This window comes from Pseudomonas sp. Bc-h (genome assembly GCF_002080045.1).
In the GTDB taxonomy this organism is placed as follows: Bacteria; Pseudomonadota; Gammaproteobacteria; order Pseudomonadales; family Pseudomonadaceae; genus Aquipseudomonas.
The window spans coordinates 168,960-279,515 of the sequence record NZ_MUIN01000010.1 but is presented as its reverse complement, the minus strand read 5'-3'; the positions used below and the strand labels follow the sequence as shown (position 1 = coordinate 279,515).

The following is a 110,556-nucleotide window of genomic DNA, read 5'->3' as shown; positions in this document are numbered from 1 at the left end:
GGTCTTGGGCATGACGATGGTCGCCTTGATCCCCAGTTTTTTCGCCGCCAGCGCCAGGCCTTGGGCGTGATTGCCCGCTGAGGCCGTGACCACGCCCCGCGACAGTTCTTCCGCGCTCAGCTGCGCCAGCTTGTTGTACGCGCCGCGAATCTTGAAGGAGAACACCGGTTGCAGGTCTTCGCGCTTGAGCAGGACTTGGTTGCCGAGCCGCTCGGACAGTTGGCGGGCGCCTTGCAGCGGGGTTTCCACGGCAACGTCGTAAACGCGGGAGGTGAGGATTTTCTTGACGTAGTGATTCAGCAGGTCGCCAGTGACCGGCGCGTGAGCGAGCATCTGATTCATCGTGTCGGCCTCGTCGAAAGGGCCGCGATGCCCAGGCGTGGCGAACGAACGATGAGCGAGTGCTGGAGAGAGAAGAGCGGGCGGATGATGAGCATGTCTGACTCCTGGTTCGAGATTGGGGCCCGGGAGACAGAAAGAAAAAACCCGCCTCTAGGGCGGGTTGGGTGCAAACGTCGGCTAACCCGCCATGACTGGAATGGCGGTAATAATTATCTGGCCGAAGAAGTGCTGGGTTACGTTCATGGCCTGAAGACTATTGCGCGCGGGCCGCTGGCGTCAAGAGGTGTGTTGCAGCAATCCCGATTCAACACCGTCCTGTAGCAGTCCTGCCTGCCGGCGGCGGTGTCCTCGAAATCGCTGCCGCCGGCAAGCCGTGCTGCTACAGGAATGGTTCTGTGTGTCGTGCTGCGGATGGGCTGCCCAAGATTTTTCTTGACCGCTTGCGCGATATTTTTTCTTGAGCTAAATATTCTGACAGCTGGCTACGGATCCCTCCCCAGAGCCTCCACAGGGATGTGCCGGTAAATTTTTCGGAATTCACCTCGTCAACTGTTCAAGAACACTTCATGGTTTGTTCATGAGGGCACTTTAGGGTGAAGGCCGTGGTCAGTGAATCAGTCGCTGAAACGACACAAAAAGACTACCGAGACGAAAGAAACCAGCCACGAGGGCATGAGTAATGGACGACTATCAAGAAGAACTACTGGAATATCAGGCGTACGAGCTCGATCCACTGGAACCTGCCGACGACGCCACCGAGCTCTAAGAAAAAGCTGTTTTGCAATTCAGACCGAATGACGTTGGCTGCGGCGGAACTCCCCGGGAGTCTGACCGTTCCAGCGTTTGAAGGCGCGTTGAAAGGCTTCGGCCGACGCGAATCCCAACAGGTAGGCGATCTCCCCGAAGGCCAGTTCCGTATCGCGGATATAGGTCATCGCCAGATCCCGACGAGTGTCATTGAGAACCGCGCGAAAGCGCGTGCCTTCCTCCGCAAGCTTGCGGCGCAGGGTCCAAGTCGGCAGCTTCAGTCGTGCTGCCACTTCCGCAAGATCCGGCTCCCGCCCACCATTGAGCAACGGCCCCAGCAACTGAGTGATGCGTTCACGCAGGCTGCGGGTGCGCGTGAGTTGTTCCAGTTCCCGCTCGCACACTTGCAGCAGATGGCGCCAGGTGCTCGGCACATGATCGGGGTTGCGCAGACCCAGCGTGTGCTGGCTCAGCCGCAATTGATTGATCCCAGCCGCAAAACTTGCGGGATACTCGCTCAGCATGGCGTATTCGGATGCGTATGCAGGTGCATCGAACTCGATTTCGACCCGTTCGGCTGTGACCCTCGTGCCTGCCAGCGTCGATAACTGATGCAGCCAGCCCGCCAGAATCGAATCCACCACAAAACGGTTGTAGTCGTTGTACGGGCTGATCGAGTAAAAGCGCAGCCAGGCGCCTGTCTGGTCTTCCTGAAAGCTCGATTGCCCGCGATAGTTGGAGCCATACAGCGCCTCGAATCGGATCAGTGTTCGCGCCGCTTCGCGCACCGTAGGTGCCTGCGCAGCAGTGACCCCAGCAAGCCCGGCCTGACTCAAGCGACTCGACAGCCCCATGCGCAGGCCCAGATCCGGCGCGCCAGTCAGTTGGATCGCCGCATGGCCCAGCCGCATGTAGCGCGGAATCGACAGGCGTGCCCCAGCCTCGGCCAGGCGTGCGGCGTCCAGTCCGTATTGATCCAGGAGCGGTTGCGGCTCGTACCCAAGGTTGCGAACGGCCTCGGCCAGGCTATGAACGAAGCCTACCGACAGGTCACCCAGGCGTACCCGCGGCGCGCTCACCGGTTACAACCACAGGTTGATCAGGCGCGCCCCATGGCCGGGTTTTGCACCCTTGGGGGTGGCGCTGACGGATTGTTCGGCGATGCTCTGACCGCCACGGCTGGCAAAACTGTGACCGGCACTGCCCTGATCCCAGAACTGCCCGCGCATGAACACGCTGATTCCGGCCTTGGTGCTGCTGATCGGGGCCAGGGTCAGACGGCGCCACGCTTCACCTTCGCTCAAGTGTTGCGAACCCAGCTGCAAGTGGGCGGCCAACGCCTGGTGTTTATCGTCTCGCCACGGTTGTGACCAACTGCCGGTGCCCGCGACGAAAGCGGGGACGGCAATCAAATCGGCGCCGCTCTCGTTCAGCCGGGTGTAGTTGTCCGGGTACCAACTGTCACTGCCGATCAACGTGGCGAGCCGTCCGGCTGGGGTCTCGACGACATTCAGCGCGGCCTTTTTGCCGGCGCGAATATAGCCGCGTTGATACCAGTTGGGAAACAGCTGGCGCTGAGGTTGCCCCATCGGCAAACCATCTGGACCGAATACCACGCTGCTGTTGTACAGCGCGCCGGTGCCGATCAGCAGTTCGCCGTCCTGCACCTTCGGGTTGGGCAATACGATCGAGCCGGCGACCAGCGTCACGCCGAACTCCTTTGCCAGCCCGCCAAAAACGTTCTGATAATCCTGGGCCATGCTGCGTGACTTCATACGCAGGTGCACATCGTCCAGCCAGCTCTCACCGCGTGCGTGGAACAACGCATCGACAAACAGCAGCGGGTTGCTGAACGAGAGCCAGTTCATGGCCTCTTCAATGGTCGTCGCCTGATAGAACTGCGACTTCTCGTTCACGGCCAGCAGCCAGGTGCCGACATGCTCGGGCAGGACGACGATGGTCTTGTCGTTAATCAGACCGCTTTCGCGAGCCTGTTCCAGATACGCCGCCAGCTTGCGGTGCAGACGTTTGACGCTCGAATAATCCGAAGGAAACAGCTCGGGCTGAATGCCCAGCAGATTGCCACGTTCGCTTGGTTGGCCGTCGTTGACCACCAGTTGAATGCGCAAGTCGGTGAGGTAGTGACCGACATGACGCTTGTTCGTCCACAGCGCGTAACTGACGAGAAGGATCGCCAAAACCACAGTGGTGAGGGTGCCAAGAACTTTGCGCATGGGAGACGGATGACTGCCCTGATGAAAAGGTGAAGCGGAATCAAGAGGCGGGCAGGATACGACAAAACAACGGGTCAACGATAATCGGCACAGTGGGCGGGGACGACGCCTGCGGCCGAGCCGGCAGCGCAGGCGTTGCTCATCGGGCGTTACTTCGGCGCTTTGGTGGTGCGCAGATAAGGCAGTTTGACGTCGATGCTGCCGTACTTCTCACGCGCCTGATCATCGTTGAGGCTCAGGGCGACGATCACGTCCTGGCCTTCGGTCCAGTTGGCGGGGGTGGCGAGCGGGACGTTGTAGGTCAATTGCAGGGCATCGAGGGCGCGCAGTACTTCAGCGAAATTGCGGCCAACCGACATTGGGTAGGTCATGGACAGCTTGAGCTTCTTGTCCGGGCCGATGATGAACACCGAACGCACGGTGGCGGTGTCGTTCGCGGTGCGGCCATCCGGCAGATACGCTTCAGCCGGCAGCATGTCGAACGCCTTGGAAACGTCCAGTTTTTCATCGGCAATGATCGGGAACCCGGCCTTGGCGCCTGCAAACGTTTCGATGTCGCCTTTCCACTTCTGGTGGGCTTCGACGCCATCGACCGACACGCCGATCACCTTGGTACCGCGCTTTTCCCATTCAGCCGCGAGTTGCGCGACGGCGCCGAATTCGGTGGTGCACACCGGGGTGAAATCCTTCGGGTGAGAAAACAGAATCGCCCAGCCTTGCCCGATCCAGTCATGGAATGAGATAGCGCCCTGATCGGTTTCTGCCTTGAAATCTGGGACGAGGTCGTTGATGCGCAATGCCATGAGAATGTCCTCTTGTTGGATAAGTGATAGGCCTGCGACAGACTAGCTGGAATCAGGGATGTCAGTCATATACCCAATGTGAATAGATCAATGCCTGCCAACTTTGGCACATGAACCGAGGGCGTTCATGCACCCCCAGACTTTGTGTCGCGTCGGACGTGTGTGAGCACCCGGATCATTAATCTGTCACTTTCGGTCATTGAGCGTGACCGAATGGCTGTTTAATGTCTGCGTCATGCACAGGGCTATAGTTCAAGTCCCTGAATAATTCGACGAGCGCCAGAGAGTGCTCGCGCCTTCGTGATGATGTCTGATGGAGTTTCGTATGGCCGCCGCTCACTACCCGCATTTGCTGGCCCCGCTGGATCTGGGATTCACAACGCTGCGCAACCGCACGCTGATGGGCTCGATGCACACGGGCCTCGAAGAGAAGCCGGGTGGCTTCGAACGGATGGCGGCGTACTTTGCTGAGCGCGCCCATGGCGGCGTCGGCCTGATGGTCACCGGGGGTATCGCGCCTAACGTTGAAGGCGGTGTTTATTCCGGCGCGGCCAAACTGACCACCGCCGAAGAAGCCGACAATCATCGCATCGTCACCAAGGCGGTTCATGAAGCGGGCGGCAAGATCTGCATGCAGATTCTTCACGCCGGGCGTTACGCCTACAGCCCCAAGCAGGTGGCACCGAGCGCGATTCAGGCGCCGATCAACCCGTTCAAGCCCAAGGAGCTGGACGAGGAGGGCATCGAGAAGCAGATTCAGGATTTCGTCACGTGCGCGACCCTGGCCCAGACCGCCGAATACGACGGCGTTGAAGTCATGGGTTCGGAAGGGTATTTCATTAACCAGTTCCTCGTCGCCCACACCAATCACCGCACCGATCGTTGGGGCGGCAGCTACGAGAATCGCATGCGTCTGCCGGTGGAAATCGTGCGCCGTGTGCGTGAGGCGGTAGGCGCAAATTTCATCATCATTTATCGCTTGTCGATGCTCGACCTGATCGAGGGCGGCAGCACCTGGGAAGAAGTGGTGCAACTGGCCAAGGCCATCGAGCAGGCCGGCGCGACGCTGATCAACACCGGGATTGGTTGGCACGAGGCGCGCATCCCGACCATCGCCACCAAGGTTCCTCGTGCAGCGTTCGCCAAGGTCACGGCGAAGATGCGCGGCTCGGTGTCGATCCCGCTGATCACCACCAACCGTATCAACACCCCGGAAGTGGCCGAGCAGGTTCTGGCCGAAGGCGATGCGGACATGGTGTCCATGGCGCGTCCGTTCCTGGCCGACGCCGATTTCGTCAACAAGGCCGCAGCCGGTCGTGGCGATGAAATCAACACCTGCATCGGCTGCAACCAGGCCTGCCTGGATCACACCTTCGGCGGCAAGCTCACCAGTTGCCTGGTCAACCCGCGCGCCTGCCATGAAACCGAACTCAATTACCTGCCGGTCAAGCAGATCAAGAAAATCGCCGTGATCGGTGCCGGGCCTGCGGGGTTGGCAGCGGCCACGGTCGCTGCAGAGCGCGGGCATGAGGTCACGCTGTTCGATTCGGCGAGCGAAATTGGTGGGCAGTTCAACATCGCCAAGCGCATTCCGGGCAAGGAAGAGTTCTTCGAGACGCTGCGTTATTTCGGTCGCAAATTGCAGACCACCGGCGTCGATGTGCGTTTGAACACCCGTGTCTCGGTCGACGATCTGCTAGGCAAGGGTTATGACGAAGTGATTCTGGCGACCGGCATCGCGCCACGGACGCCAGCGATCCCGGGCGTCGACAATGCCAAGGTACTGAGCTATCTGGACGTGATCCTTGCGCGCAAACCGGTTGGCAAGTCGGTGGCTGTGATTGGCGCGGGCGGCATCGGTTTTGACGTCTCCGAATTCCTCGTGCATCAGGGCGTTTCTACCAGCCTGGACCGCGATGCGTTCTGGGAAGAGTGGGGCATCGATGGTGCGTTGTCGGCCCGCGGCGGTGTCGCGGGGATCAAGCCGCATCCACATGCACCGGCGCGTCAGGTGTTCCTGCTGCAGCGCAAGACCTCCAAGGTCGGTGACGGCCTGGGCAAGACCACCGGCTGGATTCACCGCACGGGGCTGAAAAACAAACAGGTGCAGATGCTCAACAGCGTTGAGTACCTGAAGATTGACGACGCTGGTTTGCATATTCGTATCGGCGCCGAAGGCGAAGAGAAACTGCTGCCCGTGGACAACGTGGTGATCTGCGCAGGCCAGGATCCGCTGCGAGAGCTGTACGACGGGTTGCAGGCGGCAGGGCAGAGCGTGCATCTGATCGGCGGCGCCGACGTTGCGGCCGAACTCGATGCCAAGCGCGCAATCAATCAGGGTTCGCGGTTGGCGGCGCAGTTGTAAGCGGTGTAATGGCCTGGCCGGGATAGGGCAGGCAATGAAATCCAATGTGGGAGGGAGCTTGCTCGCGAAGGTGCCGGATCAGTCACCCTGCAAGCGTCTGGAAGGATGCTTTCGCGAGCAAGCTCTCTCCCACAGATTCCACGTCGACCAGCCGGGCAGGGTAAACTTCCTCTTCTTTGTTTCTCGTACGACGCCATGCTGCTTCAAGCCCCACTGCAACCCCTCAATCTCGACTGGCTCCGTCAGTCCCGCATCGACGTCGCCATCCTGCGTCTGGACCTGATCGACCCGCTCATCAGCGGCAACAAATGGTTCAAGCTCAATCACCATCTAAGGGCTGCCGAACAGGCCGGGGCTCAAGGCGTGATCAGTCTTGGCGGTGCGCATTCCAATCACCTGCATGCCCTTGCCGCAGCGGGCAAGCGATTTGGTTTTTCAACCGTCGGGTTGTTGCGCGGGCATCCTGTCGAAACCCCTACGGTGCTGGATCTGCAAGCTTTCGGGATGGAACTGCACTGGCTGGGTTACGCCGGCTATCGCGCTCGGCATGAGCCAGACTTCTGGTTGTCCTGGCGTGAGTGTTATCCACAGCTGTACCCGATTCCCGAGGGTGGAGGTGGGCGGGATGGGGCGTTGGGTTGTGCAGAAATCGTGACGCAGGCGCGCAGTCAGCTCGGCAACCTCGGATGGGACGATTACGACGGTTGGTGGCTGGCGTGCGGCACCGGGACCACGTTGGCGGGCCTGGTACTGGCGGAGTCGGGAGGGCGCACCGTGCATGGCGCGATGGCCGTGCCGGGGGATCACGGGGTTGCGGAGAACGTTCAGGCCATTCTTGGCCCTGAGCAGTCCCGGCGCTACAGGTTGATCGAAGCCAGTCGCGCAGGGTTCGCCAAAACCGATCCTCAGTTGCTCGAATTCATCGCCGATTGTGAACGTCAGAGTGGTGTCCCGTTTGAGCCGCTCTACACCGGCAAGGCGTTGCTGGCGCTGCGGCAGGCCGTCGAAGCGAGGCATGTCGCGGAAGGTTCGCGATTGATCTTCGTGCACACCGGTGGGCTGCAGGGCAAGCGCGCCATGACGTCATGATGCCCCCCTTGGCACGAATCCTGCGCAACAGACACCTCGACAGGTCGGTCCTGAGTATGTCGACGACACTTCTGGAGTAAGGCGGCTCAGGCGCTGTACCGATAATCGGATCTTTCATACGCGCCGAGGTTTGCATGACCACTCCAGCCATTGAGCAGGTCGATCCTGCCACTTTGAGAAAAGTCATCGTTGCGGCCGGTATCGGCAATTTTGTCGAATGGTTCGACTTCGCGGTCTACGGCTTTCTCGCCACCACTATTGCCCAGCAATTCTTCCCTAGTGGCGATGCCAGTGCGGCGTTGTTGAAAACCTTCGCGGTGTTCGCGGTGGCCTTCGCGTTTCGTCCTCTGGGCGGGCTGTTCTTCGGCATGCTTGGCGACAAGATCGGCCGCAAGCGCACCCTGGCGTTCACCATTTTGTTGATGGCCGGGGCCACTACCATCATCGGTCTGTTGCCGACCTATGCGGCCATTGGCGTGACGGCGCCGATCCTGCTGACCATCATCCGATGCGCCCAAGGCTTTTCGGCCGGGGGCGAATACGCTGGCGCCTGCGCCTATTTGATGGAGCATGCGCCGCGGGGTAAGCGGGCCTGGTACGGCAGTTTCGTACCGGTGTCGACATTCGCCGCGTTCGCAGCTGCCGCGATCTTCGCCTATGCGCTGGAGGCTTCGTTGTCCACCGAGGCCATGAGCAGCTGGGGGTGGCGCCTGCCGTTTCTGGTCGCCGCGCCCTTGGGGCTGGTCGGTTTGTACCTGCGCTGGAAAATGGATGAAACCCCGGCGTTTCAGGCGGTCGCCGAGGAACATGCAGTGGCCCATTCGCCGCTCAAGGAAACCCTGCGTAACCACGGTGCGGCGATCTGCGCACTGGGCGCGTTCATTTCGCTGACCGCGCTGTCGTTCTACATGTTCACCACTTACTTCGCGACCTACTTGCAGGTGGCGGGCGGCTTGAGCCGTGCGACAGCGTTGCTGGTGTCGTTGCTCGCCCTGCTGTTCGCGGCGGTAATGTGCCCGGTGGCGGGGGCGTTTTCCGACAAGGTTGGGCGTCGGGCGACAGTTGTCACCGCCTGTGTCCTGCTGGCGGTAATGGTGTATCCGTCGTTCCTGATGGCAAGTTCCGGCTCGTTCGCAGGTTCGATGGTCGGTGTGTTGTTGCTCGCGACGGGCGCAGTCCTGTGCAATGTGGTCACTGCGGCCTTGTTGTCGGAAACCTTTCCTACGCGCACGCGTTACACCGCTTCAGCGATCACCTACAACATGGCCTACACCATTTTTGGCGGAACTGCGCCGTTGATGGCAACTTGGCTGATTGGCCTCACCGGCAGCAATCTGGCCCCGGCGTTTTACCTGATCGTGATTGCAGCGCTGGGGCTGATCGGCGGACTGGCGTTGCCGGAGACGTCCAAGGTGTCGCTGCATGACGTGGATGGGTCGCTGGGCCGACGCCCGGCGCTGCAACCAGCTGCTTGATACAACGTGGCGGGGTGCCATTGCAACAAAACATGGCACCACCGCCCCAAAAAATGGCACATTGGCGGCCCCTTGTGCCGCTGACATCTTTTGTAAACATCTAGCGGGCGGCACATCAATCGTTCGATGGATGAACCCGATGGCCGTCTCCAGCCCCTCGACCGCGACTACCGCGATCCCTCAATCCAGCCCGCTGGTCATGCGCATCATTGGTGCAGTGGCGCTGGCGCATCTGCTCAATGACCTGATCCAGTCAATCCTGCCGTCGATCTATCCGATGCTTAAAGCCACGTATGGCTTGAGCTTCACCCAGGTCGGTCTGATCACGCTGACCTTTCAGGTGACGGCATCGCTGCTGCAACCCTGGGTGGGTTACTACACCGACCGGCATCCGAATCCGCTGGTGCTGCCGGTGGGATCGCTGTGCATTCTGGCGGGGGTATTGATGCTTGCCACGGTAGGCAGTTTCCCGCTGATTCTGCTGGCGGCGGGCCTGATCGGTGTAGGTTCGTCGACCTTTCACCCTGAAGCCTCGCGCATTGCCCGTCTGGCCTCCGGCGGGCGTTTCGGGCTGGCACAGTCGAGCTTTCAGGTCGGCGGCAATAGCGGCTCGGCGATCGGGCCTTTGCTGGCGGCAGCGATCATCATCCCGTTCGGGCAGGGACATATCGCCTATTTCGGTCTCATCGCACTGTTCTCGGTCGGCCTGCTCTACGCCATCAGCCGCTGGTACAAGACCCACCTGACACTGTTCAAACTCAAGGCTGGTCAGGCGGCGACCCACGGCCTGTCGAAAGGGCGAGTGACCAGCGCGCTGGTGGTGCTGGCTCTGCTGGTGTTCTCCAAATATTTCTACATGGCCAGTTTCACCAGCTACTTCACCTTCTTCCTGATCGACAAGTTCCAGCTGACGGTCGCCAGTTCGCAGTTGCACCTGTTCATGTTCCTGGCCGCAGTGGCAGCGGGGACCTTCTTCGGTGGTCCGATTGGCGACAGGATCGGTCGTAAGGCGGTGATCTGGTTCTCGATCCTCGGCGTTGCGCCGTTCACCATCGCATTGCCATACGCCGACCTGTTCTGGACCAGCGTGCTCAGCGTGATCATCGGTTTCATTCTGGCATCGGCGTTTTCGGCCATCGTGGTCTACGCCCAGGAACTGGTGCCAGGCAACGTCGGCATGATCGCAGGCATCTTCTTCGGCCTGATGTTCGGCTTCGGCGGCATCGGCGCGGCATTGTTGGGGCACCTCGCGGATCTTCACGGCATTGTGTATGTCTACACGCTGTGCTCATTCCTGCCGTTGCTTGGCATCCTCGCCATCCTGCTCCCGAGAACCAAACGCTGATGCTGACTGCCGCTCTGATCTTTCTGGTCACCATCACGCTGGTCATCTGGCAACCGAAAGGTCTGGGCGTTGGCTGGAGCGCAACCTTCGGCGCCGTGCTGGCGTTGCTGTTCGGCGTGGTGCATCTGACCGACATCCCGCAGGTGTGGCACATCATCTGGAACGCCACCGGCACTTTCATCGCGCTGATCATCATCAGCCTGTTGCTGGATGAAGCCGGCTTCTTCAATTGGGCCGCGCTGCATGTGGCGCGCTGGGGCAAGGGCCGGGGGCGCTGGCTGTTCGCGTTCATCGTGCTGCTCGGGGCGCTGGTCTCGGCGCTGTTCGCCAACGATGGTGCGGCGTTGATCCTCACGCCTATCGTGATGTCGATGCTGCTGGCGCTGCGCTTCTCCCCGGCAACCACACTGGCGTTCGTCATGGCCGCAGGCTTCATCGCCGACACCGCGAGCCTGCCGCTGGTGGTGTCGAATCTGGTCAACATTGTGTCGGCCGACTACTTCGGCATCGGTTTCAACCGCTACGCCTCGGTGATGGTGCCGGTCAATCTGGTCAGCGTGGCAGCGACGCTCGCGGTGTTGATGCTGTTCTTCCGCCGCGACATCCCCAAGACCTTCGACGCCACGCAACTGGCCGAGCCAGCGTCGGCCATTCATGACCGCGCCACGTTCATCGCCGGCTGGTGGGTGTTGGTGATCTTGCTCGTGGGCTGTTTTGCGCTGGAGCCGCTGGGGATTCCCATCAGTGCGATCTCCGCGGTATGCGCGGCGATCCTGCTGGGTATCGCCGCCAAAGGCCACCGGATATCGACGCGCAAGGTGATGAAAGAGGCGCCGTGGCAGATCGTGATTTTCTCGCTGGGGATGTACCTGGTGGTTTACGGCCTGCGCAACGAGGGCCTGACAACGTATCTGGCGGGATGGCTCGACCGTTTTGCCGAGCACGGCCTGTGGGGTGCGGCGATGGGGACGGGCGTGCTCACCGCGTTGCTGTCTTCGGTGATGAACAACCTGCCGACCGTGCTGATCGGGTTGCTGTCCATCGACGCCAGTCAGGCACACGGCCCGCTTCAAGAGGCGATGATTTACGCCAACGTCATCGGCAGCGATCTGGGGCCGAAAATCACCCCTATCGGCAGCCTGGCGACGTTGCTCTGGCTGCATGTGCTGGCGCGCAAGGGCGTGAGTATCGGCTGGGGTTATTACTTCCGGGTGGGCATCGTGCTGACCCTGCCGGTGCTATTGATCACGCTGGCGGCGCTGGTGCTGCGGCTGAGTGTGTAACCCCGCCGGCAAGCCGGGCTGCTACAAAGACAAGGGTGTGCCGGAGGGCTTGGGATCTGTCATCACGTCGGTGTCGGGCGAGACCGGCCACGCATCCGAGACCAGAAACAGCCGCTGCGCTTCTTCCCAATGCCCTTCGGGTGTTTCGCTGAGGCGAACCAGTAGCTGTGCCTGGGCCATTGGGTCGAGCTCGCTCAGCCAGTCCTCGAACTGCTCGACACTCCAGGCCTCGTCACAGCGTGCCGGGGCGAGCCAGGCGTGACGCGGCAGTGATTGCCAGCGCGCCTGCGGATGCTGCGCGGCGAACGCGGGCCAATCCTTTTGATGCAGCCACTGCCCGCGCAGATGTCCATGATGAGCGCCCTGCGGCGGGGTTGATGCGCCAGGCCAGGGATAGAACAGGTAACCGCCCAGCCATAGCTCGGCACTCAACGTTTCGATGCCGAGTGCGGCCAATGCCTGACGGCTTTCCTCCCGCGCGGAAATAGGCAATTGGTGCTGGCTGAGATGAGCGAGTTTCAAGCCGAGCCGATCATGGCTGCCAGGCCCCAGCCAGTTTGCAGGGTCCTGACCATCTGCGTCCTGAGGCCCGAGATAGAGCTTCATCGCCAGTTCGACGTGATGAATTCCGTCGCTGTCTCGCAGCAGCATATCGAGTTCGCCCAATGTGCGGCCTTCAGCGCGGATCGGCAGGTTGGCGGCGATCATCTCCACTCCCGGCGCGTGCTGAATCGCAAATTGCCACAGACGTTCGTAATACAGGCCCAAACGGCGTATCGAGCTTCTCGACAGCCAGTCGGCGAGGGCGCTGCTGTCTTGATCCAGGCCGCGCAGGAAACCCTCGAACGCTTCGGGATGCTGCACCCAGTCGCTGCCGCTCAACGGATGACGCTGCGGCCAGTCGGTAACCGCCAGCATCGGCGGCGACAAGACAACCCACGCCAGATCGCGCACCTGTGGCGTGCGCAGGTCGTGGAGCAGAGCGGATAAGGTGGGAAATGGAGTCATCAAGGGAGAATAGCGAGAGATCGAAGCGCCGGCACTGATACGCGCGTTCTCTCAGGGATATGTACGTAACCCTGAGGGAGGGAGCTTGTTCGCGAGGACGTCGTATCAGTCGGCATCGAGGTGACTGGAGTCCCGCATTCGTGAGCAAGCTCCCTCCCACAGGGTCAGGGGCAAGTCGCTAATTCATGCTCAACCGCCATGAGATATCAGTGCAGTATCACTTGCCGGTTTGCCGCTACCCACCCCTTCGCCCATAATCGCGTTCTTTACATGCATGAACCCTGCGGGAGCCCCATGGAGCAATTTCGTAATATCGGCATCATTGGTCGCCTTGGCAGTTCCCAAGTGCTGGAGACCGTCCGCCGACTCAAGAAATTCCTGGTGTCGCGGCACCTGCATGTGATCCTCGAAGACGCTATCGCCGAGGTGCTTCCGGGCCACGGCATGCAGACCTCCTCGCGCAAGATGCTCGGCGAAGTCTGCGACATGGTCATCGTCGTCGGCGGTGATGGCAGCCTGCTCGGTGCAGCCCGTGCGCTGGCCAAGCACAATGTGCCGGTGCTCGGTATCAACCGTGGCAGCCTGGGCTTTCTGACCGACATTCGCCCGGACGAGCTGGAAGTAAAGGTTGCCGAGGTGCTGGACGGCCACTATCTGGTGGAAAACCGCTTCCTGCTGCAGGCCGAAGTCCGCCGTCACGGCGAAGCCATCGGCCAGGGCGATGCACTCAATGACGTGGTGCTGCACCCCGGCAAATCCACGCGCATGATCGAATTCGAAATCTACATCGATGGCCAGTTCGTCTGCAGCCAGAAGGCCGATGGCCTGATTGTCGCCACACCTACAGGTTCCACGGCCTACGCGCTGTCGGCGGGCGGCCCGATCATGCACCCGAAACTGGACGCCATCGTCATCGTGCCGATGTACCCGCATACGCTGTCTGGTCGGCCAATTGTCGTCGACGGCAACAGTGAGCTGAAAATCGTTGTCTCAAAGGACATGACGATTTATCCACAGGTCTCCTGCGATGGACAGAACCACTTCACCTGCGCCCCGGGTGACACCGTGACCGTGAAGAAGAAACCGCAGAAACTGCGTCTGATTCACCCGCTCGATCACAACTATTACGAAGTCTGCCGGACCAAACTCGGTTGGGGCAGTCGGCTTGGCGGCGGGAGCGACTGATGCTCGATCCCGCGCGTAGCTACGATCTGATCGGTGACGTGCATGGATGTGCCCAGACCCTTGAGCACTTACTCGACACCCTTGGTTATCGCTTTCAGGCGGGCGTCTGGCGCCACCCTGAACGCATCGCCCTGTTCTTGGGCGACATCATCGACCGCGGCCCGCGCATTCGCGAGGCGCTGCACATCGTTCACGACATGGTCGTGGCCGGTCAGGCGTTCTGCATCATGGGCAACCATGAATTCAACGCCCTGGGCTGGAGCACCCCTGCGCCGCCGGACAGTGGCAAGCAGTTCGTGCGCGAACATACGCCTCGTCATGCCCGATTGCTCGGCGAAACGCTGGCGCAGTTCGAACAGCATCCCGGCGACTGGAAAGACTTCCTCAACTGGTTTTACGAGCTGCCGTTGTTCATCGACGCCGAACGTTTCCGGCTGGTTCACGCCTGTTGGGATGCCAGCCTGATCGAGCCGCTGCGCAGCGCTCACGGCGATGGCCGCATCGACCAGCATTTCGTCCAGGCCTCGGCCGTACCGGGCAGTTTCGCCAGCGCGGTGTTCGACCGTCTGTTGCGCGGCACCGACATGCGCTTGCCCCACGGCATGACCCTGACCGGTGGCGACGGCCTTACACGGGAATCCTTTCGCACCAAATTCTGGGAAGACGACCCACAGACCTACGGCGATGTGGTGTTCCAGCCGGACGCGCTGCCGGAGCCGGTGGCCAAGCGGCCGCTGTCCGACAGTGAAAAAGGCGCCTTGCTGCGCTATGGCGTCGATGAGCCGTTGTTGTTCGTCGGCCATTACTGGCGCAGCGGGATTCCAGCGGCGATTCGTCCGAACCTGGCCTGCCTGGATTACAGCGCGGTGCTCTACGGCAAGCTGGTGGCCTATCGACTGGATCAGGAAACGCAGATCGATCCGGGCAAGTTCGTCTGGGTCGATGTCACCCGGCCGGAGGTCGCCAAATGAATCCGGTTGCCGTATTACGTTTGCCGCTGAACACCGATCTGAGCGGCTTCGTCGAGTTGCTGCGCCGCCTCAACGTGCCCCATCGGGTCAGCGAAGAGGCAGGCGAGCAAGTGCTTTGGGTGCCGAATGCGCCGCAACTGGCCGACGACATTCGTCAGTTGTATCAGCAATACCCGCAGGGCGATCCCACCGCTCAGTTGCCGCCCGGCCGTGAAGTCGTGGCGCTGACCCGGCCGAGTCCGTTGGTGCAGGTGCGCAGCAGTCCGGTGACCAGCATCATTTTGCTGCTATGTCTGATCGTCTCGGGCGTGACTCTGCTTGGCGATAACTACGATGCCTTGAGCTGGCTGACCTTCAATGATTTTCGCGTCAGTGGCGATTACGTCATGTTCACCCCCGTCGAGGTCTCGCTGGCGGCGGGGCAGTGGTGGCGTGTCGTCTCGCCGATGTTCATCCACTTCGGCGTGCTGCACCTGGTGATGAACGCCCTGTGGTTCTGGGAGCTTGGCCGGCGCATCGAAATGCGTCAGGGCAGCTGGCAGCTGCTGGGTCTGACCCTAGCCTTCGCTGCGTTCTCCAATTACGGCCAGTATTTCTGGAGCGGCCCGAGCCTGTTCGGTGGGCTGTCCGGTGTGCTGTATGCCTTGCTCGGTCACTGCTGGATCTTTCAAATGCTGGCGCCCAACCCCATCTATCGCCTGCCGCGTGGCGTGCTGGTGATGATGCTGGTCTGGCTGGCGGTGTGCATGTCCGGCGTGATCGGCCTGCTGGGCTTCGGCGAAATCGCCAACGGGGCGCATGTCGGCGGACTGATCATCGGTTGTGCAACAGGTCTTGTGGGCGGTGCATTAGCTCGCCGTAAACATTAAAATTGCCCGCTTAATTCTGGGAGAGCCCCATGTCCTCATTTGTTGAAATGATCGAAAACATCACCCCGGACATCTACGAGAGCCTGAAACTGGCCGTGGAAATCGGCAAGTGGTCCGACGGCCGCAAGCTGACTCAGGAACAACGCGAGCTGTCGCTGCAGGCGCTGATCGCCTGGGAAGTGCGCAACGTGCCAGAAGAACAACGCATCGGTTACATGGGCCCGCAGGAGTGCGCGTCCAAGTCGGCACCGGTGCCAAACATTCTGTTCAAGTCGGATGCCATCCATTGATCGAGATTGGTCGCGGCTCCGTCAACAAGATGTCCGCGCGGCTCGATGCCACGCGGGTTGAATATGCTTTTCGTTTGGGTGACGCGGAAATTCCGGTCAACCCGCTGATCGGCAAGACCGTACGCCTTGAGTACCTGGGCGCCATCCATTGCAGCCACTGCGGCCGCCGGACCAAGACCAGCTTCAGCCAGGGCTATTGCTACCCTTGCATGCAGAAGCTGGCCCAGTGCGACGTGTGCATCATGAGCCCGGAAAAATGCCACCACGAACACGGCACTTGCCGTGATCCGTCGTGGGGCGAGCAGTTCTGCATGACCGACCACATCGTCTATCTGGCGAACTCGTCGGGCGTGAAAGTCGGCATCACCCGCGCCACTCAGTTGCCTACCCGCTGGCTGGATCAGGGTGCGAGCCAGGCGCTGCCCATCGTGCGCGTCGCTACGCGTCAGCAGTCGGGCTTCGTCGAAGATCTGTTCCGCAGCCAGGTCGCCGACCGCACCAACTGGCGCGCACTGCTAAAGGGCGATGCGCCAGCGGTTGACCTGGCGGCCATTCGTCAGCAATTGTTCGAGTCCTGCGCCGAAGGTCTGGCCGGACTGCAAGAGCGCTTCGGTCTGCAAGCGATCCAGCTGCTGAGCGACGTTGCACCCATCGAGATTCAGTACCCGGTCGAGGCGTATCCGACCAAGATCGTCAGCTTCAATCTGGACAAGGACCCGATCGCCGAAGGCACCTTGTTGGGTATCAAGGGTCAGTATCTGATCTTCGATACCGGCGTGATCAACATCCGCAAATACACGGCCTATCAGCTCGCCGTGCACCAGTAGCCGTGTATTGGCAGCTATGTATTAGCAAACGAATAAGGACAGAATCATGCGCACCGAACAGCCGAAAATGATTTACCTGAAGGATTATCAGGCGCCTGAGTACCTCATTGACGAGACGCACCTGACATTCGAATTGTTCGACGACCACTCGCTGGTCCACGCGCAACTGGTCATGCGCCGCAACCCGGCCCGTGGTGCCGGCTTGCCGCCGCTGGTGCTCGACGGGCAATTGCTTGAGCTGTTGTCGGTCAAGCTGGCCGATGTCGACCTGACCGCCAGTGATTACGAGCTGACCCCGGACAGCCTCACCGTCCAGCCAAAATCCGAAACCTTCACCCTGGACACCAGCGTGAAGATCCACCCGGAAACCAACACCGCGCTGGAAGGCCTGTACAAGTCCAGCGGCATGTTCTGCACCCAGTGCGAGGCCGAGGGCTTTCGCAAGATCACCTATTACCTCGACCGCCCGGACGTGATGAGCACGTTCACCACCACGGTGATCGCCAGCAAGCAGGACTTCCCGATCCTGCTGTCCAACGGCAATCCGATTGAAGCGGGTCCTTCTGAAAACGGTCGCCACTGGATCACCTGGGAAGACCCGTTCAAGAAGCCTGCCTACCTGTTCGCGCTGGTGGCCGGTGACCTCTGGTGCATCGAAGACACCTTCGTCACCATGACCGAGCGCAAGGTGACGCTGCGCATTTACGTCGAGCAGGAAAACATCGACAAATGCCAGCACGCCATGGACAGCCTGAAGAAATCCATGCGCTGGGACGAAGAGGTCTATGGCCGTGAATACGATCTGGACATCTTCATGATCGTGGCCGTGAACGACTTCAACATGGGCGCCATGGAGAACAAGGGCCTCAACATCTTCAACTCCAGCGCCGTGCTGGCCCGCGCCGAAACCGCGACCGACGCCGCGCACCAGCGTGTCGAAGCCATCGTTGCCCACGAGTACTTCCACAACTGGTCGGGCAACCGCGTGACCTGCCGCGACTGGTTCCAGCTGTCGCTCAAGGAAGGCTTCACGGTTTTCCGCGACTCCGGCTTCTCGGCCGACATGAACTCGGCGACCGTCAAGCGCATCCAGGATGTCGCCTACCTGCGTACCCATCAGTTCGCTGAAGATGCAGGCCCCATGGCCCATGCCGTGCGCCCGGACAGCTTCATCGAGATCTCCAACTTCTACACCCTGACCGTGTACGAAAAGGGCTCGGAAGTGGTCGGCATGATCCACACCTTGCTGGGCGCCGACGGTTTCCGCAAAGGCAGTGACTTGTATTTCGAACGCCATGACGGCCAGGCCGTGACCTGCGACGACTTCGTCAAGGCCATGGAAGATGCCAACGGTGTTGATCTGACTCAGTTCAAGCGCTGGTACTCCCAAGCCGGTACGCCACGTCTGGCAGTCAGCGAGTCCTACGACGCTGGGGCTAAAACCTACACCCTGACTTTCCGTCAGAGCGCGCCGACCACGCCGGGGCAGCCGGGCGAAGAGAAAAAGCCTTTCGTGATTCCGGTTTCGCTGGGCCTGCTGGACAAGCAAGGCAAGGAAATTCCTCTGCGCCTGCAAGGCGAATCCGCAGCATCCGGCGCCTCTCGCGTGATTTCGGTCACCGAAGCCGAGCACAGCTTCACCTTCGTCGATGTCGCCGAACAGCCGCTGCCATCGCTGCTGCGTGGCTTCTCCGCGCCAGTGAAACTGAGCTTCCCGTACAACCGCGATCAGCTGATGTTCCTGATGCAGCACGATACCGACGGCTTCAACCGTTGGGACGCCGGCCAGCAACTGTCGGTTCAGGTATTGCAGGAGCTGATCGCTCAGCATCAGAAGGGCGAGAAGCTGGTCATGGATCAGCGTCTGATTACCGCGCTGGGCACTGTGCTGGCGGATGAAAGCCTGGACCAGGCGATGGTCGCGGAAATGCTGTCGCTGCCGGGCGAGGCGTACCTCACCGAAATTAGCGAAGTGGCAGACGTCGACGCCATCCACGCGGCCCGTGAGTTTGCCCGTCAGCAACTGGCCAACAGCCTGAGCGATGCGCTGTGGAAGCGTTATCAGACCAACCGCGAGCTGTCGAAACAGACCGCTTACGTGGCGGAGTCTGAGCACTTCGCCCGTCGCGCGCTGCAGAACATTGCGCTGTCTTACCTGATGCTGACCCAGAAGCCGGACGTGCTGGCCGCTGCCATCGAGCAGTTCGATGCGGCCGACAACATGACCGAGCGCCTGACCGCGCTTGCGGTGTTGGTCAACTCGCCTTTCGAGGACGAGAAAGCCAAGGCGCTCGAGGTGTTCGCCGAGAACTTCAAGGACAACGCGCTGGTCATGGATCAATGGTTCAGCGTACAGGCTGGCAGCACCTTGCCTGGCGGTCTTGAGCGTGTGAAGGCGCTGATGCAGCATCCAGCATTCACCATGAAGAACCCGAACAAGGTTCGCGCGCTGATCGGTGCATTCGCCGGGCAGAACCTGATCAACTTCCATGCGGCCGATGGTTCAGGCTATCGCTTCCTGGCCGATCTGGTCATTGAACTGAACGGCTTCAACCCGCAGATCGCCTCGCGCCAACTGGCGCCGCTGACCCGCTGGCGCAAATACGACGACAAGCGTCAGGCGCTGATGAAAGGCGAACTGGAGCGCATCCGCGCCTCCGGCCAGCTGTCGCCGGATGTGTTTGAGGTGGTGAGCAAAAGCTTGGCATAAATCAGCCAGGCGGTTGAATGAAGGGCTGTCCGTGAGAGCGGATGGCCCTTTTTTTGTCCCTTCAGGGTTAGCCATTGCTACAAGGTTGCGGCGTGTCTGGATGCTGATTTGACCTGGCAATCGGACAAACAGATTTCTGCTGCCTGTTCCCTATATCGATTGTCAATCGTGGCGTCACTGCTCTTTGTAGGACGTGTCCACAGTCGATCTTCTGGTTTTCACGCGTATCAATGGGAGTGGTCTGGCAGAAACATCCTTCATCAAGCTTCATCCTTTCGCCGCTTGCCGAGGTATTCAAATGCCCGGCGCATCCTCGAATGAACGATGTGGAGTGGTCGATGAAGGGACGGAAAACGCTGGTGATGCTTGGGCTCTTTGCTTTCGGGCAGGAAGCGGTCGCGCGTGCACAGACGACAGATGAACAGCGGTTCCAGCTGGGAAGTGTGGGGGTGAGCCTGGGTGTCGGGTTGTTGAACGGCCAGTCGCAGGAAAAAGTCTACGACGTCGACGAAGGTGGCAGGAAGATCAGCCAATTGAACTGGGACATCAAGCAGGTGCCCACGCTGCACCTGGGTCTGAGCTACCAGCCACTGGACTGGCTGTCGCTGGACGCAAGCGGTTGGACGCAGGTCGCGAAGGGCGACGGGCACATGAAAGACTACGACTGGTTTGACGACGATGCAGACTGGACGCACCGATCCGATCATCCGGATACGCGAATCAAGCAGGCGTGGCAGGCGGATTTTGCAGCGACGGCATGGGCCCTGAAGCGCGATGAGCTGGCGCTGGGCGTCGTGCTGGGTTACCAGCGCAGCCAGTTCGAATGGGAGGCCCGGGGCGGTAGCTACCTTTACTCTTCAGACGACGGCTATCGGGACATCTCCGGGACCATCCCTGATGGTTTGAAAGGCATCACCTACCGCCAAACCTACGAAACACCCTATGTTGGACTGGTGGGCATCTACAACTATCGCAACTGGACGCTGGAAAGCCGCTTCAAGTACAGCCAATGGGTCAAGGCCAGAGACTACGACCAGCACCATCTACGTGACCTGACATTTACCGGCAATAACGGCAATCGAGGACGGATGCAAAGTCTGGCGCTGGGGCTGTCGTACCGTTTCCATCCGCAGTTCTCGGTCAAGGCGGGGGTCGATTATCAAATGTATGGCGAGTCCAGCGGCAGCACGCGGGTCAAGGATCTGGAGAGTGGCGAGCGCACCCACTACAGCGGCAAATCCGGTGGGCAATCGAGCAGAACGGTGTTGTCCAGCCTGGCGCTGAATTACCGTTTCTGATCGCATTTCTCCGGGCCAAAAAAAAACCACCGCGAAGGTGGTTTTTTGCAGATCCCATACCCATCAATCACCGCGATAAACACAACCGCTGGTGCAGGTCTCGTGGATGCGAATGGCCGACAGTTCAGGCAGCAGCGGTTTGAGCTCATTCCAGATCCACTTGACCAAGACTTCGCTGGTCGGGTTTTCCAGGCCAGGGATGTCGTTCAGGTAATTGTGGTCCAGACGCTCGTAAAGCGGCTTGAAGATGGTCTTGATCTCGGAGAAATCGCGAATCCAGCCGGTATGCGGATCCGGCTCGCCTTGCAGATAGATCGCCACCCGGAAAGAGTGGCCATGCAGACGGCCGCACTTGTGGCCTTCCGGAACGTGAGGAAGACGATGAGCGGATTCGAACGTAAATTCCTTGAAGATTTCCACGGTATTGAGAGCCTTGAAAGGTGGCGATCGCCTGGGCGAAAAAATGCAGGCAGCGAGTTTACCAGCAATGGTTTGCCCAAGCACAGCCAGAACCTGACTCGATGGTTAAGCCAAAGGTATCAGTCGCTCGGCCAGGCGGCCCGTATCTACCAGCTCGATGAACTCATCGCCAAGCCGCCGGCTGTTTTCCATCGCCTTGCGCCAGTAGGTTTGACGCTCTTTGTCTTTGCCCACGAAACGCTTGAAATCGCTGCGGTCCGGCAGCTTGCCGAACGGCAGCGTCGACAGGTATTCCCGCGACGGCGCGAGCAGCAAAACGTCCTGCAGCCGGCCAGGCTCGCCGCGCCGCCAGGGCAGAGTCTTGTCGAACCAGCCGGGGATGATTTTGTCGGTGAAATGCGGGTAAAGCACGATATCGCTGCCGCTGTAGGGCAGGTCCAGGTGGTAATCCAGCAAGCCGCCGTCGCGGAAGGTACCCGGCCCGACGCCTGGAATGTCCATCACGCCCTGCATCACCATCGGGATCGAACCGGACGCCAGCAAGGCCTGGCGCAGATTGGAGGTGTCGAGGTGCAGGCAGCGGGACGGAAAGTCCGTGAGAGCCGAAAGAGGCGGGGCCAGCCGGGCGTCGTGCATGATCAGCCGTTCGAAATGCCGCGACAGCCGGGCACGCCCGATCAGGTTGTTGGCAATCACCGATCCAAGGCCCAGACCCAAGCCGCCACGATGATCCAGCGCAAGCAGGCCATGGCTTTTGACGATCAAGATATTCAGTCGGTAATGCGGGTTGTTCAACACGCTCGCATCGCGGCCCTGAAGCAGGTCGTCAAGCATCTTCACGCAACTGCGGCTGACTTCGGCCATGGTCACGCCCTTGGCGAAGCTCTGCTCGTTGTACAGCTTGCCGAGCAGTTCAAGGCCCTCTACCGGATTGGGCAGGCAGGCACTGGCGAAGCGCCAGGAGCCGATGGACGCACCGATCAACGAGCGTTCACGTTCGGCGCGGGGCAGCCATTCGCCGAACAGCGCCAAGTCCAACCCCTGAATGCCCAATGCCTTGGGACCACCCGCCGCGCCGGGGATGATGCCAACGTCAGCCGGCGCCAGGCCTCGCTCGCGAATCCGCGTCATGGCTCGGACGCCAGCCTTGATCGTCAGGACCGGGGAGTTGATGTGAATGGCACTCATGGCGACTCCTGAGGTGAACAGCGGCGAATTATATCCGCTGTAGAGCGTTCAGGAGGTGTGCGAAATTTCCTACATGGTGGCATCTAGCCAGAAAAATTCAGCTTCAATTAAGTTCGGCTGTTTATTGTGAGCTCCGTAAACATGATCACTACAACGGAGACTTACCATGAACACTTTCACTGCTTTTTTCGCCGCTTCTGCCCTGGCAGTCACCGCAGGTTACGTACAGGCCAAAGATCTGGGCCCGGACGAGGCACTCAAACTGCGCGATGCGGGTACTATTCAGTCTTTCGAAAAATTGAACGCGGCGGCGCTGGCCAAACACCCGAATGCGACCATCACCGACACCGAGCTGGAACAGGAATATGGCAAATACGTTTATCAAGTCGAACTGCGCGATGCCAAGGGCGTCGAGTGGGACGTCGAGCTCGACGCAGTCAGCGGCCAGGTACTCAAAGACCACCAGGACACCTGATGACCGCCAGTAAACGTCCCCATCAATGTTTCGTTTACTGTTTACTTGCGACTTGCGCCGTCATGGCATGCACTGTGTGTACGGCGCGGGACTTGAATCAGGACGAGGTCCTTGAATTGCGGCAGCAGGGCGTGATCCTGCCGCTGGAACAATTCATAGGACTGGCATTGGGACGTTATCCCGGCTCAAAGCTCCTGGAAGCGGAGCTCGAGGAAAAACACGACGTGCTGGTCTACGAAATCGAACTGTTGACTGCCGACCAAGTGGTCCGTGAGTTGAAGTTCGATGCCCGCGACAGCCGTCTGTTGCAAGACAAGGAAGATGATTGATGCGTCTGTTACTGGTTGAAGACAACGTGCCCTTGGCGGATGAGCTGATCAGCACGCTGGGCCGTCAGGGGTATGCCGTCGACTGGCTGGCCGATGGGCGCGACGCGATCCACCAGGGCGCCAGCGAACCCTACGATCTGATTGTGCTGGACCTCGGTCTGCCGGGTGTCCCGGGCCTTGAAGTGCTCAATAAATGGCGCGCAGACGGGCTGTCGGCACCTGTGCTGATTCTCACTGCCCGTGGCTCATGGGCCGAGCGCATCGAAGGCCTGAAAGCCGGCGCCGACGATTACCTGACCAAACCCTTTCACCCAGAAGAATTGCAACTGCGCATTCAGGCGCTGTTGCGTCGTGCCCGAGGGCTGGCCAATCAGCCGAAGCTTGAGGCGGCGGGGCTGCATCTGGATGAAGGGCGCCAATGCGTCAGTCGTGACGGCGAAGACATTCAGCTGACGGCGGCCGAGTTTCGTCTGTTGCGCTACTTCATGCTGCATCCCGAACAAATCCTCTCCAAAAGCCATCTGGCGGAACATCTCTACGACGGCGAAAACGAACGCGATTCCAATGTGATCGAGGTTCACGTCAATCACCTGCGCCGCAAACTGGGTCGCGCTGTGGTCGAAACCCGGCGAGGGCAGGGCTACCGATTCGGCGGGACTGGCGGGTGAGGTCGATTCAACGTCGTTTGAGCCTAGGGCTGATCAGCGTCCTGCTGATTATCGGGCTGGTGCTGGCGCAGATCAGTCTCTGGCTGTTCGAGGTGGGCCTGCAGCGTTACCTCGAATCCGGGCTGCGCAATGACAGCGAACTGCTGCTGGTGGCCATCGTCCGCGGGCCCAATGGTCTGCAACTGGATGAGCAACGATTGTCTCCCGGTTATCAACGTCCCTATTCCGGTCATTACTTTCGTATCGACTTCGATGGCGGCCACTGGCGCTCCCGCTCGTTGTGGGATCTGGAGTTGCCTCAGCCGGAGAGCGCCGGTCTGCACGCAGACCTGGAACTGGCAAAGAGCAAGCAGTCGCTGTTGCTGCTGCACAACGAATACCGCAAGTTCGGCCAGAAGATTTCCATCACCGTCGCCCAGGACTACACCCCGGTGCAGGCCAGTTTCGTGCTGGTTCAGCGCATTGGCCTGGCGTTAGGGCTGGCGGGGCTGATTCTGATTCTGATCCTGCAGCGCGTCACAGTGCGCCGAGCGTTGCGCCCGCTGGACCGTGCCCGGGAGCAGATCTTCCAGTTGCAACAAGGTCAGCGTTCTCAGCTGGATGGCGAAGTGCCGCTGGAACTTGAACCACTGGTGGCGCAGATCAACCATCTGCTGGCCCATACCGAAGACAGCCTAAAGCGCTCGCGCAATGCGTTGGGCAATCTGGGGCATGCCCTGAAAACGCCGCTGGCCGTGCTGATGAGTCTGGCCGAAGGGCAGAAGCTGGAGCAGCATCCACAAGTGCGGGCGCTGTTACGTGGCCAACTGCATCAGATCCAGCAGCGGCTTGAGCGTGAACTCAACCGCGCGCGGCTTTCAGGTGATGCCTTGCCCGGCGCACGTTTCGATTGCGACAGCGAACTGCCTGGGCTGTTTTCCACCTTGCGCATGATTCACGGCGAGCATCTGGAGCTGAACAATCGCGTCCCCCCAGGGCGGGTGCTGCCTTGGGATCGGGAGGACATCCTCGAACTGCTCGGCAACCTGCTGGACAACGCCTGTAAATGGGCCGACAGCAGCGTCAGTCTGGGCATCAGCCTGGAGTCGACCGGTTATTGCCTGCTGGTCGATGACGACGGTCCGGGGATTCCCGACGACCAGCGCGAAGAGGTGCTTGGCCGTGGCAATCGTCTGGATGAGCAAGTGAACGGGCACGGCCTTGGGCTTGGCATCGTCAAGGATATCGTCGAGTCTTGGGGCGGGAGAATTCGGTTGCTGGACAGCGCCATGGGCGGGCTGCAGGTGCGGATCGATCTACCCGAACGAACAGGGCATTCAAGCGCAGACTGATTGCATCGTGATCTCAACTTTTGCTGTGCAGTGCCGTTAACCCTTTGGGAGCCCAACGGCGTAACGCACACAATAATAAAGGGTCACGATATCTATGCGCCTGAATCTGAAAGCCAGAGTTCTGTCTCTTGCGGTGCTTCCGGTCCTGCTGTTCGCGCTGATCATCAGCGTCAGCACAGTGTTCATGCTGCGCGAGCAAGCCCGGCGTGAAGTGGAAGAAACCCGTCAACACCTGCTCGCGGAGGCCAAAGCGACGCTGCAAAGCTACGTCGCCGTGGCCATGGGCACCATCAAGCCGCTCTATGACGCCTCGGCGCCGGGCGACATGGAAGCCCGCGCGCAAGTCATCAAGATGCTCTCCCAAGTCAACTACGCCAAGGACGGATACTTTTTCGGCTACGACTCTCAGGCTGTGCGGCTGTTCAAGGGCAACAGCCCGGACGGCGTCGGCAAGAGTTTCAAGGACGCGCGCGACCCCAATGGCGTCTACGTCAACGCAGGTTTGGTCGACGTCGCCAAAGCGGGCACTCATTACCTCGAATACTCTTCGCCGCTCCCGGGCTCCAGCGAGTTGGTGCCGAAACTTGGGTACTCCGAATACCTGGCGAAGTGGGACATGGCCGTCGGCTCTTCGGTAAACCTCGACAACATCGATGCGAAAGTCGCCGAGGTCGAGAAGAACGTCGCCGAGCGCATGCAGAAGATGCTGATCAGCATCATCGGCATCGCCGTCCTGGTGCTGGTGATCATTACCGTGGTGGGTGTCTGGATGGCCGGCGGCATTCTGCGTCCACTGCGCCTGATGAAAGCCAACCTCGATGACATCGCCGCAGGGGAGGGTGATCTGACCCGACGTCTGGCCGTCACCTCTCAGGACGAACTCGGCGAACTGGCGGGATCCTTCAACCGCTTCGTCGACAAGATTCACGGCCTGGTGCGGCAGATCGCCGAAATGACCTCGCAACTGACCGGGCTGGTCGGTGAAGTGACCCATCAAGCGCAGCGTTCCGAGCAGGCGATGGAGCGCCAACGCCATGAGACCGATCAGGTCGCCACGGCGATCAACCAGATGTCGGCCGCTGCCCAGGAAGTCGCCAAGAGCGCTCAGGGCGCGTCGGTCGCCGCGCAACAGACCGACGAAGAAGGTCAAGCCGCCAAGCGCGTGGTCGATGGCAGCATCCAGCAAATTCACGCACTGGTGAACGACATCCGTCACAGCGGTACTTCGCTGGACAGCTTGCAGAATGATGTGACGTCGATTGTTGGTGTACTGGGCGTGATCCGCTCCATTGCCGAGCAGACCAACCTGCTGGCGCTCAACGCTGCAATCGAGGCGGCGCGTGCCGGTGAAGCGGGACGTGGTTTTGCCGTGGTTGCCGATGAGGTGCGCGCGCTGGCCAGCCGCACTCAGCAGAGCACCCAGGAAATCCAGGGCATGATCGACCGCCTGCAACAAGGCACCCAAGGCGCGGTCGCGGCGATGCGGCGCTCCAGTGAAGCGGGCGATGGCACCTCAGCGCGGGCCAACGAAGCCGGCGCCTCGCTGGACACCATTGGGCAGTTGATCGGCACCATCAATTCGATGAACGCGCAGATCGCCAGCGCTGCGGAAGAACAGACCGCTGTCGCCGAAGAGATCAATCGCAGCGTGCATCAGATCGCCGTGGCCGTGGAAAGCGTTGCCGACGAGACACGTCACAGCGCCAATACCTCACGCAATCTCACCGAACTCAATCAGCGTCTGGGCCAACTGGTCGGCCAGTTCCGTATCTGACTCCCTTCGCGCGGTCGGGTTTTGTGGCCCGCCGCGCTTTTTTCTCCTCGTTCACTGCATGTCTCGCCCGCGTTACAGGCGGCACTCCTGAAGCGATTGGCGGACTAATAGTCAGGCCGTGCGTTCAGCGGGGCTCAATGACATGGAAGGAACATGAACGAAACCTCGCTGCAAAACAAAACCCTGATGCTGCTGTTGGTGTTGGTGACCATCGCCTTCATCTGGATTCTGCTGCCGTTCTACGGCGCTGTGTTCTGGGCGGTGATCCTGGGCATCATCTTCGCGCCACTGCAGCGACGTCTGCTGGCGAAGTTTGGCTGGCAGCGCAATCTGACCTCGCTCTGCACCCTGATGGTGTGTCTGCTGATCGCGATTCTGCCGGTGATCGTCATCAGCATGCTCATGGTTCAGGAAGGCGCGATGCTCTACAAGAATGTCGAAAGCGGCCAGATCGACATCCCCAAGTACCTGGCTGAATTCAAAGCCTTGCTTCCAGGCTCGATGCAGCACTGGCTCGACCGCCTGGGTATGGGCGACTTCAAGGGGCTGCAGGACAAGATTTCCAAGGCTGCGATGCAGGGCAGTCAGTATCTGGCGAGTCAGGCGTTCAGTTTCGGCCAGGGCACGTTCGACTTCGTGGTGAGCTTTTTCATCATGCTGTATCTGCTGTTTTTCTTCCTGCGTGATGGTCAGGACCTGACGCGCAGGATTCGTATCGCGATTCCCTTGGCCGAGCCTCAGAAGCGTCGTCTGCAACTGAAATTCACTCGCGTGGTGCGTGCGACGGTGAAGGGCAACATCGTGGTGGCGCTGACGCAGGGTGCGCTGGGTGGTTTGATTTTCTGGGTGCTCGACATTCCGAGTTCGCTTCTGTGGGCTGTGCTGATGGCGTTTCTTTCGTTGCTGCCGGCGGTGGGGGCGGGGATCGTCTGGGCGCCGGTGGCATTGTACTTTTTAGCCAGCGGGATGATCTGGCAGGGCGTGGTGCTGGGGTTGTTCGGGGTGTTCGTGATCGGACTGGTGGATAACGTCCTGCGACCGATTCTGGTGGGCAAGGATACGAGGATGCCGGACTACCTGATTCTGATTTCAACGCTGGGCGGGATGGCGGTGTTCGGGCTGAACGGGTTTGTGATCGGGCCGATGATTGCGGCGTTGTTCATGTCGACGTGGGGGTTGTTTACCAGTGCGAAGAAGACGGTGAGATTGCCGGGGTGAATCCGCTTCGCGGGTTATGTGGGTTGGCGCTTGGATCGCGCTCGGATCCATTATTTGTGGTGGCGCCTGTTTTTGGTTCTGGCTAACGCCAGACCGGTTTCGCCTTCGGCGAGTTACTTGAAAAGACACCAAGTAACCAAGGGTCTTGGCTCCTGGTTTGGCCTCGACTTCGTCGAGGTGCCCTCACTTCGGCGACGCTCCGTGGGCCCGCCGCCATCCGCCATCCATGGCGGGGGGCGGCTCTCGCGGCATCCATGCCGCTCGGCCCACTCCACGCCGCCGCCATCCGCCATCCATGGCGGGGGGCGGCTCTCGCGGCATCCATGCCGCTCGGCCCACTCCACGCCACCTGCGTTCAGCCTGCACCCAAGTCGCGATCTGTGTCGTCTGGGATATCGCGCACTTAGAAGCAAAATAAAAAGCGAACGCAGCTCTGGGGTTCCGCACGAACCCTGTGGGAGACGCCGGAGGCCACGACGGCAGCGAAGCGGTGGGTCAGTGATGAAGTTGTCTACTGACCTACCCCTATCGTCCGACCGCGGCCCGGGCTGTCGACGGCAGCGAAGCGGTGGGTCAGTGATGAAGTTGTCTACTGACCTACCCCTATCGTCCGACCGCGGCCCGGGCTGTCGCACAGCTTCCACAGGGTTCCGTACAGATGGAAATCTGGATACGCCACGTAATAGCGGCGCGGCTGATAGGGCTCTGGCTAACGCCAGACCTGTTTCGCCTTCGGCGAGTTACTTGAAAGCACCCCAAGTAACCAAGGGTGCTTGCTCCTGGTTGGGTTCCTCCTTCGTCGGAATACCCTCACTCCGGCGACGCTCCGTGGGCCCGCCGCCATCCGCCATCCATGGCGTGGGGCGGCTCTCGCGGCATCCATGCCGCTCGGCCCACTCCACGACGCCTGCGTTCAGCCTGCACCCAAGTCGCGATCTGTGTCGTCTGGGATATCGCGCACTTAGAAGCAAAATCAAAAGCGAACGCAGCTCTGGGGTTCCGCGCGAACCCTGTGGGAGACGCCGGAGGCCACGACGGCAGCGAAGCGGTGGGTCAGTGATGAAGTTGTCTACTGACCTACCCCTATCGTCCAACCGCGGCCCGGGCTGTCAAAGCTCCAGCGTCTCACACAGGGTTTCGTGTGCAGCTGGAAATCTGGATACGCCACCTGATAGCGGCGCGGCAAATACGGCTCTGGCTAACGCCAGACCTGTTTCGCCTTCGGCGAGTTACTTGAAAGGACACCAAGTAACCAAGTGTCCCGGCTCCTGGTTGGGCCCTCGTTCCTCGGGCTCCCTCACTCCGGCGCCGCTCCGTGGGCCCGCCGCCATCCGCCATCCATGGCGGGGGGCGGCTCTCGCGGCATCCATGCCGCTCGGCCCACTCCACGTCACCTGCGTTCGGCCTGCACCCAAGTCGCGATTTGTGTCGTCTGAACTATCGCGTACGAAGATCAGGATCAGGATCAGGATCAACGGCATCATCATTGATCGTTCCCACGCTCCGCGTGGAATGCCGTCCCGGACGCTCTGCGTCCAAATGACGCGCAGCGTCATGCGCTGCGTTACCACGCGGAGCGTGGGAACGATCGTGCCGAGATAGTGAGATCGACACCAATTGCGACTTTGGCAGGCCGAGCGTAGGCATTGCGTAGGGGGCAGCGCGACATGGATGTCGTGCTAGCCGCCGTTCGGCCATGGATGGCCGGTCGGCGGCGTGCCCCCGGAGCAATGCCGGAGTCGAGGGAACCCGACGAAGTCGGGCCGGACAGGGAGCGCAGGACACTTGGTTACTTGGGGGTGGTGCGGCATTCCGATTTTCAAGTAACCCGCCGAAGGCGAAACAGGTCTGGCGTTAGCCAGAACCCATCAGCGGCACCAGACAATAAAAAACCCTGCTAAAGAGCAGGGTTTTTCACATCTCACCCGACCATCACAACCCGGCGTGTTGCACCAGAGTCAGCAACGGCTGTGGATAAACACCCAGGAAGAACGCCAGCAGCGTGATGCCCAACAGCATTACACCACCCGCACGCTGCGCCCAGTTGAACGGCGCATCGTGACGCTGGATCTTCGAGTCCTGCAGATACAGCGTGACCATCACCCGCAGGTAATAGAACACACCAATCGCACTACCCACCACCAGCGAACCGGTCAGCCACCACAAGTGAGCCTCGACGCCAGTAGCGATGATGTAGAACTTGCCGATGAAGCCGGTGGTGAGCGGAATACCGGCCAGCGACAGCATCATCACCGTCAGTACGGCGGTCAGGTACGGACGGCGCCAGAACAGACCACGGTATTCGAACATCGCATCGGCGTCGCGACCGCTGTAAGGCGACGACATCAGCGTGATCACGCCGAACGCACCGAGGCTGGTCAGGACGTACGTCACCAGGTAAACGTTGATCGCCTCGACCGCCATGCCTTTGCTGGCAACCATCGCGATCATGATGTAACCGAAGTGCGCGATGGACGAGTAACCCAGCAGACGCTTGAGGTTGTTCTGAGTCAGGGCCAGCAGGTTACCGATCAGGATCGACGCCACGGCGATGACCGACATCACGTCGCTCAGCACGCCGCTGGTGGCAGCCGGGGAGATCTGGAACAGACGAACCAGCACACCGAACACCGCGACCTTACTTGCAGTCGCCAGGAACGCGGCTACCGGGGCAGGGGCGCCTTCGTACACGTCCGGGGTCCAGAGGTGAAACGGAACCAGCGACAGCTTGAAGCCCAGACCGACCAGCATCATGCCAAGGCCCAGGCTTGCGATCGGGCTTGGCAGGCCGGTGGCCGCGATGGCCTTGCCGATTTCGCCGAAGCCCAGGCTGCCGGACTCGGCGTACAGCAGGGCCATACCGAACAGCAGGAACGCAGAACCCGCTGCCGACAGCACCATGTACTTGATGCCGCCTTCCAGCGAACGCTTGTTGAAGAAAGCGTAGGCCACCAGACCGTAGACCGGCACCGACAGCAGCTCCAGACCGATGAACAGGCTCGCCAGATGTTGCGCGGCGACCAGCACCATGCCACCGGCAGCGGAGAGCAGGATCAGCAGGTAAAGCTCTTCGCGGTTACCTGGATAGCCAGCCTTGCCTTCACCCAGATAGGCATGGGCCAGGGTGACGCACGCCAGAGTCGAGACCAGGATGATGCCGATGTACAGAAGGGCGAAAGTGTCGATCTGCAGAAGGGGCGTGACCACCAGCGGCGCGACCTTGAGGGCCGGGTAGATCGACAGCAGAGCCAGGTTGAGTCCCGCCACGGTCAGCAGGAACGATTGCGAGTGATTGCGACGCCATGCGATGCCCAGCATCACCACCACGATGGTGATACTGGTGATCAGCAGCGGCGCCAGCGCAATAAAGTGTTGAATCGTCAGGTCCATAGCGCTCTTACCGGGCCGAAGCGAGTTGAGTGAAGGCGGTGCCGAGCCATTGCTGCACGCCATGCATGGTCGCCGAGGAAGTGTCCAGCACCGGCTGCGGGTAGATACCCAGCAGGACCAGCAACACGGCCAGGCCCAGCACCATGATCAATTCCCGTCCATCCATGCCTTTGAGAATCTCTTCGGTCTTTGCAGGGCCGAAGTAGGCGCGGTGAATCATGATCAGCGAGTACACGGAACCGAACACCAGGCCGGAAGTGGCGATGGCGGTGATCCATGGTGCGCTGACGAAGCTGCCGATCAGAATCAGGAACTCGCCGACGAAGTTGCCGGTGCCTGGCAGGCCCAGCGAAGCGGCTGCGAAGAACAGGCTGATGGCCGGCAGGTAAGCGATCTTGTTCCACAGGCCGCCCATCTCACGCATGTCACGGGTGTGCAGGCGCTCGTACAGCTGACCGCTGAGAATAAACAGCGCAGCAGCGGACAGACCGTGAGCCAGCATCTGAACCACAACGCCTTGCAGAGCCTGTTGGCTGCCGGAGTAGATACCGATCAGCACGAAGCCCATGTGCGAGACGCTGGAGAACGCGATCAGGCGCTTGATGTCGGTCTGGGCGAAAGCCAGGAAGGCACCGTAGAAGATACCGATCAGGCCGAGGATCATCGCAATCGGCGCGAACTCCGCCGAAGCGTTCGGGAACAGCGGCAGGGCAAAGCGCAGCAGACCATAAGCAGCGGTCTTGAGCAGGATACCCGCCAGGTCCACGGAACCTGCGGTTGGCGCCTGGGCGTGAGCGTCAGGCAACCAGGAGTGCAGCGGCACGATCGGCAGCTTCACCGCGAAGGCGATGAAGAAGCCCAGCATCAGGATGTACTCGGTGCTGTGGGACAGCTTGGTCTTCAACAGGTCGGCGTAGCTGAAGGTGATGACGCCGGTCTGATTGAAGTGCACCAGCACCAGACCGAGGATCGCCACCAGCATGATCAGGCCGCTGGCCTGAGTGAAGATGAAGAACTTGGTCGCGGCGTAGATACGGGTCTTCTTGCCATCTGCCGAGCTGTGACCCCAGAGCGCGATGAGGAAGTACATCGGCACCAGCATCATTTCCCAGAAGAAGAAGAACATGAACAGGTCGATGGCGAGGAACACGCCGACGACACCGCCCAGGATCCACATCAGGTTCAGGTGGAAGAAGCCAACGTTACGCTGGATCTCTTTCCACGAGCAGAGTACCGAGAGGATACCCAGCAGGCCGGTCAGCAGGATCATCAGCAGCGACAGACCATCGAGCGCCAGATGCACGCTGATGCCGAAGCGCTGAATCCACTGGGCCTTGAATTCGACAGCCCAGGTCGGATCGACACCGGGAGCCGGCGCGTAGGTATACGTACCGGTGCTCCACAGATACAGACCAAGGCCTGTCAGCAGGGACATAGTAATCAGCGCAATCCAGCGCGGCAGGGTAGGGCCGAAGCGCTCACCTTGCCAGCACAGCAGGCCGCCGATAAAGGGGATCAGGATTAGCCAAGGCAGAATCATGACGGGCTCAATTCCTTTCGCAAAGTCGCAAGGTTCATGTCAGATCGACTCATCAGACCAGCACAATCGCGCCAAGCACCAGTACGGCACCTGCGGCGATAGAAGCGGCATACCAGCGCAGCTGACCGGTTTCGGTGCGGCTCATCAAGCCGTTGCCGGCTTTGACCAGACGCGGGATCAGACCAATCGTGTGGTCGAGCGGGTCGCCACGCAGAATGCGGCTGATAGCCAGGTAAGGTTTGACGAACAGCACGTCGTAAACCCAGTCGAAGCCCCATGCCGCGAACCACCAGGCGGACAGGAAACGACCCGGGCCGCTGTTGGCAATGGCAGTGACCAGACGACGCTTGCCGAGGAACAACAGCGCTGCCAGCAGGATACCGGCCAGGGCGATGGCGCCCGAGGCGATTTCCAGACTGTGCTTGGCTTCGCCACCGGCATGCCCCGCGCTTTGCGGCAGAACGCCCGCCAATGGCGGATGAATCCAGGCGCCAATGAAAGTCGACAGCACGATCAGCACGCTCAGCGGCAACCAGTGGGAAATCCCGTGGCCGGCGTGAGCTTCGGTCTTCGCTTCGCCGTGGAAGGCGATGAAGATCAGGCGGAAGGTGTACAGCGAAGTCATGAAGGCACCGACCAGACCTGCGTACAGCAGATACTGATGGCCGCTGGCGAAGGCTTCCCAGAGGATTTCATCCTTGGAGTAGAAGCCCGCGGTGACCAGAGGCAGTGCCGCCAGGGCCGCGCCGCCGACGATGAAGCTGGTGTAGGCCAATGGCAGTTTCTTCCACAGACCGCCCATCTTGAAGATGTTCTGCTCGTGGTGGCAGGCAACGATCACCGCACCGGAGGCAAGGAACAACAGGGCTTTGAAGAACGCGTGGGTCATCAGGTGGAAGATCGCGCCTTCCCATGCACCCACACCCAGCGCCAGGAACATGTAGCCGATCTGGCTCATGGTCGAGTAGGCGAGGATACGTTTGATGTCGGTCTGAACCAGCGCCGCGAAACCTGCCAGCACCAGGGTCACACCGCCGACGATGCCGACCAGGTGCAGGATGTCCGGCGCCAGGGCGAACAGGCCGTGAGTACGGGCGATCAGGTAGACACCGGCGGTGACCATGGTTGCCGCGTGGATCAGAGCAGAAACCGGGGTAGGGCCAGCCATCGCATCCGCCAGCCAGGTTTGCAGCGGCAGTTGCGCGGATTTACCGACAGCGCCGCCCAGCAGCATCAGGGTTGCCAGCACGATCCAGAAATCGCCGACCTTGAAGTGCTGCGGAGCACGAACCAGCAATTCCTGAATGTTCAGCGTGCCCAGTTGCTGGAACAGGATGAACAGGCCGATGGCCATGAACACGTCGCCGATGCGGGTCACGATGAAGGCTTTCAGTGCAGCGTTGCCGTTGTTGCGGTTGCTGTAATAGAAACCGATCAACAGATACGAGCACAGGCCCACGCCTTCCCAACCGAAGTAGATGAACAGCAGGTTGTCGCCCAGGATCAGGAACAACATGCTGGCAATGAACAGGTTGGTGTAGGCGAAGAAGCGCGAGTAGCCGTCTTCACCGCGCATGTACCAGGACGCGAACAGGTGGATCAGGAAGCCCACGCCGACTACCACGCCCAGCATGGTGATGGACAGGCCATCGACATACAGCGCGAAGTTCGGGTCGAAGCCGTCAACCGACATCCAGCGCCACAGCACCATGGTCAGATGCCCGCCTTCTGGCGGCGAGACGTTGAACTGGAAGATCACATAGGCGGCAACGATGGCCGACAGGCCAATGGAGCCGACGCCGATCAGGGCCGACAGGTTTTCCGACCATTTGCCGCGTGAAAACGACAGCAGCAGGAAACCGATCAGGGGGAATACGAAAGTCAGAAAGAGTAGGTTCATCCGCGCATCTCGCTGGCAGCGTCGATATCGAGAGTGTGGAAGCGGCGATACAGTTGCAGCAGGATCGCAAGACCGATACTGGCCTCGGCTGCGGCAAGGCTGATCACCAGGATGAACATGATCTGGCCGTCAGGCTGCGCCCAGCGGCTACCCGCCACGACGAAAGCCAGAGCGGCAGAGTTCATCATCACTTCCAGGCTCATCAACACGAACAGAATGTTGCGGCGTACCAACAGGCCCGCCAGGCCGAGGCAGAACAGGACACCGGCGACTGCCAGGCCATGTTCGAGAGGAATTTGTGCATGCATGGTGTTACTCCTTCGCCTCGTTGCGGCCGACATGGAACGCCACGACCGCTGCAGCGAGCAGCAGCATCGAGGCGAGTTCGACAACCAGCAGGTACGGACCGAACAGGCTGATGCCCACGGCCTTGGCGTCAACGGTCGTGTGGCCGATGCCAGCGCCGGTGGAGTTGGCGAACAGCACGTACAGCAGTTCAGCCAGCAGCAGGCCGCCCAGCAGGATCGGGCCGAGCCAGATGCCAGGCTTGAGCCAGGCACGTTCCTGCTGAACCGAGGCCGGGCCCAGGTTCAGCATCATCACCACGAACACGAACAGCACCATGATGGCGCCAGCGTAGGCGATCACTTCCAGAGCACCGGCGAACGGCGCGCCGAGGCTGAAGAAAGTCATGGCCACGGCGATCAGCGAAATGATCAGGTAGAGCAGGGCGTGCACCGGGTTCGTGTTGGTAATCACCCGCAGGGTGGCTACAACAGCGATGCCGGATGCGAAATAGAAAGCGAATTCCATCTTTCTTCCTTAAGGCAGCAAGCTCTTGACGTTGATTGGCTCGGCTTCGTTCTGTGCAGAGCCTTTCGGCTTGCCAGCGATCGCCATACCCGCAACGCGATAGAAGTTGTAGTCAGGGTTCTTGCCGGGACCGGAGATCAGCAGATCTTCCTTCTCGTACACCAGATCCTGACGTTTGAACTCGGCCATTTCGAAATCCGGCGTGAGCTGGATCGCGGTGGTCGGGCAGGCTTCTTCACAGAGACCGCAGAAGATGCAACGCGAGAAGTTGATACGGAAGAAGTCCGGGTACCAGCGACCGTCTTCGGTCTCGGCCTTCTGCAGCGAAATGCAGCCGACCGGGCAGGCCACGGCGCACAGGTTGCAGGCAACGCAACGCTCTTCGCCGTCGGGGTCGCGAGTCAGGACAATACGGCCGCGATAACGCGGCGGCAGGTAAACCGCTTCTTCCGGATATTGCAGGGTGTCGCGCTTACGGAAGCCATGGCCGAAGACCATGATCAGGCTGCGTAGCTGGGTACCCGTACCCTTAACGATGTCGCCGATATATTTGAACATGGGTCAAATCCTCACTGAGCCGCCAAGACGACCGCAGCGGTCACTAGCAAATTGATCAGGGTCAGTGGCAGGCAGAACTTCCAGCTGAAATCCATCACCTGGTCATAACGCGGACGCGGGATAGAGGCGCGAAGCAGGATGAACAGCATGATGAAGAACGCGGTTTTCAGGACGAACCACATGAACGACAGTTGCGGCAGGATGTTGAACGGACCGTGCCAGCCACCGAAGAACAGGGTTACCAACAGCGCCGAGATCAGGATGATGCCGATGTATTCACCGACGAAGAACATGCCCCACTTCATGCCGGCATATTCAATGTGGTAACCGTCAGCCAGTTCCTGTTCCGCTTCCGGCTGGTCGAACGGGTGACGGTGAGTCACGGCGACGCCAGCGATGAAGAAGGTACAGAAACCGAAGAACTGCGGAATGATGAACCACAGGTGGTCGGCCTGGTATTGAACGATGTCGCCCATGTTGAACGAGCCGGCCTGTACCACGATGCCCATCAGCGACAGGCCCAGGAACACTTCGTACGACACGGTCTGGGCCGATGCGCGCAAGCTGCCCAGCAGGGCGTACTTATTGTTCGACGACCAGCCGGCGAACAGCACCGCGTAGACCGACAGACCGGCCATGGCGAAGAAGAACAGCAGGCCGATGTTCAGGTCCGCGACGACCCAGGTCTGAGTGACCGGGATGATCGAGAACGAGATCAGCAATGCGCTCATGGCCACGACCGGCGCCAGGGTGAAGATCATCTTGTCGACGAAAGGAGGATTCCAGTCTTCCTTGAAGAACATCTTCAGCATGTCGGCTGCGATCTGGAACATACCGAACGGACCGACGCGGTTCGGACCGTAACGGTCCTGCCACCAGCCCAGCAGACGACGTTCGACGAAGCTGAGCAACGCGCCGCAGACCACCACGGCGAGCAGCACCACGATGGCCTTGACGACTGCGATGATCGAATCGATCACTTCAGGGGTAAACCATGTGCTCATTGTGCTGCCTCCTGCAGACCGTCAACGGTTTTCCCGGCCAACGCCGGAGGAATGCCGGCCAGACCCGATGGCAGTGCCACCAGACCCGCGCCCAGTTCCTCGTTGATGCGCAGTGGCAGACGCAGGGTCTGGCCGGCAACGTTGAGGCTGAGCATGGCACCGTCGTTGACGCCCAAGCGGTCCGCTTCGGACTTGGCCAGCGAGACGTAAGCGGCTGGAATGCGTTCCTGAACCGGCGCGGCTTTGGACGAGTTCTCGTCGCTGCCGAACAGGTGGTAGAACGGCACGACCTGCCAGGTCCCTTGAGCTGGGGAGAAGGCGCGCGGCACGCTGGCGAACCAGCTCAGTTTGTCGCCGCTGCTTTCGATCAGGCGTACACCCGGGTCGCCAGCACGCAGGTGACCGCCGACTTCGTCCTGGAACTTGTTCCACGCTTGCGGGGAGTTCCAGCCCGGAGACCAGGCGAATGGCACTTGCGAGCGAGGTTCTGCGGAGCCCGAATAACCTTCCATCGAGAATGAGAACGCGGTGTCCTTGTCCTGCGAAGTACGCGGCTCATGGACGCTGATGTTGGCGCGCATGGCGGTACGACCGCTGTAACGCAGCGGTTCGCGAGCCAGCTTCAGGCCTTTGATGCGGAATGCAGCGGAAGGCGCAGCGCCAACGATGCCAGCCAGTTGCGCGTTGCTCGCGGCACAGGCCTCGGTGACGTGGTCCAGTTGGGTCCAGTCCACCGGCTTGTTCAGTAGGGTAGCGCGCAGGGCGTGCAGCCAGCGCCAGCCTTCGTGGATCTGAATGCTGGCGTCCAGGTAGGTCGGATCGTAGACCTGGAAGAAGCGCTGTGCGCGGCCTTCCTGGCTGACCAGGGTACCGTCGCCTTCGGCAAAGCTGGCGGCTGGCAGGACGAGATCGGCACGGTCGGTGGTCGCGGTTTTCTGATGGTCGGCAACGATCACCACTTTCGCGGCTTTCAGTGCGGCGTCGACAGTCGCGGCATCAACGCGGGTGAACAGATCGTTTTCCAGCACGACGATAGCGTCGGCCTTGCCCGAGATCACGGCCTGCAGCGCTGCGTCTACCGATTCGCCACCGAACAGGGTCACACCCATGCTGTTGGCTTCCGGCACGATCAGGCTCAGGGAGCCGTTCTTCTCGCGCAGTTTCAAAGCCTTGGCGATGTTTGCAGCGGCTTCGATCAGCGCGTTGGAACCGAGCGAAGCACCGGAAACGATCAACGGACGCTTGGCTTCCAGCAGAGCAGCGGCGATGCGCTGAGCCAGTTCCAGAGCTTCGTCGTCCAGGCCGGTGACGGCAGGAGCGCTTGGGTCGATGGCGTGAGCCACGGCGAAACCGATGCGCGCCAGATCGTCGGGAGCGGCGTGTACACACTCTTCGGCGATGTCGTCCAGACGGGTTTCAGCCAGGCTTGCGATGAACAGCGGGTTCATCTCGTGCTGACCGATGTTCTTCACTGCAGCGTCGAGCCATGGCTGGACTTTCATCGCAGCGGCCATGTTTTCGGCCTTGTTCTTCACCGTCTGACGCAGGCCCAGGGCCATACGCGCGGCGGTCTGAGTCACGTCTTCGCCGAGGATGAACACGGCGTCGTGCTCTTCGACTTCACGCAGGGTCGGAATTGGCAGCGGGCTGTCTTTCAGAACTTGAGCGATCAGACGCAGACGCTCCAGCTCACCGGCTTCGATACCCGAGTAGAAGTGCTCGGCACCCACCAGTTCGCGCAGGGCGAAGTTGCTTTCAAGGCTGGCGCGAGGCGAACCGATACCGACGATGTGGCGACCGCGCAGCATCTCGGCGGCTGTATCCAGCGCAGCGTCCAGGCTCAGCTTGGCATTGCCGTTGGCCAGCAGCGGCTGACGTGGACGGTCGGTGCGGTTGACGTAGCCATAACCGAAACGGCCACGGTCGCACAGGAAGTACTGGTTGACCGAACCGTTGTAGCGGTTCTCGATACGGCGGATTTCGCCATAACGCTCGCCCGGGCTGATGTTGCAGCCGCTGGAGCAGCCGTGGCAAATGCTCGGCGAGAACTGCATGTCCCATTTGCGGTTGTAGCGCTCGGAGTGAGTCTTGTCGGTGAACACACCGGTCGGGCAGACCTCGGTGAGGTTGCCGGAGAACTCGCTTTCCAGCGTACCGTCTTCAACGCGACCGAAGTACACGTTGTCGTGGGCGCCGAATACGCCCAGGTCGGTGCCGCCGGCGTAGTCTTTATAGAAGCGCACGCAGCGATAGCAGGCGATGCAGCGGTTCATCTCGTGCGCGATGAACGGCCCCAGCTCCTGGTTCTGGTGGGTGCGTTTGGTGAAGCGATACCGGCGCTCGTTGTGGCCGGTCATCACGGTCATGTCCTGCAGATGGCAGTGACCACCTTCCTCACAGACCGGACAGTCGTGCGGGTGGTTGGTCATCAGCCATTCGACGACGCTGGCGCGGAACGCCTTGGACTCGTCGTCGTCGATGGAAATCCAGGTGTTGTCAGTGGCCGGAGTCATGCAGGACATGACGATACGACCACGGGTGTCGTTCTCGTCGGTGTACTGCTTGACCGCGCATTGGCGACAGGCGCCAACACTGCCAAGTGCTGGATGCCAGCAGAAATAAGGGATGTCGAGCCCCAGCGACAGACACGCCTGTAACAGGTTGTCTGCGCCATCGACTTCGAGCGCTTTGCCGTCTACGTGGATAGTAGCCATGGTTCAAAGTTCTTCGTTGGCCCGGTGTCAGCGGGCGTGGCTAATGGAATCTCGGTGCTGCCACGGTTCAAACAGCCAGTGAGGCGCAACCGGGGCAAAGGTCGACAGGCCTTGTGGGCTTATCGACCGGTCAGTCTTTTTATGCGCCGACTATCGTTGGCGCTTTGCCTGGGACAAGGCCTGCTGTCGCATGTGCTGCCGGTGCGATGCCTGCCTCGAATTCCGAGCGGAAGTACTTGATCGCGCTGCCCAGAGGTTCCACGGCGCCCGGTGCGTGAGCGCAGAAGGTCTTGCCTGGGCCGAGGAAGTTGACCAACCCCAGCAGCGTCTCGATATCCCCCGGTTGGCCCTGGCCTTTCTCGATGGCGCGCAGGATCTTGACGCTCCATGGCAGGCCATCGCGGCAAGGAGTGCAGAAACCGCACGATTCCTGGGAGAAGAACTCTTCCAGGTTGCGCATCATCGACACCATGTTGACCTTGTCGTCCACCGCCATCGCCAGGCCCGTACCCATCCGGGTGCCGACCTTGGCCACGCCGCCGGCATAGAACTGGCAGTCGAGGTGCTCGGGCAACAGGAAACCGGTGCCGGCGCCGCCTGGCTGCCAGCACTTGAGCTTGTAACCGTCGCGCATCCCGCCAGCGTAGTCTTCGAACAACTCACGAGCGGGCAGGCCGAACGGCAGCTCCCACAGCCCTGGGTTCTTCACCTTGCCGGAGAAGCCCATCAGCTTGGTGCCGTGGTCTTCGCTGCCTTCACGGGCGAGCGACTTGTACCAGTCGTTGCCGTTGTTGACGATTGCAGGGACGTTGCACAGGGTTTCGACGTTGTTCACGCAAGTCGGCTTGCCCCACACGCCAACGGCGGCAGGGAAGGGCGGCTTGGAGCGTGGGTTGGCGCGGCGGCCTTCGAGGGAGTTGATCAGTGCGGTTTCTTCACCGCAGATGTAACGCCCGGCGCCGGTGTGGACGAACAGTTCGAAATCGAAACCGGTGCCCAGGATGTTCTTGCCCAACAGGCCTGCGGCCTTGGCTTCGGCCACGGCGCGGTTCAGGTGCTTGGCGGCGGTGACGTACTCGCCACGCAGGAAGATGTAGCCGCGGTAGGCTTTCAATGCGCGAGCACTGATCAGCATGCCTTCCACCAGCAGATGGGGCAGCTGCTCCATCAGCATGCGGTCTTTCCAGGTATTCGGCTCCATCTCGTCCGCGTTGCACAGCAGGTAGCGGATGTTCAGGGATTCGTCTTTGGGCATCAGGCCCCACTTCACACCAGTGGGGAAGCCTGCGCCGCCACGACCCTTGAGACCGGAGTCCTTGACCGACTGCACGATTTCGTCAGGCGATTGCTGGGCGAAGGCCTTGCGGGCAGCGGCATAGCCGTCTTTGGCAACGTATTCGTCGAACCACACCGGCTCGCCGTCATCGCGCAGACGCCAGGTCAGCGGATGGGTTTCCGGGGTACGGGTGATCAGGTTGGCCGGGCCGAAGGATGTGATGGTCATACGTAACCCTCCAGCAACTGGGCAACGCCAGCAGGCTGCAGATTGCCGAAAGTATCGTCGTCGATCATGACCGCCGGTGCCTTGTCGCAGTTGCCCAGGCAGCAGGCCGGCAGCAGCGTGAAGCGGCCGTCGGCAGTGGTCTGACCCAGGCCGATGCCGAGCTTGCTCTGAATCTCGCCGACGATGTCTTCGTGACCGGCGATGAAGCAGACCATGCTGTTGCAGACACGGATGATGTGACGGCCGACCGGCTGGCGGAAGATCTGGCTGTAGAACGTGGCCACGCCTTCAACGTCGCTGGCGGGGATGCCCAGGACTTCGCTGATCGCGTAGATGGCGCCGTCCGGCACCCAGCCGCGCTCCTTCTGAACGATTTTCAGGGCTTCGATGGACGCCGCGCGCGGGTCCTCGTAGTGATGCATTTCGTGCTCGATGGCCGAGCGCTCGGATTCGCTCAAGGCGAAACGGTCTGTCTGGATAAGCGTGCTGTTCATGCTTAGCGGTCCACGTCGGCCATAACGAAGTCGATACTACCCAGGTACGCGATCAAGTCCGCGACCATGCTGCCTTTGATCACCGAAGGGATCTGCTGCAGGTGTGGATAGCTTGGGGTGCGAATCCGGGTACGGTAGCTCATGGTGCCGCCGTCGCTCGTCAGGTAATAACTGTTGATGCCCTTGGTCGCTTCGATCATCTGGAAGGATTCGTTGGCCGGCATGACCGGGCCCCACGAAACTTGCAGGAAGTGCGTGATCAAGGTTTCGATGTGCTGCAGCGTGCGCTCTTTGGGCGGCGGCGTGGTCAGCGGGTGATCCGCCTTGTACGGGCCTTCCGGCATGTTGCGCATGCACTGGTCGATGATCTTGATGCTCTGGCGCATCTCTTCGACGCGGACCATGCAGCGATCATAGGCATCGCCATTGACGGCCAGCGGCACTTCGAATTCGAAGTTCTCGTAACCGGAGTAAGGACGTGCCTTGCGCAGGTCGAAGTCGCAACCGGTGGAACGCAGGCCTGCACCGGTGACGCCCCATTCCAGGGCTTCTTTGGTGTTGTAGGCGGCGACGCCGATGGTACGACCCTTGAGGATGCTGTTCTGCAGGGCGGCCTTGGTGTATTCGTCCAGGCGCTTTGGCAGCCATTCGACGAAGTCCTTGACCAGTTTTTCCCAGCCGCGCGGCAGGTCGTGTGCAACCCCACCGATGCGGTACCAGGCCGGGTGCAGGCGGAAACCGGTGATGGCTTCGATCACCGTGTAGGCTTTCTGCCGGTCGGTGAAAGTGAAGAACACCGGGGTCATTGCGCCCACGTCCTGAATGTAGGTACCCAGGAACAGCAGGTGGCTGGTGATGCGGAAGAACTCGGCCATCATGATGCGGATGACGTCGACCTTCTCGGGCACCTTGATACCGGCCAGCTTCTCGACCGAGAGCACGTACGGCAGGTTGTTCATCACCCCGCCTAGGTAGTCGATACGGTCGGTGTACGGAATGAAGCTGTGCCAGGACTGACGTTCGGCCATCTTCTCGGCGCCACGGTGGTGGTAACCGATGTCCGGGACGCAGTCGACGATCTCCTCACCGTCCAGCTGCAGCACGATACGGAACGCACCGTGAGCCGAAGGGTGGTTCGGCCCCAGGTTGAGGAACATGTAGTCCTCGTTGGTGCCGGAACGCTTCATGCCCCAGTCTTCCGGACGGAAGCGCGCGGCTTCTTCTTCCAGTTGCTGTTTGGCCAGCGTCAGGCTGTACGGGTCGAATTCAGTGGCGCGGGCAGGGTAGTCCTTGCGCAGCGGGTGACCTTCCCAGGTCGGCGGCATCATGATACGCGAGAGGTGCGGGTGGCCCGGGAAGTCGATCCCGAACATGTCCCACACTTCACGCTCGTACCAGTTGGCGTTCGGCCAGATGCTGGTGATGGTCGGTACGCTGAGGTCGCCCTCGGACAAGGCGACCTTGATCATCACGTCACTATTACGCTCTACCGACAGCAGGTGGTAGAACACGGTGAAATCTGCGTCCGGCAAGCCACGGCGCTTGGTACGCAGGCGCTCGTCCACACCGTGCAGGTCGTACAGCATCGAGTACGGCTTGGGCACGTTGCGCAGGAACGTCAGGATCTCGAACAGTTTTGCACGGGCGACCCACAGCACTGGCATGCCAGTGACGGTGGATTGGGCGGTGAAGGCCTCTGCGCCAAAACGGTTGTGTAGTTCAACGACGACGTCTTGGTCGTCAGCCTTGTAGGGCGGGATGTACAGAGCGGTGTCTGCAGTCATAGGTCTCGATCGCTATCGGTCAACGTACAGAATGAATCCAGGCTCAGGCTTCTTTTTGTAAAAGAAAACTGGATCAGACTTCGTCGGGGCTGCGCAGATTGGTCACTGCGATTCGCTGTTCGCGGCGCTGTTCCTTCTGCGACGGCATCTCGGCGCGATAAACGCCTTGGTCGCCGACGACCCAGGAAAGAGGGCGACGCTCCTGGCCAATGGATTCCTGCAACAGCATCAGGCCTTGCAAGAATGCCTCTGGGCGGGGCGGGCAGCCGGGCACGTAAACATCCACAGGCAGGAACTTGTCCACGCCCTGAACCACAGAGTAGATGTCGTACATGCCACCGGAGTTGGCGCACGAACCCATGGAAATGACCCATTTAGGCTCGAGCATTTGCTCATACAGACGCTGGATGATGGGCGCCATCTTGATGAAGCAGGTACCGGCGATAACCATGAAATCCGCCTGACGCGGCGATGCCCGGATAACCTCGGCGCCAAAGCGCGCGATATCGTGGGGCGCCGTGAAGGCGGTGGTCATTTCCACGTAGCAGCACGACAGACCGAAGTTGTACGGCCAAAGGGAGTTCTTGCGACCCCAATTGACAGCACCGCTCAGTACGTCCTCGAGCTTGCCCATGAAGATGTTTTTGTGGACTTGATCCTCTAACGGATCGGAGACGGTTTCCCGTTCGCCGATGGGGTACTGCTCGTTAGGAGCATCAGGGTCGATCCTGGTGAGATTGTATTGCATTGCCAAAGCCTCATTGTTTTAGCTTCGCCTGCCGAGTACGACGACCTACGGGAGCCCAATCGAGCGCCCCTACACGCCATAGGTAGACAAGACCTGCCAACAGAATTGCTATGAAAACGAGAGCTTCGGCGAAGCCGGTCCAGCCGCTTTCGCGGACGGACACAGACCAGGCGTACAGAAAGAGGGCTTCAATATCGAAAATCACGAACAGCATCGCGACCAGATAGAATTTTGCCGAGAGCCGCAGGCGGGCGCCGCCTGTAGGCAGCATGCCGGATTCGAACGGTTCGTTTTTGCTGCGGCCCCAGGCTTTGGAACCGAGCAGGCTGGAGAGACCGAGCATGAAGGCGCAGAGGCCGATGACGCCCAAAAGGAAAATGGCGAAGCCCCAGTTGTGGGCAATCAGACCTGTCGATTCGGGCATGCTGGCAGTCCTTAACAGAGAGCAAAGGTCTCTGAGCTTGAAAAGAAGTAGAAGCAGTGACGATATGTCGCAGTGCGATCAATTCCGGGATTTTATGTGCAAAAGAAGGGCAAGTAAATTTTCTACATCAAATTTATTCACAGGATTAATGAGCCAAGTCACGGTTTCGGTGCGCGGGGCCGCGCCGCACGGGCATTACGGCCGTTTTCGTTAATTATGTTTCGTGCGTTCGGTAATGAAAGTGATGCGGGTTAAATGATAATTAATATCATTTGAAAGAGGGTTTTGCTCATGTCACGGGAAAGTGACGAAGTTGGCATTACAGCGGGCGTCAAATGAAGAGTAATTAGGCAGCAGGATTAATTAACTTTCGTGGGTCGATTCGAGACGTCTATCGGCGAATAGTTGACTGAATATGTAGGTTATTAAATGCGCGATGACAAAGGCCGCCCGAAGGCGGCCTTGTCTGGAGCTGAAATCACAGGACTCAGTGAAATTGCTCTTCTTCGGTGGAGCCGGTCAGGGCGGTGACCGAGGACTTGCCACCCTGAATCACGGTGGTCATGTCGTCGAAGTAGCCGGTGCCGACTTCCTGTTGGTGCGCCACGAATGTGTAGCCCTTGGCCGCGTCGGCGAACTCCTGCTCTTGCAGCTTCACGTAGGCGGTCATGTCGTTGCGGGCGTAGTCGTGCGCCAGGTTGAACATGCTGTGCCACATGTTGTGGATACCCGCCAGGGTGATGAACTGGTGCTTGTAGCCCATTGCCGACAGCTCGCGCTGGAATTTGGCGATGGTTGCGTCGTCCAGGTTCTTTTTCCAGTTGAACGATGGCGAGCAGTTGTACGACAGCAGCTGGTCCGGGTATTCCTTCTTGATCGCTTCAGCGAAGCGACGCGCTTCGTCCAGATCCGGCTTGGCGGTTTCGCACCAGATCAGGTCGGCGTATGGCGCATAGGCCAGGCCGCGAGCGATGGCCTGGTCCAGACCGGCGCGCACTTTATAGAAACCTTCCGGAGTACGAGTGCCTGTTACGAACGGCTGATCGTATGGATCGCAATCCGAGGTCAGAAGGTCTGCCGCGTTGGCGTCCGTACGGGCCAGAATAATGGTCGGTACGCCAGCGACGTCAGCCGCCAGACGCGCAGCCACCAGCTTCTGAACGGCTTCCTGGGTCGGCACCAGAACCTTGCCGCCCATGTGACCGCATTTTTTCACCGAGGCCAGTTGGTCTTCGAAGTGCACGCCGGCAGCGCCTGCCTCGATCATGCTCTTCATCAGTTCATAGGCGTTCAGTACGCCGCCGAAGCCTGCTTCAGCGTCAGCCACGATCGGTGCGAAGTAGTCGATGTAGCCTTCGTCGCCCGGATTTTTGCCGGCTTTCCACTGGATCTGGTCAGCGCGACGGAACGAGTTGTTGATGCGCTTGACCACGGTTGGAACCGAATCCACCGGGTACAGCGACTGGTCTGGGTACATCGACTCGGCGGAGTTGTTGTCCGCGGCGACTTGCCAGCCAGACAGGTAGATTGCCTGGATGCCGGCCTTGACCTGTTGAACGGCCTGGCCGCCGGTCAGGGCACCCATGCAATTGACGAAATCCTTGTCGGGACGGAAGGACGGCTTGGCGCCCTGAGTGACCAGATTCCACAGCTTTTCAGCGCCCAGTTTGGCAAACGTGTGTTCAGGCTGGATCGAGCCACGCAGGCGGACGACGTCAGCAGCGGAGTAGGTGCGGGTCACGCCTTTCCAGCGTGGATTCTCGGCCCAGTCTTTCTCGATGGCTGCAATTTGTTGTTCGCGTGTCAGTGCCATGGGGTAAACCTCGTCGCATTGTCTTGTGGGTCTTGAGGTGAAAGCTCTTGTCCAGCCGGTGCCTGGGGTTTCTCAAGGGCGCACTTATGGCTGCTCACTGAATCGGAAAGCATTGCGTTCAAACCTGGGTATTTTTCGCGGTCACGATGGTGATGCGATGACGCTGCCTTTTGGGCGGAAAAGACGCGAATATGCTCAATCTGGTTGAGTTCGAGCACGATTCTGAGGCTTTTTGCAAAAAACCTCCAATCAGTGGGAGCGAGGCCATCATGCCTCGACATTTTTGCCTCGTCAAACATTTTGTAGTGCTTATTTTGCTGTACTACATTTTTTGTCTAATACGACCCGTCAGTCAGTTTCGGGCTCGAAGGTACTGATACCGCAAAGCCGCTACAGGACTGGGCGGTCACGGACAGGGAGGGGCTATGTAGTGGAAAATCTGGCACTACATCATTTGTTTGGCCAGCGGGTGTGGGGACGTCTGCGGCAGCATGGCTTGCCGATGGTGGCGATCTTGATGCGTCACCGCCGTCAAGCCGGATTGCTACACAGTGGGGCGTTGATGTGGGTTCAATCGAGGCTGTCGACTTTTACGCGCAAGGTCATGTCATCACGACCTTGAGTGGAATAACGTCGCGCGATGCCTTGTTCGTCGGCACGAGACTGATCGCTGACGCTTGCCAGGGTGATCCACTCGCCGAGACGGCCACTGACTTGGGTGTCCGTGCTTTGCACCTTGATCGCGTCGGCGCGTTGATGGCTCATGCGGTCGTTGTTGGTGCTGATGCTCAGGTGGACGATGTCGCCGGTAACACTGGCTGTCACGTAGAAGCCGCGGGTCACGTTGCGGTATTGAGTGTTGGTCTGCGCATAGCCGTAGGAATCGGTCTGTACGTCGGTGATGGGCACGCTCTGGCCCACTTGAATCAGCGCCGGAGTGCCCTCGTTGGCCTGAACCTGCTGGACGCCGCCGTCGCGGCTGGCGGTGCCGTAGTTGATGATGCGTGTCTGGCCGTTGGCGCTGACGTTGCCATTTTGCGAGCGCACGGTGCCGTTCACGGAATAGCCCTGATCGCTTTGAATGCTGTTGTCGCTGGTGTCCACGCTGATCAACAGGCGCTTGGGGGCCGTGTCGAGCTGGGCCAGAAAGTCGCGCAATTCGTCGATCTTGCCTGGCTCTGCATTGACGATCAGTTTGTTGCCGTAGGCGTTGACGCTGCCTTCGTTGCCCAGGAATGACTTCACGGCAGGTATTACGTCGTCGCTGGTGCGGTAGTTGAGGGGAATGACTTCGGTGGCGGCAACGGCCGTAAAGCTGCAAGCCAACAGCACTGAAGCGAGCAGGGTACGTAACGACATCGGTGTGATCTCCGCGGGAGGGGGCATCAAGGCGTCAAGGTTTATAAGGTAACAGCTCGCCAGTTTGTCGGCCTGGACAGGCCCAAATTGAATCGCATACAGCAGAACGCCCCGGTGTTCTCGTTTCAGCATAGTCGCTGAGGCAAGACCACCGGGGCGTTCGCTATGCGCGTTGATGGCGGTTCAGCGCGAGTTGCGCACCATGTCGACGTGGGGCAGGCCGGCTTCGAGGAACTCTTCGCTGACCACGGTGAAATCAAAACGCTCATAGAACGCGGTGGCGTACACCTGAGCGCTGAGTTTCTGTTCCTTCAAATCACGGTTTTCCGCCTCGGTGATCACCGCCTTGAGCAGTGCATCACCGACGTTGAGCCCGCGCCAATCCTTGAGTACCGACAGGCGACCGATTTCACCGTCCGGCAGCAAGCGCGCGGTGCCGATCGGATAGTCACCTTCCAGTGCCAGGAAGTGCAGGGCACCTGCGTCTTCAGCGTCCCATTCCAGTTCGGGCGGTACCGATTGCTCGGCGATGAACACGGCTTCGCGAATGCGCCGGATGTCGGCGTTATCTTTCTGCCAGTCGGCTACCCGTACACGGATCTTATTCATCAGCAAACCCCAGACTTCCTTGTTTGACCAGCTCACAGAGCAGGTCGCGACCATCTTCATCTGCCAGCCATTGGCCCAGATTATCCATATGCAGTGCATCGGCCGCACAGACCAGTTTCAACAGTTCGCGCAGACGACCGGGCAGCAAGCGGCTTTGACCGCTGGCGAACAGCAGCAGGTCTTCGTCCACTTCTGACCAGGCCAGGCGCGCGCTCGGGTTGCGAATCAGGATCGCGCCCTGTTCGAGGCTGTCGAGCAGTTCGGCGTCGTCCAGCTCCGGGCCTGTCACCAGTTCCGGGTAGCGTGGTTCGGTCATGAACTGGCCGAACCAGGTCAACAGCAGGCGTTCGTCGCCCATGTGCTCGGCCAGCAATGCCTTAAGGCGGTCGAGGGCGTCGCGTTGAATCTGGTGCGGGTCGCTGACCGGCTGGGCATCGGCGTCGGTGTAGCGCTCTTCGTCGGACATGAACTGGCTGAGGAAGTCGGTGAAGTGGGTCAGCACTTCAGCGGCGCTCGGTGCGCGGAAGCCGACGGAATAGGTCAGGCAGTCGTCCACGGCTACACCCCAGTGAGCCAGGCGAGGCGGCAGATACAGCATGTCGCCCGGCTCGAGCGTCCATTCATCGCTGCCCTGGAAGTCGGCGAGGATGCGCAGGTCGGCGTGCTCCAGCAGCGGGCTGTCGGTGTCGCACATCTGGCCGATTTTCCAGTGGCGCTTGCCATGGCCTTGCAGCAGGAAGACGTCGTAGTTGTCGAAGTGCGGGCCGACGCTGCCACCTGGCGCTGCGTAGCTGATCATCACGTCATCGATGCGCCAACTCGGCAGAAAACGGAAGTTTTCCAGCAGCTCGGCGACTTCCGGGACGAACTGATCCACTGCCTGAACCAGCAGTGTCCACTCGGTTTCCGGCAGCTTGCTGAACTCGTCTTCGGCGAACGGGCCGCGACGCATTTCCCAAGGGCGAACGCCGTTTTCGATGATCAGGCGCGACTCGACTTCCTCTTCCAGTGCCAGGCCGGCCAGTTCGTCAGGGTCGATCGGGCTTTCGAAATCCGGAATGGCCTGGCGGATCAGCAGGGGTTTTTTCTGCCAGTAATCACGCAGGAACTCGCGCGCCGTGATGCCGCCTAGCAGCTGAACAGGAATATCAGGATTCATGTGTAACCTATTGAAAAAACGTATTTTTCAGACTGGAATAAAAACGCCCGGCTCAGCCGGGCGCTTAGAGCGTGTACGGTGCTATCAGATGCGCTTGGCTTGAGCCACGGCATTGCCGATGTAGTTAGCCGGTGTCAGCTTTTTCAGCTCGGCCTTCGCTTCGGCAGGCATGTCCAGACCGTCGATGAAAGTCTGCAGCGCTTCAGGACTGATGCCCTTGCCGCGAGTCAGTTCTTTCAGCTTCTCGTACGGGTTCTCGATGTCGTAGCGGCGCATTACGGTCTGGATCGGCTCAGCCAGGACTTCCCAGCAAGCGTCCAGATCGGCGGCGATCTTCTGTTCGTTCAGCTCCAGCTTGCCGATACCTTTGAGGCTCGCCTCGTAGGCAATCACGCTGTGAGCGAAGCCCACGCCGAGGTTGCGCAATACGGTGGAGTCGGTCAGGTCGCGCTGCCAGCGGGAGATCGGCAGCTTGCTCGCCAGGTGCTGGAATAGCGCGTTGGCGATACCCAGGTTGCCTTCGGAGTTTTCGAAGTCGATCGGGTTGACCTTGTGCGGCATGGTCGAGGAGCCGATTTCGCCAGCGACGGTCTTCTGCTTGAAGTAACCCAGGGAGATGTAGCCCCAGATATCGCGGTCGAAATCGATCAGGATGGTGTTGTAACGGGCGATCGCGTCGAACAGCTCGGCAATGTAGTCGTGCGGCTCGATCTGCGTGGTGTACGGGTTGAAGCCCAGGCCCAGCTCGTCTTCGATGAAAGCGCGGGCATTGGCTTCCCAGTCGATGTCCGGGTAGGCCGACAGGTGGGCGTTGTAGTTGCCAACGGCGCCGTTGATCTTGCCCAGCAGCGGAACGACGGCGACCTGAGCGATCTGACGCTCCAGACGGTAGACGACGTTCGCCAGCTCTTTGCCCAAAGTGGTCGGCGAAGCAGGCTGACCGTGGGTGCGCGACAGCATCGGCACCGCGGCGAAGCGGATCGCCAGTTCGCGGATGGATTCGGCGATCTGACGCATCAGCGGCAGCAGCACGGTGTCGCGGCCCTCACGCAGCATCAGCGCGTGGGACAGGTTGTTGATGTCTTCACTGGTGCAGGCGAAGTGGATGAATTCGCTGACCTTGGCCAGTTCCGGCAACTTGGCGGCCTGCTCCTTGAGCAGGTATTCGATCGCCTTGACGTCGTGGTTGGTGGTGCGCTCGATCTCTTTCACGCGCTCGGCGTGTTCCACGGCGAAGTCATCGGCCAGCGCGTCGAGAATGGCGTTGGCTTCGGCGGAGAATGCCGGGACTTCAGGAATTTGCGGGTGAGCCGCCAGGCGCTGGAGCCAGCGGACTTCGACGAGGGCGCGGAAACGGATCAGGCCGTATTCGCTGAAAACAGGGCGCAGGGCCTGGGTTTTGCCGGCGTAGCGGCCGTCTACAGGGGAAACCGCAGTGAGCGAAGAAAGCTGCATGGGGTGTTCTCGGACAGTCGGGCAACGAAAAGGGGCGCGTATCATACATGAAAATTCGGTTCAGCCGAGGCCGGTTGACCGAGATGGATCGCGCTGTGTCGGGTAAATGCGCTGTTCCGCCGCGCTCGGCGATCAGCCGTGCAGCAAGGGATACAGTTCTTTCAATAACTTGCGACGGCTGATGACCAGTTGCCAGCGGTGACCGCCCACTTGTCGCCAAAGTCGCGCGCAGCGAATACCGGCCAGGAGCAGGGCGCGGATTTTCGAGGCGTTGTTCGGTTGTTGCAGGTTGCGCATGTCGCCGTGGACCTGAATCCGCTGGCGCAAGGTACTCAAGGTGTCTTGATAGAGCGCACCGCTGGCGGCGATCACGTTCTCGTGAACGATACCGAAGTGTTCGACCTGAGACTTGATCTGCGGCAGTCGCTTGCCGATGGTTTCGAGCATGTCGTCGCGCTTGGACAGCTGACGCTCAAGACCCAGCATCGCCAGGGCGTAGCGCAAAGGCTCGCGCTGCAAGGTGCCTGGGTCGCGCTCAAGGGCACTGGCGAGGGCGCGATAGCCCTCGCGCAGGTTCAGGTCGTCACCACCGAACACGTCCAGCGTGTCCTTGGGGTCCATCACCAGCAGGCCGCCGAGCAGGCAACCCACTGCTGCTTCGCTGGCCTGGCCGGTCTTGGCGATGCGATCCACCAGCACGGCCGCCTGAAACACGCCGCCCAGCGCGGTGAGTTGCTCTTGAATCGGACTCATCAACGAGCGTCCTTGCTGTGCCAGGGTTCGGCGATTTCAATGACGCCACCGCCGAGGCAGATTTCGCCGTCGTAGAACACAACAGACTGGCCGGGCGTCACAGCGCGTTGCGGCTCGTCGAAGGTGGCACGGTAACCGGTTTCAGTGTGTTCAAGCGTGCAGCTCTGATCGCCCTGGCGATAGCGTACCTTGGCAGTCAGCTGGCGCGGGCTGCTCAGGTCGATCGGGTTGACCCAGTAGATTTCCGAAGCCAGCAGGGCGCGGGAGAACAACCATGGGTGTTCATTACCTTGGCCGACGATCAGCACGTTGTTGGTCAGGTCTTTTTCCAGCACATACCACGGCTCGTCGCCGGCGTCCTTCAGGCCGCCGATGCCCAGGCCCTGACGCTGGCCGATGGTGTGGTACATCAGGCCCGCGTGGCGGCCAATGACTTCACCCTCGGTGGTCTTGATCTCGCCGGGCTGCGCAGGCAGGTACTGCTTGAGGAAGTCGGTAAAACGACGCTCGCCAATGAAGCAGATACCGGTGGAGTCTTTCTTTTTTGCCGTCGCCAACTGGTACTTTTCGGCAATCGCGCGCACTTCGGGCTTTTCCAGTTCGCCGACCGGGAACAGGGTCTTGGCGATCTGTTCACCTGCCACGGCGTGCAGGAAATAGCTCTGATCCTTGTTCGGGTCCAGGCCCTTGAGCAGCTCGGTGCGGCCATCGATATCGCGACGACGCACGTAATGACCGGTGGCGATCAGGTCGGCGCCGAGCATGAAGGCGTAGTCGAGGAAGGCTTTGAACTTGATCTCGCGGTTGCACAGGATGTCCGGGTTCGGCGTGCGACCGGCTTTGTATTCTTCGAGGAAGTGCTCGAAGACGTTATCCCAGTATTCGGCGGCGAAGTTCACGGTGTGCAGCTTGATACCGATCCGGTCGCACACGGCCTGGGCGTCCGCGAGGTCGTCCATGGCGGTGCAGTATTCCGTTCCGTCGTCTTCTTCCCAGTTCTTCATGAACAGGCCTTCCACCTGATACCCCTGCTCCATGAGCAGAAGGGCGGAGACCGAAGAATCCACGCCGCCGGACATGCCGACAATGACGCGCTTCTTTTCTGTATCGGAAAAGGCTGAATCAGACATAGGAATTCGATGGGTAGCTTGGAAAAGGACGCGATTCTATCAGGGACTCGACGCCAAGGCTAAAAGCTATTCAGTTGCGCGCATCAGTCGCGCACCACATCCAGGCTGTGGACGGGCCCGGCGAGGTAGTCGTCAACGCACTCCAGCACCAGGTGGCTGCGCCAGCGCTCGGGTTGGCTGGCCAACTCGTCTCGCGTGAACCACGGCGCGCCCACGATGCCGGTGTCCAGTTCGCGCTCGGGATGGTGCTTTGTCGCCTTCGCTGCAAAGCACACCCGCTGGTAAGTCACACCGTTGCTCGGCGCGGTGTACAGGTAAATGCCGACCACACCGGTCAGTTCAACGTCCCAGCCGGTCTCCTCCAGCGTTTCGCGTATGGCGGCTTCACGCAGGGTTTCGTTGGCTTCCAGATGGCCGGCAGGCTGGTTGAGGACGAGTTTGTTGTTTTTCGATTCCTCGACGAACAGAAAGCGGCCGTTGTCTTCGACGATGGTTGCGACGGTGATGTGGGGTTGCCAGGTCACTGGGTATCTCCTCAAATTCCCCTGTAAACAGGGTGCGGCTGAAATTTCATGTCCGACGCAGTTTCTGTGGGAGACATAGCAGGTTAAGACGGCAGCGATGCGGTGTGTCAGGCAAACCGCTTTCGCCACCGTCGTAACCTCCGGCAGCTCCCACAGAGATTGCGTTCAAGCCGTGTGATGAAGGTATTCCTAATAGAAAACCCCGGCACTTGGCCGGGGTTTTCATGATGCGTTCGGCGGGATGAACCGCCGACCTGGCAAACCTTACTTCAACGCGTTGATGGCGTTGTTCAAGGTGGCGCTAGGGCGCATGGCTTTGCTGGCCAGCTCCGGAGTGGCGAAGTAGTAACCGCCGATATCCAGTGGCTTGCCCTGCACGGCATTGAGCTCGGCAACGATGGTCGCTTCGTTGTCGGTCAGGGTCTTGGCCAGTTCGGTGAACTTGGCTTGAAGCGCGGTATCTTCGGTCTGGGCAGCCAGGGCCTGGGCCCAGTAGGTGGCCAGATAGAAGTGGCTACCGCGGTTGTCGATACCGCCAACCTTGCGCGATGGCGACTTGTTGTTGTCCAGGAACTGGCCGGTAGCCTTGTCCAGGGCAGTGGCAAGTACCAAAGCTTTAGGGTTGTTGTAGACGTTGCCCAGATGCTCCAGCGACGCGGCCAGTGCCAGGAATTCGCCCAGCGAGTCCCAGCGCAGGAAGTTCTCTTCGTTGAGCTGCTGAACGTGCTTTGGAGCCGAACCGCCAGCGCCGGTTTCGAACAGACCGCCGCCATTCATCAGCGGAACGATCGACAGCATCTTGGCGCTTGTGCCCAGTTCCATGATCGGGAACAGGTCGGTCAGGTAGTCACGCAGCACGTTACCGGTCACCGAAATGGTGTCCTTGCCCGCGCGGATACGCTCCAGGGAAACCTTCATCGCCTCGACCGGCGACTTGATGGTGATGTCCAGACCGTTGGTGTCGTGATCCTTCAGGTACTTCTCGACCTTCTTGATCATCACTGCGTCGTGAGCACGCTCAGGGTCCAGCCAGAAGATGGCCGGGGTGTTGCTCAGGCGCGAACGGTTGACGGCCAGTTTGACCCAGTCCTGGATCGGCGCGTCTTTGGTCTGGCACATGCGCCAGATGTCGCCGGCTTCGACGGTCTGTTCCATCAGAACCTGACCTTTGTCGTCGGTTACACGGACAACACCGTCGGTTTCAATCTGGAAAGTCTTGTTGTGCGAACCGTACTCTTCGGCTTTCTGCGCCATCAGGCCAACGTTCGGCACGCTGCCCATGGTGGTCGGATCGAAGGCGCCGTGCTTCTTGCAGTCTTCGATGACAGCCTGATAGATGGTGGCGTAGCAGCGATCCGGGATCACGGCCTTGGTGTCCTGCAGGACGCCGTCGTTGTTCCACATCTTGCCGGAGTCACGAATCATCGCAGGCATCGAGGCGTCGACGATGACGTCGCTCGGTACGTGCAGGTTGGTGATGCCCTTGTCGGAGTTGACCATCGCCAGAGGAGGGCGGGTCGCGTAAACGGCTTTGACGTCCGCTTCGATCTGCGCTTGCTGGTCGGCTGGCAGATCCTTGATGCGGGCGTACAGGTCGCCGATACCGTTGTGCAGGTTGAAACCGATTTCTTTCAGGACTTCAGCGTGCTTGCTCAGGGCGTCCTGGTAGTACTCGGCGACGAACTCGCCGAACATGATCGGGTCGGAGACCTTCATCATGGTGGCTTTCAGGTGAACGGAGAACAGTACGCCCAGTTTCTTGGCGTCTTCGATTTCCTTGGCGACGAAAGCGCGCAGGGCTTTCTTGCTCATGACGGCGCAGTCGATCACTTCACCGGCCAGGACCGAAGTCTTGTCCTTCAGTACAGTGGTGCTGCCGTCTTTGCCGATCAGTTCGATCTTCACGGCGCCGGCAGTTTCGATCAGCGAGGATTTTTCGCTGCCGTAGAAGTCGCCGTTGTCCATGTGGGCAACGTGGGACTTGGAGTCAGAAGCCCAGGCGCCCATCTTGTGCGGGTGCTTGCGAGCGTAGTTCTTTACCGACAGCGGCGCGCGGCGATCAGAGTTACCTTCACGCAGAACCGGGTTCACAGCACTGCCTTTTACCTTGTCGTAGCCAGCACGGGCGGCCTTGTCGGCGTCGGTAACGACTTCGTCCGGGTAGTTCGGGACGTTGTAGCCCTTGGCTTGCAGTTCCTTGATCGCGGCCTTCAGTTGTGGAACCGAGGCGCTGATGTTCGGCAGCTTGATGATGTTGGCTTCCGGCGTGGTCGCCAGTTCACCCAGCTCTGCCAGATCGTCGGAAACCTTCTTGTCGCCCAGCTGCTCGGGGAAGCTGGCCAGGATACGGGCTGCAAGAGAGATGTCGCGGGTTTCAACGGCGATATCAGCGGAGGCGGTGAACGCTTCGATGATAGGAAGGAGTGAGTAGGTGGCGAGGGCTGGCGCTTCGTCGGTGAAGGTATAGATGATCTTCGAGCGGTTGGACATTTTCGGGATAACTCTCTTCTTTGCTGAGCGTACACAAAATTTCGAGATGCGCAGGGTAGGCACTTTCGCCCAAAGTATCGATGAGCCGAAAGTCGAGAATTTCGTCGCGTGATATGGGGTAGATCAGTCGAGCATCAAGCAGCTGGGCTGCGGTAACGGTCCAGCCTGTCGAGGGCTTTAAGATGGCTCGGCCCCCAATGACCCAGTGGTCACCGGCGCGAGTATATCACCGGTCCCGGCCATTACTACGATAGTAGTGTGAACGCTTGGCGACCGCGCCGGCTGGTTTTGCGCCGTTGGTCGCCCTCCCGAAAAACCTCGAAAACCGCCAAGCCCCCGTCTCACGCGGCCTGCGTCAACCTGTCGCAGTCTTGGGCAGGCGCTGTCGGACAGATGAATATCAAGTCAGTTTTCGACTAAAGGAGCATTTGTTCCGGAGCCTGTTCGGGTGGTCTACGCTCGTTGAGCGCGCACAACCACAGCTCTCAATAACAAGAACAGGCGGAGACAAGCATGGGATACCAGAAGATCAAGGTGCCAGCGACGGGCGAGAAGATCACGGTGAACGCCGATCATTCGCTCAACGTGCCGGACAATCCGATCATCCCGTACATCGAGGGTGACGGCATTGGCGTGGACATCAGCCCGGTGATGATCAAGGTGGTCGACGCCGCAGTGGAAAAGGCTTACGACGGCAAACGTAAAATCTCCTGGATGGAGGTTTATGCCGGCGAGAAGGCGACGCAGGTTTACGACCAGGACACCTGGCTGCCCCAGGAAACCCTGGATGCAGTGAAGGATTACGTGGTCTCGATCAAGGGGCCGCTGACCACGCCCGTGGGAGGCGGTATTCGCTCGCTCAACGTGGCGCTGCGTCAGCAACTCGACCTATATGTGTGCCTGCGCCCTGTGCGTTGGTTCGAAGGCGTGCCGAGCCCTGTGAAAAAGCCGGGCGATGTGGACATGACCATCTTCCGTGAGAACTCCGAGGACATCTACGCCGGTATCGAGTGGAAAGCCGGTTCCCCCGAAGCAACCAAGGTCATCAAGTTTCTCAAGGAAGAGATGGGCGTGACCAAGATCCGCTTCGATCAGGATTGCGGGATCGGCGTCAAACCGGTGTCGAGAGAAGGCACCCGGCGTTTGGCACGCAAAGCCCTTCAGTATGTAGTGGATAACGATCGCGATTCGCTGACCATCGTCCACAAGGGCAACATCATGAAGTTCACTGAAGGCGCCTTTAAAGAGTGGGCCTATGAGGTGGCGGGGGAGGAGTTTGGCGCGACGCTGCTGGACGGCGGCCCGTGGATGCAGTTCAAGAACCCGAAAACCGGCAAGAATGTGATCGTCAAGGACGCCATCGCCGACGCCATGCTGCAGCAGATCCTGTTACGCCCGGCCGAATACGACGTGATCGCCACGCTCAACCTGAACGGCGACTACCTCTCTGACGCGCTGGCGGCGGAGGTGGGCGGGATTGGTATCGCGCCGGGGGCCAACCTTTCCGATACCGTGGCGATGTTCGAAGCGACCCACGGTACCGCGCCGAAATACGCCGGCAAGGATCAGGTCAACCCTGGCTCGCTGATTCTTTCTGCCGAAATGATGCTCCGTCACATGGGCTGGACCGAAGCCGCGGACTTGATCATCAAAGGCACCAACGGGGCGATTTCGGCGAAGACCGTGACCTACGATTTTGAACGACTGATGGACGGAGCCAAATTACTGTCTTCGTCGGCCTTCGGTGATGCCTTGATTTCTCACATGTAGTCAGAACGTCAAAAATCCCGTGCGAAAAAAAACCGGTCATCCCAGAAATGGGCTGACCGGCTTTTCAGGTCTCGCGCTTGAACGGTCCGGCTCAGGCGTGATCTTTGCTGTGATCGTGTTGCTGGTCGTGCTGATGAGCCGTTTCTTTGGATGCGGTTTGAGACCCGTTAATATTGACCGCGTGCAAGCCTTTGGGACCCTGGATGATCTCGAAGTTGACCGGCTGCCCGGCTTTGAGGGTTTTGTAACCCTCCATCGTGATCGCCGAGTAATGAGCAAACAGGTCCTCGTTCTTGCCATCTTCAACGATGAAGCCATACCCCTTGGCGTTGTTAAACCACTTGACCTTACCGCTTAGCATAGTCACATCCCTCTGCAAAGGACTCCGATGGGAGTATCATCACCTCTCATCCGCCGGACCTAAAAAATTTTGGTTGACTGCGCGGACCCTTTTTACCCAATGTGGGTTCTATTGTTTGTAACACCGTTTAGCCGTTAGTCAAGGTCAAGCAGCGGTCCAGTTGAAAACCGGTATGACGGCGACTACTTATTTCAATTTCGTCCCCTGTGAACCTTCTTTACCATGCATGCAATCAGCAAGATTCGACTAACATTCAATCAGGATGATCCGCAATCCCATGAGGACGACGCGGCGGGCATCGCTGTACAGGAAGCCAAGCCGACATTGCAGGTGCCACCGATGTACAAGGTGGTTTTGTTCAACGATGACTACACCCCGATGGATTTCGTTGTCGAAGTGCTCGAGGTGTTTTTCAACCTGAATCGTGAGCTGGCGACCAAGGTCATGCTGGCCGTCCATACAGAGGGACGGGCAGTATGCGGATTGTTTACCCGCGACATCGCCGAGACCAAGGCAATGCAGGTCAACCAATACGCCAGGGAAAGCCAGCATCCGCTACTCTGTGAGATCGAGAAGGACGGTTAACGCCGGACACTTGGGTATGAGGTGAAGCTATGTTAAACCGTGAGCTCGAAGTCACCCTCAATTTGGCTTTCAAGGAGGCCCGTTCGAAGCGTCATGAGTTCATGACCGTCGAGCACCTTCTGCTGGCCCTATTGGACAATGAGGCTGCCGCCACTGTTCTGCGTGCCTGCGGCGCAAACCTCGACAAACTCAAACACGACCTTCAGGAGTTCATCGACTCCACCACGCCGCTGATCCCTGTTCATGATGAGGATCGCGAGACCCAGCCAACCCTGGGCTTCCAGCGCGTGCTCCAGCGTGCCGTGTTCCATGTGCAGAGTTCCGGTAAGCGTGAAGTCACCGGCGCAAACGTTCTGGTGGCGATTTTCAGTGAGCAGGAAAGTCAGGCAGTGTTTCTGCTCAAGCAGCAGAGCGTTGCCCGCATCGATGTCGTCAACTATATCGCCCACGGTATTTCCAAGGTGCCGGGGCATGGCGATCACTCTGAAGGTGAGCAAGATATGCAGGATGATGAGGGCGGCGAGTCTTCTTCTTCGGGCAATCCTCTGGATGCCTATGCCAGCAACCTGAATGAACTGGCCCGTCAGGGCCGCATCGATCCTCTGGTCGGCCGTGAGCTGGAAGTCGAGCGTGTGGCTCAGATTCTCGCGCGCCGTCGTAAAAACAACCCTTTGCTGGTGGGCGAGGCGGGTGTGGGTAAAACCGCCATCGCCGAAGGCCTGGCCAAGCGTATCGTCGACAATCAGGTGCCTGATCTGCTGGCGAACAGCGTGGTCTATTCCCTGGACCTCGGAGCGCTGCTGGCCGGTACCAAATACCGCGGCGATTTCGAAAAGCGCTTCAAGGCGCTGCTCGGTGAGCTGAAAAAACGTCCCCATGCGATCCTGTTCATTGACGAAATCCACACCATCATTGGTGCCGGTGCTGCGTCGGGCGGGGTAATGGATGCCTCTAACCTGCTCAAACCACTGTTGTCTTCGGGTGATATCCGTTGCATCGGGTCGACCACGTTTCAGGAGTTCCGCGGCATCTTCGAGAAAGACCGTGCGCTGGCCCGTCGCTTCCAGAAAGTCGACGTGTCCGAGCCATCCGTCGAAGACACCATCGGTATTTTGCGTGGCCTGAAAGGCCGGTTCGAACAGCATCACAACATCGAATACAGCGATGAAGCCCTGCGTGCCGCTGCTGAACTGGCGTCGCGTTACATCAACGATCGCCACATGCCGGACAAGGCCATCGACGTGATCGACGAGGCAGGTGCCTATCAGCGGCTGCAGCCGGTCGAGTTGCGCGTCAAGCGCATCGAAGTGCCGCAGGTCGAAGACATCGTCGCGAAAATTGCGCGGATTCCGCCAAAGCATGTCAACAGCTCCGACAAGGAATTGCTGCGTAATCTGGAGCGCGATCTCAAGCTGACCGTGTTCGGTCAGGACGCGGCGATCGATTCGTTGTCGACAGCGATCAAGCTGTCTCGTGCCGGGCTAAAGTCACCCGACAAGCCTGTCGGTTCGTTCCTGTTCGCAGGGCCTACCGGTGTGGGTAAGACCGAGGCCGCGCGTCAGTTGGCCAAGGCGTTGGGCATCGAGCTGGTGCGTTTCGACATGTCCGAATACATGGAGCGTCACACCGTATCGCGTCTGATCGGTGCGCCTCCAGGTTATGTCGGGTTCGATCAGGGCGGTCTGCTGACCGAAGCCATCACCAAGCAGCCACACTGCGTATTGCTGCTCGATGAGATCGAAAAAGCGCATCCGGAAGTCTTCAACCTGCTGCTGCAGGTCATGGATCACGGTACCCTGACCGACAACAACGGCCGCAAGGCGGACTTCCGCAATGTGATCGTGATCATGACCACCAACGCCGGTGCCGAAACCGCAGCGCGCGCTTCAATCGGCTTCACTCACCAGGACCACTCGTCCGACGCGATGGAAGTCATCAAGAAGAGCTTCACGCCGGAATTCCGCAACCGTCTGGACACCATCATTCAGTTTGGTCGCCTCAGCCATGAGGTTATCAAAAGCGTGGTGGACAAGTTCCTCACCGAACTGCAGGCGCAATTGGAAGACAAGCGTGTGCTGCTTGAAGTCAGCGACGCAGCCAGAAGCTACCTGGCGGAAGGCGGTTACGATGCGGCAATGGGCGCGCGACCAATGGCGCGTCTGATTCAGGACAAGATCAAGCGTCCCCTTGCAGAAGAAATCCTCTTCGGCGAGTTGTCCGAGCATGGCGGTGTGGTACACATCGACTACAAGGATGGCGAGATCACGTTCGATTACGAAACCACGGCGGAAATGGCCTGACGTTTCTTCGCTACAAAGCAAAAAGGCGCCTTCGGGCGCTTTTTTGTTGGCTGCGATTCGCGACCCCCTGTAGCAGCCCGGCTTGCCGGCGGTAGCGGTTCCGAAGACGCCACCGCCAGCAAGCCGTGCTGCTAAAGTGGCCAATTCGCCCAATGAATGCACAAACAAAAACGCCCGGCATGAGCCGGGCGTTTTTGTTAAGACCTGTTAGCGGGCGCGGTAAGTGATGCGCCCTTTGCTCAAGTCGTAGGGCGTCAGCTCAACGCGGACCTTATCGCCGGTAAGAATACGAATGTAGTTCTTGCGCATCTTGCCGGAGATGTGCGCGGTTACGACGTGCCCATTTTCCAACTCCACACGGAACATGGTGTTGGGCAGGGTGTCGACGACAGTGCCTTCCATTTCGAAGCTGTCTTCTTTCGACATGCAGTAAAGCCCTCGGTATCCAATGAATGGCCCGGTGCAAACGGCAGCCAGGCAAAAGCGGGCTGCATTGTGCCCGAAAAATGGGGTTTAAGCCAAGGGGTTCAGTAAAGAGTGACCCATCTTTGGTTGGTCAGCAGCTCGATGGGGCGATATTGAGTCTTGTAGTTCATCTTTTTGCAGTTCTTGATCCAGTAACCCAGGTATACCGCGTGCAGCTGCAGGCGTGCGGCTTCGGCGATTTGCCAGAGGATCGCATAGCGTCCCAGGCTGCGCTTTTCTTCTGCCGGCTCGTAGAAGGTGTAGACCGCCGACAAGCCGTTGGGCAGCAGGTCGGTGACGGCGACCGCGAGCAGACGCCCGTCAACCCTGAATTCATAGAAGCGGGAAAACGGCAGGTCGCGGACGAGAAACGTCGAAAACTGATCGCGACTGGGCGGGAACATGTCGCCATCGGCGTGGCGCTGTTCGATGTAGCGTTGGTACAGATCGAAGTACTCCTCGCTGAAATGCGGCTTGGTGCTGGTGACTTCGATGTCGGCGTTTTTCTTGAAGATGCGTTTCTGCTGGCGGTCGGGTTCGAAAAGTCCTACCGGAATCCGCGCAGGCACACACGCGCTGCAATTCTGGCAGTGCGGGCGATAAAGATGATCGCCGCTGCGACGGAACCCCATATCGGAAAGGTCGGCGTAGACCTGCACATCCATCGGCTGGCTGGGATCGAGAAACAGCGTAGTGGCTTGTTCCTCGGGCAGGTAGCTGCAGGAGTGGGGTTGAGTGGCATAAAACTTAAGCCGCGCCAGCTCGGTCATGATCAACCCTCGAGAAAAACTTTAGTTAAGAGTGTATGCCAGGCGAATCAAACTCGCCTAGGTAACCAGTCGGCGCAATTGCTCTGATCCAGATGATTGCTCAGGTAATCGGCAAAGATTTTCCGCTCAATTGAGCGGGCGCCGAAGCTTTGCAGGTGTTGCGTCGGCATCTGACAATCGATCAGGACGAAGCCCCAGGCCTTGAGGTGGTCGACAAGCGTGGCGAAGCCGACCTTGGAGGCATTGTCGGCGCGACTGAACATCGACTCCCCGAAAAACAGCTGACCCATGGCCAAACCGTACAGCCCGCCCACCAGTTCGTCGCCTTCCCAGACCTCGACGCTGTGCGCATGGCCTCGTGCATGCAGTTCTACATAAGCCGCCTGCATGGAATCCGTGATCCAGGTCCCGTCGGCGTAGACCCGGGGCTCGGAGCAGGCGCGTATGACTGCCGCAAATTCCTGGTCGAAAGTGACGCGATAGCGCTGCTGGCGCAAGACTTTGGCCAGGCTGCGTGAGACATGCAGTTCGTCAGGGAACAGCACCGTGCGCGGATCCGGCGACCACCAGAGAATGGGCTGCCCCTGCTGATACCAGGGGAAACATCCATGACGATAGGCTTGAACCAGCCGATCGGCGGAAAGATCGCCGCCTGCGGCCAGTAGCCCGTTGGGCTCGCGCATGGCTTTTTCCAGCGGCGGAAAATCGAGATTGTGGCGTTGTAACCAGGTCAGCATTGGCGTTCAGTCTTTACGAGAGGGGAGGGGAGTGATGGGGCTGCGTGCAACTCCGAACCGTGAACGCGGTCACACGCGGTTGACCGACGCTGCATTGTGGGAAATTCGGCAGATTTGATCGTTTCATTCAAGGCATGGCCATTGGACAGTTGTGTGGTACGGGAAAAACACCTCATAAGCCTTTGTCAGCAAAGAAAATGCATGCTCAAATCGGCTGTTGTCATCGACGCTTGAAGATCTGCAAGGTCCACGCCAGACTATCGTGGCGTGCAGCGTGCAAATCCGTACAATGCCCGATGTTGTTTAACCTCATTTCCAGTCACCTGTCGAGCGTGTATTCAACGTTGTCGTATCAGGAAACGATCAGACCTGTTTCGTCAATGCAGTCGTTTATAGTCAACCATCAGATGTTCGCGCTTGCGCGCAGGAATTGAAGCGTTTTGAAGAAATCCACCGCAGCACCCAGCCCCGTTCCGCTCTGGCGGCAGCATTTGCACTACCGACTCAAGGAAGGTGCGCTGATCGCATTCGGCTTTCTGTGCCTGTACCTGATGATGGCCCTGCTGACCTACGATCAGGGCGATCCGGGCTGGAGTCATACCAGCAGCTCCATGCAGGTGCAAAACGCCGCAGGTCGCGCGGGCGCATTCTCCGCTGACATCCTGTTCATGGTGCTCGGCTACTTCGCTTACATCTTCCCGCTATTGCTCGGGGTCAAGGCTTACCAGGTGTTCCGTCAGCGGCATGAGCCATGGCAATGGAGCGGCTGGCTGTTCTCCTGGCGCATGATCGGCCTGGTCTTCCTGATTCTCGCTGGCGCCGCGCTGGCGCATCTGCATTTCCATTCCGCTTCGGGCCTGCCGGGTTCGGCGGGCGGCGTGCTGGGCGAGGTGCTCGGCGATCTGGCCAAGCGCGCGCTGAACGTTCAGGGCAGCACGTTGCTGTTCATCGCGCTGTTTTTGTTCGGGCTCACGGTATTCACCGATCTGTCGTGGTTCAAGGTCATGGACACCACGGGCAAGATCACCCTCGACCTGTTCGAACTGTTCCAGAGCGCGATCAACCGTTGGTGGACTGCGCGCAACGAACGCAAGCAGATGGTTGCCCAGTTGCGTGAAGTCGACATGCGTATCGATGAAGTCGTGGCACCCGTTGCGCCTGACCGGCGCGAGCAGGCCAAGGCCAAGGAACGTCTGATCGAGCGTGAACAGGTGCTGACCGAGCACATGACTGCCCGCGAAAAACACATTCCTGCCGTTATCGCTCCGGCCCCGGCCAGACCGCCGGAGCCGAGCAAGCGCGTGCAGAAGGAAAAACAGGCGCCGTTGTTCGTCGACAGCGCCGTGGAAGGCACACTGCCGCCGATCTCGATTCTCGACCCGGCAGAGAAAAAGCAGCTCAACTATTCGCCTGAATCCCTTGCCGCAGTGGGTCACTTGCTGGAGATCAAGCTCAAGGAATTCGGCGTCGAGGTCACGGTGGACTCGATCCATCCCGGCCCGGTGATTACCCGCTACGAAATTCAGCCGGCCGCTGGCGTCAAGGTCAGCCGTATCGCCAACCTGGCCAAAGACCTTGCCCGTTCTCTGGCCGTGACCAGCGTGCGTGTGGTCGAGGTCATTCCCGGCAAGACCACCGTCGGTATCGAGATCCCTAACGAAGACCGGCAGATCGTGCGCTTCTCCGAAGTGCTGTCGACCCCGGAATACGACAACTTCAAATCGCCGGTCACTCTGGCCCTGGGTCACGACATCGGCGGCAAGCCGATCATCACCGACCTTGCCAAGATGCCGCACTTGCTGGTGGCCGGTACCACCGGTTCCGGTAAGTCGGTGGGTGTGAACGCGATGATCCTGTCGATCCTGTTCAAGTCCGGTCCGGAAGACGCCAAGCTGATCATGATCGACCCGAAAATGCTCGAGCTGTCGATCTACGAAGGCATCCCGCACTTGCTGTGCCCGGTGGTGACCGACATGAAAGACGCCGCCAACGCCCTGCGTTGGTCGGTGGCCGAGATGGAACGTCGCTACAAGCTGATGGCCAAGATGGGGGTGCGTAACCTGTCGGGCTTCAACCACAAGGTCAAAGAGGCCGAAGACGCCGGTACGCCGCTGTCCGATCCGCTCTACCACCGCGAAAGCATTCACGATGAGGCGCCGCTGCTGACCAAGCTGCCAACCATCGTCGTGGTAGTGGACGAATTCGCCGACATGATGATGATCGTCGGCAAGAAGGTCGAAGAGCTGATCGCCCGTATCGCGCAGAAGGCCCGTGCGGCGGGTATCCACCTGATTCTCGCGACCCAGCGCCCTTCGGTGGACGTGATTACCGGTCTGATCAAGGCCAACATCCCGACCCGTATGGCGTTCCAGGTGTCGAGCAAGATCGACTCCCGGACCATCATCGACCAAGGCGGCGCTGAACAACTGCTGGGTCACGGTGACATGCTTTACATGCCGCCTGGCACCAGCCTGCCGATCCGGGTTCACGGCGCTTTCGTGTCCGACGACGAGGTCCATCGCGTGGTCGAGGCGTGGAAACTGCGTGGCACGCCGCAATACAACGACGACATCCTCAACGGCGTCGAAGAGGCCGGCAGCGGCTTCGAAGGTGGCGGCGGCGGTGGCGATGGTGACGACAGCGAAACCGACGCGCTGTATGACGAGGCCGTCAACTTCGTGCTGGAAAGCCGCCGCGCTTCGATCTCTGCGGTACAACGCAAACTGAAGATCGGCTACAACCGTGCCGCGCGCATGATCGAGGCCATGGAAATGGCGGGCGTCGTGACCGCGATGAACACCAACGGCTCGCGGGAAGTGATTGCGCCAGCCCCCATGCGTGACTGACACTTTGTCCGTCGCAAGTCCCGATGGCGCCTGAGGGCGCCATCGGGCCTTAACCCAACTCAAAGAGGACTCCCATGCGTCTTATCCGCATGTTGTTGGTATCTGCACTGGCTTTTTCCGCTATCCCGGCCTACGCCGACAGCAAGGACGTGGCGCGCCTGACTCAACTGCTGGAAAACTCGAAGACCCTCAGCGGCAACTTTTCCCAGCTCACCCTGGACGGCGGCGGTACCCAGCTGCAGGAAACTTCGGGTGAAATGACCCTGCAGCGTCCTGGCCTGTTCTACTGGCACACCAATGCCCCTCAAGAGCAGACGATGGTTTCCGATGGCAAGAAGGTCACTTTGTGGGACCCGGACCTGGAGCAGGTCACCATCAAGACCCTGGATCAGCGCCTGACTCAGACCCCCGCGTTGCTGCTGTCGGGCGACGTGTCGAAAATCAGCGAGAGCTTCGACATCACCGCCAAGGAAGCCGGCGGCGTGATCGACTTCGTGCTCAAGCCCAAGTCCAAGGACACCCTGTTCGACAACCTGCGTCTGTCGTTCCGCAACGGCATGATCAACGACATGCAGTTGATCGACAGCGTTGGGCAGCGCACCAATATCCTGTTCACCGGCGTCAAGGCCAACGAGCCTGTCGCGGCGAGCAAATTCAAGTTCGATATCCCGAAGGGCGCTGACGTCATTCAGGAATAAGAGGCACTAACGTCGTCAATGGACCTGTTCAGCAGTGAACCGATTGCTCAGCCCCTGGCGGCACGCCTGCGTGCGACCAATCTGGATGAGTACGTCGGCCAGCAACACCTGCTCGCCCACGGCAAGCCCCTGCGTGAAGCGCTGGAGCAGGGTGCGCTGCACTCGATGATTTTCTGGGGCCCGCCCGGCGTTGGCAAAACCACGCTGGCGCGGTTGCTGGCGAAGGTCTCCGATGCGCACTTCGAAACCGTGTCTGCGGTGCTGGCGGGTGTGAAAGAAATACGTCAGGCGGTCGAGGTCGCCAAGCAGCAGGCAGGTCAGTACGGTCGCCGCACGATCCTGTTCGTCGACGAAGTGCATCGCTTTAACAAGTCGCAGCAGGATGCGTTTCTGCCCTACGTCGAAGACGGCACGCTGATCTTCATCGGCGCGACCACCGAAAACCCTTCGTTCGAACTGAACAACGCCTTGCTATCCCGGGCCCGGGTTTACGTGCTGAAAAGCCTCGATGAGACGGCTTTGCGTCAGCTTGTCGATCGCGCGCTGACCGAAGAACGAGGTCTGGGCAATCGTCATCTCTCATTGGGTGATGAGGCCTTCAAGACATTGCTGGCCGCTGCCGATGGTGACGGCCGACGCATGCTCAACCTGCTGGAAAACGCTTCGGATCTGGCCGAAGACGGCAGCGAAATCGAACCCGAGTTGCTGCAGAGTCTGCTGGGCGACAGCCGTCGCCGCTTCGACAAGGGTGGAGAGGCGTTCTACGACCAGATTTCCGCGCTGCACAAATCCATTCGAGGTTCCAACCCTGATGCCGCGCTGTACTGGTTTGCGCGGATGATCGACGGCGGCTGCGATCCGCTGTACCTGGCCCGACGCGTCGTGCGCATGGCCAGTGAAGACATCGGCAATGCCGACCCGCGTGCGCTACCGCTGTGCATGTCGGCGTGGGATGTGCAGGAACGTCTCGGCAGCCCGGAAGGCGAACTGGCCGTGGCCCAGGCCATCGTTTATCTGGCCTGTGCACCCAAGAGCAACGCGGTGTACATGGGCTTCAAGATGGCAATGCGCGAGGCCACCGAACACGGCTCGCTCGAAGTGCCGTTGCACCTGCGCAACGCTCCGACCAAGCTTATGAAACAGCTGGGTTACGGCGAGGAATACCGCTATGCCCATGACGAGCCGGACGCCTATGCCGCCGGGGAAGACTACTTCCCGGACGAACTCGAACCGCGTCAGTATTACCAGCCGGTGCCGCGAGGCCTTGAGCTGAAAATCGGCGAAAAACTCAAACATCTGGCGGCGCTTGATCGCGCCAGCACCCGTCAGCGGAGAAAATAGTGATTCAGTTGATTCTTGCCGTGTCCGCCGGGGGCGTGGCTGGTACATTATTGCGCTTTGCCACGGCTAACGTTGTCGCTGCGAACTGGCCACGCTATTTCTACACCGCAACGCTGGCCGTCAATCTGGTGGGGTGCCTGCTGATCGGCTTGTTATACGGGCTGTTCCTGATTCGCCCGGATGTGCCGATCGAGTTGCGCGCTGGCTTGATGGTGGGCTTTTTAGGTGGTCTGACGACATTTTCGTCGTTTTCGCTGGACACGATTCGTCTGCTGGAGAGCGGTCAGGCTCCATTGGCCATTGGTTACGCCTTGATCAGCGTACTTGGCGGGCTGCTCGCGACCTGGGCTGGCCTGTCGCTGACCCGAATTTAATAGACCCGAATTCTTTAAACGAGAGAACGATATGCTCGATTCCAAACTGTTACGTACCCAGCTTCAGGACGTAGCGGATCGCCTGGCTTCCCGTGGTTTCACACTGGACGTGACCCGCCTCGAAGCGCTGGAAAACCAGCGCAAGACTGTGCAGACCCGCACTGAGCAGCTTCAGGCCGAGCGTAACGCCCGTTCCAAATCCATTGGCCAGGCCAAACAGCGTGGCGAAGACATCGCGCCGTTGATGGCGGACATCGACCGCATGGCCGAAGAGCTGAGCACCGGCAAGAAAGAGCTGGACGGCATTCAGTCCGAACTCGACGCCATGCTGCTGAGCATGCCGAACCTGCCGCACGAGTCGGTGCCGGTCGGTGCCGACGAAGAAGAGAACGTCGAAGTGCGCAAATGGGGCACGCCAGCCTCGTTCGACTTCGAGGTCAAGGATCACGTCGCGTTGGGCGAGAAGTTTGGCTGGCTGGACTTCGAAACCGCCGCCAAGCTGTCCGGCGCGCGTTTCGCTCTTTTGCGCGGCCCGATTGCCCGTCTGCACCGTGCACTGGCGCAGTTCATGATCACCTTGCACATCAATGAGCACGGCTACGAAGAGGCCTACACGCCTTATCTGGTTCAGGCGCCTGCCCTGCAGGGCACGGGTCAGTTGCCGAAGTTCGAGGAAGACCTGTTCAAGATCGCTCGCGAAGGCGAAGCCGATCTGTACCTGATCCCGACGGCCGAAGTGTCGCTGACCAACATCGTCTCCGGCGAGATCCTCGACGCCAAACAGCTGCCATTGAAGTTCGTCGCTCACACCCCGTGCTTCCGCAGTGAAGCGGGCGCGTCGGGCCGTGACACGCGCGGCATGATCCGTCAGCACCAGTTCGACAAGGTCGAGATGGTGCAGATCGTCGAGCCGGAGAAATCCATGGAAGCCCTTGAAGGCCTAACCGGCAACGCCGAGCGCGTTCTGCAATTGCTGGAACTGCCGTATCGCGTGCTGGCCCTGTGCACCGGCGACATGGGCTTCAGCGCCGTGAAGACCTACGACCTGGAAGTGTGGATCCCGAGCCAGGACAAATACCGTGAAATCTCGTCGTGCTCCAACTGCGGCGATTTCCAGGCGCGCCGCATGCAGGCCCGCTGGCGCAACCCGGAAACCGGCAAGCCTGAATTGGTTCATACCTTGAACGGTTCGGGACTGGCGGTCGGTCGTACCCTGGTGGCTGTGCTGGAAAACTACCAACAGGCCGACGGCTCGATCCGGGTTCCGGAAGTGCTCAAGCCGTGGATGGGCGGCATCGAGGTCATCGGCTAAATGGAATTCCTGCCACTGTTCCACAACCTTCGGGGCGCCCGAGTCTTGGTGGTGGGCGGCGGCGAGATTGCCTTGCGCAAGTCTCGTCTGCTGGCCGACGCCGGTGCTGTTCTGCGGGTGGTTGCACCCGAGATCGGAACAGAACTGCGCGAGCTGATCGGCAGCAGCGGTGGCGAACAGATTCTGCGCGGCTACAGCGAGGCGGATCTGAACGGTTGTGTGCTGATCATTGCCGCCACCGATGACGAACCGCTCAATGCTCAGGTCTCGGCCGATGCTCGCCAGCGTTGCGTGCCGGTCAACGTGGTGGATGCGCCTGCGCTGTGCAGCGTGATATTCCCGGCCATTGTTGATCGTTCGCCATTGGTGATTGCGGTGTCCAGTGGCGGCGATGCGCCGGTGTTGGCACGTCTGATCCGGGCGAAAATGGAAAGCTGGATTCCACCGACCTATGGCCATCTGGCCGGGCTGGCGGCGCGCTTTCGTCATCAGGTCAAGAAGCTGCTGCCCAATGTCCAGCAACGCCGGGCGTTCTGGGAAGAGGTGTTTCAAGGTCCTATTGCCGATCGACAACTGGCCGGGCAGGGGGCGGAAGCCGAGCGTCTGCTGCAGGCGAAGATCGACGGCGAAGCGCCTCCCGCCACCGGCGAGGTGTATCTGGTGGGCGCAGGTCCCGGCGACCCGGATTTGCTGACGTTCAAGGCATTGCGACTGATGCAGCAAGCGGACGTCGTGTTGTACGACCGACTGGTTGCACCAGCGATTCTTGAGTTGTGCCGTCGCGATGCTGACCGGATCTACGTCGGCAAGCAGCGCGCCGATCATGCCGTGCCGCAGGATCAGATCAACCAGCAACTGGTTGTTTTGGCCAAGCAGGGCAAGCGCGTGGTGCGGCTCAAGGGCGGCGATCCGTTCATCTTCGGTCGCGGTGGCGAAGAGATCGAAGAGCTGGCTGCTCACGGGATTCCGTTTCAAGTGGTGCCCGGCATTACCGCTGCCAGCGGTTGCGCGGCTTACGCCGGGATTCCGCTGACGCATCGCGACTACGCGCAGTCTGTGCGTTTTGTGACGGGGCACCTGAAAGACGGCACCAGTGATCTGCCTTGGAAAGATCTGGTTTCACCTGCCCAGACCCTGGTGTTTTACATGGGGCTGATTGGCTTGCCGATCATCTGCAGCGAACTGATCAAGCACGGTCGTTCTGCCGATACCCCGGCGGCTCTGATCCAGCAGGGCACTACCTCCAATCAGCGCGTCTTCACCGGCACGCTGGCCAACCTGCCGCAGCTGGTTGCCGAGCATGAAGTGCATGCGCCGACGCTGGTGATCGTGGGGGAAGTGGTGACGTTGCGGGACAAGCTGAAGTGGTTCGAAGGGGCCCAGGCTGGGGTTTGATCGCCTTTATAAGCCGTTGATCTTCCCGTAGCAGTCCGGTTTGCCGGCGGTGGCGATTTGAATGTCGTCACTGCCGGCAAGCCGGACTGCTACGGGGGGGCGATCAAGCGTTGTTCAAAATACCTTTCCCGCTCAGGCGCGCGCGATCATGCGCCCCACTGAAATCCTGCTCCGGCCCTTTCGGCACGACACCGGTCGGGTTAATGGTCGCGTGGCTGGCGTAGTAGTGGTGCTTGATGTGCACGAAGTCCACAGTGCTGGCGACACCCGGTAGTTGGTACATCTCGCGTAGCCAGTTGCTCAGGCTCGGATAGTCAGCGATGCGGCGCAGGTTGCACTTGAAGTGCCCGTGGTACACCGCGTCGAAACGGATCAGCGTGGTGAACAGGCGCACGTCTGCTTCGGTCAGGTATTCGCCTGACAGATAGCGCTTCTCGCCCAACAGTTTTTCCAGCGCGTCGAGTTCGGCAAACACTTCATCGAATGCTTCCTCATACGCGCCTTGCGAGGTGGCGAAACCGGCGCGATACACGCCATTGTTCACAGCAGGATAAATCCTGTCATTCAACCGATTGATCTCAGGGCGCCACGCCTCGGGGTACAGGTCCAGGCGATTCCCGGTCAGATCGTCAAACGCCGAGTTGAACATGCGGATAATCTCCGACGACTCGTTGCTGACGATGCGCTTAAGCTTTTTGTCCCACAGCACCGGCACCGTCACGCGACCGGTGTAGTCCGGGGTATCGGCCAGATACCGTTGATACATGAAGGTGTGGCCGTCGAGGGCGTCGCCGGTAGAGCCGGTCTGCTTGTCGAAGGTCCAGCCGTTTTCACGCATCAACCAACTGACCACGGACACATCGATCAGGCTTTCCAGCCCTTTGAGCTTGCGCACGATCAGCGTGCGATGCGCCCATGGACAGGCCAGCGATACATACAGGTGATAGCGACCGGCCTCGGCTTTGAAGCCGCCTTCGCCCGATGGGCCAGGGCGGCCATCGGCGGTGACCCAGTTGCGGCGTTTGGCTTGTTCGCGCTGAAACGCCCCGTCTTTGCTGCTTTCGTACCACTGGTCTTGCCAGCGTCCTTCAACGAGAAGGCCCATGTCTGACTCCAAAATGTGTGTACTGATGTACGTTGGAGATCAGTCTAAAGACAATCGTTCGAACGAATAGCGCAAAGAGTCGGGGAGAATGATCGGTTAAATCGATGGGTCTCGGTTTGCCCAGTACTCTTCAGCCCGTGCGAAGGCTTCAGCGCGCGGCATGCCGAGCCCTCTGAGTGCCAGTGCCATGGTCGAAATCAGGGCCAGTTGCGGGTAGCTGTCTTCGACTTCGCCTTTCCAGATGCTGACGAGCTGTTGTGGGTCGAGGGTGGCAGGTTTGACGTGACGTCGATCCGACAGCGCCGGCCATTCTTCATCCCACGGCTGACCGTCGGTGGTGCCGTAAAGATGGCTGATGGTGTCCGGATTGATTTCGACTTCGCCGCCGTCGCCCTTGATGACGATCGCGTGATCGCCCAGCAGGCTGCTGGCGTCGCGATGCACGGCCTGGTAGCCGGGATGAAAGATGCTCTGCAAGCCGCAACGCGCATTCAGCGGGTTGAGAATGCGCGCCAGGGAGTGAATCGGCGAGCGCAGGCCCAGCGTGTTGCGCAGGTCGATCATGCGTTGCAACTGTGGGGCCCAGTCGCCCAGCGGGATAAAAGCGATGTTGTTTCGTTCCAGCGCATCGTCCACCGCCTGCCAGTTGCGGCAGAGCGGAATACCCAGCAAGTTCAGTAGTTGTTCGCTGTAAAGACGGCCCGCTGTGTGTGCGCCGCCGCCGTGCATCAATACCTTCACGCCGTTCTGCGCCAGGCATTTAGCGGCCAGCAAGTACCACGGGAGATGGCGCTTTTTCCCGGCGTAGGTCGGCCAGTCGATGTCGACGGCCAGTGGCGGGGCGTTAAGACGTTCGCGCACGGCCTCGGTGAAACCCGCCAACTCCTCCGGGCTTTCCTCCTTGTGCCGCAGCAGCATCAGGAAAGCACCAAGCTGGGTGTCTTCGACTTTTTCGTCGAGCACCATGCCCATGGCTTCGCGGGCTTCTTCGCGGGTCATGTTGCGCGCGCCACGCTTGCCCTTGCCAAGAATGCGCACGAATGGGGCGAACGGATGCTCGGCAGGCGTTTCGGTGACGAGGGGGGCGAATTCGGTCATAAGCAATTGGTCGGCTTTGGCAGGCCCGCCAGCTTGGCGGCAAGTTTGGCGGGAGTGCCGTTGAACAGACGATTCAGGTGCAGGCTGTTGCCTTTGTCCACACCCAGTTTCAAGGCGGTGTACTTCACCAGCGGGCGGGTGGCCGGAGACAGCTGAAATTCTGCGTAGAAGGCGCGCAGCAGCTCGAGAATTTCCCAGTGCTCGGGCGTCAGGGCGATATCTTCTTCCAGGGCCAGGGCTTCAGCCACTTCGTTTGACCAGTCGTGCAGGTCTTCAAGGTAGCCGTCCTTGTCCAGCGCGATGGTGCGCCCGTCGACGATGAGTTGTTTCATAACCAGGTATTGACCTTGTCGTACTGCACAGACAGGGCGACGAACTCAGGGTAGTCGACGCGTTTTACCCAGTCGGGCAAGGTCAGGTTGCGAGCCTTGGCGTCTTCATCGAGCACGAATAGCGCAAGGCTTGCGACTTTCGCATCCAGAATCTGTCGAGCCGCCGTGGACGGGGTCAGCGCGTATGTGGCGTCGCCGCACAGCAGAATGGCATCGTTGCCGCCCAGCAGGCGCAGGCAACTGCTCAAGCGTGAGTCGGCGAAAGGAGAGTGAGATAACACATGCAAGGTCGACATCAGATCGTGATCACTTGGTCGTAACGGTCAATGAGCGCGGCGATGTCCTGATCGCGCAGGACCTGCAGAGGCTCCGCGCTCAGTTCGGTCGATAGCATGCCGCGCTCGGCCAGGCTGGTAGCGCAGGCGAAAAGATCTTCCACGCCAAACATCGACAGCGCCTTGAGGTTGGCGGTGAGGTCTTTCTGCTGCAGCTGACTGGCGCTCTGGGCTGGTATCAACTGCAAAACGCCGTCGTCCAGAAACAGCATGCCCAATGGCAGGTCGAACGCGCCGCCCGCCAGCGCGATGTCCAGCGCTTCGCGGGCGCTGGGGCCGGACCAGGGCGACTGGCGGCTGATGATCAGCAGAGATTTCGGCATCTCAAGGCCCTCCGAAGCAGATCAAGCGATCGGCGGCTTGCACCGCGTCGTGCAGTTGCCCAAGGCCGGACAAATCCCACGGCGCCGCGAGGTTGGCGGCGGGGCGTGAATAGCGTTCGGCTTCCTCTTTATTCAGCACGCCGCGGCGCAGGGCCGCTGCGATGCACACCACCCCGTCGAGCTGATTGCTGGTCACGAAGTCACGCCACTGCGCAGGGATATCCAGTTCGTCCTGAGGCGTCACCACGTTCGATGACGCGCTGTGCACGCCATCCTGATAAAAGAACAGCCGCACGATTTCATGCCCACCCGCCAGCGCAGCCTGGGCGAACAGCAGCGCTCGGCGCGAGGAAGGCGCGTGGGCAGGAGAGTAAAGGGCGATGGCGAACTTCATGGGCAACTCGGTGAGCGGGCTACAAGAGGTAATGGTGCAATGATAAAGAATTCACGAACGCGAGACAGCAAAAAGCCCGCCGAAGCGGGCTTTTTGTTGAGGCTGGCTGTGAATCAGTCTTTGCTGCTGCCCATGATGCCGAAGATCTGCAACAGGCTGATGAACAGGTTGTAGATCGATACATACAGGCTGATGGTGGCCATGATGTAGTTGCGCTCGCCGCCGTGGATGATGGCGCTGGTCTGGAACAGGATGCACACCGAGGAGAACAGCACGAAGCCCGCGCTGATCGCCAGTTGCAGGCCGCTGATCTGGAAGAACATGCTCGCCAGCACCGCCGCCAGCAGCACGAAGAAACCTGCGGTGATGAAGCCGCCCAGGAAGCTCATGTCCTTGCGGGTGATCAGCACGTAGGCCGACAGACCACCGAACACCAGTGCGGTCATCGCGAACGCCGAGGAAACGATCTCAGCGCCGCCCTGCATCCCCAGGTAGCGGTTGAGGATCGGGCCGAGGATGAAGCCCATGAAGCCGGTCAGTGCGAACGCCGACACCAGGCCCCACGCGGAATCGCGCAGCTTGTTGGTGAGGAAGAACAGACCGTAAAAACCGATCAGCACCACGAAGACGTTCGGGTAACGCACATGCATCTGCTGTGCGACGAATGCCATGAGGCCGCTGAAAGCGAGGGTGAGGGCCAAAAGGCCGTATGTGTTGCGCAGGACGCGGCTAACCTCTAGCTGCTCGACCTGCACGCGGTTGTTGACTGCGTAATCCTGTTCGCGCATGGCGCTACTCCTGATGTGAAATGAGCGGTTTGAAATCTCAAGTTGCAAAGATCATAACAGAGCGGCGAGGGCGCGCGAGTCACAGAGTTTGACAGCTTGTTTCATTACGGTATTATGGCGCCCGCAACGCAATGGAGGTGTGGCCGAGTGGTTTAAGGCAGCAGTCTTGAAAACTGCCGACTGTAACAGGTCCCTGAGTTCTTATCTAAGGGCGATCCTGGTTGCATCCTGGCACGCACGTTGTGATTGATCGTAAAAATATGGAAGGTTGGCTGAGTGGTTTAAAGCTCTGGTCTTGAAAACCAGCGTGTGAGAGATTGCACCCGGGGTTCGAATCCCCGGCCTTCCACCACGAATTCCAAGATTAACGTCTTGCAAATCAAGGGCTTAGAGAGATCTAAGCCCTTTTTTTATGCCTGCTGACCTTGGGTCGCTAAGCTCCAAGACCCAGTCTGCAGCACCAGCCACATGCATTTTGCGAGCGTGCAATCCAGCCTGTTGCTCACGACTGCATCCTGTTGCACTCTTCTAGCGCGAAATGAGCATGCCTCAGCCAGTTGCATCCTTAGCGGCATTACGTTGAACGAAATCAGCTGCTATCGCTTCTGCCCGGTTGTCAGTTTCTCACGCGCTCTGCTTGCCTTGAGACCGTCCCGAAGTGCTATCAGTGCCGAGCTTGACTTGGCGATTCCGCCTGCAACACCCCATACGTCTTCTCAGAAGCTCTCCGCTGCGCATCTTTCCGAAAGTCCAGCGCTCTGGATGAATGAGTTCGGAGAAACAGAAGATTCCCTATCGCCGGTGCCAAGGCTCTCATTGCCCCCCGCGCGGGATGAGATTGAGGCCTGCAAATCGGATGTGAGTGCTGCCGCAGCGGCTATTGCGGTTGTTGATCAATGACCTCGAAAATCGAATGGCCTGACCGTGTCAGGTTCTTTAGGGATTTGTAATTGAATCGATCCGGCAACAGTGCAATGGGCTTGGTGAGTTTGCCCCTCCTGGTTCTCACATCTTCTCCCACTAGGTTTCCTCTCTCCAAAGCCGTCAATGTTCACCGAAGCTCAAGTGCGCGGCCCCTAGCCAATGACGCTCTCCCTGCCATCAGAATTCTAATTGGAGCAAATCTCCAAACCGTCTACGCTTGAAAGAGCAAGCGCTATCACTGGATTGGTTTTGGCCAAGCCAAAATCACCATCGCCTTGAACTCCTAAATCTCATTAAGCAGAGGCCAGCCAGGCGCCCCTGCTTGCACGGACGCCCCGACATGATCGAGTCGATTAGCCTTTCCAGCATCGCCACATACAGCCCCACCCAGCCCGAAAAAATCGCCAATCTCAAGGCTATAAATTTTTTCTACGGCGCCAATGGTGCGGGCAAAACCACGATCAGTCGCCTCATCGAAAAGCCCAGTATTTCTGCAAATTCCAGCATCACTTGGCTTAGAAATAACGCTATACCTGCGATGGTATACAACAACGATTTCATTACCTCTAATTTTATGGATTCCAAAGAACTTCAGGGCGTGTTCACGCTGGGTAAAGCCGAGCAAGCCCAGCTCGATCGGCTCAAAGATCTCAAGGACAAAAGAAAACTCCACGAACAAAGTAAAACCAAGTCAACTATCATCCTTGACGGCGAAGATGGTAAGTCCGGGAAAAATTCTGAACTTAACTCTTTGGAAGCAAAACTGGTCGCTCGGTGCTGGGAACAAAAGACGAAGCATGATGAACATTTCAAAGGTGCTTTCACTGGCTTGAGGAATAATAGGGAGGCGTTCAAGGCTAGAATGTTACAGGAACATGCTAGCAACTCTTCATCCTTGGTCGATCTAGCTAATCTTCAGGAGCGGGCTCAAGTATTGTATGGTGATCAACCTACTAAAATGCCATCTGTTCCGAATCTGGATTTGTCGCGTTTAATTGCTTTCGAAACGAGCCCGGTCTTAGCCAAGAAAGTGATTGGGAAGGAGGATGTCAGTATCTCCGCGATTATCCAACGGCTGGGTAATAGCGACTGGGTTCGACAAGGTATGAAGTTTCTTGAACATACAGACGATAAGTGCCCCTTTTGCCAGCAAAACATTTCTCACGATTTCGAACAAGATCTAGCAGACTACTTTGATGAAACTTTTGAGGCTGATTCAAGAGCCGTTTCTAATCTGCGCGCAAACTATTTTCAAGCCGCAGATGAAATTTTGAATGGCGCACGAAACCTACTGGCCACAGAGTTTGCTCATTTGGATAAAGACAAAATCAGTCTAGAAATCCAGACTCTTGAAGCAATCGTTTTAGTAAACAAAGATCGCGTAGACAAAAAGGTCTCAAGTCCTAGCACTGAGATTGACCTTCAAGGCCTTGGGGATGTTCAGCTAGGTATCGCGGGGATCATTGACGCTGCTAATATAAAAGTGACCGAGCACAATCGTCTTGTCTCTAGTTTCACTGCTGAACAGAGCAAACTCACAGGAGATGTTTGGAGATACCTGATTGATGTCGAGTTGAAATCCACGCTGACCGACTACGCTACTGATAAGTCCAGGTTAGTGAAGGGTATCGAGGGTATCGCAGCGAGTCGAACCAAAGCAGATGAAAGTATTACAGCAGTACAGGTAGAGATCGACCAGATTGAAACTGAATTGACAAGCGTCAAGCCGACGGTCATTGCTATCAACAAGATACTCAAAAATTTTGGATTTCGGAGCTTTTCACTTGATCCAGCCTGTGTCGGCAATTCTTACCGGCTTATCCGCAGCGATGGCAAAGATGCCAAGCAAACTCTCAGCGAGGGTGAGAAAACGTTTGTCACCTTCTTGTACTTCTATCACCTGCTGAGGGGGAGTGTCACGACCTCAGGCATAACCAGCGACCGCATCGTTGTTATCGATGATCCTGTGTCTAGTCTCGATAGCGATGTGCTGTTTATCGTGAGTAGCTTGATCAAAGAGCTATTTGCGGAGGTCAGGAAAAAGGATAGCCACCTCAAGCAGATTTTTGTACTGACCCACAACGTCCATTTCCATAAAGAAATCACCTATGACCAGCGGCGCAAGGCCGACGCGTCCCTCGGAGATGAGACTTTCTGGATCGTCCGCAAGCCAGGCGATTACTCCTCCGTCGAGTTTCATGCCAGCAATCCAATCAGAACGTCGTATCAGTTGTTATGGGCTGAATTGAAGAAAAAACCGATGCCTGCGCTAACGCTGCAAAACACGATGCGCAGGATTCTGGAGAATTACTTCAAAATCCTTGGTGGGGTAGACACGTACCATTTGGTTGGGAAATTTGAGGGGCTGGAAAAGGTGCAATGTCAGTCGCTGATCAGTTGGGTCAATGATGGCTCGCACTACTCCCCAGACGAGCTGTTTGTGGCTATTGGTGACGGAATGGCGGCAAGCTACATGCGAATCTTCTTCAAGATCTTCAAAGCCGCTAATCACGATGCTCACTACCGGATGATGATGGGCGAAGATTATGTTGATCTCGATCCGGACGAGCCTGCAGATGAGTTGTCAGCCAGTTATGAGGAAGACAACGAAGACCTGATAGGTAACGTCGGTGCAGTTAAGGCAAAGCCAATCCTGGTTCCCGTTCTAGCTACCATCCAAGCTGGGGGGCTGGCTCAGTTAGAAGCAACGGCTCCTTCAGTTGCCCCGGCAGGTGTTAGCCACCCGGAGGCTGACCCCGATATCCCGTTTTGAGGCCGCTATGCCCGCTAGTTGATCGCTACCTGCCGATGCGCGGACGCGGCCATGCTCCCATCCGCACGTCACGGCAACTGTTCCTGGATTGGAAGTCTAGGAGCGGGTTCGTCGGGTATGCGATCAAGGGGCTGGCTTGTTAACGGCAAGACGGCTCTATCACTCCGTAATGGGCAAATCGCCACCAATGCTATAGACGGGTTTGAGTTATTCCCCTAGATTCCATGCTCAAAATGTCATGGACGTCGATGTGGAACCTAACGACTCTGGCGGTGTTGCCGCCAAGCACGGCTTCATCTTTCAAGATTGTGTTGCGGCTTATCATGTCACCAGAATGCTGCGTGACAAGACCATGCGCAGTGTCCGCTGCGAGGTTACCGATGACATTGATATCGTCTCGGACGATGCCATTGAGTTCATCCAGGTCAAAAGTACCGCGAAGACACGATGGGATAGATCGCATATCGTCGTGAACTCGAAGGGAGAGGGAAAGAAGGCGATCCCTGAAAGCTCGATTCTGCACAAATCCATGCAATGTAAGCCCGAGCCTGGATTTCTCCAGAAATTCCAGATCGTAACGGAAGAGAAGGTCAACAAGACCTTGGAGTACCTAACGATCCGTAGGGAGGATCGTGCAGGTAAGCCAGGTCGGGACGTCCTGATCACATACCTCGTCTCAAAAATTGGTACCTACGAAGCCCCAAGCGGTCTGGATTTAGGCGGCTGGATCGACGCCGCCCAATGGAAGGTATTCCACAGCTTGAGGGAAATCGAGCTGATGGGAATCAAAAACATTCGTCAAGCATCTCTGGAGCTCCGTGGGCAAGTTCTGAGCTCAGAGGCTGAGGCCGAGGATATCTGGTGTCGTATCCTTGATACCGTTACCCGGAAAGGCGCTCAGTCGCGTCGAATCCATACTGCTGACAATAAGTCTTACCTGCGTGCTGATCTGATTTCCTGGTTCAACGCCCGCGTAGACGAAGATCAAAAGCGGTTAGGCCGAAAAGTCTACGTCAAGCGTGCGCTCCCGCACATCTTGGTGCCGTTCCGCACGCCCCTAGCGTCCTCATGCCAAAAGCGCCATTGGCGAGTTTTGCATCAGCAATACACCTTGAAGAGGTACCGTTACCGGCACATCGTTGAAAATGTCTGCAATTGGTTGGATGAGGTATTTTTGCGACCTAAGGAGCTGGCGGACATCGATAAACTGGGCCATGTGGAGATGCAACAAAGGCTCAGGGCTGCGGTGTCCAAGTCATTGGAAGACGTCAATGCATTCCTGGGCCGTGTTCTGCTCCACGCCACCGTCCGAAAGATGCATGACAGCCAGCCGATTCCATGCGCGCTCTACATCGACGGGCTCAACGTCGTCAAAATTCTAGAGAATGTTCATATTGTTCGCCGCGAAACTGACGGTGATGAGTTATGGGTTGGATTCAGCGAGCTCGTGACGGCCAGCGACATAGCACTCAGGTTGCCGGAGATACGTGACAGGCTTTACCAAGAAATTGAAGACTGCTTTGACTCTGCCCGAGGAAAGATCCTTGACATCAAGGACGATGACTATCTGCTACGGCATGACATCAACGACATTCTGGACGGAAGCCGGTCGTTCGATGCGCACCTGCAGCGCTTCAGGTTCATGCTGTTCATCGGATACGACTCGTCTCTGCTGACCGATCCGGAAACGCCAGGGCATGAAGACGATTTGCATCAGGAAACCACTCGACTGTTTGAGCAGTTCATAGCCGACCTACAAGATGAGTCGCCCTTCGCTGAACTGCAAATCGACGTATTTGTTTTTCCTGCACCTAGTCTCGATAGGTTGACCAGAATGGTTGAGGAAAAAGTCAGGGAGGCTGTATGACCGTCGATTACGAGATGGCAAAAAGCAGTTTGGGTCACGACGGCTTTTCAGCGTTCCAGTACCTGACAGCGATCAACAAATTACTCTCGAACCCGGTCTCCATGGATCTAGGTAGGGAGTTGATAGTCCGAGCCCTAGACGCTCGGGAAAAATTCGCCGATCACTCCGCTATCCTGAAGGGCATGGTGAGAAAGTCCGGTCTGTATCCGTATTTGAAGTCTGGCTTTTCGGATCTGACCCCCGGCGATCTTGTAGCGCTCAGCCTTTACAGGACACCGTTCTCTGACGATTTTGTATTCCATTCGATGCAGTTTCAGATATTTGATCTTCTCAAGGCTGGCCGCAGTGTGGTGCTCAGCGCTCCCACCAGCATGGGTAAGAGCGCGCTTGTTGACTCCCTACTGGGCCTTGGCGAGGTGAAAAGAGTTGTTCTAGTTGTACCCACGGTCGCGTTGGCTGACGAGACCCGAAGAAGACTCCAGCGCCGATTCGGGGACTCGTATCAGATCATCCATCACAGCTCCCAAGAGTGTCGATCGGAACGCGCCGTTTACGTCCTTACTCAGGAGAGGGTCAACGAGCGCCAAGACATTGAGGCGATCGATTTTTTTGTCATTGATGAGTTCTACAAACTTGCGTTCCGAGAACTGAAGAGCGGCGGGATCGACTTCACGGATGAGCGTGTTGTTGAGCTCAATATCGCCTTGAGCAAGCTCCTCAAGGTGTCCAAACAGTTCTATCTGAGCGGCCCGTTCGTTAATAGCGTGAGAGGGCTCACCGAACTCGGTTATCCACACACCTTCATCTCGACTGACTTCAATACAGTGGCACTTGACGTGCAGACACTGGGGGTAGCCGCTGATGACAAAAAGGGCAAGCTCAAGGCTCTCCCCTCCATTCTTGAGCAATGTGAGGGTGCAACCATTATCTACTGCAAGTCGTCTGCAGTTGCAGGGGTTGTCGCACGAGAACTGATACGCCTAGGCTATGGGCAGGTTGCTCAAAGCCCTCACCTCGAATGGGTCGCGCGCGAATTCGATTCGGAATGGGATTACACCGTCGCTCTGAGAAATGGGATAGGGCTCCACTTCGGTGGATTGCCCAGGGCACTACAGCAGTACACAGCCGACCTGTTCAACGCCAGGAAAATCAGATTCCTGATTTGTACCTCAACCATCATTGAGGGCGTCAACACGGTTGCGAAGAATGTGGTGATTTATGACAACCGTGATGGGACTCGCGGGATTGATAAGTTTACCCACGGCAACATCAAGGGGCGAGCTGGCCGTATGGGGGTTCACTTTGTAGGAAAGGTGTTCTGCCTAGAGGCTATTCCGGAAGACAACCTCAATCTTGAGGTGGACATCCCGTTGGGTGTTCAGGGCGATGACACCCCGATCAATTTGCTAGCCAGTGCTCAGCCAGACCATCTGTCTGAGCATTCTCAAGACCGGTTTGACGAAGCGTTCAAGCAAGACCGCGTATCAATTGATCTTGTGAAAAAACACTCCTACTTCCGGATGGAGCAGTTTGAAACGCTGTACAGCTTTGTTGAGATGCTCACGCCCGAAGATTTTGCCACGTTGACCTTCCACTGGACGCCTGCGCCGGATTTTTTGAAGACGTTTGCTCAGGTGATTGTGAGGTTGGTTCCTCAAACGTTTTCTCGCAATGGCGTGCCCACCAAGCCAACGGATGTGATGATCGCGAAGCTGGTTTCTTATTTCAATGCTCAGAGTTACTCAGACTATCTCAAAGGTCAGATCGAGTATTCGAAGCAGAGGATCCGGAACGAGGGCAACAAAAATACCCTTTCATTCATGATCAACAACGACCTTAAGCTGATTACCAACGTGTTCGGTTATACCCTTCCGAAGGTCTTGGGCTTGCTGGAAGATGTGGTACGGATCCATGCCGCCAAGCGCATGGTTCGCGGCAAGATCGACTACAGCCATCTGCGGATGATATTCGAAAACCTGCATTTACCCACTGGGGTGAACGCGCTTGAGGAAATGGGGATTCCCATTCAAACCTTGCACCGAATGGCATTGATTATGGATTTTCCTGAGGAGGCAGATGTCGACGGCCTAGCCGATTATCTGCGATCCAATACCAGTGCCTGGAGTAACTTAGGTGCGGTTGATCGGTCGTTCATTAATCGGGCATTGGGATTGGATAGTGTTAGGCCGATCTAGCCACTGGATGTCTGACTGAGGCCGCACGCCTGTGGGGGGCGAAGCCTATCTGGAGCCCTCATTATCGATTGGGGAGGCGGAGCCACATGGCTCAGATGCAGCATAACCAATGCGAGCTTTTCCAGAGCATTGGGCAAGCGTTGGATAGGGAGGATTAGGTGATCCAATCCCAGATTTTTCGAAGGTAAACTTTAAGGGGTGAGCGCAAGCACCCTCGTGAACAGAGTGCACAGTGGCTCAAGCATCACATCAATGCTGGCCGTCTATGAATATGAAATGTTTTCGGTTTTCTGCAGCTCAGCTTTGCCAATGCTTCTGCACAGTCGATCTGGGTATGCCCAGCACCCGGCCAGCCTCGGACTGAGTCTTGCCTTCAGCTTTCAGTCGCTGAATTTCGGCTATCACGAGGTCGTTGCGAGGTTTGCCACGAGGGCGCTTGACGATCTCGCCATCCGACAGCGCTTTGCGCATCAACTCCAACCCGCCTGCTGCGCTGAAACCATCTATCAGTGTCGTGGTTGACTCGATCACTGCGCCGGGCGAAATGCCTCTCTGCATGCTGACGCACAGCACCACGAATGCTGCCAAATCGAATTCTAGCGCCACAGCCAGCTCTGCAAGCTTGTCCAGCGTCACACCCGTCTGTGCACGTTCCAGCTCCCCGATTGTACGGCGCGCTGTCGAATCCGAAAGGCGTGCGTATCCTCCGCCTTGGAGTTGGCGCAAGGCTCGAAGTACTGCAGCGACCTCAAATTTCAGTGACATAGGCGCCTGAAAATTGAGGATAGAGCCACAGTTATGTATGCCAAATAAACCACGTATATTGTAATTATGTGGCGTACCGCATTATGATTCTCGGAGGCATGTGCGCCAGATGGCAGTGGAATCAGTCCGCTGTCGATCCCGAGCACTCCGCTTGGCGCAGGATGCTCCAAAATCAATTAAAGGGTAAATCGACGTGAGAAGAGATGAAAGCACTCGTTCTGTCTGACCTGCACATCGAGTTTGAGCCGTACCAGTCACCCTCTGTAGACGTCGACGTAGTCATTTTGGCGGGCGATATTCACAAAGGAATCAGGGGGATCGAGTGGGCCAACGATGCGTTCAATGTCCCTACTCTGTACGTGCCTGGAAATCATGAGTATTACTCGGGGCACATCGATTACACCCTCGAAAAAATGCGGGCAGCGGCGGACAGCCACGTGCACGTGCTCGACCGAGATAGCTTCGTTTTTCAGGGTGTTAGATTTCTTGGAGCGACGTGTTGGACTGACTACACAGCGAGCGGGGATCTGAGTGCAGCGATGTTTGTAGCTCGAAATTCGATGAATGATTTCAGGGTAATCCGGGCCGATGCTCGCTATCGGAAGCTGCGTCCCGATGACTTGGTTGCCCGGAACCATCTTGCTCGGCAGTGGCTTTCTTCCCAGCTAGATGTCCCTTACGAGGGACAGACAGTCGTCATAAGTCACCATTGCCCATTACCCGAAGTCGCTGGCGACAGCAATGAAGGGCATCTCAGTGCGAGCTACACGAATAATTGGCCGGCCTTGGTTGGCAGAGCCGGTTTCTGGTTTTTTGGCCACACTCATTTAGCGATCGATCTGACCCTGGGCAACTGCCGGCTTGTTTCTAATCCCAAGGGCTACCCGCAAGAGATCACTGGGTTTGATGCGAGGAAAATCATTGAAATTTAATATGCTGCCTGAGGAGAAACAGGTGAGTTTTTCCCAGGCTGACTATTGCTTGAAGACTCGTCTCATCGCTGCCCAAGAAATCAGTTGGGGAGTCATTGTTGATGGGTACCTCAGCAACGCTGCCTTGGTGGGAGATATGTACGCGGCCTCCATCTACTTCGATCACTCCCGCTTGATTCGGGATGGTGAGACAGTGATCACGCCACCGGTAGAAGTAGTCCGCAAATACAGAGGCTTTACGCTCTTACGAAGCTGCTGTGGCCGAGACCATTACGTCATCGTTTCGGTATACGGCGGAGGCTCCTGTGGAAAGCCAGAGGATTGAGATCCCAAGCCTGGTCATCACTGCAAGCCAACTGATTTTCACTGGTGGTGTCACGGGGTATCTGTATCAGCCCCAGGTGTGGAGCTTTTGCCTAATAGGTCGCGTCTATTTAGATTCCAAAGATAGATTTCGGAGTGGGCGCCTGATCCGAACCTCAAACGTTCTGGAGTTTCATGACGAGTACGGTTACCTGGTTGCCGTGACCGCAAGCGGAAGCCGATATGTCCTGATAGATCCTGACATGAGCCCGGATCTATCAGGTCGGGACGAGTCTCTCGTTTTTGGTATACGAAGACTGCTTTCGTGAGATTTTGACCCTTTCTCTCAACTTCAGCACGGAAGAACCAAAGCTAAAAGCTAAAGGAAAATCAATGAAGATTTCCGGAGTGATCTTGGATGCCTTCGGCACGATTGCCGAAATCACACGCCCCACCTATCCCTACCGGCAACTCATTCGCGAATGTAGCAAGCAGGGGCGTAAGCCCCGAGCAGATGACATTCGTATCCTGATGACGCGAACACTTCCAATATCAGAAGCTGCTTCATATTTTGGTATCAAGCTCTCCTCTGGCCGGCTCAAGGAGCTTGAGGACAGCCTGCAGGAGGAGCTTTCCAGCGTCCGACCTTTTGCTGATGCTGAAGACGGCATAGCGCTGCTGCACGCTGGTGATATCAAGCTTGCGGTCTGCTCAAATTTGGCGAGTCCATATGGTGCAGTCATTCGGCAGCTTTTTCCGAGCATCGTCGTCCATGGGTATAGCTACGAGCTCGGATGTATGAAGCCGGAGTCATCGATATACCTGCAGACTTGCCAGCGGTTAGGTGTCCAGCCTGGCAATGACTTCGCCGGACAAGGACGCGTTGTAATGCTTGGTGACTCTCCACGTTGCGATCGCGATGGGCCTCGCATCGTGGGGATTCAAGGTTTTTTGCTCAAGCGCGGCGGCCATAGCGGTTTCACTAGCGTTGGCCAATTCGCACAAGCAATCTTAAGGAGTAGGTGACATATCCCCTGGCCTTGCACTCATCCTCTTGGGTAAAAGACTCACCACTTTGAGAGAGCGGCTGGCCAGACTGATGCGATCCGCTGTGGAGCTTCTTGGCCTTGATCCCTTTTTTCAAGGCAGTCCGATACGGAGTGCTGTACTGGATCACCTTGGGCTGTGTGTGAGGTAGCGACTCAAATTTGGAAAGAGGAAACGATGGACATTCAATCGCGTCTTACCACATTGCAAACTGATCAGATGAGCGAGGGTCAGCAGCGCGTGCTAGCTGAGATTCAGAAGAGGCCTCGCGGCAATCTGGATGGCCCGTTCCTGGCCTGGGTCAGAGCCCGGCGCTTGCAGACCATGCGCAGCGTCTGGGAGCGTTTTGCCGATACGGCACAACACTGGAGCAGCGACTTACCGAACTAGCTATCCTGACGACTGCTGCTTAGTGGCGTTCTCAGGCCGAGTGGCAAATTCACGAGCCTATCGCCAGAGGTGCAGGCATTTCCAAGAGTGTGATCGAAGCGCTTAGGCAGCAACGGACTCCCGCATTCACCTGCGCCGATGAGCAGTGTGTATACGAGATCGGTCAGTCGCTTTATCAATCCCGTCGTGTTGATGGCGTGCTTTACGATCAGGGCGTCGCGCCATTTGGAGAGCCTGGGATGGTTGAGCTGATTGGAGTGTATGGGTACTACTCGCTTGTTGCGATGACAGTCAATACCTTCGAGGTGCGCCGTGATCCGACCTCTGCATTGCCATTCGATGAATAGGGATTGTCAGCGCAGTCCCTGGCTTTAACGTGAGTTGGAGAAGCTTTGGCTATTGGGCCGCACTCCCTCTTCTCGGCATAACACTTCAGAAAGCTTGAGTAGGGATCTGAAAGGCACGGGTGAAAAAAGCTGTACTCCAATGCTGGCATAAAAATATCAAGCTACAGTGTTTGGGTGCCCTCAATCTCGTGACCGTACTGAGCGAACGCTTACACGGCAGTCGTTTGCAAAGGCATATCCCTATCATCTGAAGGAGCAAGTCGTATGGCCATCAAACCTGGGCCCAAGCCAATTGCCGAATCAACCGGCAAGACAGACCAGCGTCGCCGTGTAACCCCCGAAAACAAGCCTAAGCATCCCGACCTGGACGTGCACAAGCACAAGAAAGGTGATTGATAGATAAGACCCCGCCGGACATGGCGGGGTTTTTACTCTAGGGGTACGCCGCCGTCGTCGGGTATCGTATTTGGCATCTAAAACATGATTCTGAAAAGACTTGTAACAAAATTGTCGAGGAGGATTTGCTGCTGAGACTGCGCCGAGTGGCTAGCTGTACAGCTCTGCTTTTGACCCTGTCGGCTGTGGTCGTGGTCTGTGCCTGGGTAGGTCTACAGCCGACGCAGATTAAGGGTGTCGAAGACCGTCCTGACGGTTTTCTCCTGACGTTGTCCCATAAGCTTCATCAGAAGATTGATGGTCTACTCGATATGCATGACTCCCAAGGTGAGGGCTGACGGAGCAGTTGAGGCGCTGCCTACTTTGGCCACCTGATGTATTCCTACATCCATTCATCAATCGCCTACGCATGGGGACGTCGACTCGACCCGTGTCCTTGCCTCGATCTGAAAACTTCAAATTCTTCGCTTGACCCTGTAGTTACTACAGGCTGTTGAATGGCGCCATGTCCTTATTGGTAGACGCGTCATGAGTCAGGAAAACCAGTCCAAAACCAAATTGCACCTTGTCCCGAAGTCAGATGATTGCTGCTCTGCTGACCCTCGGGAGGTGTTCGCCAAACAAATTCAATCTCGGGCTCACCAAGCTGAGCACGGCCATGATCACGCCGAAAGCTTGGGCAGTAAGGAATCGCATGCATGCGGTTCGCATCACTCTCAGGCTTCCGACTCCAAGTCGGCTCACCATGATCATGACCACGGTGCAGGCTCTCACGATCACGATCACGATCACGATCATGGACATGACCATGGCTCGACGGCTCATGCCCATGTGGATGCGTGCTGCTCAAGCAAAGCCAATTCTGTGGGATCAGCGACTTCACGCGCGGCGACGCCTGGGCCTGAAGGGACGACTCAGGTTCGATATCGAATCGACAAGATGGACTGCCCTACTGAGGAGCGGCTGATCCGTAACCGCCTGGAGCCAATGCCTGGAGTTGCTCGACTCGATTTCAACCTGTTGGATCGGGAGCTTACGGTGCATCACCGTTTAGGTGATCCGGAAACGATTGTTGCCGCCTTGAATGCTCTGGATATGGGGCCGACCCTCATCGAGGCTGGCGCAGCTTCGAAGGCCGTCCCACCGGCCCTCACTAAACGTTTGAAAGGGTTACTGGCCGTCAGTGGCCTAGCTGCCATCGCCGCTGAAGTAATCGCCTGGACGACCGGACAGGAAGGGGCTTGGCCGGTCGTGGTCTTGGCTGTGTTGTCTATTCTCACTGCTGGTCTACCTACCCTGAAAAAGGGTTGGATCGCCGTGAAGAACTTCACACTGAACATCTATTTCTTGATGTCGCTGGCTGTCTTGGGCGCTGTGGTAATTGGCAAGTGGCCGGAAGCTGCGATGGTGGTCTTCCTCTTTGCGGTTGCCGAAGCCATTGAAGCTTTATCTCTTGAGCGCGCCCGCAACGCGATTAAGTCGCTGACTGCCCTTGCGCCTGAAACTGCTGAAGTGATGAGTGACAGCGGCTGGAAGGAACAGCCAGTCGAAGGTGTGGCGCTGGGCAGTAAAATCCGTATTCGTACTGGGTCGAGAGTGCCACTGGATGCGACGGTAACCTCTGGCCGAGCGGCCCTGGATCAAGCGCCAATCACCGGTGAAAGCTTGCCAGTAGATAAGGTCGTGGGTGATCAGCTCTATGCGGGCAGCATCGTCACCGACGGCGTGGTTGAGGCCACCGTGACTGCCGTTGCTGGGGAAAGTACGCTGGCTCGCATCGCTGCCGCCATTCAGAATGCTCAGTCACAGCGGGCGCCTACGCAGAGATTCGTCGACCAATTTGCGCGCTACTACACCCCTGTTGTTGTCGTAGTGGCTCTGCTCGTTGCGACCCTTGGGCCAGTATTGCTCGGTGGAACATGGAGCGAATGGCTCTACCAGGCGCTGGTCTTGCTCGTTATTGCCTGTCCTTGTGCGCTTGTGGTTTCAACCCCCGTCACAGTGGTAAGCGGCCTCGCATCTGCCGCGAAGCAGGGGATCCTCATCAAGGGCGGTGCCTACCTTGAAAGTGGCAGGTTGTTGAAGGTGGTGGCCCTCGATAAAACCGGCACGTTGACTCAAGGGAAACCAGTTCTAACTGACTCCGAGTCGCTGGGTGAACTGCCGATTGAAACCGCACTCCTGATTGCCGCAAGCCTGGATGAGCAGAGTACGCATCCAGTGGCCAAGGCATTGGTCGCAGGATGGAAATCCCAGCAACCAGCAGTCCAAGCTATGTCGGTCAGTGACTTCAATGTCCTCAATGGGCGGGGTGTAAAAGGCAAGGTTAGCGATGAAGTCTGGCACTTGGGCAATCATCGCTTGGTGGAAGAACTAGGTGTGTGTTCAGCAGCACTGGAAGCCAAACTTTCGAAGCTTGAAAGTGCAGGTAAGACAGTGATCGTGCTGTGCAGCAGCGCTGGCCCCGTCGCAATCTTCGCGGTCGCGGACGCCGTCCGGCCTGAGAGCCTCCAGGCGATTGCGGCGGTGAAAGCTTTGAATGTGACCCCGGTCATGCTGACAGGTGACAACCCTGCGACTGCCAAAACGATTGCCGGCCAGCTAGGCATCGCGGATGCGCGCGGGAATCTCATGCCCGAGGATAAGCAAACTGCCGTGGCTGAGTTGAAGACCCAGTATGGAAATGTCGGGATGGTCGGTGATGGAGTGAACGATGCTCCTGCCCTTGCACAATCAGACATTGGTTTTGCAATGGGTGCCGCCGGGACTGCGACAGCGCTGGAGACAGCTGACGTAGCGATCATGGATGACGACCCGCGCAAAATCGCAGACTTCATCAGCTTGAGCCGTCGTTCTGCCTCCATCTTGAAGCAGAACATCAGCCTGGCGCTGGGGATCAAGGTTGTGTTCTTGGCGCTCGCGTTCTCAGGATTCGCGACTTTGTGGATGGCCGTATTTGCCGACATGGGAGCGAGCTTGCTCGTGGTGTTCAACGGATTGCGCTTGCTGCGTCGCTGAAACAGCAGATCCGCTATCAGCCTTTTTCAATACAGAGGAAAAGACCATGCAGTGCCCAGTATGCAAAGACATCTCGCTAGTGATGACCGAGCGCCAGAACGTTGAGATCGACTACTGCCCTCAGTGCAGGGGCGTCTGGCTTGACCGTGGTGAACTCGACAAAATCATTGAGAGGAGCCAGCAGCAGGAATCACGTTTTCTCCCTGCTGGATTTACTCAGGCTTCTCAGGAATTGCTGCCTCAAGCAGAGGTCGTTTACTCCCAGCCATCTGGCGGTCACCAAGGTGACAAACATGGCAGTAAACACGGGAGCAAACACGGCGGGCACTCCGAAGTGCAATCGAATCACTCTGGCGGATGGCGAGACACCTATCAGAGCGGGCACCAAGGTCAACCCTACCGCAAAAAATCGTTTCTAAGAGAGCTCTTCGACTAGGTGCTTCGCTGAGACGACACCTATCAGTACTTGCCGGCAGACCTACATGGCTCCGGCGATTCGTCCGATCCATGCCGGCGATGTCTTTTCGGTTGGCACGGGATCTCTGAGAGCCTATCGAGCTGGGAAGTCTGCCAGGAGGGTCTGATCCCCAGAGTCAGTCACACCAATAATTTGATACGCGCTCCTGCGCGTCCCGGACTCCATACCTGGTGAGCCTACTGGCATGCCAGGTGCCGCAACACCTTTCAAGTCCGACCTCTTACTGAGCTCGTTGATTTGCTCCACTGAGACATGTCCCTCTACAAATTTCCCGTTCACAACGCCGGTATGGCATGACCCCAGTTGTGCTGGAACGCCAAGCTTTTCCTTAACCGCGCTCATGTTGTTTTCCACGTGATCCACTACCTCATATCCATTGTCCTTAAGGTAGCTGATCCACTTGGTGCAACAGCCGCAGTTCGGATCTCGATAGACGTCTATTGACGTTGTGGCTGCTTGAGCGAAGGTGAACATACTGATACCTGCAATTGCGCCCAAGGCACGCAGGACTCTTCGTGTACGCAAGGTCATGATTCGGATCTCTCTGAATAGGCTTCGCTGTAGCGTCCGCGCAAGCGGATGGGTATCGCAAATTGAATGTGTAACCGGATGAGAAAATCCTTTTTGGAAGGGCAGTCTGTGCCGCTGCGGGATATGACTCGCCTATCCCGTGATCGCAGGAGGGCTGTCAGTGGCTTTTGGCATTACCGTCTTCATCTGCCCTGATAAAAGCGAGTTTCAGTAAAAAATTCAGCGTCCCATCGGCGACATACAGAGCCGAAAAGGACTTTCGCAAATTTTGTGAAGTTTTTTTGGGAATCCATAAAACCTCATAGAGAAATGCAATGTTCCTATTGGGAATGTGTAGGTTCCAATAGGGACTTTGTTTGGGTATGATTTCAGCTACCTGTTAGCCATCTTGAGTCGTAGCCATGTCAGCCACATCAGAGAAAGTCACCACCGTAACAACCATTTGTACCGTCATCCTTAGGGAACTCCGCACCGAGAGAGGCCTCCATCAGGCTCAGGTAGCTGAGTGGATCGCCAAGACTCCGAGTGCGTGGACAAAAATCGAGTCGGGGAAAGCCCCGATGCAGTTCGAGATATTCATCAGAGTGTGCAGAGGTTTTCAGGTGTGGCCGTCGGCTGTAATGGCGACTGCTGAACGCTATGCCAGCTACCTAGGGCAGCTCAACTGGTCGGTCATCTCTTCCGAACTGCCGAGTAATGAAGACGATCTTCTGGAGTTCGCTCAGCAATATTGGGGCTCGCCAGGCTGCCGGAATTCGGTCGCCAACCGTTGGAATCAATTGCCGGTTCTCAACGGCCCTCAGTGGAATGCCGACGGAACAATTCTTGTGTCTGCTCCATTCCTCTTCGCAACCAACCCGACGTTCCGTGACATCCAATTGTCGGCTCAAGAGCCTCCGAGCTTGGGTTTTTGACTCTGAGAAGGCCTGTCGGTTTACTGCTGGTAAGGCAGCAGGCCGACAAGCGCTCTGAGCGATGCTATGCAAATGAGAAACCCGATGCACTTGCACCGAGTATTGGGATTTCAAACCGAAGTCGATCTAGCTGCAGGCAATTTCACACAGCCTTTGGGAAGATCAGGCTGAAGGTAGTGATGCGACCAAGCTCACTTCTCACGGTAACCCGCCCTTCGTGTAGGCTCATGATGGAGCGTACGATAGCCAACCCAAGGCCAGTCCCTCCTTGCTGGCGAGACCGGCTCGGGTGAACTCGGTAAAACCGGTCGAACAGGCGGGGCAAATGTTCTGCCTCGATGCCTTCACCAGCGTTACTGACGGAGAGCAGCATTTCGTCAGCAAACGTGGAGAGGCCAAGCGTGACTGTGCTGCCAGGTGAACCATGCCTAATCGCGTTGGACAGCAGATTTGAGATCGCGCGCTGGATCATCAACTTGTCTCCCAACACTGTGCCTTCACCAGACACCTCCACAGACATTTTCTTCTCTTCAGCGGAAATCGCGAACAACTCCGAGACCTTAGTGGCCTCCTCTTGGAGATCGACGCTACTGAATGTCAGTGGCGCTGAAGGCTGGCTCACACTTGCCAGAAAAAGCATCTGGGACACCATCCGTGACAGGCGCTCGAGTTCTTCAGTACAGGATTCCAGCACCTGCTTGTATTCTTGAGGTGGCCTTTCTCTCGATAGCGTGACCTGCGCCGTTCCCATCAAATTGTTCATAGGCGAGCGCAGCTCGTGCGCTAGGTCGTCTGAAAACTGCGCCAGTTGTTGCACGTCGCTGTCCAGCCGATGGAGCATGAAATTCACGGCATGAGCGAGGTCGCTCAGTTCCTCAGGTAGCCCTTGGACTTTCATCCGATGCGACAGGTCTCTGGCAGAAATGCTCTCTGCAACCCGGCGGAACGCCCGCAAGGGTTTCAGTCCACGGTGCACTACCCACCATGCGCAACCACCTACGATCAGTAAGATCAGAGGTAGGGCAATCAGAGTCGATTTCACATAGGCCGTCAGTAATGTGTAATCGCTTTTCCTATCGAGAGTGAGCATCACCAGAATTTGCTGATCACTCTTGAGTCGGATGAGCTTGTAGGCCATGAGCGTCTCAAAGCCCTCTGCCGCGTCAACCTCTTTGAATTCCAAAGCGCTCGTGTTGATTTTTGGCACAGGTAGTTCTGCGCCTTCTCCTTCTCCTAGGTTCAGTAGGAGTATTCGAGGAATACTTGAGTCCATGATCGTGAGCGTAAGGTTATCGTGACCGACGATCTGATCCCGCAGGTTATGAGGGTGTAGGACGATATCGGCAACCGAGGACGAGCCCTCCGCGAGACTGTGCTCAACCTGCGACAACTTCTCCTTGAGTCCATCCTTTGCCTGGATATCGAGCTGGCGCCAAATTGATGCTAAAGCGAACGTCGCCATTACCAGAACCAGAACAGCACTCATTGCAGTGACGGTGATACCAAGCTTCACGGACAGCCGCGCTGACCTCATTCGCGAACTTCCAATACGTACCCAACGCCCCGGAGGGTATGAATCAGCTTTTGGTCAAAGGGGTCATCGATCTTGGCTCTCAAACGCCTGATGGATACTTCGACCACGTTGGTGTCGCAGTCAAAATTCATGTCCCAAACCAGGGAGATGATCTGGGTGCGCGACATGACCTCACCGCTGTGGCGCATCAAGAGGTGCAAGAGCGCAAACTCTTTAGTGGTGAGATCGATGCGCTGAGTGCCACGGAATGCTCGGTGCCGACCTTGGTCAAGCTCCAGGTCTCCAACCCTGAGTACCTCAGGCAAGCCAGCCTGCTCGGTTCTGCGCATGAGCGTGCGAACCCTGGCCAAGAGTTCGGGAAACTCGAAAGGTTTGACCAAGTAGTCATCAGCGCCCATTTCAAGTCCACGTACTTTTTCATCAAGGCGCCCACGGGCAGTAACCATCATAACGCGAGTGTTACTAATCTCCCGTAATTTGGAAAGCACTTCCCAGCCTTCCATTTCAGGCAAGTTAACGTCAAGAATTACAATGTCATAGCCTTGGTGCTTGGCCAGATAAAGACCATCAAGACCCGTATTGGCTACATCAACAACGTAACCACTTTCTGTGAGGCCTTGGTGCATATACTCGGCAGTTTTAGGCTCGTCCTCGACAACAAGGATTCGCATGGCAGAATTTCCTTTTTTGATGGGTTGGTGGCTGATCGAATTCGTTGACTGGGTAACCATTTTTTCACGGCTTTTTCTCAACGAAATTTTCACAACCCCTTGGATATCAAGCCGATTCTCATCCCTGTAGTGACTACAGGGTCAAGCGCTAACTGCCGAAATACCCCGATTGTCCCTGCGGGGCGACAATATGTCGCATCACTGCGGCGAAGAATTTTTGACGTACAAAAATGGGTTGTGAGTGCAAGGCTTCAGGTATTGCAATTCATTTCAGAGATAGGCTTTTTCTAAGTTCGGAGCTAATTGTAATTCAAGAAAATTAGTAATTTTCCAGATTACGTAATTGTAATTTTTCAGCAATCTCTCTGATAACTGCGTTTGCATAAAGTTCTCTCATCAAACTCCGACTCGTCGGCGGAGCTATGTCTGTCCATCTTTTATATGGTGAGTTATGCAATTGGAGAACTTTCATCGTGCTCGGATTTAGAAGTTTTTCCAGAGTGTCAATGCGCATCGGGGTTTTTTGCGTCCTAATGATGCCGCTCAGTGCCCCTGTGGCCTTTGCTGGCCAGAGCTTGAGCCTATCGCAGGCGATTGACTCTGCGTTCGCCATGAATCCTGATCTTGCCGCTGCACGACGGGAAATTGGAATCGCTGAAGGTGATCGAGTCCAAGCGGGTCTGATCCCGAACCCGGTTGTCTCTTGGGAGAGGGAAGACACTCGTCGCAACACCAGCACCACGACAGTGATGTTGAGCCAAGAGTTGGAGTTGGGCGGGAAAAGAGGCGCCCGTATCGATGTCGCAAGCCGTGGGCAAGACGCTGCGCGCATTGAGCTTGAGCGTCGGGGAAATGAACTGCGCGCTGAAGTGACGCAAGTCTTCTACGCGGCGATACGTGCACAAACAGGGTTGGAGCTCGCGAAGCAATCCCAGTCCCTGGCTGAGCGAGGCCTTGAGGTTGCACAAGGACGCGTTCGCGCAGGCAAGTCATCACCCGTTGAAGAGACACGGGCCAAGGTGCAGTTGTCTGAGACCGAGTTGCTTGTTCGGCGTGCTGAAACGTTGAAAGCCAGCTCATATCGTGATTTGGCTCGCGCAACCGGTTCCTTGAATGGCTCATTCGATAGCCTCGAATACTCCGACCTTTCTCCTGGAAAGTCCCCTTTGGCTTCTCAGGTGATGGGCGCAATAAACGAGTCCGCTGACCTGCGCCTGGCGCAAGCTCAAATCGAGCAGCGGGATGCCGCTCTGGGATCGGAGCGTGCACAGCGCATTCCTGATCTCACTGTCAGTGTGGGCAGCCAGTACAGTCGTGAAGACCGCCAGCGAGTCAACGTGGTCGGATTTTCCATGCCGCTTCCCCTGTTCAACAGAAATCAGGGCAACGTGTTATCTGCATCTCGCCGAGCAGATCAGGCACGTGACTTGCGCAATGCCACCGAGTTGAGGCTGCGTACCCAAACCCAGACCGCTCTTGATCAGTGGGCGACCGCATCGCGAGACATTGAAGCGTTCAACGAGGTCATTTTGCCATCGGCAAGAAGCGCTGTTGACGCTGCCACAAGGGGCTTTGAAATGGGGAAGTTCGGCTTTCTCGAAGTCCTCGATGCCCAGCGCACTCTTATCTCCGCACGTAGTCAGTTTCTCGAATCGTTGGCCATCGCGACTGACGCACGAGTGACTGTCGAGCGCAGTTACGGTGACCTCAGTCGGTTCTCCGCCCGCCCTTAATTTTTACGCATCTATCGAATGCATCACGTTTGTGAAATCACGTGATTGCCAGGAGCACTCATGAACAGAAAACGGAGCTTCACCATTGCTCTGGCAGTGGTAGCCATTATTGGCCTGGGGAGTTTCACGGTAACGAACACCGGACTTCCATTTGCCGCTGAGTCACCGCCACAGAAAAAGCAGGAAGGTGAATCTGGGCATAACCATGCCGAAGGAAAAGACCATGACGGCGAAGAGTCCGGCAAAAAAGGAGCCTCGGGTGAGGGCAAAGAAGAGGCCCATGACGAGGAGGGGCAGCTTGAACTGACGAAAGCCCAAATTGACGCCGCCGGAATTGAGGTTGCAGCCGCTGCGCCTCGACTGATGAGCACCTCAGTCACTTTCTCCGGGGAGATCAGATTTGACGAAGACCGTACAACTCACGTTGTCCCCCGTGTAAACGGGATCGTTGATGAAGTGAAAGTCGAGTTGGGCGACTCTGTAAAAAAAGGCCAGGTACTGGCTGTGATCGCGAGCCAGCAGATCACGGATCTGCGTAGTGACCTCGATGCGGCCCGTCGCAGAACTGAGCTCGCACGGCTGACCATGCAGCGGGAGAAGAAACTCTGGGAAGATAAGATCTCTGCTGAGCAGGACTATCTTCTGGCCAGGCAAGCGTACCAAGAGGCCGACATTAGCCTTGCGAATGCCCGCCAGAAACTGAATGCCATAGGGGCCAACATCAAGGTCGCCGCCGGCAATCGCTATGAACTCATTGCTCCGTTTGACTCTGTCGTTGTCGAGAAGCACCTCGGTATTGGAGAGGTCGTGAATGAGTCTACAGCCGCCTTCACTTTGTCCGATCTGACCCGCGTTTGGGCAACCTTTGGCGCAAGCCCTAAAGATTTGAAGCAGGTGGCAGTAGGTCGGCCAGTCAAAGTCAGCGCGCCAGACCTGGGGGCTCAAGTCGATGGCCGTGTCAGTTATGTCGGCAGCCTGCTGGGAGAGCAGACCCGTGCTGCATCTGTTCGGGTGGTACTGCCGAACCCAAGCGGTGCTTGGCGTCCTGGCCTGTTCGTTTCCATAGAAGTGACCGCCGAGAAAGGGGCGGCCAAGGTGACCCTGCCTGAGTCATCCATTCAAACCGTTGAAGACAAGCCTTCAGTGTTTGTCCGCAACGCGGAAGGCTTCCAGGTGCAGGCTGTAACTGTTGGCCGGCAGGAAGGTGGCTACGTGGAGATCCTTAAGGGTCTCGACGCCGGCATGCAGGTAGCAACCGCAGGCAGTTTCATTCTCAAGTCCGAGCTGGGTAAGAGCTCTGCTGAGCACGCCCATTGATCCGCGTCGTAAGAGTAAAACTCTATGTTTGAACGGTTGATTCAATTCGCAATTGAACAGCGCATCGTTGTGATGCTCGCTGTTTTGTTGATGGCGGGGCTTGGTATAGCCAGCTATCAGAAATTACCCATCGACGCCGTGCCTGACATCACCAACGTTCAGGTTCAGATCAACACATCGGCGCCGGGCTTTTCGCCCTTGGAGACCGAGCAGAGGGTTACGTTCTCTATTGAAACAAGCATGGCCGGGCTGCCAGGCTTGAAGCAAACCCGGTCGCTTTCGCGTTCTGGCTTGTCTCAGGTCACCGTTATTTTTGAAGACGGCACAGATCTTTTTTTCGCTCGTCAGTTGGTAGGTGAGCGCCTGCAGACCGCCAAGGAGCAGTTACCGGAGGGTGTCGAGGCCTTGATGGGCCCGATCTCCACTGGACTGGGCGAGATCTTTTTGTGGACGGTTGAGGCTGAAGATGGCGCGCGCAAAGAAGACGGTACCCCCTACACCCCTACCGACCTTCGAGTCATCCAAGACTGGATCATCAAGCCGCAGCTACGTAACGTCCCAGGTGTGGCTGAAATCAATACGATTGGCGGTTTTGCCAAGCAGTATTTGATTGCGCCAGATCCCAAGAAGCTTGCAGCGTACAAGTTGACCTTGAACGACCTCGTTGCCGCGCTGGAGCGTAACAATGCCAACGTGGGAGCCGGCTATATCGAGCGCGGTGGCGAACAACTGCTCATTCGTGCCCCAGGACAATTGGGTACCATCAAAGACATCGCGAACATCGTGATCGCGAATGTTCAGGGCACCCCAATCCGTGTCAGCAGCGTTGCGGATGTCGACATCGGGCAAGAGTTGCGTTCAGGTGCTGCGACCGAGAATGGTCGTGAAGTTGTTCTGGGCACAGTCTTCATGCTCATTGGCGAGAACAGCCGGACTGTTTCGCAAGCCGTGGCTGCAAAGCTGGCCGACATCAACCGTTCCCTGCCTGAGGGTGTTCACGCCGTCACCGTGTATGACCGTACCAACCTGGTTGAGAAAGCCATTGCAACGGTCAAGAAGAACCTGGTCGAAGGTGCCATTCTGGTTATCGCGATCCTGTTCCTTTTCCTCGGCAACATCCGTGCTGCCCTGATCACGGCGATGGTGATCCCGCTCGCTATGTTGTTCACCTTTACCGGGATGTTCACCAACAAAGTCAGTGCGAACTTGATGAGTCTCGGTGCGCTCGACTTCGGCATCATCGTCGATGGCGCTGTAGTGATTGTCGAAAATGCGATTCGAAGACTCGCCCATGCGCAGCACAAACATGGAAGGATGTTGACGCGGACAGAGCGATTCCATGAAGTGTTTGCTGCCGCAAAAGAGGCCCGTCGGCCACTGATTTTTGGTCAGTTGATCATCATGGTCGTATACCTGCCTATCTTCGCCCTCACCGGTGTGGAAGGCAAAATGTTCCACCCTATGGCCTTCACCGTAGTGATCGCACTTTTGGGTGCCATGATTCTCTCTGTAACCTTCGTACCTGCTGCAATCGCGATGTTTGTGACCGGCAAGGTCAAGGAAGAAGAAGGCGTCGTGATGCGCACAGCACGTGTTGGCTATGCGCCAATTCTCTCGTGGGTGCTGAAGAATCGACTGATCGCATTTTTCATGGCGTTTGTGTTGATCATCCTGTCTGGCGTTATGGCCAGTCGCATGGGCAGCGAGTTTGTTCCAAGCTTGAGCGAGGGCGATTTTGCTCTCCAGGCGTTACGAGTCCCCGGTACCAGCCTTTCTCAGTCCGTGGATATACAGAAACGTCTTGAGAAAGTCATCGTCGAGAAAGTACCTGAAGTGGAGCGGATGTTTGCACGTACGGGGACGGCAGAGATCGCCGCTGACCCCATGCCGCCGAACATCTCGGACAGTTACGTGATGCTGAAGCCACAAAGCCAATGGCCAGACCCAGGCAAATCTCGCGAAACACTCATTGCCGAGCTCCAGGCCGCAGCAGCAAATGTTCCGGGTAGCAACTACGAGCTTTCCCAGCCCATTCAGTTGCGGTTCAACGAACTGGTCTCGGGCGTGCGAAGTGACGTCGCTGTGAAAGTGTTGGGCGATGACATGACCGTGCTAAATCAGACCGCCACGCAGATTGCCGCTACCTTGCAGAAGGTGTCAGGGGCGTCTGAAGTGAAGGTTGAACAGACCACAGGCTTGCCGGTTCTGACCATCAACATTGATCGGGATAAGGCTGCTCGTTACGGACTCAACATTGGCGATGTCCAGGACTCAATTGCCACAGCAGTTGGTGGTCGTCAGGCCGGCACATTGTATGAGGGAGATCGTCGATTCGATATGGTGGTACGTCTGTCAGACAAACTGCGAACCGATGTGGCGGGGCTTTCGACTCTGTTGATTCCTATCCCGGCTACAGCTGGTAGCAGCGACCAGCAGATCAACTTCATTCCGCTGTCACAGGTTGCCAGCCTCGACTTGGTGCTGGGCCCGAACCAGATCAGTCGGGAGAACGGCAAGCGTGTTGTGATCGTCAGTGCCAACGTTCGTGGTCGTGACCTGGGTTCGTTCGTTCAAGAGGCAGGGACGAGCATAGAAAGCGGAGTCAAGATTCCTGCTGGTTACTGGACTGATTGGGGCGGCCAATTTGAGCAACTGCAGTCTGCCGCCAAGCGGCTCCAGATCGTAGTGCCGGTCGCGCTGCTGATGGTCATGGCGCTGTTGTTCATGATGTTCAACAACTTGAAAGACGGCATGTTGGTATTCACCGGTATCCCGTTTGCGCTCACCGGTGGGGTGCTCGCGCTGTGGCTGCGGGACATTCCGCTGTCCATCTCAGCAGGCGTTGGCTTCATTGCGCTATCTGGGGTGGCCGTCCTGAACGGCTTGGTGATGATCGCCTTCATTCGCGGCCTGCGGGAGGAAGGTCGGTCGCTGCGGGATGCGGTCAATGAGGGTGCGCTTACTCGATTGCGTCCTGTCTTGATGACTGCGCTCGTTGCGTCCTTGGGCTTCATCCCGATGGCCTTGGCAACGGGTACAGGCGCTGAGGTACAGCGCCCGCTGGCAACGGTTGTGATCGGAGGAATTCTCTCCTCCACTGCGCTGACACTCTTGGTACTGCCAGCGCTGTATCAGTGGGCTCATCGCAAGGAGGAGGAAGAGGAGTAACCGCTGAGTGGCTTGCGGCAGGCTACTGCCGCAAGTCGTATCACTGATGATGTTCGTGATCAGGGTTGTCGTGTTCGTCGCTGTGAAACCCTTCATGCTCCAGCTGGATGGTGCAGTGGCCGATATCAAAGGCTTTGCTCACGGACTCCGTCACCTCAGTAAGGATCTGTTGACCGTTGGATGCACTTGCGGGAATCACAATATGAACGCTCAACACATTCTTTCCACTGGTGACCGACCAAACGTGCAGGTCGTGAATAGCAACAACCCCTGGCACGCTCAAGATGGTCTGTTCGACTTTCTGCACCTCAATACCGCTCGGTACCCCTTCCAGTAACACGTTCATGCTTTCGCGCAGCAACACCCAGGTTCTTGGAAGAACCCAGAGACCAATGCCGGCAGCTACGATTGAGTCCACCCAACCCCAGCCGGTAAGCCAGATCACTACTGCGGCCACGATGACGCCGACCGACCCCAGCATATCGCTCCATACCTCTAGGTAAGCGCCTTTCACATTTAGGCTTTCGCCGCTTGCCGCGCCTAACAGTCGCATGGAGATGAGGTTCACTATCAAGCCCAGAATGGCGATGACCAGCATGCCGATGGACTGGATGGGAGCAGGTTCAACGAGTCTTTGGTAGGCCTCGTAGAGGATGTAAATGGCGACGAAAAAGAGAAGGATCGCGTTGAAGGCGGAGGCGAGTATTTCAAAACGCGCATAGCCGAAAGTCCGACTTCTGTCTGCCGGACGTTTGGCGATCTGAAACGCCAGCAGGGAAATGGCAAGCGCCGCCGAGTCAGTGAACATGTGGGCGGCGTCCGATAGCAGCGCCAAGCTGCCGGTAACCCATGCGCCAATGACTTCAGCAATCATGAATGTTGTGGTTAGAAGAAGTGCGATCAGCAGTTTTTTCTCGTGACCTGCTCGCACTTGGCCGTGGCTGTGACCTGAGCTCATCGACAAATCCTTAATCTGGGGGGATGGATAGAGGAAGCGTAGAACGTTGAAAATCAGACTGGCGTTGCAGCATGACCGTTCTTGGCTTGGGGCGAAATTTGAAGCAAAAAAAAGCGCCCTGCGGAGGCGCTTAAAGGTTCACCTTAACCAAAGGAGCTCGGGAGCTTCTAAAGGTGAATTGGGAGCGATACGGGAAACTGGAAATCAGCCGTCGGTTTTTTTCGTTTGATCGGCACGCGCTTTGTCGTCGGACTTTACGTATTCAGTAGCTTTGGCATCGCTCTGATTTTGGAAGCGCACTTCCTGAGCGATTTTCATTTTTTGAGCAGCCTGGCTGGCCAGCTCGCTGCCATCCTGGGCAAACACTGCAGTGGAAGAAAGAGCAGCGACCGTCAGAACCATCGATTTGAGCAGATTCATAGTTGATACCGTCTGATGAAGTGGCAGTACCTGATCACCAAGCGTTGGCTCATCAGGAGTTGGTATCAATAGTACTTGCGCGACCCTAACAGGAAGGTGAGCGAATAATTACAATACTGTAATGAGGGTTTCTTCAGTAAGTTGCCAAGATTGCGAAATGGTAATTTTTGCGCAACGTTCCAGTTAGTGGTGACTTGGTACCTTGAGTCATCACTAAATGGAGACCAACCCATGCGTATCATCAAGTCGCTTATCTTTGCCCTGACTGTCGCTGCCCCTGTCGCTTCTTACGCCTTTTCAAATGATGACTCGGCTGTAAAAAATGCCATCAAGGATCATCAGGCTGCCGTCGTCAACTACGCTGAGAAGAACAGTAAACCTGTGCCGAATGTTGTCGAGTACAAGTACGGGATGAAACTGGACATTGCGAAGGTTGTAAGAACCTCTCCAGAACTCAGAGAGTGCAAGGTTATTCCTCAGTTGATGACCTACGAAGACTCCAAGGGCGACTTGAATACCGTCCAATACCAGGTAATGAGCCGCTGCAGAGGCAAAAATTGATCCCGCGCTTTGCCTGGGCGCTTAGGCGCTGCCACAGAATCTCCACACTTAGCGGCCTATATGGCCGCTTTTTTTGTCTTACTAATTCGGCTCACAAAAAAGGTGCCCCTTAGGGCACCTTCATTTGATTGCACATCCTCAGCCACCTATCAGCGACGAGGCATGCGATCAGTTAAAGCACGCTCAGCGGGTACTCTACGATCAGCCGGAATTCATCCAGGTCAGACTCGAAAGCAGTGGCCCGTGTAGTCGCTTGGCGCAGTCGTAGTGACAGATCCTTCAAGCTGCCTGTCTGGACGACGTATTTCGCTTCGATGTCGCGTTCCCAACGCTTCTGATCCTTGAGGGGATTGCCGTCGGCATCCCGGCGCATGTAGACGCTGTTGGCGTTGGAGTAGTCGCCGTCTGTGCCCTTGCCGTAGCGGGTCATGAACGTCAGGCCAGGAACGCCAAAGCTGGTCATGTCCAGGTTGTAGGTCACCATCCAGGAGCGTTCTTTCGGGGCGTTGAAGTCGCTGTACTGGATCGAGTTCGCCACGTAGATAGAGTCAGACTGTCTCAGGTAGTCGAAGTCGTCATCACCTTGGTTACGCTGGTGAGACAGGGCCAGAGTGTGTGAGCCGTACTTCAACGCAACCTTGGCACTCCAGATGTCGTTGTCGAACTTCCCGAGCAGCTTTTTACCCTCGTCGGTGGCGTTGTAGTAGTTCAGGCTTGTGGTCAGCGCCATCTGGTCAGACAGTGGCAGTACATAGGATGCCGAGGCATATTTCTGATCCCATGCATCCTTCAGCCTGCTGCCATACAAGCCGACAGTCAGCCGGTCAGTGGCCTCATAGTCACCACCGAAGTAGCCAATCCAAGGCGAGTTCACCGGGCCACCGTAAAAGGTCACGAAATTATCGCGCATCGAGGTGGACTGGGGCTGACTCATCGAATGTAGTCGGCCACCTTGAACAGTCAGGCCGCTGAAGCTTTTGTTGATAGCCGTCACACCTCGGAAGCTTTCCGGAAGCAGACGTGAGTCACCAAACGACACCACAGGAGTCGATGGGAACACATCACCGACGTTCACTACGGTGTCGAATGCTCGAGCTTTCACCGAGCCGCCTACCTTCGTGTACTCGTCTTTTGCATTGCCATCTTTGTCGACAGGCAAGACGTTGAACGAGCTCTGCCCACCGTTACGTCCCCCCCCTGTGTCGAGTTTGAACCCCGACAGCACGAACGCATCGACACCTACGCCGAATGTGCCCTGAGTGAAACCTGATTCAAACTTCCCGATAAAACCTTGCCCAGTGGCTTCGGAATAACCTTTGCCAGACGGTGCAGATTGGCCCTTACGGTTATCACGGTTCATGTAAAAGGTGCGGCTAAGGAGATTGAGTGTGCTTCCCTCGATGAATCCTTCTTTTGGTTCTTCGGCAAAACCGACGATTGGCGTGACACTCGCGATAGTGGAAAACACTGCGAGGGAAATTTTCTTCAAGTGGGTCATGTGCGCTCCGTTCGAATCGGCAGTTTCTTATAGACGTCTCGACCTGGCTATTTTTTGTAAATCTGAGAGCTGCCAGTAGGCGCAATACTGACGAGTTGGAGATAACGGCGGGATGACTCGAAAATTACAAATCTGAAATAAAATCCATCATGGGTGACCGATCTTAGGTGAGGAATTATGGCTTGGTACTGTAAGCGAGACTCTGAATGCGTAATTGCACGGACTTGACCACCCATTTGCATTCGATCTGACCAGTCATTTGCGTTCGTAGTGACCGGTCATGTTGGACGCGCCTAAGGTTCTCGATAGGCACCAACCGCCCTCATATGGCCGTCGCGATATTGCGTACGTAGCGTAAGTTCGTCTTCCTGCGAAAAATCCCATAATGTCGCCTTAATCCAACATTGCTTCAATAGCGCAAGTTATGCAGCTGTGTTGGTTTTGACCATCAAAATCCTATTGTCAGCGTCGTTTCCGTTCCCTACAGTGCTTCCGTATGAAACGTTATCTGCGGTTCTGCCTCATTCTCCTCATCAGCCTCACGCTTCCCCTCACCGGGATGGCGGGTGTTCAAGCACCGACAGAACCTTGTCCAATGAAGACAATGGGTATGGCGATGATGGATGACATGGGGATGGACTGCTGTAACGACATGAAAAGCCCCGCAGACCATGGTAAGCCGTGCAAGCCGGGCCAGGAGTGCAAGACGGGCGGCATGCTGGAAGTCTCAATCTTCAAGCCAGCGGTAACGCCACTCACCCCCATCGCTTTTTCTCTTGTCAGCGACTCATCTCCGATCCAGCCTCCTTCCGGGGTATGGCGACCGCCGCGCACCTGATTCCTGATCGACGTTGAGCCCCATGTCGCCTAGGCGACGTGGACTGCCTGCGCGCGTTTTCTTTACGCGCAGCGAATGATCACAGGAATCGAAATCATGAACGCCAAGTGCTACTGCACCGGCTGGCCTGTCGTGGCTGGTCTGTTCGCAAGCGTGCTGGCATGGCCGAGTCTTGCTGCCACCTTAACGCTTGATGAAGCGTTACGGCTGGCAGAAAGCAACGCGCCTTCGCTTGCCGCACAAGATGCCAATATTCAAGCCGCCAGCAACGCGGCCATTCCCGCCGGGGAACTTCCCGACCCCAAGCTACTGGCAGGTTTGCAAAATTACCCTGTCGGTGGCCCAGATCGTTGGAGCGTCAACAATGACTTCATGACCATGCAAATGGTCGGGGTCAAACAGGAAATGCCCAACAGTGACAAACGCAGAGCGCGTATCGAAGTTGCGAATGCGGCAGTCGAGCGCGCAGCGGCGGAGCGCCAGGTCGAAAGGCTGAACGTACGTCAGTCGACAGCGATGGCATGGATCAGCAGCTATTCGGTCGAGCGTAAGGACGCGCTATTTCAGAACCTTTACCAGGAAAACCGACTGCTCTCAGAAACTGTCAGGGCGCAAATCGCTGGTGGCCGTGCTCAACCCGCCGATGCTGTGACACCCAAACAGGAAGCTGCGCTGCTCGCGGAGCAACAGGATGACCTCAGCCTTCAGCGAACCCGCGCACGTGCGGCACTCAAGCGCTGGATAGGTGCGGCAGGTGGAGATGATCCAGCAGGTAACCTGCCCAACTGGCCTGTTGATGCCTCCGGATACACACACAAGCTGCAACATCATCCCGAGCTGGCGGCGTTTGCGCCAATGGCTCGTGAAGCGCAGGCAAAGGTACAAGAGGCCGTTTCAGAAAAACGTCCGGACTGGAGCTGGGAATTAGATTATCAGCACCGCAATCGTGAATTTGGCGACATGGTTAGCGTGCAGTTCTCATGGGATTTGCCGCTGTTTCCGGACTCCCGGCAAAACCCGAAGATCGCAGCCAGACAGGCAGAACTCAGCCAGATCGAGGCGCAACGCGACGCCTTGATCCGAGAGCACACCGAGCAACTGGAAAGTGAACTGGCCGACTACACGCGGTTAAGTCGAGCCGTTTCGCGCAACCGTGAAAGCTTGGTGCCATTAGCCCAGCAAAGAGTCGAACTCAGCCTAGCCAGTTACCGGGCAGGCAAAGGTGATCTGAGCGCAGTGATCGCGGCCCGTCGTGAACTCCTTGACGCACGACTCAAGCAGATTGACGTGGAGGAACAACAAGCGTTGACCAGTGCTCGCCTGTACTTCGGCTACGGGGAGGCTCGCCAATGAGCAGACCGTGGAATGTGATTGTACTGGTGTGCCTGTCCATGGGACTTGGTGCGACAGGTGGATATTGGTTCGCGGGCAAAGCAGGTAATAGCCCGTCGACTGCGACTGAGGTGCAATCTTCGCATGACTCGAAGGGGCGCCAGGCCCTGTACTGGTACGACCCTATGTACCCCCAGCAGAAATTCGATAAGCCGGGCAAATCCCCCTTTATGGATATGCAGCTGGTTCCTCAATATGCCAGTGGCGACGGAGATGCGGCTGTGCTCCAAATCGATCCTGGCGTCACTCAGAATCTTGGCGTGCGACTGGCTGCTGTGACCCGTGGCGTGGTCGATTCCACGTTAGACGTTACCGGCTTGTTGACCTTTAACGAGCGCGACATCGCCGTGCTTCAGGCTCGCACCAACGGTTTTGTTGAGCGGGTGTACGCGCATGCGCCCGGTGACGTATTGGCGCTCAACGCTCCACTGGCAAACATCCTCGTACCGGAATGGGCCGCTGCCCAGACGGAATTCCTCTCTCTCAAAGCCCAAGGTGATGCGGCGCTGTTAAGTGCGGCACGACAGCGGCTGCGTCTGACTGGCATGCCTGCGGGGTTGATTGCACAGGTTGAGCGCACCGGAAAAGTACAGCCCTACCTGACAGTCACCAGCCCAATACGCGGTGTTCTACAAGAGTTGAATCTGCGCGTGGGCATGACCCTGGCAACAGGGCAGACGCTGGCTCAAATAAACGGATTGGACAGCGTTTGGCTGGCGGTGGCCGTTCCGGAATCCGAAGCCGGTTCCGTCAGCATTGGGCAGAGCGTCGAAGCGCGCCTTCCGGCCTTCCCCGGAAAGACGCTGACAGGCAAGGTCAGTGCGATTCTCCCAGAGACCAATCCGGACAGCCGTACCCTTCGTGTGCGCGTGGAACTCATCAACCCGGACGGACAACTCAGACCGGGCCTGACAGCCCAGGTGCGTCTGCATCACCCCGGCGAACAGAGCGTGTTATGGGTGCCCAGCGAAGCCGTTATTCGTACCGGACGGCGGGCATTGGTCATGGTCGCGGAAGAGTCGGGCAAGTACCGCCCGGTGGAAGTGCAGCTCGGGCAGGAAAGTGATGGCAAGACGGCAATTGCACAGGGCTTGAAAGAAGGTCAGAAAGTCGTCGCATCCGGCCAGTTCCTGCTGGACTCAGAGGCCAGTCTCAAAGGGATCATCGCATCAGCTCAAACTGATTCATCTACAGGTGTATCGCCGCCTTTGCATGAAGCTGACGGGCAGGTTGTCGGCATCAGCGACCGGACGATCACGCTCGCCCATGGCCCCTTCATTACCCTCGGCATGCCCGGTATGACGATGACGTTTCCTGTTGCTGATCCAGCATCAATGAAAGGTCTCAAGGTGGGTGACAAGGTTCGGATTGCAGCCAGCCAAACTGATGACGGGCTAGTCGTCGAACGGCTCGACAAGAAGGGGAGCCAACCATGATTGCCGCCCTCATCAGATGGTCAGTCGCCAATCGCTTCCTTGTGCTGCTGGCGACACTGTTCATAATGGCCTGGGGCCTTTGGTCGCTGAAAAATACGCCCATCGACGCGCTGCCGGATCTCTCCGATGTTCAGGTAATTATCCGCACGCCCTATGCGGGGCAGGCGCCCCAGATCGTCGAAAATCAGGTCACCTACCCGCTGTCCACGACCATGCTTTCTGTGCCGGGTGCAAAAACGGTGCGAGGGTATTCGTTCTTCGGCGACAGTTTTGTGTACGTGCTGTTCGAGGACGGAACCGATCCGTACTGGGCCCGCTCGCGAGTGCTGGAATACTTGAGTCAGGTGCAAAGCCGTTTACCGGCAAACGCGAAACCGGCACTGGGCCCCGATGCGACGGGTGTCGGCTGGATTTTTCAGTATGCCCTGGTGGATCGCAGCGGCGGGCATGACCTGGCGCAACTGCGTGCTTTGCAGGACTGGTTTCTCAAGTTTGAACTCAAGACGCTGCCTAATGTGGCCGAGGTTGCCACCGTGGGCGGCATGGTCAAACAGTATCAGGTGCTGCTCGATCCTATCCGGCTGGCCAGTCAGGGGATCACCCAAGCGGACGTCAGTGCTGCTATCGGCAAGGCCAACCAGGAAGCCGGAGGCGCAGTGCTGGAAATGGCGGAAACCGAGTTCATCGTGAGAGCCTCAGGCTACCTGAAGACGCTCAACGACTTCCGGTCGATCCCGCTCAAACTGGGAGCTGGTGGCGTACCTATCACGCTTGGGGATGTCGCCACAATCCAATTGGGGCCAGAAATGCGCCGGGGTATTTCCGAACTCGACGGTCAGGGGGAAACCGTGGGTGGCGTCGTGGTTTTGCGCAGCGGCAAGAACGCTCGGGAGACCATCGCGGCGGTCAAGACCAAGCTGGAAGAACTCAAGCAGAGCCTGCCGACCGGGGTGGAAATCGTCACGACCTATGATCGCAGCAAGTTGATCGACCGTGCGGTGGAAAACCTCAGTCATAAGCTGATCGAGGAGTTCATCGTCGTCGCCTTGGTGTGCGCGGTTTTCCTGTGGCACTTGCGTTCGTCGCTGGTTGCGATCATCTCGTTGCCGGTGGGTGTCCTGATCGCTTTTATCGTCATGCATCATCAGGGCATCAACGCCAACATCATGTCTTTGGGGGGCATCGCCATTGCCATCGGTGCGATGGTCGATGCCGCCGTGGTGATGATCGAGAACGCTCACAAGAAGGTTGAAGCGTGGCATTTGGCTCACCCCGGAGAGGTGCTGAAGGGCGACAGCCATTGGCAAGTGATGACGGAAGCTGCAACAGAGGTCGGCCCGGCCCTGTTTTTCTGTCTGCTGATCATCACCTTGTCGTTCATCCCGGTGTTCACCCTTGAGGCCCAGGAAGGAAGGTTGTTCGGGCCGTTGGCGTTTACCAAGACCTACGCCATGGCGGCGGCAGCAGGTTTGTCCGTCACGCTGGTGCCGGTACTGATGGGCTACTGGATTCGCGGGAAGCTGCCCGATGAACAGAAAAACCCGCTGAACCGGCTGCTGGTCAGGATTTACCGACCTGCGTTGAGTGCCGTCCTGAAGCGTCCCAAGACCACGTTGGTGATCGCCTCACTCGTGTTTGTCAGTGCAGTGTGGCCACTCTCCCAACTGGGTGGCGAGTTCCTACCGCCATTAGACGAAGGCGATCTGCTTTATATGCCATCTGCTCTTCCTGGTTTATCCGCTCAAAAGGCTGCGCAGCTGCTGCAACAGACTGACCGTCTGATCAAGACCATTCCTGAGGTCGAGCACGTTTCTGGTAAAGCCGGTCGCGCGGAAACCGCTACTGATCCTGCACCGCTCGAAATGTTTGAAACCACCATTCAATTCAAACCGCACGAGCAATGGCGTGCGGGTATGACACAGGAAAAACTGGTTGATGAGCTGGATCGCGTGGTGAGGGTTCCAGGGCTGACCAACATCTGGATTCCACCGATCCGTAACCGCATCGACATGCTCGCCACAGGAATCAAGAGCCCCATCGGCATCAAGGTTGCGGGTACAAACCTCACTGAGATCGATGCCGTCACACAGGCCGTGGAGCGTGTAGCCAAGACTGTGACCGGCGTCAGCTCGGCGCTGGCAGAGCGCCTTACGGGCGGGCGTTACATCGACGTCGATATCGACCGGAAAGCAGCTGCGCGTTATGGCCTGAATATCACCGATGTTCAGTCAATCGTGGCAGGGGCCATCGGCGGTGAAAACGTCGGGGAGACGATTGAAGGGTTGGCCCGTTTTCCGATCAACGTGCGTTACCCACGGGAATGGCGTGATTCGGTAGGGGCGCTAGAGCAGTTGCCGATCTATACCCCTCAGGGAAGTCAGATCACCTTGGGTACGGTAGCGAAGATCAACG

At 58.0% G+C, this 110,556-nt stretch carries 91 protein-coding genes, 1 tRNA gene and 1 pseudogene (1 of these 93 cut by a window edge); 46 read left to right on the top strand and 47 right to left on the bottom strand.

The features are described 5' to 3' along the window. The 4 genes from BWR59_RS20260 to BWR59_RS20245 all read right to left on the bottom strand — a co-directional run. Window positions 1-303, bottom strand: a 303-nt coding sequence (locus BWR59_RS20260) for a pyridoxal-phosphate dependent enzyme (protein ID WP_168184514.1), incomplete at its 3' end; no start/stop codon positions are given. A gap of 824 nt (window positions 304-1,127) precedes the next feature. Beyond that, window positions 1,128-2,168, bottom strand: a complete 1,041-nt coding sequence (locus tag BWR59_RS20255) for an AraC family transcriptional regulator (RefSeq protein WP_081567421.1) — start codon at window positions 2,166-2,168, stop codon at window positions 1,128-1,130. A 3-nt stretch (window positions 2,169-2,171) separates the two neighbouring features. After that, window positions 2,172-3,323, bottom strand: a complete 1,152-nt coding sequence (locus BWR59_RS20250) for a carbon-nitrogen hydrolase family protein (protein ID WP_081567420.1) — start codon at window positions 3,321-3,323, stop codon at window positions 2,172-2,174. 149 nt (window positions 3,324-3,472) lie between these two features. Further along, window positions 3,473-4,126, bottom strand: a complete 654-nt coding sequence (locus BWR59_RS20245) for a peroxiredoxin (RefSeq protein WP_081567419.1) — start codon at window positions 4,124-4,126, stop codon at window positions 3,473-3,475. A gap of 325 nt (window positions 4,127-4,451) precedes the next feature. Here BWR59_RS20245 and BWR59_RS20240 point away from each other — a divergent pair, with 325 nt between their 5' ends. The 5 genes from BWR59_RS20240 to BWR59_RS20220 all read left to right on the top strand — a co-directional run bounded on the left by BWR59_RS20240 (window position 4,452) and on the right by BWR59_RS20220 (window position 11,683). Next, a complete protein-coding gene (locus BWR59_RS20240) occupies window positions 4,452-6,491 on the top strand; it encodes an NADPH-dependent 2,4-dienoyl-CoA reductase (protein ID WP_081567418.1) in 2,040 nt (679 codons plus the stop codon). Between the two features lie 195 nt (window positions 6,492-6,686). Continuing rightward, a complete protein-coding gene (locus BWR59_RS20235) occupies window positions 6,687-7,580 on the top strand; it encodes a pyridoxal-phosphate dependent enzyme (RefSeq protein WP_081567417.1) in 894 nt (297 codons plus the stop codon). Between the two features lie 134 nt (window positions 7,581-7,714). Beyond that, window positions 7,715-9,055 (top strand): MFS transporter, encoded by a 1,341-nt coding sequence (locus BWR59_RS20230; protein WP_081567416.1) that lies wholly within the window; start codon window positions 7,715-7,717, stop codon window positions 9,053-9,055. Between the two features lie 139 nt (window positions 9,056-9,194). Continuing rightward, entirely contained in the window at window positions 9,195-10,400 is a 1,206-nt protein-coding gene (locus BWR59_RS20225) for an MFS transporter (protein WP_081567415.1), read from the top strand. Further along, window positions 10,400-11,683: an arsenic transporter gene (locus BWR59_RS20220; RefSeq protein WP_081567414.1), complete on the top strand. Its 1,284-nt coding sequence runs from the start codon at window positions 10,400-10,402 to the stop codon at window positions 11,681-11,683. The genes BWR59_RS20225 and BWR59_RS20220 overlap by 1 nt, the downstream gene beginning before the upstream one ends. A 21-nt stretch (window positions 11,684-11,704) precedes the next feature. Here the strand turns inward: BWR59_RS20220 and BWR59_RS20215 are convergent, their stop codons facing one another. Beyond that, entirely contained in the window at window positions 11,705-12,691 is a 987-nt protein-coding gene (locus BWR59_RS20215) for a DUF1853 family protein (RefSeq protein WP_081567413.1), read from the bottom strand. Between the two features lie 294 nt (window positions 12,692-12,985). On the opposite strand from BWR59_RS20215, the gene BWR59_RS20210 reads away from it, so the two are divergent. The 7 genes from BWR59_RS20210 to BWR59_RS20180 all read left to right on the top strand — a co-directional run bounded on the left by BWR59_RS20210 (window position 12,986) and on the right by BWR59_RS20180 (window position 20,841). Then, entirely contained in the window at window positions 12,986-13,876 is an 891-nt protein-coding gene (locus tag BWR59_RS20210; protein ID WP_081567412.1) for an NAD(+) kinase, read from the top strand. Continuing rightward, a complete protein-coding gene (locus BWR59_RS20205; protein WP_081567411.1) occupies window positions 13,876-14,847 on the top strand; it encodes a metallophosphoesterase in 972 nt (323 codons plus the stop codon). Before BWR59_RS20210 ends, BWR59_RS20205 begins: the two co-directional genes overlap by 1 nt. Then, complete coding sequence (locus tag BWR59_RS20200; RefSeq protein WP_081567410.1) at window positions 14,844-15,716, top strand: rhomboid family intramembrane serine protease; 873 nt, start codon at window positions 14,844-14,846, stop codon at window positions 15,714-15,716. Before BWR59_RS20205 ends, BWR59_RS20200 begins: the two co-directional genes overlap by 4 nt. Window positions 15,717-15,745: 29 nt before the next feature. Further along, a complete protein-coding gene (locus tag BWR59_RS20195; RefSeq protein WP_062380693.1) occupies window positions 15,746-16,006 on the top strand; it encodes a DUF1315 family protein in 261 nt (86 codons plus the stop codon). Continuing rightward, the gene (locus tag BWR59_RS20190; RefSeq protein ID WP_081567409.1) at window positions 16,003-16,833 is read left to right on the top strand and encodes a DUF2797 domain-containing protein; all 831 of its coding nucleotides are present in this window, start codon (window positions 16,003-16,005) and stop codon (window positions 16,831-16,833) included. Before BWR59_RS20195 ends, BWR59_RS20190 begins: the two co-directional genes overlap by 4 nt. A gap of 46 nt (window positions 16,834-16,879) precedes the next feature. Next, window positions 16,880-19,543: an aminopeptidase N gene (pepN, locus tag BWR59_RS20185; RefSeq protein WP_081567408.1), complete on the top strand. Its 2,664-nt coding sequence runs from the start codon at window positions 16,880-16,882 to the stop codon at window positions 19,541-19,543. Between the two features lie 338 nt (window positions 19,544-19,881). Beyond that, window positions 19,882-20,841: an omptin family outer membrane protease gene (locus BWR59_RS20180; protein WP_168184512.1), complete on the top strand. Its 960-nt coding sequence runs from the start codon at window positions 19,882-19,884 to the stop codon at window positions 20,839-20,841. A 63-nt stretch (window positions 20,842-20,904) separates the two neighbouring features. Here BWR59_RS20180 and queD read toward each other — a convergent pair whose 3' ends face one another. Beyond that, on the bottom strand, window positions 20,905-21,261 hold the full coding sequence (gene queD, locus BWR59_RS20175) for a 6-carboxytetrahydropterin synthase QueD (RefSeq protein ID WP_074755358.1): 357 nt from the start codon (window positions 21,259-21,261) through the stop codon (window positions 20,905-20,907). A gap of 105 nt (window positions 21,262-21,366) precedes the next feature. After that, window positions 21,367-22,449: a hypothetical protein gene (locus BWR59_RS20170; RefSeq protein ID WP_081567406.1), complete on the bottom strand. Its 1,083-nt coding sequence runs from the start codon at window positions 22,447-22,449 to the stop codon at window positions 21,367-21,369. A 166-nt stretch (window positions 22,450-22,615) separates the two neighbouring features. On the opposite strand from BWR59_RS20170, the gene BWR59_RS20165 reads away from it, so the two are divergent. The 6 genes from BWR59_RS20165 to BWR59_RS20140 all read left to right on the top strand — a co-directional run bounded on the left by BWR59_RS20165 (window position 22,616) and on the right by BWR59_RS20140 (window position 28,244). Next, window positions 22,616-22,924 (top strand): PepSY domain-containing protein, encoded by a 309-nt coding sequence (locus tag BWR59_RS20165; RefSeq protein ID WP_081567405.1) that lies wholly within the window; start codon window positions 22,616-22,618, stop codon window positions 22,922-22,924. Window positions 22,925-22,986: 62 nt separating this feature from the next. Then, window positions 22,987-23,253 carry a PepSY domain-containing protein gene (locus BWR59_RS20160; protein WP_081567429.1) on the top strand — a complete coding sequence of 89 codons (267 nt, stop codon included), beginning with the start codon at window positions 22,987-22,989 and terminating at the stop codon, window positions 23,251-23,253. Next, window positions 23,253-23,921, top strand: a complete 669-nt coding sequence (locus BWR59_RS20155; RefSeq protein ID WP_081567404.1) for a response regulator transcription factor — start codon at window positions 23,253-23,255, stop codon at window positions 23,919-23,921. Before BWR59_RS20160 ends, BWR59_RS20155 begins: the two co-directional genes overlap by 1 nt. Continuing rightward, complete coding sequence (locus tag BWR59_RS20150; protein WP_081567403.1) at window positions 23,918-25,252, top strand: ATP-binding protein; 1,335 nt, start codon at window positions 23,918-23,920, stop codon at window positions 25,250-25,252. Before BWR59_RS20155 ends, BWR59_RS20150 begins: the two co-directional genes overlap by 4 nt. A gap of 94 nt (window positions 25,253-25,346) precedes the next feature. Then, window positions 25,347-27,026 (top strand): methyl-accepting chemotaxis protein, encoded by a 1,680-nt coding sequence (locus BWR59_RS20145; protein WP_081567402.1) that lies wholly within the window; start codon window positions 25,347-25,349, stop codon window positions 27,024-27,026. Between the two features lie 153 nt (window positions 27,027-27,179). Further along, window positions 27,180-28,244 carry an AI-2E family transporter gene (locus BWR59_RS20140; protein ID WP_081567401.1) on the top strand — a complete coding sequence of 355 codons (1,065 nt, stop codon included), beginning with the start codon at window positions 27,180-27,182 and terminating at the stop codon, window positions 28,242-28,244. A 1,932-nt stretch (window positions 28,245-30,176) separates the two neighbouring features. Here BWR59_RS20140 and nuoN read toward each other — a convergent pair. The 22 genes from nuoN to BWR59_RS20020 form a co-directional block, all read right to left on the bottom strand. Beyond that, a complete protein-coding gene (nuoN, locus tag BWR59_RS20125) occupies window positions 30,177-31,634 on the bottom strand; it encodes an NADH-quinone oxidoreductase subunit NuoN (protein ID WP_081567398.1) in 1,458 nt (485 codons plus the stop codon). 7 nt (window positions 31,635-31,641) lie between these two features. Beyond that, window positions 31,642-33,174 (bottom strand): NADH-quinone oxidoreductase subunit M, encoded by a 1,533-nt coding sequence (nuoM, locus tag BWR59_RS20120; protein WP_081567397.1) that lies wholly within the window; start codon window positions 33,172-33,174, stop codon window positions 31,642-31,644. A 52-nt stretch (window positions 33,175-33,226) separates the two neighbouring features. Further along, window positions 33,227-35,074: an NADH-quinone oxidoreductase subunit L gene (gene nuoL / locus BWR59_RS20115; RefSeq protein WP_081567396.1), complete on the bottom strand. Its 1,848-nt coding sequence runs from the start codon at window positions 35,072-35,074 to the stop codon at window positions 33,227-33,229. Next, on the bottom strand, window positions 35,071-35,382 hold the full coding sequence (gene nuoK, locus BWR59_RS20110) for an NADH-quinone oxidoreductase subunit NuoK (RefSeq protein ID WP_081567395.1): 312 nt from the start codon (window positions 35,380-35,382) through the stop codon (window positions 35,071-35,073). Before nuoK ends, nuoL begins: the two co-directional genes overlap by 4 nt. Before the next feature lie 4 nt (window positions 35,383-35,386). Continuing rightward, the gene (gene nuoJ, locus BWR59_RS20105; RefSeq protein WP_081567394.1) at window positions 35,387-35,887 is read right to left on the bottom strand and encodes an NADH-quinone oxidoreductase subunit J; all 501 of its coding nucleotides are present in this window, start codon (window positions 35,885-35,887) and stop codon (window positions 35,387-35,389) included. Between the two features lie 9 nt (window positions 35,888-35,896). Continuing rightward, window positions 35,897-36,445, bottom strand: a complete 549-nt coding sequence (gene nuoI, locus BWR59_RS20100; protein ID WP_042559871.1) for an NADH-quinone oxidoreductase subunit NuoI — start codon at window positions 36,443-36,445, stop codon at window positions 35,897-35,899. Between the two features lie 11 nt (window positions 36,446-36,456). Continuing rightward, the gene (nuoH, locus tag BWR59_RS20095; RefSeq protein ID WP_081567393.1) at window positions 36,457-37,449 is read right to left on the bottom strand and encodes an NADH-quinone oxidoreductase subunit NuoH; all 993 of its coding nucleotides are present in this window, start codon (window positions 37,447-37,449) and stop codon (window positions 36,457-36,459) included. Continuing rightward, on the bottom strand, window positions 37,446-40,163 hold the full coding sequence (gene nuoG / locus BWR59_RS20090) for an NADH-quinone oxidoreductase subunit NuoG (RefSeq protein ID WP_081567392.1): 2,718 nt from the start codon (window positions 40,161-40,163) through the stop codon (window positions 37,446-37,448). The genes nuoH and nuoG overlap by 4 nt, the downstream gene beginning before the upstream one ends. Before the next feature lie 139 nt (window positions 40,164-40,302). Then, entirely contained in the window at window positions 40,303-41,667 is a 1,365-nt protein-coding gene (gene nuoF / locus BWR59_RS20085) for an NADH-quinone oxidoreductase subunit NuoF (protein ID WP_081567391.1), read from the bottom strand. Further along, window positions 41,664-42,161 carry an NADH-quinone oxidoreductase subunit NuoE gene (gene nuoE, locus BWR59_RS20080; RefSeq protein WP_081567390.1) on the bottom strand — a complete coding sequence of 166 codons (498 nt, stop codon included), beginning with the start codon at window positions 42,159-42,161 and terminating at the stop codon, window positions 41,664-41,666. The genes nuoF and nuoE overlap by 4 nt, the downstream gene beginning before the upstream one ends. Window positions 42,162-42,163: 2 nt before the next feature. Then, window positions 42,164-43,945: an NADH-quinone oxidoreductase subunit C/D gene (nuoC, locus tag BWR59_RS20075; RefSeq protein ID WP_081567389.1), complete on the bottom strand. Its 1,782-nt coding sequence runs from the start codon at window positions 43,943-43,945 to the stop codon at window positions 42,164-42,166. A gap of 73 nt (window positions 43,946-44,018) precedes the next feature. After that, window positions 44,019-44,693 (bottom strand): NADH-quinone oxidoreductase subunit B, encoded by a 675-nt coding sequence (locus tag BWR59_RS20070; protein ID WP_074755324.1) that lies wholly within the window; start codon window positions 44,691-44,693, stop codon window positions 44,019-44,021. A 10-nt stretch (window positions 44,694-44,703) separates the two neighbouring features. Further along, the gene (locus tag BWR59_RS20065) at window positions 44,704-45,117 is read right to left on the bottom strand and encodes an NADH-quinone oxidoreductase subunit A (RefSeq protein ID WP_081567388.1); all 414 of its coding nucleotides are present in this window, start codon (window positions 45,115-45,117) and stop codon (window positions 44,704-44,706) included. A 487-nt stretch (window positions 45,118-45,604) separates the two neighbouring features. Continuing rightward, on the bottom strand, window positions 45,605-46,930 hold the full coding sequence (gene aceA, locus BWR59_RS20060) for an isocitrate lyase (protein WP_074755322.1): 1,326 nt from the start codon (window positions 46,928-46,930) through the stop codon (window positions 45,605-45,607). A gap of 570 nt (window positions 46,931-47,500) precedes the next feature. Further along, window positions 47,501-48,289 carry a secretin N-terminal domain-containing protein gene (locus BWR59_RS20055; protein WP_081567387.1) on the bottom strand — a complete coding sequence of 263 codons (789 nt, stop codon included), beginning with the start codon at window positions 48,287-48,289 and terminating at the stop codon, window positions 47,501-47,503. Window positions 48,290-48,472: 183 nt separating this feature from the next. Beyond that, window positions 48,473-48,898 carry a GNAT family N-acetyltransferase gene (locus BWR59_RS20050; RefSeq protein WP_081567386.1) on the bottom strand — a complete coding sequence of 142 codons (426 nt, stop codon included), beginning with the start codon at window positions 48,896-48,898 and terminating at the stop codon, window positions 48,473-48,475. After that, entirely contained in the window at window positions 48,891-50,057 is a 1,167-nt protein-coding gene (locus BWR59_RS20045) for a cupin domain-containing protein (protein WP_081567385.1), read from the bottom strand. The genes BWR59_RS20050 and BWR59_RS20045 overlap by 8 nt, the downstream gene beginning before the upstream one ends. Before the next feature lie 84 nt (window positions 50,058-50,141). After that, window positions 50,142-51,512: an adenylosuccinate lyase gene (purB, locus tag BWR59_RS20040; protein ID WP_081567384.1), complete on the bottom strand. Its 1,371-nt coding sequence runs from the start codon at window positions 51,510-51,512 to the stop codon at window positions 50,142-50,144. A 132-nt stretch (window positions 51,513-51,644) separates the two neighbouring features. Next, window positions 51,645-52,265 (bottom strand): high frequency lysogenization protein HflD, encoded by a 621-nt coding sequence (hflD, locus tag BWR59_RS20035; protein ID WP_081567383.1) that lies wholly within the window; start codon window positions 52,263-52,265, stop codon window positions 51,645-51,647. After that, window positions 52,265-53,395, bottom strand: coding sequence for a tRNA 2-thiouridine(34) synthase MnmA (gene mnmA / locus BWR59_RS20030; RefSeq protein WP_081567382.1), 1,131 nt, complete (start codon window positions 53,393-53,395; stop codon window positions 52,265-52,267). The genes hflD and mnmA overlap by 1 nt, the downstream gene beginning before the upstream one ends. An 83-nt stretch (window positions 53,396-53,478) precedes the next feature. Next, window positions 53,479-53,919, bottom strand: a complete 441-nt coding sequence (locus tag BWR59_RS20025; protein WP_081567381.1) for an NUDIX hydrolase — start codon at window positions 53,917-53,919, stop codon at window positions 53,479-53,481. Window positions 53,920-54,183: 264 nt separating this feature from the next. Continuing rightward, on the bottom strand, window positions 54,184-56,409 hold the full coding sequence (locus BWR59_RS20020) for an NADP-dependent isocitrate dehydrogenase (protein ID WP_081567380.1): 2,226 nt from the start codon (window positions 56,407-56,409) through the stop codon (window positions 54,184-54,186). 513 nt (window positions 56,410-56,922) lie between these two features. On the opposite strand from BWR59_RS20020, the gene icd reads away from it, so the two are divergent. Continuing rightward, window positions 56,923-58,179, top strand: a complete 1,257-nt coding sequence (gene icd, locus BWR59_RS20015; protein ID WP_081567379.1) for an NADP-dependent isocitrate dehydrogenase — start codon at window positions 56,923-56,925, stop codon at window positions 58,177-58,179. A 166-nt stretch (window positions 58,180-58,345) separates the two neighbouring features. Here icd and cspD read toward each other — a convergent pair. Then, window positions 58,346-58,540 (bottom strand): annotated as a pseudogene (gene cspD, locus BWR59_RS20010) (cold shock domain-containing protein CspD); the annotation flags it as partial. Window positions 58,541-58,762: 222 nt separating this feature from the next. Here cspD and clpS point away from each other — a divergent pair. Further along, window positions 58,763-59,125: an ATP-dependent Clp protease adapter ClpS gene (gene clpS / locus BWR59_RS20005; RefSeq protein ID WP_074755300.1), complete on the top strand. Its 363-nt coding sequence runs from the start codon at window positions 58,763-58,765 to the stop codon at window positions 59,123-59,125. Window positions 59,126-59,154: 29 nt separating this feature from the next. Further along, window positions 59,155-61,425 carry an ATP-dependent Clp protease ATP-binding subunit ClpA gene (clpA, locus tag BWR59_RS20000; RefSeq protein ID WP_081567377.1) on the top strand — a complete coding sequence of 757 codons (2,271 nt, stop codon included), beginning with the start codon at window positions 59,155-59,157 and terminating at the stop codon, window positions 61,423-61,425. Window positions 61,426-61,632: 207 nt separating this feature from the next. Here clpA and infA read toward each other — a convergent pair whose 3' ends face one another. From infA to aat, 3 genes are all read right to left on the bottom strand, one after another. Continuing rightward, complete coding sequence (gene infA / locus BWR59_RS19995) at window positions 61,633-61,851, bottom strand: translation initiation factor IF-1 (RefSeq protein ID WP_002553999.1); 219 nt, start codon at window positions 61,849-61,851, stop codon at window positions 61,633-61,635. Between the two features lie 101 nt (window positions 61,852-61,952). After that, complete coding sequence (locus tag BWR59_RS19990) at window positions 61,953-62,660, bottom strand: arginyltransferase (RefSeq protein WP_081567376.1); 708 nt, start codon at window positions 62,658-62,660, stop codon at window positions 61,953-61,955. A 47-nt stretch (window positions 62,661-62,707) separates the two neighbouring features. Then, entirely contained in the window at window positions 62,708-63,397 is a 690-nt protein-coding gene (gene aat / locus BWR59_RS19985; RefSeq protein ID WP_081567375.1) for a leucyl/phenylalanyl-tRNA--protein transferase, read from the bottom strand. A gap of 440 nt (window positions 63,398-63,837) precedes the next feature. Here aat and BWR59_RS19980 point away from each other — a divergent pair, with 440 nt between their 5' ends. The 6 genes from BWR59_RS19980 to cysG all read left to right on the top strand — a co-directional run bounded on the left by BWR59_RS19980 (window position 63,838) and on the right by cysG (window position 71,363). Continuing rightward, a complete protein-coding gene (locus BWR59_RS19980) occupies window positions 63,838-66,243 on the top strand; it encodes a DNA translocase FtsK (protein WP_081567374.1) in 2,406 nt (801 codons plus the stop codon). Window positions 66,244-66,317: 74 nt separating this feature from the next. After that, window positions 66,318-66,941 carry an outer membrane lipoprotein chaperone LolA gene (lolA, locus tag BWR59_RS19975; protein ID WP_081567373.1) on the top strand — a complete coding sequence of 208 codons (624 nt, stop codon included), beginning with the start codon at window positions 66,318-66,320 and terminating at the stop codon, window positions 66,939-66,941. Window positions 66,942-66,959: 18 nt separating this feature from the next. After that, the gene (locus tag BWR59_RS19970) at window positions 66,960-68,282 is read left to right on the top strand and encodes a replication-associated recombination protein A (RefSeq protein WP_081567372.1); all 1,323 of its coding nucleotides are present in this window, start codon (window positions 66,960-66,962) and stop codon (window positions 68,280-68,282) included. Then, the gene (gene crcB, locus BWR59_RS19965) at window positions 68,282-68,656 is read left to right on the top strand and encodes a fluoride efflux transporter CrcB (RefSeq protein ID WP_081567371.1); all 375 of its coding nucleotides are present in this window, start codon (window positions 68,282-68,284) and stop codon (window positions 68,654-68,656) included. Before BWR59_RS19970 ends, crcB begins: the two co-directional genes overlap by 1 nt. 31 nt (window positions 68,657-68,687) lie before the next feature. Further along, complete coding sequence (gene serS / locus BWR59_RS19960) at window positions 68,688-69,968, top strand: serine--tRNA ligase (protein WP_081567370.1); 1,281 nt, start codon at window positions 68,688-68,690, stop codon at window positions 69,966-69,968. Then, window positions 69,969-71,363, top strand: a complete 1,395-nt coding sequence (cysG, locus tag BWR59_RS19955) for a siroheme synthase CysG (protein ID WP_081567369.1) — start codon at window positions 69,969-69,971, stop codon at window positions 71,361-71,363. It begins immediately after the preceding gene. Window positions 71,364-71,466: 103 nt separating this feature from the next. On the opposite strand, the gene BWR59_RS19950 is transcribed toward cysG, so the two are convergent. The 7 genes from BWR59_RS19950 to BWR59_RS19920 all read right to left on the bottom strand — a co-directional run bounded on the left by BWR59_RS19950 (window position 71,467) and on the right by BWR59_RS19920 (window position 75,738). Then, window positions 71,467-72,468: a glutathione S-transferase family protein gene (locus tag BWR59_RS19950; protein ID WP_081567368.1), complete on the bottom strand. Its 1,002-nt coding sequence runs from the start codon at window positions 72,466-72,468 to the stop codon at window positions 71,467-71,469. A gap of 96 nt (window positions 72,469-72,564) precedes the next feature. Continuing rightward, window positions 72,565-73,566, bottom strand: a complete 1,002-nt coding sequence (locus tag BWR59_RS19945; RefSeq protein ID WP_081567367.1) for a glycosyl transferase family protein — start codon at window positions 73,564-73,566, stop codon at window positions 72,565-72,567. Next, window positions 73,563-73,898 (bottom strand): TusE/DsrC/DsvC family sulfur relay protein, encoded by a 336-nt coding sequence (locus BWR59_RS19940; RefSeq protein ID WP_081567366.1) that lies wholly within the window; start codon window positions 73,896-73,898, stop codon window positions 73,563-73,565. The genes BWR59_RS19945 and BWR59_RS19940 overlap by 4 nt, the downstream gene beginning before the upstream one ends. Continuing rightward, entirely contained in the window at window positions 73,895-74,194 is a 300-nt protein-coding gene (tusB, locus tag BWR59_RS19935) for a sulfurtransferase complex subunit TusB (RefSeq protein WP_081567365.1), read from the bottom strand. Before tusB ends, BWR59_RS19940 begins: the two co-directional genes overlap by 4 nt. Beyond that, entirely contained in the window at window positions 74,194-74,556 is a 363-nt protein-coding gene (gene tusC, locus BWR59_RS19930; protein ID WP_081567364.1) for a sulfurtransferase complex subunit TusC, read from the bottom strand. The genes tusB and tusC overlap by 1 nt, the downstream gene beginning before the upstream one ends. A 1-nt stretch (window position 74,557) precedes the next feature. After that, window positions 74,558-74,950, bottom strand: coding sequence for a sulfurtransferase complex subunit TusD (gene tusD, locus BWR59_RS19925; protein WP_081567363.1), 393 nt, complete (start codon window positions 74,948-74,950; stop codon window positions 74,558-74,560). A gap of 113 nt (window positions 74,951-75,063) precedes the next feature. Next, the gene (locus BWR59_RS19920; protein ID WP_081567362.1) at window positions 75,064-75,738 is read right to left on the bottom strand and encodes a Bax inhibitor-1/YccA family protein; all 675 of its coding nucleotides are present in this window, start codon (window positions 75,736-75,738) and stop codon (window positions 75,064-75,066) included. Between the two features lie 262 nt (window positions 75,739-76,000). Between BWR59_RS19920 and BWR59_RS19915 the strand changes: the two genes are divergently transcribed. From BWR59_RS19915 to BWR59_RS19900, 4 genes are all read left to right on the top strand, one after another. After that, window positions 76,001-76,090 (top strand) — tRNA-Ser (locus BWR59_RS19915). A 912-nt stretch (window positions 76,091-77,002) separates the two neighbouring features. Beyond that, window positions 77,003-79,435, top strand: coding sequence for an AAA family ATPase (locus tag BWR59_RS19910; protein ID WP_081567361.1), 2,433 nt, complete (start codon window positions 77,003-77,005; stop codon window positions 79,433-79,435). 238 nt (window positions 79,436-79,673) lie between these two features. Beyond that, window positions 79,674-81,302 (top strand): dsDNA nuclease domain-containing protein, encoded by a 1,629-nt coding sequence (locus BWR59_RS19905; protein WP_275532561.1) that lies wholly within the window; start codon window positions 79,674-79,676, stop codon window positions 81,300-81,302. Beyond that, window positions 81,299-83,497 (top strand): DEAD/DEAH box helicase, encoded by a 2,199-nt coding sequence (locus tag BWR59_RS19900; RefSeq protein ID WP_081567360.1) that lies wholly within the window; start codon window positions 81,299-81,301, stop codon window positions 83,495-83,497. Before BWR59_RS19905 ends, BWR59_RS19900 begins: the two co-directional genes overlap by 4 nt. Before the next feature lie 297 nt (window positions 83,498-83,794). Here BWR59_RS19900 and BWR59_RS19895 read toward each other — a convergent pair whose 3' ends face one another. Next, window positions 83,795-84,103, bottom strand: a complete 309-nt coding sequence (locus BWR59_RS19895; protein ID WP_143490884.1) for a helix-turn-helix domain-containing protein — start codon at window positions 84,101-84,103, stop codon at window positions 83,795-83,797. Between the two features lie 362 nt (window positions 84,104-84,465). Here BWR59_RS19895 and BWR59_RS19890 point away from each other — a divergent pair, with 362 nt between their 5' ends. The 6 genes from BWR59_RS19890 (at window position 84,466) to BWR59_RS33135 (ending at window position 91,131) form a co-directional block, all read left to right on the top strand. Next, window positions 84,466-85,194 (top strand): metallophosphoesterase, encoded by a 729-nt coding sequence (locus BWR59_RS19890; protein WP_081567358.1) that lies wholly within the window; start codon window positions 84,466-84,468, stop codon window positions 85,192-85,194. A gap of 606 nt (window positions 85,195-85,800) precedes the next feature. Continuing rightward, on the top strand, window positions 85,801-86,523 hold the full coding sequence (locus tag BWR59_RS19875) for an HAD family hydrolase (RefSeq protein WP_230982058.1): 723 nt from the start codon (window positions 85,801-85,803) through the stop codon (window positions 86,521-86,523). 198 nt (window positions 86,524-86,721) lie between these two features. After that, on the top strand, window positions 86,722-86,934 hold the full coding sequence (locus BWR59_RS33140; RefSeq protein WP_343286995.1) for a hypothetical protein: 213 nt from the start codon (window positions 86,722-86,724) through the stop codon (window positions 86,932-86,934). 611 nt (window positions 86,935-87,545) lie between these two features. Next, on the top strand, window positions 87,546-87,677 hold the full coding sequence (locus BWR59_RS33055) for a hypothetical protein (protein WP_024073362.1): 132 nt from the start codon (window positions 87,546-87,548) through the stop codon (window positions 87,675-87,677). Window positions 87,678-88,205: 528 nt separating this feature from the next. Next, entirely contained in the window at window positions 88,206-90,695 is a 2,490-nt protein-coding gene (locus BWR59_RS19865; protein ID WP_230982057.1) for a heavy metal translocating P-type ATPase, read from the top strand. Between the two features lie 46 nt (window positions 90,696-90,741). Continuing rightward, window positions 90,742-91,131, top strand: coding sequence for a zf-TFIIB domain-containing protein (locus BWR59_RS33135; protein ID WP_081567355.1), 390 nt, complete (start codon window positions 90,742-90,744; stop codon window positions 91,129-91,131). 114 nt (window positions 91,132-91,245) lie between these two features. Here the strand turns inward: BWR59_RS33135 and BWR59_RS19855 are convergent, their stop codons facing one another. Then, entirely contained in the window at window positions 91,246-91,647 is a 402-nt protein-coding gene (locus BWR59_RS19855) for a DUF411 domain-containing protein (RefSeq protein WP_168184513.1), read from the bottom strand. Between the two features lie 458 nt (window positions 91,648-92,105). Between BWR59_RS19855 and BWR59_RS19850 the strand changes: the two genes are divergently transcribed. Continuing rightward, entirely contained in the window at window positions 92,106-92,618 is a 513-nt protein-coding gene (locus tag BWR59_RS19850) for a helix-turn-helix transcriptional regulator (protein ID WP_081567353.1), read from the top strand. Between the two features lie 142 nt (window positions 92,619-92,760). Here the strand turns inward: BWR59_RS19850 and BWR59_RS19845 are convergent, their stop codons facing one another. Further along, on the bottom strand, window positions 92,761-94,152 hold the full coding sequence (locus BWR59_RS19845; RefSeq protein WP_081567352.1) for a heavy metal sensor histidine kinase: 1,392 nt from the start codon (window positions 94,150-94,152) through the stop codon (window positions 92,761-92,763). Next, window positions 94,149-94,823: a heavy metal response regulator transcription factor gene (locus tag BWR59_RS19840; protein ID WP_081567351.1), complete on the bottom strand. Its 675-nt coding sequence runs from the start codon at window positions 94,821-94,823 to the stop codon at window positions 94,149-94,151. The genes BWR59_RS19845 and BWR59_RS19840 overlap by 4 nt, the downstream gene beginning before the upstream one ends. 506 nt (window positions 94,824-95,329) lie before the next feature. Between BWR59_RS19840 and BWR59_RS19835 the strand changes: the two genes are divergently transcribed. Genes BWR59_RS19835 through BWR59_RS19825 form a run of 3 tightly spaced genes read left to right on the top strand, consistent with a single transcriptional unit; the run spans window position 95,330 to window position 101,041 of the window. After that, window positions 95,330-96,556: a TolC family protein gene (locus BWR59_RS19835; RefSeq protein ID WP_081567350.1), complete on the top strand. Its 1,227-nt coding sequence runs from the start codon at window positions 95,330-95,332 to the stop codon at window positions 96,554-96,556. A 60-nt stretch (window positions 96,557-96,616) separates the two neighbouring features. Then, window positions 96,617-97,873, top strand: a complete 1,257-nt coding sequence (locus BWR59_RS19830; RefSeq protein ID WP_081567349.1) for an efflux RND transporter periplasmic adaptor subunit — start codon at window positions 96,617-96,619, stop codon at window positions 97,871-97,873. 24 nt (window positions 97,874-97,897) lie between these two features. Continuing rightward, window positions 97,898-101,041 (top strand): CusA/CzcA family heavy metal efflux RND transporter, encoded by a 3,144-nt coding sequence (locus BWR59_RS19825; protein ID WP_081567348.1) that lies wholly within the window; start codon window positions 97,898-97,900, stop codon window positions 101,039-101,041. A gap of 40 nt (window positions 101,042-101,081) precedes the next feature. On the opposite strand, the gene BWR59_RS19820 is transcribed toward BWR59_RS19825, so the two are convergent. After that, window positions 101,082-101,999 (bottom strand): cation diffusion facilitator family transporter, encoded by a 918-nt coding sequence (locus tag BWR59_RS19820; RefSeq protein WP_081567347.1) that lies wholly within the window; start codon window positions 101,997-101,999, stop codon window positions 101,082-101,084. Window positions 102,000-102,203: 204 nt separating this feature from the next. Further along, window positions 102,204-102,419: a hypothetical protein gene (locus tag BWR59_RS19815; RefSeq protein WP_081567346.1), complete on the bottom strand. Its 216-nt coding sequence runs from the start codon at window positions 102,417-102,419 to the stop codon at window positions 102,204-102,206. Between the two features lie 231 nt (window positions 102,420-102,650). Between BWR59_RS19815 and BWR59_RS19810 the strand changes: the two genes are divergently transcribed. Beyond that, window positions 102,651-102,980, top strand: coding sequence for a DUF2790 domain-containing protein (locus tag BWR59_RS19810; protein ID WP_081567345.1), 330 nt, complete (start codon window positions 102,651-102,653; stop codon window positions 102,978-102,980). Between the two features lie 172 nt (window positions 102,981-103,152). On the opposite strand, the gene BWR59_RS19805 is transcribed toward BWR59_RS19810, so the two are convergent. Then, the gene (locus BWR59_RS19805; RefSeq protein WP_081567344.1) at window positions 103,153-104,478 is read right to left on the bottom strand and encodes an OprD family porin; all 1,326 of its coding nucleotides are present in this window, start codon (window positions 104,476-104,478) and stop codon (window positions 103,153-103,155) included. A gap of 496 nt (window positions 104,479-104,974) precedes the next feature. Between BWR59_RS19805 and BWR59_RS19800 the strand changes: the two genes are divergently transcribed. From BWR59_RS19800 to BWR59_RS19785, 4 genes are all read left to right on the top strand, one after another. Beyond that, complete coding sequence (locus BWR59_RS19800; protein ID WP_081567343.1) at window positions 104,975-105,316, top strand: hypothetical protein; 342 nt, start codon at window positions 104,975-104,977, stop codon at window positions 105,314-105,316. A 96-nt stretch (window positions 105,317-105,412) separates the two neighbouring features. Continuing rightward, on the top strand, window positions 105,413-106,669 hold the full coding sequence (locus BWR59_RS19795; protein ID WP_081567342.1) for a TolC family protein: 1,257 nt from the start codon (window positions 105,413-105,415) through the stop codon (window positions 106,667-106,669). Continuing rightward, complete coding sequence (locus BWR59_RS19790) at window positions 106,666-108,144, top strand: efflux RND transporter periplasmic adaptor subunit (protein ID WP_081567341.1); 1,479 nt, start codon at window positions 106,666-106,668, stop codon at window positions 108,142-108,144. Before BWR59_RS19795 ends, BWR59_RS19790 begins: the two co-directional genes overlap by 4 nt. After that, window positions 108,141-110,556 carry the 5' portion of an efflux RND transporter permease subunit gene (locus BWR59_RS19785; RefSeq protein ID WP_081567340.1) on the top strand. The gene runs 743 nt beyond the window's last position, so only the first 2,416 of its 3,159 coding nucleotides appear in the window; it begins with the start codon at window positions 108,141-108,143; its stop codon lies beyond the right edge, outside the window. Before BWR59_RS19790 ends, BWR59_RS19785 begins: the two co-directional genes overlap by 4 nt.

Coding starts and splice junctions, on each gene's coding strand:
- BWR59_RS19845 (WP_081567352.1), bottom strand. CDS start 94,152: ATGAGGTCAGCGCGGCTGTCCGTGAAGCTTGGTATCACCGTCACTGCA.
- BWR59_RS20055 (WP_081567387.1), bottom strand. CDS start 48,289: ATGTCGTTACGTACCCTGCTCGCTTCAGTGCTGTTGGCTTGCAGCTTT.
- aat (WP_081567375.1), bottom strand. CDS start 63,397: ATGCTGACCTGGTTACAACGCCACAATCTCGATTTTCCGCCGCTGGAA.
- nuoC (WP_081567389.1), bottom strand. CDS start 43,945: ATGACTGCAGACACCGCTCTGTACATCCCGCCCTACAAGGCTGACGAC.
- BWR59_RS20235 (WP_081567417.1), top strand. CDS start 6,687: ATGCTGCTTCAAGCCCCACTGCAACCCCTCAATCTCGACTGGCTCCGT.
- clpS (WP_074755300.1), top strand. CDS start 58,763: ATGCATGCAATCAGCAAGATTCGACTAACATTCAATCAGGATGATCCG.
- BWR59_RS19790 (WP_081567341.1), top strand. CDS start 106,666: ATGAGCAGACCGTGGAATGTGATTGTACTGGTGTGCCTGTCCATGGGA.
- BWR59_RS19920 (WP_081567362.1), bottom strand. CDS start 75,738: ATGCGCGAACAGGATTACGCAGTCAACAACCGCGTGCAGGTCGAGCAG.
- BWR59_RS20140 (WP_081567401.1), top strand. CDS start 27,180: ATGAACGAAACCTCGCTGCAAAACAAAACCCTGATGCTGCTGTTGGTG.
- nuoI (WP_042559871.1), bottom strand. CDS start 36,445: ATGTTCAAATATATCGGCGACATCGTTAAGGGTACGGGTACCCAGCTA.
- BWR59_RS20210 (WP_081567412.1), top strand. CDS start 12,986: ATGGAGCAATTTCGTAATATCGGCATCATTGGTCGCCTTGGCAGTTCC.
- mnmA (WP_081567382.1), bottom strand. CDS start 53,395: ATGTCTGATTCAGCCTTTTCCGATACAGAAAAGAAGCGCGTCATTGTC.
- BWR59_RS20195 (WP_062380693.1), top strand. CDS start 15,746: ATGTCCTCATTTGTTGAAATGATCGAAAACATCACCCCGGACATCTAC.
- BWR59_RS19905 (WP_275532561.1), top strand. CDS start 79,674: ATGGACGTCGATGTGGAACCTAACGACTCTGGCGGTGTTGCCGCCAAG.
- aceA (WP_074755322.1), bottom strand. CDS start 46,930: ATGGCACTGACACGCGAACAACAAATTGCAGCCATCGAGAAAGACTGG.
- BWR59_RS20240 (WP_081567418.1), top strand. CDS start 4,452: ATGGCCGCCGCTCACTACCCGCATTTGCTGGCCCCGCTGGATCTGGGA.
- tusB (WP_081567365.1), bottom strand. CDS start 74,194: ATGTCGACCTTGCATGTGTTATCTCACTCTCCTTTCGCCGACTCACGC.
- nuoL (WP_081567396.1), bottom strand. CDS start 35,074: ATGAACCTACTCTTTCTGACTTTCGTATTCCCCCTGATCGGTTTCCTG.
- BWR59_RS19890 (WP_081567358.1), top strand. CDS start 84,466: ATGAAAGCACTCGTTCTGTCTGACCTGCACATCGAGTTTGAGCCGTAC.
- nuoE (WP_081567390.1), bottom strand. CDS start 42,161: ATGAACAGCACGCTTATCCAGACAGACCGTTTCGCCTTGAGCGAATCC.
- BWR59_RS19970 (WP_081567372.1), top strand. CDS start 66,960: ATGGACCTGTTCAGCAGTGAACCGATTGCTCAGCCCCTGGCGGCACGC.
- tusD (WP_081567363.1), bottom strand. CDS start 74,950: ATGAAGTTCGCCATCGCCCTTTACTCTCCTGCCCACGCGCCTTCCTCG.
- purB (WP_081567384.1), bottom strand. CDS start 51,512: ATGCAGCTTTCTTCGCTCACTGCGGTTTCCCCTGTAGACGGCCGCTAC.
- BWR59_RS20250 (WP_081567420.1), bottom strand. CDS start 3,323: ATGCGCAAAGTTCTTGGCACCCTCACCACTGTGGTTTTGGCGATCCTT.
- BWR59_RS19850 (WP_081567353.1), top strand. CDS start 92,106: ATGTCAGCCACATCAGAGAAAGTCACCACCGTAACAACCATTTGTACC.
- BWR59_RS20065 (WP_081567388.1), bottom strand. CDS start 45,117: ATGCCCGAATCGACAGGTCTGATTGCCCACAACTGGGGCTTCGCCATT.
- nuoJ (WP_081567394.1), bottom strand. CDS start 35,887: ATGGAATTCGCTTTCTATTTCGCATCCGGCATCGCTGTTGTAGCCACC.
- clpA (WP_081567377.1), top strand. CDS start 59,155: ATGTTAAACCGTGAGCTCGAAGTCACCCTCAATTTGGCTTTCAAGGAG.
- icd (WP_081567379.1), top strand. CDS start 56,923: ATGGGATACCAGAAGATCAAGGTGCCAGCGACGGGCGAGAAGATCACG.
- BWR59_RS19865 (WP_230982057.1), top strand. CDS start 88,206: ATGAGTCAGGAAAACCAGTCCAAAACCAAATTGCACCTTGTCCCGAAG.
- BWR59_RS20155 (WP_081567404.1), top strand. CDS start 23,253: ATGCGTCTGTTACTGGTTGAAGACAACGTGCCCTTGGCGGATGAGCTG.
- BWR59_RS20215 (WP_081567413.1), bottom strand. CDS start 12,691: ATGACTCCATTTCCCACCTTATCCGCTCTGCTCCACGACCTGCGCACG.
- BWR59_RS19815 (WP_081567346.1), bottom strand. CDS start 102,419: ATGAATCTGCTCAAATCGATGGTTCTGACGGTCGCTGCTCTTTCTTCC.
- BWR59_RS20165 (WP_081567405.1), top strand. CDS start 22,616: ATGAACACTTTCACTGCTTTTTTCGCCGCTTCTGCCCTGGCAGTCACC.
- nuoG (WP_081567392.1), bottom strand. CDS start 40,163: ATGGCTACTATCCACGTAGACGGCAAAGCGCTCGAAGTCGATGGCGCA.
- BWR59_RS19910 (WP_081567361.1), top strand. CDS start 77,003: ATGATCGAGTCGATTAGCCTTTCCAGCATCGCCACATACAGCCCCACC.
- BWR59_RS19800 (WP_081567343.1), top strand. CDS start 104,975: ATGAAACGTTATCTGCGGTTCTGCCTCATTCTCCTCATCAGCCTCACG.
- BWR59_RS19900 (WP_081567360.1), top strand. CDS start 81,299: ATGACCGTCGATTACGAGATGGCAAAAAGCAGTTTGGGTCACGACGGC.
- BWR59_RS20220 (WP_081567414.1), top strand. CDS start 10,400: ATGCTGACTGCCGCTCTGATCTTTCTGGTCACCATCACGCTGGTCATC.
- BWR59_RS19840 (WP_081567351.1), bottom strand. CDS start 94,823: ATGCGAATCCTTGTTGTCGAGGACGAGCCTAAAACTGCCGAGTATATG.
- BWR59_RS19855 (WP_168184513.1), bottom strand. CDS start 91,647: ATGTTCACCTTCGCTCAAGCAGCCACAACGTCAATAGACGTCTATCGA.
- hflD (WP_081567383.1), bottom strand. CDS start 52,265: ATGAGTCCGATTCAAGAGCAACTCACCGCGCTGGGCGGCGTGTTTCAG.
- BWR59_RS20180 (WP_168184512.1), top strand. CDS start 19,882: ATGAAGGGACGGAAAACGCTGGTGATGCTTGGGCTCTTTGCTTTCGGG.
- BWR59_RS20170 (WP_081567406.1), bottom strand. CDS start 22,449: ATGAGTGCCATTCACATCAACTCCCCGGTCCTGACGATCAAGGCTGGC.
- BWR59_RS20225 (WP_081567415.1), top strand. CDS start 9,195: ATGGCCGTCTCCAGCCCCTCGACCGCGACTACCGCGATCCCTCAATCC.
- BWR59_RS19810 (WP_081567345.1), top strand. CDS start 102,651: ATGCGTATCATCAAGTCGCTTATCTTTGCCCTGACTGTCGCTGCCCCT.
- pepN (WP_081567408.1), top strand. CDS start 16,880: ATGCGCACCGAACAGCCGAAAATGATTTACCTGAAGGATTATCAGGCG.
- BWR59_RS20160 (WP_081567429.1), top strand. CDS start 22,987: ATGGCATGCACTGTGTGTACGGCGCGGGACTTGAATCAGGACGAGGTC.
- lolA (WP_081567373.1), top strand. CDS start 66,318: ATGCGTCTTATCCGCATGTTGTTGGTATCTGCACTGGCTTTTTCCGCT.
- BWR59_RS19945 (WP_081567367.1), bottom strand. CDS start 73,566: ATGACCGAATTCGCCCCCCTCGTCACCGAAACGCCTGCCGAGCATCCG.
- BWR59_RS20070 (WP_074755324.1), bottom strand. CDS start 44,693: ATGCAATACAATCTCACCAGGATCGACCCTGATGCTCCTAACGAGCAG.
- BWR59_RS20205 (WP_081567411.1), top strand. CDS start 13,876: ATGCTCGATCCCGCGCGTAGCTACGATCTGATCGGTGACGTGCATGGA.
- nuoM (WP_081567397.1), bottom strand. CDS start 33,174: ATGATTCTGCCTTGGCTAATCCTGATCCCCTTTATCGGCGGCCTGCTG.
- BWR59_RS19825 (WP_081567348.1), top strand. CDS start 97,898: ATGTTTGAACGGTTGATTCAATTCGCAATTGAACAGCGCATCGTTGTG.
- infA (WP_002553999.1), bottom strand. CDS start 61,851: ATGTCGAAAGAAGACAGCTTCGAAATGGAAGGCACTGTCGTCGACACC.
- BWR59_RS20230 (WP_081567416.1), top strand. CDS start 7,715: ATGACCACTCCAGCCATTGAGCAGGTCGATCCTGCCACTTTGAGAAAA.
- BWR59_RS19950 (WP_081567368.1), bottom strand. CDS start 72,468: ATGGGCCTTCTCGTTGAAGGACGCTGGCAAGACCAGTGGTACGAAAGC.
- BWR59_RS20200 (WP_081567410.1), top strand. CDS start 14,844: ATGAATCCGGTTGCCGTATTACGTTTGCCGCTGAACACCGATCTGAGC.
- BWR59_RS19940 (WP_081567366.1), bottom strand. CDS start 73,898: ATGAAACAACTCATCGTCGACGGGCGCACCATCGCGCTGGACAAGGAC.
- BWR59_RS19795 (WP_081567342.1), top strand. CDS start 105,413: ATGAACGCCAAGTGCTACTGCACCGGCTGGCCTGTCGTGGCTGGTCTG.
- BWR59_RS33055 (WP_024073362.1), top strand. CDS start 87,546: ATGGCCATCAAACCTGGGCCCAAGCCAATTGCCGAATCAACCGGCAAG.
- cysG (WP_081567369.1), top strand. CDS start 69,969: ATGGAATTCCTGCCACTGTTCCACAACCTTCGGGGCGCCCGAGTCTTG.
- BWR59_RS20020 (WP_081567380.1), bottom strand. CDS start 56,409: ATGTCCAACCGCTCGAAGATCATCTATACCTTCACCGACGAAGCGCCA.
- BWR59_RS19820 (WP_081567347.1), bottom strand. CDS start 101,999: ATGAGCTCAGGTCACAGCCACGGCCAAGTGCGAGCAGGTCACGAGAAA.
- nuoF (WP_081567391.1), bottom strand. CDS start 41,667: ATGACCATCACATCCTTCGGCCCGGCCAACCTGATCACCCGTACCCCG.
- BWR59_RS19830 (WP_081567349.1), top strand. CDS start 96,617: ATGAACAGAAAACGGAGCTTCACCATTGCTCTGGCAGTGGTAGCCATT.
- BWR59_RS19835 (WP_081567350.1), top strand. CDS start 95,330: ATGCGCATCGGGGTTTTTTGCGTCCTAATGATGCCGCTCAGTGCCCCT.
- nuoN (WP_081567398.1), bottom strand. CDS start 31,634: ATGGACCTGACGATTCAACACTTTATTGCGCTGGCGCCGCTGCTGATC.
- BWR59_RS19990 (WP_081567376.1), bottom strand. CDS start 62,660: ATGACCGAGCTGGCGCGGCTTAAGTTTTATGCCACTCAACCCCACTCC.
- nuoK (WP_081567395.1), bottom strand. CDS start 35,382: ATGCATGCACAAATTCCTCTCGAACATGGCCTGGCAGTCGCCGGTGTC.
- BWR59_RS20145 (WP_081567402.1), top strand. CDS start 25,347: ATGCGCCTGAATCTGAAAGCCAGAGTTCTGTCTCTTGCGGTGCTTCCG.
- BWR59_RS20045 (WP_081567385.1), bottom strand. CDS start 50,057: ATGAATCCTGATATTCCTGTTCAGCTGCTAGGCGGCATCACGGCGCGC.
- BWR59_RS33140 (WP_343286995.1), top strand. CDS start 86,722: ATGGACATTCAATCGCGTCTTACCACATTGCAAACTGATCAGATGAGC.
- nuoH (WP_081567393.1), bottom strand. CDS start 37,449: ATGAGCACATGGTTTACCCCTGAAGTGATCGATTCGATCATCGCAGTC.
- serS (WP_081567370.1), top strand. CDS start 68,688: ATGCTCGATTCCAAACTGTTACGTACCCAGCTTCAGGACGTAGCGGAT.
- tusC (WP_081567364.1), bottom strand. CDS start 74,556: ATGCCGAAATCTCTGCTGATCATCAGCCGCCAGTCGCCCTGGTCCGGC.
- BWR59_RS20050 (WP_081567386.1), bottom strand. CDS start 48,898: ATGAATAAGATCCGTGTACGGGTAGCCGACTGGCAGAAAGATAACGCC.
- BWR59_RS20245 (WP_081567419.1), bottom strand. CDS start 4,126: ATGGCATTGCGCATCAACGACCTCGTCCCAGATTTCAAGGCAGAAACC.
- BWR59_RS33135 (WP_081567355.1), top strand. CDS start 90,742: ATGCAGTGCCCAGTATGCAAAGACATCTCGCTAGTGATGACCGAGCGC.
- BWR59_RS19805 (WP_081567344.1), bottom strand. CDS start 104,478: ATGACCCACTTGAAGAAAATTTCCCTCGCAGTGTTTTCCACTATCGCG.